Annotated in this window: 98 protein-coding genes; 53 read left to right on the top strand and 45 right to left on the bottom strand. The window is 65.7% G+C overall.

Annotation, left to right across the window (positions count from 1 at the left end; all coding sequences use genetic code 11):
• Positions 1-31: 31 nt before the first annotated feature.
• The 6 genes from tig (at position 32) to V0R62_RS12110 (ending at position 8,488) form a co-directional block, all read left to right on the top strand.
• Positions 32-1,345, top strand: coding sequence for a trigger factor (gene tig / locus V0R62_RS12135; protein WP_330103886.1), 1,314 nt, complete (start codon positions 32-34; stop codon positions 1,343-1,345).
• Between the two features lie 91 nt (positions 1,346-1,436).
• The gene (clpP, locus tag V0R62_RS12130) at positions 1,437-2,078 is read left to right on the top strand and encodes an ATP-dependent Clp endopeptidase proteolytic subunit ClpP (protein WP_043213484.1); all 642 of its coding nucleotides are present in this window, start codon (positions 1,437-1,439) and stop codon (positions 2,076-2,078) included.
• A gap of 108 nt (positions 2,079-2,186) precedes the next feature.
• The gene (gene clpX / locus V0R62_RS12125; protein ID WP_050705049.1) at positions 2,187-3,470 is read left to right on the top strand and encodes an ATP-dependent Clp protease ATP-binding subunit ClpX; all 1,284 of its coding nucleotides are present in this window, start codon (positions 2,187-2,189) and stop codon (positions 3,468-3,470) included.
• Positions 3,471-3,624: 154 nt separating this feature from the next.
• Positions 3,625-6,021, top strand: a complete 2,397-nt coding sequence (lon, locus tag V0R62_RS12120) for an endopeptidase La (protein WP_050705050.1) — start codon at positions 3,625-3,627, stop codon at positions 6,019-6,021.
• A gap of 154 nt (positions 6,022-6,175) precedes the next feature.
• Positions 6,176-6,448 carry a nucleoid-associated protein HU-beta gene (gene hupB, locus V0R62_RS12115; RefSeq protein ID WP_011533117.1) on the top strand — a complete coding sequence of 91 codons (273 nt, stop codon included), beginning with the start codon at positions 6,176-6,178 and terminating at the stop codon, positions 6,446-6,448.
• A 180-nt stretch (positions 6,449-6,628) separates the two neighbouring features.
• Positions 6,629-8,488, top strand: coding sequence for a SurA N-terminal domain-containing protein (locus tag V0R62_RS12110; RefSeq protein ID WP_330103885.1), 1,860 nt, complete (start codon positions 6,629-6,631; stop codon positions 8,486-8,488).
• Between the two features lie 224 nt (positions 8,489-8,712).
• Here the strand turns inward: V0R62_RS12110 and V0R62_RS12105 are convergent, their stop codons facing one another.
• Positions 8,713-9,753: a patatin-like phospholipase family protein gene (locus V0R62_RS12105; RefSeq protein ID WP_050705052.1), complete on the bottom strand. Its 1,041-nt coding sequence runs from the start codon at positions 9,751-9,753 to the stop codon at positions 8,713-8,715.
• A gap of 159 nt (positions 9,754-9,912) precedes the next feature.
• Between V0R62_RS12105 and V0R62_RS12100 the strand changes: the two genes are divergently transcribed.
• The 3 genes from V0R62_RS12100 (at position 9,913) to V0R62_RS12090 (ending at position 11,854) form a co-directional block, all read left to right on the top strand.
• Complete coding sequence (locus tag V0R62_RS12100) at positions 9,913-10,191, top strand: hypothetical protein (protein WP_028692631.1); 279 nt, start codon at positions 9,913-9,915, stop codon at positions 10,189-10,191.
• Between the two features lie 14 nt (positions 10,192-10,205).
• The gene (locus tag V0R62_RS12095; RefSeq protein WP_330103884.1) at positions 10,206-10,973 is read left to right on the top strand and encodes a CHAD domain-containing protein; all 768 of its coding nucleotides are present in this window, start codon (positions 10,206-10,208) and stop codon (positions 10,971-10,973) included.
• Positions 10,974-11,056: 83 nt separating this feature from the next.
• On the top strand, positions 11,057-11,854 hold the full coding sequence (locus V0R62_RS12090) for an acyl-CoA thioesterase (RefSeq protein ID WP_330103883.1): 798 nt from the start codon (positions 11,057-11,059) through the stop codon (positions 11,852-11,854).
• Positions 11,855-11,914: 60 nt separating this feature from the next.
• Here the strand turns inward: V0R62_RS12090 and V0R62_RS12085 are convergent, their stop codons facing one another.
• The 3 genes from V0R62_RS12085 to V0R62_RS12075 form a co-directional block, all read right to left on the bottom strand.
• A complete protein-coding gene (locus V0R62_RS12085) occupies positions 11,915-12,283 on the bottom strand; it encodes an Mpo1-like protein (protein WP_280081891.1) in 369 nt (122 codons plus the stop codon).
• Between the two features lie 91 nt (positions 12,284-12,374).
• Complete coding sequence (locus V0R62_RS12080; RefSeq protein ID WP_330103882.1) at positions 12,375-13,853, bottom strand: methyl-accepting chemotaxis protein; 1,479 nt, start codon at positions 13,851-13,853, stop codon at positions 12,375-12,377.
• An 86-nt stretch (positions 13,854-13,939) separates the two neighbouring features.
• Positions 13,940-14,746, bottom strand: a complete 807-nt coding sequence (locus V0R62_RS12075; protein WP_330103881.1) for a TatD family hydrolase — start codon at positions 14,744-14,746, stop codon at positions 13,940-13,942.
• A gap of 158 nt (positions 14,747-14,904) precedes the next feature.
• Here V0R62_RS12075 and V0R62_RS12070 point away from each other — a divergent pair, with 158 nt between their 5' ends.
• From V0R62_RS12070 to greB, 4 genes are all read left to right on the top strand, one after another.
• Entirely contained in the window at positions 14,905-16,311 is a 1,407-nt protein-coding gene (locus V0R62_RS12070) for an MltF family protein (RefSeq protein ID WP_330103880.1), read from the top strand.
• Positions 16,312-16,422: 111 nt separating this feature from the next.
• The gene (locus V0R62_RS12065; RefSeq protein ID WP_110738123.1) at positions 16,423-16,857 is read left to right on the top strand and encodes a DoxX family protein; all 435 of its coding nucleotides are present in this window, start codon (positions 16,423-16,425) and stop codon (positions 16,855-16,857) included.
• 246 nt (positions 16,858-17,103) lie between these two features.
• A complete protein-coding gene (locus V0R62_RS12060; protein ID WP_280081889.1) occupies positions 17,104-17,412 on the top strand; it encodes a hypothetical protein in 309 nt (102 codons plus the stop codon).
• Between the two features lie 89 nt (positions 17,413-17,501).
• Entirely contained in the window at positions 17,502-17,975 is a 474-nt protein-coding gene (gene greB / locus V0R62_RS12055; protein ID WP_203647372.1) for a transcription elongation factor GreB, read from the top strand.
• A gap of 170 nt (positions 17,976-18,145) precedes the next feature.
• Here the strand turns inward: greB and V0R62_RS12050 are convergent, their stop codons facing one another.
• Together V0R62_RS12050 and V0R62_RS12045 are read right to left on the bottom strand one after the other, a co-directional pair.
• Positions 18,146-20,653, bottom strand: a complete 2,508-nt coding sequence (locus V0R62_RS12050) for an ABC transporter permease (RefSeq protein ID WP_330103879.1) — start codon at positions 20,651-20,653, stop codon at positions 18,146-18,148.
• On the bottom strand, positions 20,653-21,336 hold the full coding sequence (locus V0R62_RS12045) for an ABC transporter ATP-binding protein (protein ID WP_050705063.1): 684 nt from the start codon (positions 21,334-21,336) through the stop codon (positions 20,653-20,655). The genes V0R62_RS12050 and V0R62_RS12045 overlap by 1 nt, the downstream gene beginning before the upstream one ends.
• Before the next feature lie 10 nt (positions 21,337-21,346).
• Between V0R62_RS12045 and V0R62_RS12040 the strand changes: the two genes are divergently transcribed.
• The 3 genes from V0R62_RS12040 to V0R62_RS12030 all read left to right on the top strand — a co-directional run bounded on the left by V0R62_RS12040 (position 21,347) and on the right by V0R62_RS12030 (position 23,361).
• Positions 21,347-21,952, top strand: coding sequence for an arylesterase (locus tag V0R62_RS12040; protein WP_330103878.1), 606 nt, complete (start codon positions 21,347-21,349; stop codon positions 21,950-21,952).
• 58 nt (positions 21,953-22,010) lie between these two features.
• Positions 22,011-22,292, top strand: a complete 282-nt coding sequence (locus V0R62_RS12035; RefSeq protein ID WP_028692618.1) for a hypothetical protein — start codon at positions 22,011-22,013, stop codon at positions 22,290-22,292.
• 94 nt (positions 22,293-22,386) lie between these two features.
• Positions 22,387-23,361, top strand: a complete 975-nt coding sequence (locus V0R62_RS12030) for a L,D-transpeptidase family protein (RefSeq protein WP_330103877.1) — start codon at positions 22,387-22,389, stop codon at positions 23,359-23,361.
• Between the two features lie 374 nt (positions 23,362-23,735).
• On the opposite strand, the gene oprI is transcribed toward V0R62_RS12030, so the two are convergent.
• Positions 23,736-23,987: an outer membrane lipoprotei OprI gene (oprI, locus tag V0R62_RS12025; protein ID WP_003259780.1), complete on the bottom strand. Its 252-nt coding sequence runs from the start codon at positions 23,985-23,987 to the stop codon at positions 23,736-23,738.
• 649 nt (positions 23,988-24,636) lie between these two features.
• Here oprI and V0R62_RS12020 point away from each other — a divergent pair.
• Entirely contained in the window at positions 24,637-24,918 is a 282-nt protein-coding gene (locus V0R62_RS12020) for a GNAT family N-acetyltransferase (protein ID WP_028692616.1), read from the top strand.
• A gap of 57 nt (positions 24,919-24,975) precedes the next feature.
• Here V0R62_RS12020 and V0R62_RS12015 read toward each other — a convergent pair whose 3' ends face one another.
• Positions 24,976-26,052: a 3-deoxy-7-phosphoheptulonate synthase gene (locus tag V0R62_RS12015; RefSeq protein ID WP_028692615.1), complete on the bottom strand. Its 1,077-nt coding sequence runs from the start codon at positions 26,050-26,052 to the stop codon at positions 24,976-24,978.
• A gap of 261 nt (positions 26,053-26,313) precedes the next feature.
• On the opposite strand from V0R62_RS12015, the gene V0R62_RS12010 reads away from it, so the two are divergent.
• From V0R62_RS12010 to cysB, 3 genes are all read left to right on the top strand, one after another.
• Entirely contained in the window at positions 26,314-27,276 is a 963-nt protein-coding gene (locus V0R62_RS12010) for a putative 2-dehydropantoate 2-reductase (RefSeq protein ID WP_330103876.1), read from the top strand.
• A 95-nt stretch (positions 27,277-27,371) separates the two neighbouring features.
• Positions 27,372-27,869, top strand: a complete 498-nt coding sequence (locus tag V0R62_RS12005) for a universal stress protein (protein ID WP_028692613.1) — start codon at positions 27,372-27,374, stop codon at positions 27,867-27,869.
• Positions 27,870-27,996: 127 nt separating this feature from the next.
• Positions 27,997-28,971: an HTH-type transcriptional regulator CysB gene (gene cysB, locus V0R62_RS12000; RefSeq protein ID WP_011533140.1), complete on the top strand. Its 975-nt coding sequence runs from the start codon at positions 27,997-27,999 to the stop codon at positions 28,969-28,971.
• 123 nt (positions 28,972-29,094) lie between these two features.
• Here cysB and V0R62_RS11995 read toward each other — a convergent pair whose 3' ends face one another.
• The 5 genes from V0R62_RS11995 to rloA form a co-directional block, all read right to left on the bottom strand.
• Positions 29,095-29,829: a phosphoadenylyl-sulfate reductase gene (locus V0R62_RS11995; RefSeq protein WP_050705067.1), complete on the bottom strand. Its 735-nt coding sequence runs from the start codon at positions 29,827-29,829 to the stop codon at positions 29,095-29,097.
• A gap of 113 nt (positions 29,830-29,942) precedes the next feature.
• Positions 29,943-31,286 (bottom strand): aminodeoxychorismate synthase component I, encoded by a 1,344-nt coding sequence (gene pabB, locus V0R62_RS11990; protein ID WP_330103875.1) that lies wholly within the window; start codon positions 31,284-31,286, stop codon positions 29,943-29,945.
• 234 nt (positions 31,287-31,520) lie between these two features.
• Positions 31,521-32,501, bottom strand: a complete 981-nt coding sequence (locus V0R62_RS11985; RefSeq protein ID WP_330103874.1) for an alpha-L-glutamate ligase-like protein — start codon at positions 32,499-32,501, stop codon at positions 31,521-31,523.
• A complete protein-coding gene (gene rloB, locus V0R62_RS11980; protein ID WP_062359491.1) occupies positions 32,501-34,036 on the bottom strand; it encodes an osmotic stress tolerance membrane protein RloB in 1,536 nt (511 codons plus the stop codon). The genes V0R62_RS11985 and rloB overlap by 1 nt, the downstream gene beginning before the upstream one ends.
• Before the next feature lie 5 nt (positions 34,037-34,041).
• Positions 34,042-34,578 (bottom strand): retropepsin-like aspartic peptidase RloA, encoded by a 537-nt coding sequence (rloA, locus tag V0R62_RS11975; protein ID WP_028692608.1) that lies wholly within the window; start codon positions 34,576-34,578, stop codon positions 34,042-34,044.
• Between the two features lie 285 nt (positions 34,579-34,863).
• Between rloA and V0R62_RS11970 the strand changes: the two genes are divergently transcribed.
• The 6 genes from V0R62_RS11970 to prpD all read left to right on the top strand — a co-directional run bounded on the left by V0R62_RS11970 (position 34,864) and on the right by prpD (position 43,445).
• A complete protein-coding gene (locus tag V0R62_RS11970; protein ID WP_330103873.1) occupies positions 34,864-35,580 on the top strand; it encodes a GntR family transcriptional regulator in 717 nt (238 codons plus the stop codon).
• A complete protein-coding gene (prpB, locus tag V0R62_RS11965) occupies positions 35,577-36,467 on the top strand; it encodes a methylisocitrate lyase (protein ID WP_028692606.1) in 891 nt (296 codons plus the stop codon). Before V0R62_RS11970 ends, prpB begins: the two co-directional genes overlap by 4 nt.
• A gap of 114 nt (positions 36,468-36,581) precedes the next feature.
• A complete protein-coding gene (prpC, locus tag V0R62_RS11960) occupies positions 36,582-37,709 on the top strand; it encodes a bifunctional 2-methylcitrate synthase/citrate synthase (protein WP_050705072.1) in 1,128 nt (375 codons plus the stop codon).
• A gap of 166 nt (positions 37,710-37,875) precedes the next feature.
• The gene (gene acnD, locus V0R62_RS11955; protein ID WP_330103872.1) at positions 37,876-40,464 is read left to right on the top strand and encodes a Fe/S-dependent 2-methylisocitrate dehydratase AcnD; all 2,589 of its coding nucleotides are present in this window, start codon (positions 37,876-37,878) and stop codon (positions 40,462-40,464) included.
• Positions 40,465-40,614: 150 nt separating this feature from the next.
• On the top strand, positions 40,615-41,805 hold the full coding sequence (gene prpF / locus V0R62_RS11950) for a 2-methylaconitate cis-trans isomerase PrpF (protein WP_330103871.1): 1,191 nt from the start codon (positions 40,615-40,617) through the stop codon (positions 41,803-41,805).
• A 155-nt stretch (positions 41,806-41,960) separates the two neighbouring features.
• Positions 41,961-43,445: a 2-methylcitrate dehydratase gene (gene prpD, locus V0R62_RS11945; RefSeq protein ID WP_330103870.1), complete on the top strand. Its 1,485-nt coding sequence runs from the start codon at positions 41,961-41,963 to the stop codon at positions 43,443-43,445.
• Between the two features lie 144 nt (positions 43,446-43,589).
• Here the strand turns inward: prpD and acnB are convergent, their stop codons facing one another.
• Positions 43,590-46,199, bottom strand: a complete 2,610-nt coding sequence (acnB, locus tag V0R62_RS11940) for a bifunctional aconitate hydratase 2/2-methylisocitrate dehydratase (protein WP_330103905.1) — start codon at positions 46,197-46,199, stop codon at positions 43,590-43,592.
• 409 nt (positions 46,200-46,608) lie between these two features.
• On the opposite strand from acnB, the gene V0R62_RS11935 reads away from it, so the two are divergent.
• On the top strand, positions 46,609-47,088 hold the full coding sequence (locus tag V0R62_RS11935) for a DUF1289 domain-containing protein (RefSeq protein WP_330103869.1): 480 nt from the start codon (positions 46,609-46,611) through the stop codon (positions 47,086-47,088).
• A gap of 75 nt (positions 47,089-47,163) precedes the next feature.
• Here V0R62_RS11935 and queD read toward each other — a convergent pair whose 3' ends face one another.
• Together queD and V0R62_RS11925 are read right to left on the bottom strand one after the other, a co-directional pair.
• Complete coding sequence (gene queD, locus V0R62_RS11930; protein WP_023630589.1) at positions 47,164-47,520, bottom strand: 6-carboxytetrahydropterin synthase QueD; 357 nt, start codon at positions 47,518-47,520, stop codon at positions 47,164-47,166.
• Between the two features lie 53 nt (positions 47,521-47,573).
• Positions 47,574-48,653, bottom strand: coding sequence for a patatin-like phospholipase family protein (locus V0R62_RS11925; protein ID WP_330103868.1), 1,080 nt, complete (start codon positions 48,651-48,653; stop codon positions 47,574-47,576).
• A gap of 321 nt (positions 48,654-48,974) precedes the next feature.
• On the opposite strand from V0R62_RS11925, the gene V0R62_RS11920 reads away from it, so the two are divergent.
• The 5 genes from V0R62_RS11920 (at position 48,975) to V0R62_RS11900 (ending at position 53,142) form a co-directional block, all read left to right on the top strand.
• On the top strand, positions 48,975-49,283 hold the full coding sequence (locus V0R62_RS11920; RefSeq protein ID WP_050705079.1) for a PepSY domain-containing protein: 309 nt from the start codon (positions 48,975-48,977) through the stop codon (positions 49,281-49,283).
• Complete coding sequence (locus V0R62_RS11915; RefSeq protein WP_050705080.1) at positions 49,283-49,597, top strand: PepSY domain-containing protein; 315 nt, start codon at positions 49,283-49,285, stop codon at positions 49,595-49,597. The genes V0R62_RS11920 and V0R62_RS11915 overlap by 1 nt, the downstream gene beginning before the upstream one ends.
• Positions 49,598-50,266 (top strand): response regulator transcription factor, encoded by a 669-nt coding sequence (locus V0R62_RS11910; protein WP_280083932.1) that lies wholly within the window; start codon positions 49,598-49,600, stop codon positions 50,264-50,266.
• Positions 50,263-51,582 (top strand): sensor histidine kinase, encoded by a 1,320-nt coding sequence (locus tag V0R62_RS11905; RefSeq protein ID WP_330103867.1) that lies wholly within the window; start codon positions 50,263-50,265, stop codon positions 51,580-51,582. Before V0R62_RS11910 ends, V0R62_RS11905 begins: the two co-directional genes overlap by 4 nt.
• Before the next feature lie 402 nt (positions 51,583-51,984).
• On the top strand, positions 51,985-53,142 hold the full coding sequence (locus V0R62_RS11900; protein ID WP_330103866.1) for an HPP family protein: 1,158 nt from the start codon (positions 51,985-51,987) through the stop codon (positions 53,140-53,142).
• Here the strand turns inward: V0R62_RS11900 and V0R62_RS11895 are convergent.
• Both V0R62_RS11895 and V0R62_RS11890 read right to left on the bottom strand, forming a co-directional pair.
• Entirely contained in the window at positions 53,116-53,982 is an 867-nt protein-coding gene (locus V0R62_RS11895) for a LysR family transcriptional regulator (RefSeq protein WP_330103865.1), read from the bottom strand. The two genes, V0R62_RS11900 and V0R62_RS11895, sit on opposite strands and share 27 nt — an antisense overlap.
• Positions 53,983-54,043: 61 nt before the next feature.
• Positions 54,044-55,333, bottom strand: coding sequence for a leucine-rich repeat-containing protein kinase family protein (locus tag V0R62_RS11890; RefSeq protein WP_330103864.1), 1,290 nt, complete (start codon positions 55,331-55,333; stop codon positions 54,044-54,046).
• Between the two features lie 153 nt (positions 55,334-55,486).
• On the opposite strand from V0R62_RS11890, the gene V0R62_RS11885 reads away from it, so the two are divergent.
• Complete coding sequence (locus V0R62_RS11885) at positions 55,487-57,376, top strand: propionyl-CoA synthetase (protein WP_330103863.1); 1,890 nt, start codon at positions 55,487-55,489, stop codon at positions 57,374-57,376.
• An 81-nt stretch (positions 57,377-57,457) separates the two neighbouring features.
• Here V0R62_RS11885 and zapE read toward each other — a convergent pair whose 3' ends face one another.
• The 7 genes from zapE to V0R62_RS11850 form a co-directional block, all read right to left on the bottom strand.
• On the bottom strand, positions 57,458-58,531 hold the full coding sequence (gene zapE / locus V0R62_RS11880) for a cell division protein ZapE (protein ID WP_330103862.1): 1,074 nt from the start codon (positions 58,529-58,531) through the stop codon (positions 57,458-57,460).
• 106 nt (positions 58,532-58,637) lie between these two features.
• On the bottom strand, positions 58,638-58,880 hold the full coding sequence (locus V0R62_RS11875) for a hypothetical protein (RefSeq protein ID WP_050705088.1): 243 nt from the start codon (positions 58,878-58,880) through the stop codon (positions 58,638-58,640).
• A 180-nt stretch (positions 58,881-59,060) separates the two neighbouring features.
• On the bottom strand, positions 59,061-59,552 hold the full coding sequence (locus V0R62_RS11870) for an HvfA family oxazolone/thioamide-modified RiPP metallophore (RefSeq protein WP_330103861.1): 492 nt from the start codon (positions 59,550-59,552) through the stop codon (positions 59,061-59,063).
• 167 nt (positions 59,553-59,719) lie between these two features.
• Positions 59,720-60,286: a DUF4174 domain-containing protein gene (locus V0R62_RS11865; protein ID WP_330103860.1), complete on the bottom strand. Its 567-nt coding sequence runs from the start codon at positions 60,284-60,286 to the stop codon at positions 59,720-59,722.
• Between the two features lie 439 nt (positions 60,287-60,725).
• Positions 60,726-65,168 carry an NEL-type E3 ubiquitin ligase domain-containing protein gene (locus V0R62_RS11860; protein WP_330103859.1) on the bottom strand — a complete coding sequence of 1,481 codons (4,443 nt, stop codon included), beginning with the start codon at positions 65,166-65,168 and terminating at the stop codon, positions 60,726-60,728.
• A gap of 77 nt (positions 65,169-65,245) precedes the next feature.
• The gene (locus V0R62_RS11855; protein WP_330103858.1) at positions 65,246-67,606 is read right to left on the bottom strand and encodes a DNA polymerase II; all 2,361 of its coding nucleotides are present in this window, start codon (positions 67,604-67,606) and stop codon (positions 65,246-65,248) included.
• A 226-nt stretch (positions 67,607-67,832) separates the two neighbouring features.
• On the bottom strand, positions 67,833-69,038 hold the full coding sequence (locus tag V0R62_RS11850; RefSeq protein WP_330103857.1) for an MFS transporter: 1,206 nt from the start codon (positions 69,036-69,038) through the stop codon (positions 67,833-67,835).
• A gap of 114 nt (positions 69,039-69,152) precedes the next feature.
• Here V0R62_RS11850 and V0R62_RS11845 point away from each other — a divergent pair, with 114 nt between their 5' ends.
• Positions 69,153-70,064, top strand: coding sequence for a LysR family transcriptional regulator (locus V0R62_RS11845; protein WP_330103856.1), 912 nt, complete (start codon positions 69,153-69,155; stop codon positions 70,062-70,064).
• Here V0R62_RS11845 and V0R62_RS11840 read toward each other — a convergent pair.
• Positions 70,045-70,965 (bottom strand): LysR substrate-binding domain-containing protein, encoded by a 921-nt coding sequence (locus V0R62_RS11840; protein ID WP_062573599.1) that lies wholly within the window; start codon positions 70,963-70,965, stop codon positions 70,045-70,047. The genes V0R62_RS11845 and V0R62_RS11840 overlap by 20 nt on opposite strands.
• A gap of 189 nt (positions 70,966-71,154) precedes the next feature.
• Between V0R62_RS11840 and V0R62_RS11835 the strand changes: the two genes are divergently transcribed.
• From V0R62_RS11835 to V0R62_RS11815, 5 genes are all read left to right on the top strand, one after another.
• On the top strand, positions 71,155-71,931 hold the full coding sequence (locus V0R62_RS11835; protein WP_330103855.1) for a YqcI/YcgG family protein: 777 nt from the start codon (positions 71,155-71,157) through the stop codon (positions 71,929-71,931).
• 2 nt (positions 71,932-71,933) lie between these two features.
• Entirely contained in the window at positions 71,934-72,566 is a 633-nt protein-coding gene (locus tag V0R62_RS11830) for a LysE family translocator (RefSeq protein WP_330103854.1), read from the top strand.
• Between the two features lie 26 nt (positions 72,567-72,592).
• Entirely contained in the window at positions 72,593-73,693 is a 1,101-nt protein-coding gene (locus V0R62_RS11825; RefSeq protein WP_330103853.1) for a hypothetical protein, read from the top strand.
• A gap of 91 nt (positions 73,694-73,784) precedes the next feature.
• Entirely contained in the window at positions 73,785-74,510 is a 726-nt protein-coding gene (locus tag V0R62_RS11820; RefSeq protein ID WP_330103852.1) for a sel1 repeat family protein, read from the top strand.
• 128 nt (positions 74,511-74,638) lie between these two features.
• Positions 74,639-75,136, top strand: coding sequence for an HvfX family Cu-binding RiPP maturation protein (locus V0R62_RS11815; RefSeq protein WP_330103851.1), 498 nt, complete (start codon positions 74,639-74,641; stop codon positions 75,134-75,136).
• A gap of 121 nt (positions 75,137-75,257) precedes the next feature.
• Here the strand turns inward: V0R62_RS11815 and V0R62_RS11810 are convergent, their stop codons facing one another.
• The 3 genes from V0R62_RS11810 to V0R62_RS11800 form a co-directional block, all read right to left on the bottom strand.
• Positions 75,258-78,413, bottom strand: coding sequence for an efflux RND transporter permease subunit (locus tag V0R62_RS11810; protein ID WP_330103850.1), 3,156 nt, complete (start codon positions 78,411-78,413; stop codon positions 75,258-75,260).
• 15 nt (positions 78,414-78,428) lie between these two features.
• The gene (locus V0R62_RS11805; RefSeq protein WP_330103849.1) at positions 78,429-79,625 is read right to left on the bottom strand and encodes an efflux RND transporter periplasmic adaptor subunit; all 1,197 of its coding nucleotides are present in this window, start codon (positions 79,623-79,625) and stop codon (positions 78,429-78,431) included.
• Between the two features lie 174 nt (positions 79,626-79,799).
• Complete coding sequence (locus V0R62_RS11800; RefSeq protein ID WP_330103848.1) at positions 79,800-81,002, bottom strand: TolC family protein; 1,203 nt, start codon at positions 81,000-81,002, stop codon at positions 79,800-79,802.
• 347 nt (positions 81,003-81,349) lie between these two features.
• On the opposite strand from V0R62_RS11800, the gene V0R62_RS11795 reads away from it, so the two are divergent.
• The 3 genes from V0R62_RS11795 to V0R62_RS11785 all read left to right on the top strand — a co-directional run bounded on the left by V0R62_RS11795 (position 81,350) and on the right by V0R62_RS11785 (position 85,696).
• Positions 81,350-82,570 (top strand): putative DNA modification/repair radical SAM protein, encoded by a 1,221-nt coding sequence (locus V0R62_RS11795; protein ID WP_330103847.1) that lies wholly within the window; start codon positions 81,350-81,352, stop codon positions 82,568-82,570.
• A complete protein-coding gene (locus V0R62_RS11790) occupies positions 82,567-83,415 on the top strand; it encodes a TIGR03915 family putative DNA repair protein (protein WP_330103846.1) in 849 nt (282 codons plus the stop codon). Before V0R62_RS11795 ends, V0R62_RS11790 begins: the two co-directional genes overlap by 4 nt.
• A gap of 115 nt (positions 83,416-83,530) precedes the next feature.
• A complete protein-coding gene (locus tag V0R62_RS11785; protein WP_330103845.1) occupies positions 83,531-85,696 on the top strand; it encodes a TonB-dependent siderophore receptor in 2,166 nt (721 codons plus the stop codon).
• Positions 85,697-85,882: 186 nt separating this feature from the next.
• Here the strand turns inward: V0R62_RS11785 and V0R62_RS11780 are convergent, their stop codons facing one another.
• The 5 genes from V0R62_RS11780 to V0R62_RS11760 are packed head-to-tail and all read right to left on the bottom strand — an operon-like array spanning position 85,883 to position 90,320.
• Positions 85,883-86,638, bottom strand: coding sequence for an ABC transporter permease (locus tag V0R62_RS11780; RefSeq protein WP_330103844.1), 756 nt, complete (start codon positions 86,636-86,638; stop codon positions 85,883-85,885).
• Entirely contained in the window at positions 86,638-87,843 is a 1,206-nt protein-coding gene (locus V0R62_RS11775; protein WP_069017216.1) for an ABC transporter substrate-binding protein, read from the bottom strand. Before V0R62_RS11775 ends, V0R62_RS11780 begins: the two co-directional genes overlap by 1 nt.
• Entirely contained in the window at positions 87,830-88,651 is an 822-nt protein-coding gene (locus tag V0R62_RS11770) for an ABC transporter ATP-binding protein (RefSeq protein WP_330103843.1), read from the bottom strand. The genes V0R62_RS11775 and V0R62_RS11770 overlap by 14 nt, the downstream gene beginning before the upstream one ends.
• The gene (locus V0R62_RS11765) at positions 88,648-89,712 is read right to left on the bottom strand and encodes an acyl-CoA dehydrogenase family protein (RefSeq protein ID WP_330103842.1); all 1,065 of its coding nucleotides are present in this window, start codon (positions 89,710-89,712) and stop codon (positions 88,648-88,650) included. The genes V0R62_RS11770 and V0R62_RS11765 overlap by 4 nt, the downstream gene beginning before the upstream one ends.
• Before the next feature lie 47 nt (positions 89,713-89,759).
• Positions 89,760-90,320, bottom strand: a complete 561-nt coding sequence (locus tag V0R62_RS11760) for a carboxymuconolactone decarboxylase family protein (protein ID WP_186714083.1) — start codon at positions 90,318-90,320, stop codon at positions 89,760-89,762.
• Positions 90,321-90,422: 102 nt separating this feature from the next.
• Between V0R62_RS11760 and V0R62_RS11755 the strand changes: the two genes are divergently transcribed.
• Complete coding sequence (locus tag V0R62_RS11755; RefSeq protein WP_330103841.1) at positions 90,423-91,331, top strand: AraC family transcriptional regulator; 909 nt, start codon at positions 90,423-90,425, stop codon at positions 91,329-91,331.
• Between the two features lie 12 nt (positions 91,332-91,343).
• On the opposite strand, the gene V0R62_RS11750 is transcribed toward V0R62_RS11755, so the two are convergent.
• The 4 genes from V0R62_RS11750 to V0R62_RS11735 form a co-directional block, all read right to left on the bottom strand.
• Positions 91,344-92,222, bottom strand: coding sequence for a DMT family transporter (locus V0R62_RS11750; RefSeq protein ID WP_330103840.1), 879 nt, complete (start codon positions 92,220-92,222; stop codon positions 91,344-91,346).
• A gap of 235 nt (positions 92,223-92,457) precedes the next feature.
• Entirely contained in the window at positions 92,458-94,557 is a 2,100-nt protein-coding gene (locus V0R62_RS11745) for a putative bifunctional diguanylate cyclase/phosphodiesterase (RefSeq protein ID WP_330103839.1), read from the bottom strand.
• A 140-nt stretch (positions 94,558-94,697) separates the two neighbouring features.
• A complete protein-coding gene (locus V0R62_RS11740) occupies positions 94,698-95,198 on the bottom strand; it encodes a GNAT family N-acetyltransferase (protein WP_330103838.1) in 501 nt (166 codons plus the stop codon).
• 217 nt (positions 95,199-95,415) lie between these two features.
• Positions 95,416-95,835 (bottom strand): RidA family protein, encoded by a 420-nt coding sequence (locus tag V0R62_RS11735; protein ID WP_330103837.1) that lies wholly within the window; start codon positions 95,833-95,835, stop codon positions 95,416-95,418.
• A gap of 159 nt (positions 95,836-95,994) precedes the next feature.
• Between V0R62_RS11735 and V0R62_RS11730 the strand changes: the two genes are divergently transcribed.
• Positions 95,995-96,744 carry an SIR2 family NAD-dependent protein deacylase gene (locus tag V0R62_RS11730; RefSeq protein ID WP_330103836.1) on the top strand — a complete coding sequence of 250 codons (750 nt, stop codon included), beginning with the start codon at positions 95,995-95,997 and terminating at the stop codon, positions 96,742-96,744.
• A gap of 44 nt (positions 96,745-96,788) precedes the next feature.
• Here V0R62_RS11730 and V0R62_RS11725 read toward each other — a convergent pair whose 3' ends face one another.
• On the bottom strand, positions 96,789-97,256 hold the full coding sequence (locus V0R62_RS11725; protein ID WP_330103835.1) for an FAD/FMN-containing dehydrogenase: 468 nt from the start codon (positions 97,254-97,256) through the stop codon (positions 96,789-96,791).
• Between the two features lie 61 nt (positions 97,257-97,317).
• The gene (locus V0R62_RS11720) at positions 97,318-97,932 is read right to left on the bottom strand and encodes a LysE family translocator (RefSeq protein ID WP_186733125.1); all 615 of its coding nucleotides are present in this window, start codon (positions 97,930-97,932) and stop codon (positions 97,318-97,320) included.
• Positions 97,933-98,044: 112 nt separating this feature from the next.
• On the opposite strand from V0R62_RS11720, the gene V0R62_RS11715 reads away from it, so the two are divergent.
• The 3 genes from V0R62_RS11715 (at position 98,045) to V0R62_RS11705 (ending at position 101,740) form a co-directional block, all read left to right on the top strand.
• The gene (locus V0R62_RS11715; RefSeq protein ID WP_330103834.1) at positions 98,045-98,497 is read left to right on the top strand and encodes an Lrp/AsnC family transcriptional regulator; all 453 of its coding nucleotides are present in this window, start codon (positions 98,045-98,047) and stop codon (positions 98,495-98,497) included.
• 307 nt (positions 98,498-98,804) lie between these two features.
• Positions 98,805-100,217 carry a purine-cytosine permease family protein gene (locus tag V0R62_RS11710; protein WP_330103833.1) on the top strand — a complete coding sequence of 471 codons (1,413 nt, stop codon included), beginning with the start codon at positions 98,805-98,807 and terminating at the stop codon, positions 100,215-100,217.
• A 170-nt stretch (positions 100,218-100,387) separates the two neighbouring features.
• Positions 100,388-101,740 (top strand): SPFH domain-containing protein, encoded by a 1,353-nt coding sequence (locus V0R62_RS11705; protein WP_330103832.1) that lies wholly within the window; start codon positions 100,388-100,390, stop codon positions 101,738-101,740.
• 198 nt (positions 101,741-101,938) lie between these two features.
• Here the strand turns inward: V0R62_RS11705 and V0R62_RS11700 are convergent, their stop codons facing one another.
• The gene (locus V0R62_RS11700; RefSeq protein WP_062360997.1) at positions 101,939-103,168 is read right to left on the bottom strand and encodes an acyl-CoA dehydrogenase; all 1,230 of its coding nucleotides are present in this window, start codon (positions 103,166-103,168) and stop codon (positions 101,939-101,941) included.
• A 139-nt stretch (positions 103,169-103,307) separates the two neighbouring features.
• Here V0R62_RS11700 and V0R62_RS11695 point away from each other — a divergent pair, with 139 nt between their 5' ends.
• Together V0R62_RS11695 and V0R62_RS11690 are read left to right on the top strand one after the other, a co-directional pair.
• Positions 103,308-104,249 carry a LysR family transcriptional regulator gene (locus tag V0R62_RS11695; RefSeq protein WP_028691447.1) on the top strand — a complete coding sequence of 314 codons (942 nt, stop codon included), beginning with the start codon at positions 103,308-103,310 and terminating at the stop codon, positions 104,247-104,249.
• A gap of 45 nt (positions 104,250-104,294) precedes the next feature.
• Entirely contained in the window at positions 104,295-104,513 is a 219-nt protein-coding gene (locus tag V0R62_RS11690) for a DUF2970 domain-containing protein (RefSeq protein ID WP_330103831.1), read from the top strand.
• A gap of 440 nt (positions 104,514-104,953) precedes the next feature.
• Here V0R62_RS11690 and V0R62_RS11685 read toward each other — a convergent pair whose 3' ends face one another.
• Positions 104,954-106,030: an ABC transporter substrate-binding protein gene (locus V0R62_RS11685; protein WP_330103830.1), complete on the bottom strand. Its 1,077-nt coding sequence runs from the start codon at positions 106,028-106,030 to the stop codon at positions 104,954-104,956.
• A 217-nt stretch (positions 106,031-106,247) separates the two neighbouring features.
• Here V0R62_RS11685 and V0R62_RS11680 point away from each other — a divergent pair, with 217 nt between their 5' ends.
• A complete protein-coding gene (locus V0R62_RS11680; protein WP_186714070.1) occupies positions 106,248-107,900 on the top strand; it encodes a nitrite/sulfite reductase in 1,653 nt (550 codons plus the stop codon).
• On the top strand, positions 107,884-108,378 hold the full coding sequence (locus V0R62_RS11675) for a DUF934 domain-containing protein (RefSeq protein ID WP_028691443.1): 495 nt from the start codon (positions 107,884-107,886) through the stop codon (positions 108,376-108,378). The genes V0R62_RS11680 and V0R62_RS11675 overlap by 17 nt, the downstream gene beginning before the upstream one ends.
• Before the next feature lie 65 nt (positions 108,379-108,443).
• On the opposite strand, the gene V0R62_RS11670 is transcribed toward V0R62_RS11675, so the two are convergent.
• Positions 108,444-109,304 (bottom strand): AraC family transcriptional regulator, encoded by an 861-nt coding sequence (locus V0R62_RS11670; RefSeq protein ID WP_330103829.1) that lies wholly within the window; start codon positions 109,302-109,304, stop codon positions 108,444-108,446.
• 308 nt (positions 109,305-109,612) lie between these two features.
• On the opposite strand from V0R62_RS11670, the gene dkgB reads away from it, so the two are divergent.
• On the top strand, positions 109,613-110,416 hold the full coding sequence (dkgB, locus tag V0R62_RS11665) for a 2,5-didehydrogluconate reductase DkgB (protein ID WP_330103828.1): 804 nt from the start codon (positions 109,613-109,615) through the stop codon (positions 110,414-110,416).
• A 58-nt stretch (positions 110,417-110,474) separates the two neighbouring features.
• Entirely contained in the window at positions 110,475-111,656 is a 1,182-nt protein-coding gene (locus tag V0R62_RS11660; protein WP_203652312.1) for an MFS transporter, read from the top strand.
• 106 nt (positions 111,657-111,762) lie between these two features.
• On the opposite strand, the gene ahpF is transcribed toward V0R62_RS11660, so the two are convergent.
• A complete protein-coding gene (gene ahpF / locus V0R62_RS11655; protein ID WP_330103827.1) occupies positions 111,763-113,325 on the bottom strand; it encodes an alkyl hydroperoxide reductase subunit F in 1,563 nt (520 codons plus the stop codon).
• A gap of 124 nt (positions 113,326-113,449) precedes the next feature.
• Entirely contained in the window at positions 113,450-114,013 is a 564-nt protein-coding gene (ahpC, locus tag V0R62_RS11650; RefSeq protein WP_279807573.1) for an alkyl hydroperoxide reductase subunit C, read from the bottom strand.
• Positions 114,014-114,238: the final 225 nt, after the last annotated feature.

Raw genomic sequence — 114,238 nt, 5'->3', positions numbered from 1 at the left:
CCGGCTAACGTCTGTGCAACGAGGAATATCCATGCAAGTTTCTGTTGAAAACACTTCCGCTCTCGAGCGCCGCATGACCATCGCCGTTCCGGCCGAGCGCGTCGAGAACGAAGTCAACAAGCGTCTGCAGCAGACTGCCAAGCGCGCCAAGGTTGCCGGCTTCCGTCCGGGCAAGGTGCCAATGAGCGTGATCCGCCAGCGTTTTGAAGCCGATGCCCGCCAAGAGGCTTTCGGTGACCTGGTCCAGGCTTCCTTCTACGAAGCCATCGTCGAGCAGAAGCTGAACCCGGCTGGCGCACCTGCCGTCGAGCCGAAGTCGTTCGAGAAGGGCAAGGACCTCGAGTTCGTCGCCATCTTCGAAGTCTTCCCTGAGTTCACCGTTGCCGGTTTCGAGTCGATCGCCGTCGAGCGCCTGAGCGCCGAAGTGGCTGACGCCGACCTGGACAACATGCTGGAAGTCCTGCGCAAGCAGAACACCCGTTTCGAGGCCGTCGAGCGCGCCGCTGCAAACGACGACCAGGTCAACATCGACTTCGTTGGCAAGATCGATGGTGAAGCCTTCGCCGGCGGTTCGGCCAAGGGCACCCAGCTGGTACTGGGTTCCGGCCGCATGATCCCGGGCTTCGAAGACGGCCTGGTAGGCGCCAAAGCTGGTGAAGAGCGCGTTGTCAACGTGACCTTCCCAGAGGACTACCAGAACCTCGACCTGGCTGGCAAAGCCGCCGAGTTCACCATCACCGTCAACAGCGTTTCCGCCCCTGTGCTGCCTGAGCTGAACGAAGCCTTCTTCGCCCAGTTCGGCATCAAGGAATCGACCCTGGAAGGCTTCCGCGCCGAAGTTCGCAAGAACATGGAGCGTGAACTGCGCCAGGCCATCAAGGCCAAGGTCAAGAACCAGGTCATGGACGGTCTGCTGGCCGCCAACCCGGTCGACGTGCCAAAAGCCCTGCTGGAAAACGAAGTCAACCGTCTGCGCGTGCAGGCCGTCCAGCAGTTCGGTGGCAACATCAAGCCTGACCAACTGCCGGCCGAGCTGTTCGAAGAGCAAGCCAAGCGCCGCGTCGTGCTGGGCCTGATCGTCGCCGAAGTGGTCAAGCAGTTCGACCTGAAGCCGGACGAAGCCAAGGTTCGCGAAGTCATCGAAGAGATGGCCTCGGCCTACCAGGAGCCTGAGCAGGTCATCGCCTGGTACTACAAGAACGACCAGCAACTGAACGAAGTCCGTTCGGTTGTGCTGGAAGAGCAAGTTGTAGATACTGTCCTGCAGAAAGCGACTGTGACCGACAAATCGGTCTCGTACGAAGAAGCCGTCAAACCAGCACAGGCTCCTGCCGCCGCTGAGTAACAGGCTACTCTCGTAGGAAACCCCCACAAGCCAGCCTTCGCGCTGGCTTGTGCGTATTCAAGCCATGACTATTTGGGAGCGAGTGCAGGACATGTCCCGCAATTCTTATATTCAGCAAAGCTCTGACATCCAGGCCGCAGGCGGCCTGGTCCCGATGGTTATCGAGCAGTCCGCCCGTGGCGAACGTGCCTACGACATCTACTCGCGCCTCCTCAAGGAGCGCGTGATCTTCCTGGTCGGCCCCGTAGAAGACTACATGGCCAACCTGGTGGTGGCGCAGCTGCTGTTCCTTGAGGCGGAAAACCCGGACAAGGATATCCATCTTTATATCAACTCCCCGGGCGGCTCGGTAACTGCCGGCATGTCGATCTACGACACCATGCAGTTCATCAAGCCGGACGTCTCGACCATCTGCATCGGCCAGGCCTGCAGCATGGGCGCCTTCCTGCTCGCGGCCGGTGCCGCCGGCAAGCGCCACTGCCTGCCCAACTCGCGGGTGATGATTCACCAGCCGCTGGGCGGTTTCCAGGGCCAGGCGACCGACATCGAGATCCACGCCCAGGAAATCCTCAACATCAAGGCGCGCCTGAACGAGCTGCTGGCCCATCACACCGGCCAGGACCTCGAGACCATCAAGCGCGACACCGAGCGCGACAACTTCATGAGTGCCGCGCGCGCGGCCGAGTATGGCCTGATCGACTCGGTCTACGACAAGCGGCAACTGGCATCCTGAAGCAATGCGCCAGAGCGCGCGGGCGCGGATTGCGCCCGTGCGCGGACTTGAAAAAGCCAGCGATTGCCTTCATCTTGTGTTTCAAGCCTACCGGATTGGATCGATCGAATGACTGACACCCGTAACGGCGAGGACAACGGCAAATTGCTCTACTGCTCTTTCTGCGGCAAAAGCCAGCATGAAGTGCGTAAATTGATTGCCGGCCCCTCGGTATTTATCTGCGACGAGTGCGTCGACCTGTGCAATGACATCATCCGTGAGGAGGTGCAGGAAGCCCAGGCCGAGAGCAACGCGCACAAGTTACCCTCGCCGAAAGAAATCAGCGGCATCCTGGACCAGTACGTCATTGGTCAGGAGCGCGCGAAAAAGGTCCTGGCAGTAGCGGTGTACAACCACTACAAGCGCCTGAACCAGCGTGACAAGAAAGGCGACGAAGTCGAACTGGGCAAAAGCAACATCCTGCTGATCGGGCCGACCGGCTCGGGCAAGACGCTGCTCGCCGAGACGCTCGCGCGCCTGTTGAACGTGCCGTTCACCATTGCCGACGCCACCACCCTGACCGAAGCCGGTTATGTCGGTGAGGACGTCGAGAACATCATTCAGAAGTTGCTGCAGAAGTGCGACTACGACGTGGAAAAGGCCCAGATGGGCATTGTCTACATCGACGAGATCGACAAGATCTCGCGCAAGTCGGACAACCCGTCCATCACCCGTGACGTCTCGGGCGAGGGCGTGCAGCAGGCGCTGCTGAAGCTGATCGAAGGCACCGTGGCCTCCGTGCCGCCGCAAGGCGGTCGCAAGCACCCGCAACAGGAGTTCCTGCAGGTCGATACCCGCAATATCCTGTTCATCTGCGGTGGCGCCTTCTCGGGCCTGGAAAAGGTCATCCAGAACCGCTCGACCAAAGGCGGCATCGGCTTCAGTGCCGAAGTGCGCAGCAAGGAAGAGGGCAAGAAGGTCGGCGAGTCGCTGCGTGAGGTCGAGCCGGACGATCTGGTCAAGTTCGGCCTGATTCCGGAGTTCGTCGGCCGCCTGCCGGTGCTGGCGACCCTGGACGAGCTGGACGAGGCTGCGCTGATGCAGATCCTCACCGAGCCGAAGAACGCGCTGACCAAGCAGTACGCCAGGCTGTTCGAGATGGAAGACGTCGACCTCGAGTTCCGCAGTGATGCGCTCAAGGCCGTGGCGCGCAAGGCCCTGGAGCGCAAGACCGGCGCCCGTGGCCTGCGTTCGATCCTCGAGGGCGTGCTGCTCGACACCATGTACGAGATCCCTTCGCAGAAGGATGTCAGCAAGGTGGTGATCGACGAAAGCGTCATTGAAGGCTCGTCGCAGCCGCTGCTCATCTACGAGAACAGCGAGCCGCAAGCCAAGGCCGCCCCCGACGCCTGATCGGGCAAGGGCAGCACGCACGAAGGGGCCTTTTTGGCCCCTTTTTGCATTTCATGGCCTGGGCGCTTGTAATTTACCAGGCCTGCCCCCACATTAGCCCCAAGCACCATTTCCAACGGTTTCCGGCCACCACGGCCGCTGTAGAGGCGAAATCATGAAGACCACCCTCGACTTGCCTCTTTTGCCATTGCGTGACGTCGTCGTCTATCCGCACATGGTCATCCCACTGTTCGTGGGGCGTGAGAAGTCCATCGAAGCCCTCGAGGCGGCGATGACGGGCGAGAAGCAGATCCTCCTGCTGGCCCAGAAGAATCCGGCCGACGATGATCCGGGCGAAGATGCCCTGTATCGCGTCGGTACCGTCGCCACTGTGCTGCAACTGCTCAAGCTGCCCGATGGCACCGTCAAGGTGCTGGTCGAGGGTGAGCAGCGTGGCGCCGTGGAGCGTTTCAACGAAGTCGACGGCCATATCCGCGCCGAAGTCAGCCTGATCGACGAAGCCGAGACCGCCGAGCGCGAGTCCGAGGTGTTCGTGCGGACCTTGCTGTCGCAGTTCGAACAGTACGTTCAGCTGGGCAAGAAGGTCCCGGCCGAAGTGCTGTCGTCGCTCAACAGCATCGAGGAGCCGGGGCGCCTGGTCGACACCATGGCCGCGCACATGGCGCTGAAGATCGAGCAGAAGCAGGAGATCCTCGAGATCGTCGACCTGCAGGCCCGCGTCGAGCACGTGCTCGCGTTGCTGGACGCCGAGATCGACCTGCTGCAGGTCGAGAAGCGCATCCGTGGCCGGGTCAAGAAGCAGATGGAGCGCAGCCAGCGCGAGTACTACCTGAATGAGCAGATGAAGGCCATTCAGAAGGAGCTCGGCGATGGCGACGAAGGCCACAACGAAGTCGAGGAGCTGAAAAAGCGCATCGATGCCGCCGGCCTGCCGAAAGACGCCCTGGCCAAGGCCCAGGCCGAGCTGAACAAGCTCAAGCAGATGTCGCCGATGTCGGCCGAGGCCACCGTGGTGCGTTCGTACCTCGATTGGCTGGTGCAGGTACCGTGGAAGGCGCAGAGCAAGGTGCGCCTGGACCTGGCCAAGGCCGAGGAAATCCTCGATGCCGACCACTACGGCCTGGAAGAGGTCAAGGAACGCATCCTCGAGTATCTCGCCGTACAGAAGCGCGTGAAGAAGATCCGTGGTCCGGTGCTGTGCCTGGTCGGCCCGCCCGGCGTGGGCAAGACCTCGCTGGCCGAGTCGATCGCCGCCGCCACCAACCGCAAGTTCGTGCGCATGGCCCTGGGCGGCGTGCGTGACGAGGCCGAGATCCGTGGCCACCGTCGCACCTACATCGGTTCGATGCCCGGTCGTCTGATTCAGAAAATGACCAAGGTCGGTGTACGCAATCCGCTGTTCCTGCTCGACGAGATCGACAAGATGGGCAGCGACATGCGCGGTGATCCGGCCTCGGCGTTGCTGGAGGTGCTCGACCCCGAGCAGAACCACAACTTCAACGACCACTACCTGGAGGTCGACTACGACCTCTCGGACGTGATGTTCCTGTGCACCTCGAACTCGATGAACATTCCGCCGGCGCTGCTCGACCGCATGGAAGTCATCCGCCTGCCGGGTTACACCGAGGACGAGAAGATCAACATCGCGGTCAAGTACCTGGTGCCCAAGCAGGTCAAGGCCAACGGCCTGAAGAAGGACGAGCTGGAGGTCGAGGTCTCGGCCATCCGCGACATCATCCGCTACTACACCCGCGAAGCCGGGGTGCGTGGCCTGGAGCGCCAGATCGCCAAGGTCTGCCGCAAGGTGGTCAAGGAGCACACCGGGGCCAAGCAGGTGAAGGTCAAGGTCAGCGGCGAGCAGCTCGAGCAACTGCTGGGCGTGCGCAAGTTCCGCTACGGCCTGGCCGAGCAGCAGGACCAGATCGGCCAGGTCACGGGCCTGGCCTGGACCCAGGTGGGCGGCGAACTGCTGACCATCGAGGCCGTGGTCATCCCGGGCAAGGGCCAGCTGATCAAGACCGGCTCGCTCGGCGACGTCATGGTCGAGTCGATCACCGCTGCGCAGACGGTGGTGCGAAGCCGTGCCCAGAGCCTGGGGATCGCCGCAGACTTCCACGAGAAGCGCGACGTTCACATCCATATGCCCGAAGGCGCCACGCCCAAGGATGGCCCGAGCGCCGGTATCGGCATGTGCACCGCCCTAGTGTCGGCCCTGACCCAGATCCCGGTGCGCGCCGACGTGGCGATGACCGGTGAGATCACCCTGCGCGGCCAGGTCCTGGCCATCGGTGGCCTCAAGGAAAAACTGCTGGCGGCACACCGGGGCGGGATCAAGACCGTGATCATTCCCGAGGAGAATGTTCGCGATCTGAAGGAGATTCCGGAAAATATCAAACAGGATCTTCAGATCAAACCGGTCAAATGGATTGACGAAGTCCTCCAAATTGCGCTGCAATACGCCCCGGAGCCCTTGCCAGATGTGGCTCCGGAGATTGTCGCGAAAGATGAGAAGCGCGACGGCGATGCTAAGGAAAGAATCAGCACGCACTAGTACGTATTTCGCTGGGGGGCTTTGGTTGACAGCATTTTCGGCCCCTTGCTATAAAACGGCACGCCAGTGTCAACAGGCCACCCAGCGCTCGTTTCATTAAGCTTTTCATTACATACTTAGAAACAAACTCAATAGAGAAATAAGGGGACTTAGAGTGAACAAGTCGGAACTGATTGACGCTATCGCCGCATCTGCTGACATCCCGAAAGCTGTAGCCGGCCGTGCGCTGGACGCAGTCATCGAATCCGTCACCGGCGCCCTGAAGCAAGGTGACGATGTGGTACTGGTTGGTTTCGGTACCTTCTCGGTCAAGGAGCGCGCCGAGCGCACCGGCCGCAACCCGCAAACCGGCAAGGCGATCAAGATCGCTGCCGCCAAGGTTCCAGGTTTCAAGGCTGGCAAGGGCCTGAAAGACGCCGTCAACTAAGTCGTCTTTCAGCCGGCCCGGGCATCGTCAGGGCCGACCGCGTGACGGCGGGTCGCAAACGTTCCCGCTGGCACGCTCGCTTCGAAAAGGCGCATCCACTGGATGCGCCTTTCTTCTATCAGGATTCTACCCACGCTCCGCGGTTGTCGACGCAGTGGTACAGCCGTTTCTGGGGGACGCATGCTGCAGAATATCAGGGACAATTCACAAGGTTGGATTGCCAAGACCATCATCGGCCTTATCGTCGTGTTGATGGCGTTGACCGGTTTCGAGGCCATTTTCCAGGCCGCCAGCCATAGCCAGGACGCCGCCAAGGTGAACGGCCAGACCATCAGCCAGAACGAGCTGAGCCAGGCCGTGGACATGCAGCGCCGCCAGCTGATGCAACAGCTGGGCAAGGATTTCGACCCTGCGCTGCTGGACGAGAAGATGCTGCGCGAAGCCGCGCTCAAGGGGCTGATCGATCGCAAGCTGCTGTTGCAGGGTGCCGAAGACGCCAAGTTCGCTTTTTCCGAGGCCGCGCTGGATCAGCTGATCCTGCAGACGCCTGAATTCCAGGTCGATGGCAAGTTCAGCGCCGAGCGCTTCGACTCGGTCATCCGCCAGATGGGTTATGGCCGCATGCAGTTCCGCGAGATGCTCGCCCAGGAAATGCTGATCGGCCAACTGCGCACCGGCCTTGCCGGCAGCAGCTTCGTCACCGACAAGCAGGTCGAGGCCTTCGCCCGCCTCGAGAAGCAGACCCGTGATTTCGCTTCGCAGACCTTCAAGGCCGACCCGGCCGCGGTCAAGGTGAGCGATGACGAGGTCAAGGCGCACTACGACCAGCACGCCAAGGAATTCATGACCCCGGACCAGGTGGTCATCGATTACCTCGAGCTGAAGAAGTCGGCCTTCTTCGACCAGGTCAAGGTCGACGACGGCGAGCTCAAGGCTCTGTACGAGAAGGAGATCGCCAACCTGGGCGAGCAGCGCCATGCCGCGCACATCCTGATCGAGGTCAACGACAAGACCGACGATGCCAAGGCCAAGGCCCGTATCGAAGAGATCCAGCAGCGCCTGGACAAGGGTGAGGACTTCGCCAAGCTGGCCAAGGAATTCTCCCAGGATCCGGGTTCGGCCAACACCGGTGGCGACCTCGGCTTTGCCGGCCCTGGCGTGTACGACCCGGCCTTTGAGGACGCGCTGTACAAGCTGAGTCAGGACCAGGTGTCCGCACCGGTGCGCACCGAGTTCGGCTACCACCTGATCAAGCTGCTGGGCGTGCAGGCGCCGGACGTGCCGAGCTTCGCGAGCCTGAAGGACAAGCTGACCCACGAGCTGAAGACCCAGCAGGTGGAGCAGCGCTTCGTCGAGGCCACCAAGCAGCTCGAAGACACCGCCTTCGAAGCCGCCGACCTGGCCCAGCCGGCCCAGGACCTGGGTCTGAAGGTGCACACCTCGGCGGCCTTCGGTCGCGAGGGCGGCGAAGGCATCACCGCCAACCGTGCGGTGATCCAGGCCGCGTTCAGCGAGCAAGTGCTGGAAGAGAGCGCCAACAGCAACGCCATCGAGCTGGATCCGGAGACCGTGGTGGTGCTGCGCGTCAAGGAGCACCGCAAGCCTGAGCAACTGCCGCTGGAGGCCGTGGCCAAGAACATCAGCGAGCACCTGGCCAAGGAGAAGGCGATTGCCGAGCTCAAGACCAAGGCCGACAAGCTGATCGCCGGCCTGCGTGAGGGTTCGACCAAGGCCGAAGGTCAGGGTTGGAAGGTCCATGAAGCGGTCACCCGCGGCCAGGACGGTATCGACCCGGCCGAGCTGCAGGCGGTGTTCCGCCTCGGCAAGCCTGCGGCCAAGGACAAGCCGGTCTACGGCAGCGTGGTCCTGGCCGACGGCAGCCTGGTGGTCCTGCAGCTCAAGGGCGTCAACGAAGGCGCCGCCGCCACCGACGAAGAGAAGGAGCAGATCCGTCGCTACCTCGCTTCGCGTGCCGGTTCGCAGGACTTCGCGGCCTATCGCAAGCTGCTTGAAGGCAGTGCCGACATCACGCGTTACTGAGTGGCGCGCTGATCACGAAATAGGCCGCGTATGCGGCCTGTTTCGTTTCCGATGATCAGCACACGCTGCTGTCCCCCCTCTCTCTTTGTAGGAGCGGCCTTGTGCCGCGAAAGGGCCGCAAGGCGGCCCCAGCGATTGCTGCGTCAATGCTGAAACCCTGGGGCCGCTACGCGCCCCTTTCGCGGTACAAGGCCGCTCCTGCAGGGACCGCGCATAGCCACGGCCTACCGCCGAACCCCCTCATGATTGTCCAGCGTGTCCCGCGCAACCTCCCGCCCCAGGGCGATCAGCTCCGGCGCCTTGTAGAACTCGAAGAACCGGCACACGCGCTTGGGCACGTTGATCAGTACGTCCGGCGGGTAGCCGGCGATCTTGTATTGCGCCAGTGACGTCTGCATCACCTCGAAGCTCTGGTTGATCAGGTCGAGCAGGGAGGCGGGGCCGACGTTGTCGACGATGAACGAACCAGTGGCCGATTTCGGCGCCCCCTCGCTCTGCGGCGCGGCCGCCGGCTGCTGGCCCTCGGGGGCGGCGCTTTCAGCGAGCCATGGGTTGGGGCTGGCCAGCCCCTCGGCGGTGATTTCCTGCTCCAGGCGGATCAGTTGTTCGGCCGGCTTGCGGCGAAACGGCAGGCGCGAGCCGAGCGAGCTGATCAAGGCATCGAAGCGCATCTTGAACGCCGCCGGGCGCTCGATCACCGGCAGTTGGTATTGCTTCTGGTTGGTGGCGTTGAGGTTGACGGCGATAATCAGGTCGCAGTGGCTGGACACCACCGGCACGATCGGCAGCGGGTTGAGGATGCCGCCATCGACCAGTGTGCGGTTGCCTTGCACCACCGGGGTGAACAGGCTGGGAATGGCCGCCGAGGCACGCATGGCCTGGTGCAGGCAGCCCTCCTGGAACCAGATCTCCTGCTGGTTGGTGAGGTCGGTGGCGACCGCCGTGTAGGGGATGCGCAACTGCTCGATGTTGATCTCGCCGACGATCTTGCGGATCTGCCCAAACACCTTGTCGCCGCGAATCGCCCCCAGGCGGAAGCTGACGTCCACCAGGCGCAGCACGTCGAGGTAGTCCAGGCTCTCGATCCAGCTGCGGTACTCGTCGAGTTTGCCGGCGGCGTAGATGCCACCGATGACTGCGCCCATCGAGCAGCCGGCGATGCAGCCGATCTCGTAGCCGCGCCGTTCGATTTCCTCGATCACGCCGATGTGCGCGTACCCCCGGGCACCACCGGAGCCCAGCACCAATGCCACGCGTTTGCCCATGACCTTTCCCCCTGCTTGCTGTGCCACCATGGTCCAACAATGCACCCATTGCCACCTGTGCTTCAATGTAGTCCGCGCTGGACTACGCTGAGCAGGGCACTTTTCGTTTGCTTTGCCGTCGAACGGCCACCTTAGTTTTTCACCCTCGAGGTATTACCGATGAAAGCCTGGATCACCCTTCCTCTGATTGCCCTGGCCCTGGTCGGCTGCGCGGGCAAGACGGCCTATCGCGACAGTTGTGCGACCCAGCTCGATGCCGCCTGGAAGGAGCTGGACCTGGCCAAGGCCGAAGGCTTTGCCGGCACCGTGAGTTATTCCAAGGCGCTGTCGCTGTTGACCGGCGCCAAGACCCAGCAGCAGTTCGAGGGCTTCGAAGGCTGTACCCACAAGGCCGAGAAGGCCCGTTTCTACATTCGTGAGTCCCGCGCCGGGCGTTGACCGAGGAGCTGCCCATGTCCGCCATGCTCGATCATGTGGTCGGCCAGATCCTGGCGCTGCAGGTGCGCCTGCTGGCTTGCCGCGAACGCCTGACCGCCGACACCGACCGCGAGGCGTTGCACGACCTGCGCATCACCTTGCGGCGTCTGCGCAGCCTGCTGCGGCCGTTGCGTGGCCTGCCGGGCGTCGAGCAGCTCGAGCAGGCGGCCGGGTCGCTGGGCACGCTGACCACGCCGCTGCGTGACCGCGAGGTTCTGGCGGCGCAGTTGATTGGCCGCGGACATGTACAGGCAGGCGAGCGCCGCCAGGAGGGCAGGGCACGGACCTATGCCGGTGTCGCGGCCAGTGCCCAGCTCAGTCGCGTGTTGGCGATTCTCGATGCGTTCCCGATGTTCCTGCGTGCCGCCGGCCGTGAAGGGCTGGCGGCGAAGCTGGGGCAGCGCATCGACAAGCGCCTGCACAAGCAGTGGCGCGGGCTGCAGGCGGCCCTGGCGGATCCAGTCCACGACCGTCACCGCCTGCGCCTGCTGATCAAGCGGGTGCGCTATGGCGACCAGGCCTACCCGCAACTCGAGCACGCCGGCAACAAGTTGCAGCGCCTGCTCAAGGCGGCCCAGGGTGACCTGGGCGACTGGCATGACCGCGTCCAGTGGTTGCTGCAGGTGCGCGAGCACAGCGACCTGCTCGGCTGCAAGGTGGCCTGGGAGCATGAGCTGCATGCCGCCGAGGCGCGTTCCGACCTCACCCTCGAAGCGCTGCAGAAGGCTCTGGCGCGCCGTTAGTCCCGGCAAATGACCGATATGCGGGCTGTGGCTGGCGTGATCGCTGGTTACTATCGGTTCTTTTTCCGCAGGAGCCCTGGCACATGAACTTCACAGAATTGCTGACAGCCGCCCGCGCGCACCCCGAGGCGATCAGCGTACCCGCCGGCTGGGCCCAGGGGCGTGCGGTATTCGGCGGCCTGATGGCGGCGATGGTGCACGAAGCGATGCGCCTGAAGCTGGGTGATGACCGCCCGGTGCGTTCGCTGGCCATCACCTTCGTCGGCCCGGCGGCGCCGGATGTGCCAATCAGCCTGGAGGTCGAGGTGCTGCGCGAGGGCAAGGCGGTCAGCACCTTGCTGGGGCGCGCCGTGCAGAATGGCCAGGTGGTGACCCTTGTGCAGGGCAGCTTCGGTGCCGGTCGCCCGTCCGTGGTGGCGGTCGATGCGCCCGCCGCCATGCCGATGAAACCGCTGCAGGAGGCGGCGCCGGAGCTGCCTTTCATCAAGGGTGTAACGCCGGCATTCATGCAGCATGTGGCGTTTCGCTGGGCGGTGGGCGGCCTGCCGTTCAGTGGCAACGACTCACGCCATATGGGCGGCTGGGTGCGCCTGCGCGATGTCGCTGAGGAGCCGGTCGGGGTGGCGCACCTGCTGGCGCTGGTCGATGCCTGGCCGCCCAGCCTGCTACCGTATCTCAAGCAGCCCGCCGCCGGCAGCACGCTGACCTGGACCATCGAGTTCGTGCAGCCCACGCCGCAGCTGTCGACCCTCGACTGGTGCCGTTATGTGGTCGAGACCGAGTATGCCCGGGATGGCTATGGGCATGCGGCCGCGGCGTTGTGGACGGCAGAGGGTGAGCTGCTGGCGTTGAGCCGGCAGACGGTGACCGTGTTCGCCTGAGCTATCTTCATCAAGCCAATCGCGGGGCAAGCCCGCTTCCACGCCGGGTGATGTTTTCAGTCAGTGGCGGTGCTTGTGGCGCTCGCGCCAGGCCCGCCACCAGGCACCACTCAGCACGAAGCGCGGGAAGGTGATGAACTGCTCGGTGAGCAGGCGTTGTACGGCATCCTTGCGGTCGGTGAACGGCTCGGGTTGCTCGGCTTCCAGGCGGTGCCCCTGGCGTTGCAGGCCCAGCCCGGCCACCAGGGCGATGATGCCCACGGCGATCTGCGACAGGTCCAGCGCGAACAGCCCCGACAGCACCAGCAGCGCGCCCAGGATGAACAGCGGCACGGCGATCAGGTGCAGCACCAGGTTGGCGGGGTGGCGATGGTTGTGGTGGTAGCCGCGCCATTGCCAGGCGGGCAGGTTGGGCAGTCGTTTGCTCATGGACAGATCCTCTGGGGGCTGTCCAAAGCTTAGTGCGGCCCCCGGGCGGGGGCCAATCGAGGCTGGCTATGGTGATCATAGCCGGCGCGGGTCACAGCTTGAGCTGGCCGATCGCCTTGTTCAGCTCGCCGGCGAGGGTCGCCAGTTCACTGCTGGTGGTGGCCGAGCCGACGGTCTGCTGCACGGTCTCCTCGGTGACGTCGCGGATACTGACCACGGCGCGGTTCATCTCTTCGGCCACCTGGCTCTGCTGCTCGGCGGCCACGGCGATCTGGGTGTTGCTTTCGCGCATCTGCGCCACGGCGCTGGTGATCTCGGCCAGGGCCTCGCCGGCCTCGCGGGCCTGCTTGACGCAATCGTCGGCCTTGAACGAGCTTTCCTGCATGAAATCCACCGCATCGCGGGTGCCGGCCTGCAGGTCGGCGACCATGGTGGTGATCTCGTCGGTGGAGGTCTGCACGCGCTTGGCCAGGTTGCGCACCTCGTCGGCGACCACGGCGAAGCCGCGGCCCAGGTCGCCGGCGCGGGCGGCCTCGATGGCGGCGTTGAGTGCCAGCAGGTTGGTCTGTTCGGCGATGCTGTGGATGACCCCGACCACGCCGTTGATCTTCTGGCTGTCGTCGGCCAGCTGGCGGATCATCTCGGCGGTCTGCTGCACGCCGCTTGAGAGCCCGGCAATCGAGTCCTGCACGCGGCTGACCACGGCCTGGCCGCTGCCGGCCAGGGTGTCGGCGGTCTGCGACAGGTCGCGGGTGGCGCCGGCATGCTGGGCGATGTGGTGGACGGTGGCGGTCATCTCGTTGATGGCGGTGGCCGCCTGGTCGGTCTCGCTCTGCTGGCCGATCATGCCGTGGCGCACCTCGTCCATGCTGCCGGCCAGGCGCGCAGCGCCCGAGTCCAGCTGCGCGGCGGTGCGCGCCACGGTGCTGACCACGCGGTGGTAGGTGGTCTGCATGGCGTTGAACGCGCCGGCCATCTGCCCGACTTCGTCGCCGCAGGCCAGTGGCACCCGGGCCGAGAGGTCGCCGGTCTTCTCTACGTGCAGCATTACGTCCTTGAGGGTGTTGAGCTGGCTGAGCAGGAAACGGATCAACAACTGCGAGGCGCAGAGCATCGCCAGCATCAGGATCAGCACGCACACGGCGTAGTTGCTGAAGCGGTCGAAATAGACCTGGCGCAGGCTCGGCGACTGGGCGATCAGCGCAAGTTGCTGGTCGCCCCGGCGCAGTACTTGGGCGCCGCGCAGCGGGTTGTCGCCGAGGACCCAGGCACCGGGCAGCTCGACCCAGCCCTGGCCGTCGCGCAGGGCTTCGAGGGGTTCGCCGGCGAACTGTGGCGTTTGCCCATTGCGCCAGGTGATCAGGTTGGCCTGGGCGGGCAGGGCCTGCCCGGCGGGCCAGGCCGCCAGCAGTTCGGCCTGGGCCTGGGCTTGCGCCTGGGCGCCGGTGGCGCGGGCCTGCTGCTCCAGGTACACCGCGTAGAGCACCAGCATCAGGGTGGTGACGAAGGCCACGGCATTGACGGCCCAGAACTTGTATTTGAGGGAAACGTTGCTAAGCCAGGCACCCATGGTAGGTCTTCTCTGAGTTGGCGGAAACATTATTGGCAAGGTGCCATCATTGTGCCCGCCAGGGCCAGGGGCCTTGTTGATATGCGTCAAGAAACCTCAGGCAGGCCAAAGAACGCGCGGGCGCAGGCGCTGGTGTGGGCGGCGGTGTGCGCTGCGGATTCATTGCGGTGTAACGCCACTTCGCGCAGCACCTCGGGCAGGAAGGCCGGCTCGTTGCGGCCGTTCTTCGGCTTGGGCCGTAGGCTGCGGGGCAGCAGGTAGGGCGCGTCGCTTTCGAGCATCAGGCGGCCCTCGGGGATGTTGCCGACCAGCGGGTGCAGGTGGGTGCCGCGGCGCTCGTCGCAGATCCAGCCGGTGATGCCGATGTGCAGGTCCAGGTCGAGGTAGGCGAACAGTGCCTGGCGCTCGCCGGTGAAGCAGTGCACCACGGCGGCGGGCAAATGGTCGCGATAGCCCTTGAGGATCGCCAGCAGGCGCTCGCTGGCCTCGCGCTCGTGGAGGAACACCGGCAGGCGCAGCTCGACCGCCAGCGCCAGCTGCGCTTCCAGGGCCTTTTCCTGGGCCGGGCGCGGGGAGAAGTCGCGATTGAAGTCCAGGCCGCATTCGCCCACGGCCACCACCCGTGGCTGGGCGAGCAGTTCGCGCAGCTGTCGCTCGCTGCCGCTGTTCCAGTGGCTGGCGTCGTGGGGGTGCACGCCGGCGGTGCTGAACAGGCGCTGGCCGGACTCGTCCAGGCGCTGGCACAGCTCCAGGGCCTCGGCGCTGACCTCCAGGCTGGTGCCGGTGAGGACCATCTGCGCCACGCCGGCTTCCACGGCGCGCTCGACGATGGCGGCCTGCTGGTCGTGGAAACTGCTGTTGGTCAGGTTGACGCCGATATCGATCAGTTGCATGGTGCTACCTCGTGCCGCGGGGCGGCCAGCATAGCAAAAACCGGGATATCGAGAAAAAACCAAGAACTTCAAACGTTTGCCGTGGTCTGTTGCGGTCATTTATCAAGGATCGATCACAGCACATGGTGCCCGCCAACCGCTCTCGGACCCTTATCCCCATGTTGCGAACCTTATTGACTTGCCTGTTGCTGTCCGGGCTGCTGGCCGCCGGGCCGGTCACTGCCGGCGAAGCCGGGCCGCAGCAGCATGTGCCGGCCAGCCAGGCGCGCGACCTGGCGCAGATCCGCTCGAGCAAGGTGCTGCGGGTGCTGGTCAACCAGAGCCGCAACAGCTCCGGCGAGGTCAAGGGCGAGCCGGTGGGCGTCGAGTACTACCGTTTGCGCGCCCTGGAACACGCCCTCAATGCCCGGGTCGCCGACGGCCAGGAAATCACCCTGAAGATCATCCCCCGTGCCAAGGAGCAACTGCTCGCGGCATTGCAGCGCGGCGAGGGCGATCTCGCCGCCCCCGGCGAACTGCTCGATCCGAGCGTGGTGCGCGGTGTCGGTGTCAGTGCCCCGGTGGTCGACCAGGTGCCGCTGCAACTGGTCGGGCGCAAGGGCGAGCGCGGCTACAGTCGCCCCGAGCAGCTGTCCGGGCGTACTGTCGCCCTGACCACGGCCAGCGCCGCGGGTGCGGCGATCCAGGCGATCAACCAACAGTTGGCCCTGCGCAAACGGGCACCGATCAAAGTGGAATGGGTCGACCCGACGCTGGCGGTGGAGGATGTGCTGGAGATGGTCCAGGCCGGCATCTACCCATTGACCGTGGTGGAGCGGCCGATTGCCCAGCGTTGGGCGCGGGTGATGCCGCGCCTGCGGGTGGACAGCAAGCTGCAACTGGCCCAGCCCCAGGCCATGCGCTGGTATGTGCGCCAGGACGCGCCGATGCTGCAGGCGGCGGTGGATCGTTTCCTTGCCACCTACCGCGCGCCGGACAACCAGGACGCGGCCTTCGAGCGCATCTATCGGCGCCAGTACCGGGTGCACAACCCGCTGGCTCGACAGGATCGCCAGCGCCTGGAGTCGGTGCGCCCGGTGCTGCAGAAGCACGGTGGCGATCAACAGTTCGACTGGCTCAACCTGGCCGCCCTGGCGTTCAAGGAGTCGACCCTCGACCCTAAGGCGCGCGGTGCCGGTGGCGCCCACGGGCTGATGCAGATCACCCCATCGGCGGCCCAGCGGGTGGGGGTGAGCAACACCGCCACGGTGGACGGCAATGTCCAGGCCAGCGCCCGCTACCTGGCGTTGATCCGCCGCAAATTCTTCGCCAGCCCCCAGCTCAACGAGCGCGAGCGCATGGCGTTCATCCTGGCCGCCTACAACCTCGGGCCGGAGCGGGTCCAGGCCATGCGTGCCGAGGCCCGGCGGCGTGGGCTCAATGGCAACCAGTGGTTCTTCCAGACCGAACGCATCGCCATGGAGCAGGTGGGCATGGGGCCGGTGAACTTCGTCAACAGCGTCAACAAGTACTTCCTCGCGTTCAACCGCGAGCGGGCGTCCCTGGAGCGGGTGGCGAAGCGTTAGATAAATCTAATTATTCGATTGAATTTACGCGATTATTGCGATTTTCTTATTCGATGATTTGATTAAGATGGCGCTCATCCAACACACACCTGCTCAAACAAGGAAGCAAACATGAACAACTCCCTCAAAGCCCTGTTCGCCACCCGCGCCGGTTATGGCCTGAGCGTCGTGCGTATCCTGGTCGGCGTCATCTTCATGGCCCACGGCGCGCAGAAACTGTTCGGCCTGTTCGGTGGCTACGGCCTGGAAGGCACCGGCCAGTGGATGGAAAGCATCGGCCTGGCCCCGGGCTACCTGATGGCCCTGCTGTCCGGCAGCGCCGAGTTCTTCGGCGGCCTGGCCCTGGTGGTCGGCCTGCTGGCCCGTCCGGCGGCGCTGGCGCTGAGCGTGACCCTGGTGGTGGCGATCTTCTCGGTGCATATCGGCAACGGGCTGTTCATGTCCAACAACGGTTACGAGTTCGCCCTGGCGCTGATGGCCGGTACCGTGGCGGTGCTGATCGAGGGCGCGGGCCGTCTGTCGCTGGACCGTCTGATCGCACGCTGATCATCGATCGCGGGTCCAGCCCACTCCCACGAAGCGTGTGGGAGCGGGCTGGACCCGCAATTGCGTTTGCACAAGCGCTTGTAACTTCATGCGTCTGCCTCTAGCATACCGATTGCGCCGATTTAAACAGCTACTTGCGGGGCGCAGGAGAGGCCCCGACGGGTCATCCGAAATACCGCTAAAGCGCTGGTTCGGTGACGCCTCCCACCGCTGCCCAGCGGGAACAGCGAGGCGGAGAGAGACTCCATGAGTTGCCCACGTACCAGTGTCTGCTTGACCCCCCTGGCCAAGAACCAGGCTTCCCGCACCCCGCGCATCCTGCTCGGCGGCCAGCATCAACCCACGCTTTTGCGCAATCTTGATGGCTTTTCCCGACGCAAGGGCCAGGCCTGCGCCTTCCTCATCCAGTTCTCCGAAAGCTGTGAACAGCTTGACCAGTACGGCAATGATCGCTTCGACCTGGCCGTGATCCAGGCGCCCGCGGCAGAAGAGGCCGCCGAGGTCATCGGCCAGCTCACCCGCATCGCCCGCCAGGGCCTGATCACCCGCCGTTGAGCGGCGTGTCGCGTCCAGCCTTTTTTCGCTAAGCTCGGTCTCCCGGTGGGCGCATGGCGCCCGCCGCGGATGCACTGAGGAGACAATCGTTGAGCACCAACATCATCACCATAGAAGGCCATGCCGCGCTGAAGCAGGAGCTTGATCACCTGTGGCGGGTCTATCGCCCGGAAATCACCCAGAAGGTCACCTGGGCGGCCTCGCTGGGCGATCGCAGCGAGAACGCCGACTACCAGTACAACAAGAAGCTGCTGCGCGAGATCGACCGCCGCGTGCGCTACCTGCGCAAGCGCCTGGAAGACGTCAAGGTGGTCGAGTACTCGCCCCAACAGGAAGGCAAGGTGTTCTTCGGTGCCTGGGTGGAGATCGAGAACGACGATGGTGAGCAGCTTCGCTTTCGCATCGTCGGCTATGACGAGATCCACGGGCGCAACGACTACATCTCCATCGACTCGCCCATGGCCCGGGCCTTGCTCAAGAAGGGGGAGGGCGACGAAGTGCTGGTACATACGCCCACGGGCGAGGCGACCTGGTATGTGAATAGCATCCGCTACAACCTCTAGCTGGCGATTCCTGTAGGAGCGGCCTTGCGCCGCGAAAGGGCCGCGCAGCGGCCCCAGCAATCGTTGCCTTGGTGCTGATATCCCGGGGCTGCTTCGCAGCCCTTTCGCGACACAAGGCCGCTCCTACAGGAGAACGCGTAAGCCTCCGATCACTGCGCAAGGCTTCATTTTCACCCCTCGCGCAACACCGCCAGCGGGCTGGCATTGAGCGCGCGGCGCGTGCCGACCACCCCGGCTCCGCCCACCAGCACCGCCCCGGCCAGCGGCAGCGCCAGCAGCCACGGGTGCGGTGCCCAGTGCAGGTCGAAAGCATAGCGGTACAGCGCCCAGGTGATCAGCTCGCAACCCAGCGCCGCCAGCACGCCGCTGGCCGCGCCGAGCAGGCCGAACTCGATGCGCCGCGCCTTGACCAGCAACGGGCGCGCCGCCCCCAGCGCCCGCAGCAGGGCGCCCTGGCGGATGCGCTCGTCGAGGGTCGCCTGCAGGCCGGCGAACAGCACCGCCAGCCCCGCCGCCAGCACGAACAACAGCACATACTCCACCGCCAGGGTGACCTGGGCGAGGATGCTGCGCAGCTGCGCCAGCAGCGCGTCGACCTGCAGCACGGTCACCGCCGGGAAGGCCCGGGACAGCGCGACGATCTCCTGGTCGTGGCCCGGCGCTAAGTAGAAGCTGGTCAGGTAGGTGGTGGGCAGGCCTTGCAGGGTGCCTGGCTGGAAGATCATGTAGAAGTTGGGCTGGAAGCTGTCCCAGTGCACGCTGCGCAGGCTGCTGACCCGGGCCTGGCGTTGCTGCCCGCCGATGTCGAAGGTCAGCAGGTCGCCCAGTTGCAGGTGCAGGCTCTGCGCCAGCTCCGCCTCCACGGACACTCCGGGGACTTCATCGCCGGCGGGCGCCTGTTGCCACCACTGGCCGGCGCTCAGGGCGTTGCCCTGGGGCAGTTCGGCGGCCCAGGTCAGGCTGAGGTCGCGCTGGATGGCGCGCTCGCCGGTGGACTCCTTGCTGACCAGCTGGCGCACCGGCTGCTCGTTGATATGGGTCAGGCGGCCGGGGATCACCGGGTACAGCGGCGCGGCGTTGGCGTTGATCTGGGCCAGGCGCTCGGCGAACGGCTGGCGCTCGTCGGGCAGGATGTTCAGGGCGAAATGGTTGGGCGCGTCCTTGGGCAACTGCGCCTGCCAGGTGTCGAGCAGTTCCGCCCGCAACAGGGCGACCAGGCCCATCGCCAGGAGGATCAGGCCGAAGGCCAGGGCCTGGCCGGCGGCGGCCAGCGGGTGGCGCAGCAACTGCCCGAGCCCCAGGCGCCAGGCCAGTGGCGCGCCAGCCAGCAACCGGCGCAGGCTGCGCAGGCCGAGCAACAGCAACCCGCCCAGCAGCAAGGCGGTGATCAGCCCGCCACCGAGCAGGGCGAAGGTCAGCAGCAGGTCCAGGCTCAGGCGCCACATGATCAGGCCCAGGGCGAGCAGGGCCGCACCGTACACCAGCCAGCTGCTCGGTGGCAGCGGCAGCAGGTCGCGGCGCAGCACGCGCAGCGGTGGCACGCGCCCCAGGGCCGCCAGCGGCGGCAGGGCGAAGCCGGCCAGGGCCACCAGCCCGGTGCCGATGCCGGCCAGCGCCGGGGTGAGGCCGCCGGGTGGCACCTGGCTGGGCAGCAGGCCTTCGAGCAGACGGAACAGCCCCAGCTGCGCCAGCCAGCCGAGCAGGGCGCCGGCCAGCGCGGCGACGCCGCCGAGCATGGCCAGTTGCAGGCTGAAGAGACCGAGGGCCTGATGGCGGGACAGTCCCAGGCAGCGCAGCAGGGCGCTGGCGTCCAGGCGCCGCGCGGCGTAGCGGCTGGCCGACAGGGCCACGGCGACGCCGGCCAGCAGCACCGCAACCAGGCTCGCCATGTTCAGGTAGCGCTCGGCCTTGCCCAGGGCGCCGCCGATCTGGCGGTTGCCGTCGCGGGTGTCGAGCAGGCGCTGGTTGGCGGCCAGGCTTTTTTCCGCCGTCTGCCGGTACTGCTGCAGGGCATCGATATCGCCGCGCCACAGGTCGCGGTAGCTGACCCGGCTACCGGGCTGGATCACCCCCGTGGCGTCCAGGTCGGCGAGGTTCATCAGCACCCGTGGCGTCAGGCTGTAGAAATTGTTGGCGCGGTCGGGCTCGTAGGTCAGCACGCGGCTCATGCGCAGCGTCTTCATGCCCACGTCGATGCTGTCGCCGATGGCCAGGCCCAGCGCCGCGAGCAGGCGCGGCTCGACCCAGGCCTCGCCCGGCGCGGGGCCGCCGCCGGGCGTTTCCTCGCCATAGGGCGCCGCCGCGCTGCGCAGCTGGCCTCGCAGGGGATAGGCGGGGTCGGCGGCCTTGATGCTGGACAGCTGGATGCCACTGTCGCCACCGACCACACTGGTGAATTCCACCACCCGCGCATGGCCCAGGCCCAGCGCAGTGCCATCGGTGATCTGCTGTGCGCTGGGCGGGGCGCTGCCCTGCAGGACCAGGTCGGCGCCGAGGAACTCGCTGGCGCGCAACTGCATGGCGCCGTTGAGGCGGGCGCCGAAGTAGCCGATGGCGGTACTGGCCGCCACCGCCACCAGCAGGGCGAAGAACAGCACGCGCACTTCGCTGGCGCGGGTGTCGCGCAGCAACTGGCGCAGGGCCAGGACACACAGTCGCGGGAACGATAGGCGGGTCATCAAGGCTCCAGGGGCGCCACCAGGCGACCGGCATCCAGGCGTATCAGGCGGCGGCAGCGCTTGGCCAGGCGCTCGTCGTGGGTCACCAGCACCAGGGTGGTGCCGCGCTCCTGGTTCAGTTCGAACAACAGGTCGCTGATGCGCTCGCCGGTGTGGCTGTCGAGGTTACCGGTGGGCTCGTCGGCGAACAGCACCGCCGGCTGCGCGGCGAAGGCGCGGGCGATCGCCACCCGCTGCTGCTCGCCGCCGGAGAGCTGGCGCGGGGTGTGGCTCAGGCGCTTGCCCAGGCCGACCCGCTCGAGCAGGTCGCGGGCGTGTTCGCGGGCATCGCGCCGACCGTCGAGCTCCAGCGGCAGCATGACGTTCTCCAGGGCGTTGAGGCTGTCGAGCAGCTGGAACGACTGGAACACGAAGCCTACGTGCTCGGCGCGCACCCGGGCGCGCTGGTCCTCGTCGAGCGGGCCGAGGTCGTGGCCGGCGAGGATCACCTTGCCGGCGCTGGGTCGGTCGAGCCCGGCTAGCAGGCCCAGCAGCGTGGACTTGCCGGACCCGGAGGCGCCGACGATGGCCAGGCTGTCGCCCTGGGCGAGGTCGAGGGAGAGGGCGTGGAGGATGGTCAGGTCGCCTTCCGCGCTGGGGACCACTTTGCTAAGGTTCTGCGCAACGAGAATGCTGGGGCCCATGGAGAATCCGATGCGAATGTGGTGGTTGAGTGCCGGTCTGGCCCTGTGTTGCCTGGCCCAGGGCGCGGCGGCGGGAACGCTGTTGGTCGTCGGCGATAGTATCAGCGCCGGTTTTGGACTGGATACCCGCCAGGGGTGGGTCAGCTTGCTGCAACAGCAGCTGAAGCAGGAGGGTTTCGACGATCAGGTGGTCAATGCCTCGATCAGCGGCGACACCAGCGCAGGAGGCCAGGCGCGGCTGCCGGCGCTGCTTGCGGCGCACAAGCCGGACTTGGTGGTGCTGGAGCTTGGAGGCAACGACGGCCTGCGCGGACAGCCGCCGCAACAATTGCAACAGAATCTTGCCGCGATGATCGATCAGTCCCGCCAGGCGGGTGCCAAGGTAGTGCTGCTGGGCATGCGCCTGCCACCGAACTATGGCGTGCGCTACACCACGGCGTTCGCCCAGGTCTATGAACAGCTGGCCGCCGATAAAAAGGTGCCCCTGGTGCCGTTCTTCCTCGAAGGCGTGGGCGGGGTGCCGGAGTTGATGCAGGCCGATGGCATCCACCCGGCGGCGGCCGCCCAGCAACGCCTGCTGGAAAATGCCTGGCCGACGATAAAACCCTTGCTGTGACGCTTTTATCGGGGGCCGCTTTCGGCTAATGTTGCGCCCCCCGTTTCGAGTGCCCCCAATGCCGCGCCCCGCCTGGTCCCTGTACGCCTATCAACTGATCGAGCCCGATGAGCAGCTCGACCTGTTTGCCTGCCAGGAAGTGCGCATCCACCTGGCCGCCCGCCAGCTCGAACTGGGCGTGCCGGTCGACCGTACCTTGTGCGGCGGTCTGCTCCCGGCGCAGCCGCGCTGGTCGGGGGTGGAGCGGGCGATCTACCGCGACGAGCGCCTGTGCCCGCTGTGCCGGGCGATCCTCGATGCCCAGCGGCGCGGCATGCGCCCGGTGTGGCCGGAACTCTGAGCGCCTTTCATCATCTGAAACGCATGCGCCTCCCGCTCGTTTCGGCGCGGGTGTACAATCGTTGTCTTGACTGATCTTTCGAAGGATTTCCCGGATGTTGCCGCGCTTTCCCGCCGTCACCCGTAGCCTGACCCTGGCCGCCATGCTGGCGACAGGCCCCGCTGTTGCGCTGGAACTGCCGTTGCCACCTCCCGGTGAAGACGTCGTCGGCCAGGTCCACACCATCAAGGCCAAGTACGAAGACACCTTTGCCGACATCGGCACCGCCAACGACCTTGGCTACCTCGAGATGATCGCCGCCAACCCGGGCGTCGACCCCTGGCTGCCGGGCGCGGGCACCGAGATCGTCCTGCCGACTCGCTACATCCTGCCGCCGGGCCCGCGTGAAGGCATCGTCATCAACCTGGCCGAGTACCGCCTGTACTACTACCCGAAAGGGCAGAACGTGGTGCACACCTTCCCGCTGGGTATCGGCCGCGAGGGTTGGGGTTCGCCGATCGCCAACACCAAGATCACCGCCAAGACGCCGAACCCGACCTGGACGCCGCCGGCCTCGATCCGCGCCGAGCATGCCGCCGATGGCGATATCCTGCCGGCCGTGGTGCCGGCCGGGCCGGACAACCCGCTGGGGCCGTTCAAGTTCACCCTGGGTGTTCCGGGTTACCTGATCCACGGCTCGAACAAGAAGTTCGGCATCGGCATGCGCACCAGCCACGGCTGCTTCCGCATGCTCAACAACAACGTGCTGACCTTGTCGAAGATGGTTCCGGTGGGCACCCCGGTGCGCATCATCAACGAGCCGTACAAGTTCGGCCTCAGCGCCGGCAAGGTCTACCTCGAGGCGCACACGCCGCTGGATGATCACGGCAACCCATCGGTGGTCGACAAGCACACCGCGGTCATCAATGCGTTGCTCAAACGTGAAGACCTGGCCAACAACTTGCGCATGAACTGGGACATGGTTCGCGATGTGGTGGCCGCCGAAGATGGCATGCCGGTCGAAATCGCCGTGCCGGTCAATGGCGCGAGTGCGCCGATGGTGTCGAGCATTCCGCCAGAACTGCAGTAAGCGATTGCCCGCTGGCAACTAGCGGGGCACTTTGGGGCCGCCTTGCGGCCCATCGCGGGACAAGCCCGCTCCTGCAGGTACGGTGAACGCCATGCCTTTAGGCGCAAGCTAGGCTTTGTACGAAAAGTGCCTGCGCGACGATCATTCTGCGTTGAAAACAGGCTCGGAATGCTCATTTACAACCCGTAAACTCCGCTTCCTCGCCTGTTTTCGCCTTGCCTGATCGCCGCTCGGCTACTTTTCGTACAAACCCTAGTCCTGGGATGGGTCGCAAGGCGGCCCCAGTTGTTTGGGCGGCATCGCCCGGCTTTTTCCCGGGCAATAAAAAAGCCGACCCACAAGTGGGTCGGCTCCATAACAATCCGTGAGGATTATTATTTGCGGCTGGCTTTGTCCAGCATACGCAGAGCGCGCTCGTTGGCTTCGTCAGCGGTCTGCTGAGCCTTCTGAGCAGCTGCCAGAGCGTCGTCAGCTTTGCGGTAGGCTTCGTCTGCACGAGCCTGGGCGCGAGCTGCTGCGTCTTCGGTAGCAGTCAGGCGAGCTTCGGTTTCTTTGGATACGCTGCTGCAACCGGTAGCCAGAACTGCGGCCAGAGCCAGAGCAGAGAATTTCAGAACGTTGTTCATCGTGTTCCCCTTCAAGGACTTTCTATTAAATAGCCATCTCTCGGAAAAGAGAAACTGGCCGGCGTACATAGTACCCATTACTTGTAGTAAGTAAACTGACTGAGCGCAAGAACTGCAAAAAAAATGCTGCGCAGGCCTCCGACGACGGGGTTTGTAAACAAAGTGTGAAAATCCTGGCCAGCGTTCGCAAGCGATTGTAGTACAGGAACTTTTTTGTTGAACTAAGGGTGACTTTATCTGTCGGCGGGCGTCATAGCCCAAGAACATCCGGTTGCTGTTGCCAGGCCTCGGGCGGATAGCTGTCAGCATTTTCATGCTGCGCAGCTTGAGCATTCTCGCTGGTGCCGCCTACTATTTGAGGGGGCCATCGACGCAGAACGATCCCGGTCGTGTTGCTGTCCAAGGGGCAACAGGTGGCGTAGGCTTTGTGCGAAAAGTCGCCGAGCGGCGATCAGGCAAGGCGAAAACAGGCGAGGAACGATCGGAGTCGCGCACGACTTGACTGGTTGTCAATGAGCATTCCGAGCCTGTTTTCAACGTAGCATGATCGTCGCGCAGGCACTTTTCGCGCAAAGCCTGGAGGTTCCTCCGCCGGATAAACCACATCGGTAAGGTAAGGGTCTGCCGACAAGACCTGCGAGGAGTAGTGATGAGCGAAACGCTGACCATCCACCATGACCAGGCCGGTCATCAGTTCGAGACCACCGTGGACGGTCACCGGGCCTATCTGACGTACATGGACCTGGGCAAGCAGACGCTGGACATTTATCGCACCTTCGTGCCCAACGCCCTGCGCGGTCGCGGGATCGCCGCGGCGCTCACCGAGCAGGCCCTGGCCTATGCCGAGCAGATGGGCTACACCGTGATTCCGTCGTGCTCCTACGTCGAGCGCTATATGGAGCGCCAGCAGCGCCATTCAAGCAAGGTCTGAACGACCGTACACATGAAAACGCCGGGCATTGCCCGGCGTTTTCGTTTGCGCAAGAAGTCAGCCGCGCTGACGCTTGGGCAGCACGTCCTTGAGCTTGGCGTGCATGCTGCGCAGGGTTTTCTCGGTGGCCGCCCAGTCGATGCAGGCATCGGTGACCGACACGCCGTACTGCAGCTCGTCGAGGTTCTTCGGAATGGCCTGGCAGCCCCAGTTCAGGTGGCTCTCGACCATCAGGCCGATGATCGACTGGTTGCCTTCGAGGATCTGGTTGGCGACGTTCTCCATGACCAGCGGCTGCAGGGCCGGGTCCTTGTTGGAGTTGGCGTGGCTGCAGTCGACCATGATGTTGGGCTTGATCTTGGCCTTGACCAGGTCCTGCTCGCACAGGGCGACGCTGACCGAGTCATAGTTGGGCTTGCCGTTGCCGCCGCGCAGCACCACGTGGCCATAGGCATTGCCCTTGGTGGTGACGATGGACACGCCGCCTTCCTGGTTGATGCCCAGGAAGCGGTGCGGCTTGGACACCGACTGCAGGGCGTTGATGGCCACGGTCAGGCCGCCATCGGTGCCGTTCTTGAAACCGACCGCCGAGGACAGGCCCGAAGCCATTTCGCGGTGGGTCTGGGATTCGGTGGTGCGGGCGCCGATGGCCGACCAGCTGATCAGGTCCTGCAGGTACTGCGGGGAGATCGGGTCGAGCGCTTCGGTGGCGGTGGGCAGGCCCTTCTCGGCCAGGTCCAGCAGCAGTTGGCGACCGATGTGCAGGCCGTCCTGGATCTTGAACGAGTCGTCCAGGTACGGGTCGTTGATCAGGCCTTTCCAGCCGACGGTGGTCCGCGGCTTCTCGAAGTACACGCGCATGACCAGGTACAGGGTGTCGGAGACTTCCTCGGCCAGCACCTTCAGGCGCTCGGCATACTCGTGGGCGGCCTTGATGTCGTGGATCGAGCAGGGGCCGACCACCACGAACAGGCGATGGTCCTTGCCGTCGAGGATGTTGCGCACCACTTCGCGGCCGGCAGTAACGGTCTGCAAGGCCTTGGCGCTGAGGGGGATTTCCTTCTTGAGCTGATCGGGGGTGATCAAGGTCTCGTTGGAGGCAACGTTAAGGTCATCGATCGGTAAATCAGCCATCGTGTTACTCGTCAGGTCACGGGTGCCGGCCGCCAGCGTTCCCCGTGCGGCCCAGCAGCAGATTATTCGCAGCGGGGAGGCCGAACCTTAACGCGTTAGCAGGGGCGCGACAATGGGCTGGGGCCCGTCGATACGGGGTTTTTGCCCATCAGGCGGCAATTGCGGGCAAGCACTGCGCCTGCGGGGAGGATTTGGCCGCGATGGCCGGCACGCGGGTATAGTGGCTGACCCACAATAATGACTCTCGACCAGGAGCACGGCATGGCGTCCCTCGACCCTCGCATTGGCAATCCCCGCATCGGCATCATCGGCAGCGGCGCAATCGGTGGCTTCTATGGCCTGATGCTGGCCCGCGCCGGCTTCGATGTGCACTTTCTGCTGCGCAGCGAATACCAGGCCGTGCGCGAGCAGGGGCTGCGCCTGGACAGCGCGGTGCATGGCCAGGTGCACATGCCGGTGCAGGCGTACGCCCGTGCCGCCGACATGCCGCCCTGCGACTGGCTGCTGGTAGGCGCCAAGGCCACCAGCAACGCGGAGCTGGCGCCCTTGATCGTGCAGGCCGCGGCGCCTGATGCCCGGGTGGTGTTGCTGCAGAACGGCCTTGGCGTCGAGGAGCAGTTGCGCCCGGCCTTGCGCCCGGACCTGCACTTGCTCGGCGGCCTGTGCTTCATCTGCGTCAATCGCGAGGGCCCCGGCGAGATCCGCCACCAGTCGCTGGGCGCGGTGAACCTGGGCTATCACAGTGGCCCTGCAGAGGACGGCGGGGCCGCCGTGGTGGAGGAGGGCGCCGGGCTGTTCCGGGTCGCGGGCATCGACTCCCAGGCCATGGCCGACCTCGACCAGGCGCGCTGGCAGAAACTGGTGTGGAACGTGCCCTACAACGGCCTCTCGGTGTTGCTGCAGGCCAGCACCACGCCCTTGATGGGCGATGCCGACAGCCGCGCGCTGATCCAGGCGCTGATGGCCGAAGTGGTGGCGGGCGCCAAGGCCTGTGGCCGCGAGCTGCCGGCGGGCTATGCCGAGCACCTGTTCCGCATCACCGAGAAGATGCCGGACTACTGGCCGAGCATGTACCACGACCATGTCCAGCAGCGGCCCCTGGAGCTGCAGGCGATCTATGCCGAGCCCCTGGCCCGGGCCCGCGCGGCCGGTTGCGCGCTGCCGCGCATGGAGGCGCTGTACCAGGCCCTGGCGTTCATCGACCGGCGTAGCCGGCAGGCCTGAAGCCCGCGGCGGATGTGCGCCGGACGGCCAGGCGACCGCCGATGGCGCTGCTAAGCTCAAGCTTGCTCTGCCGTCGCGGCAGTCGAGGAGGTCGAATGATCCGTTCCATGCTGTTTGCCACTGACCTCGGTGTCTATGCGCCCTTTGTCATGCAGCACGCCCTGGCCCTGGCGCGGACCTTCAACGCAGAGCTGTATGTGATCCACGCCGTGGAGCCCATGGGGCAGTTCGCCGAATCGCTGCTGCAGAGCTACCTCGATGAGCAGACCCTCGATGCGCTGCACAGCGAGGGCGTCAACACGGTCATGGCCAATATCGAGCAGCGGGTGCTGGAGAACTTTCGCGACGAGATGACCGAGCCGGCCGACCTGGCATTGATCCGCGCGGTGCGGGTGCGCCAGGGCGACCCGGCCCAGGTGATCCTCGAGCAGGCCCAGCGGTTGTCGGTCGACCTGCTGATCTTCGGCAGCCACAGCGCCGGCGCGGGAGTGGATGTGCCGATCGGTCGCACGGCGGTGCGGCTGCTGCAGTTGTCACCGGTGCCGGTGTACATGGTGCCACTGGCTCACCATCTTGGACGTAGGAAATCGTGAACTTGGCGGTAGGACATTTTCCAACGAACGTAACAAAATAGTTCTAGATTTATTTCTCAAGCCACTAATATAGTTATAACTCGTTGCTGCCGGCGCGCCGGTGACCTACCGCCTTTGAGGGATATCTATGAAGCTTCAGCAACTGCGCTACATCTGGGAAGTGGCGCACCATGACCTCAACGTTTCCGCGACGGCGCAGAGCCTGTACACCTCCCAACCGGGCATCAGCAAGCAGATCCGCCTACTCGAGGACGAGCTGGGCGTCGAAGTCTTCGCCCGCAGCGGCAAGCACCTGACCCGCGTCACCCCGGCGGGCGAGCGCATCATCAATACCGCCGGCGAGATCCTGCGCAAGGTCGAGAGCATCAAGCAGATCGCCCAGGAATTCTCCAACGAGAAGAAGGGCACCCTGTCGATCGCCACCACCCACACCCAGGCGCGCTACGCGCTGCCGCCGGTGATCAGCAACTTCATCAAGCAGTACCCGGAAGTCGCCCTGCACATGCACCAGGGCTCGCCGATGCAGATCGCCGAGATGGCGGCCGACGGCACCGTCGACTTCGCCATCGCCACCGAGGCGCTGGAGCTGTTCGGCGACCTGATCATGATGCCGTGCTACAAGTGGAACCGCTGCGTGGTGGTGCCTCAGGGGCACCCGCTGACCAAGCTGCCGAAGCTGACCCTGGAAGCGGTGGCCGAGTATCCGATCGTCACCTACGTGTTCGGCTTCACTGGCCGTTCCAAGCTCGACGAAGCGTTCAATCACCGAGGCCTGACGCCGAAGGTGGTGTTCACCGCCGCCGACGCCGACGTGATCAAGACCTATGTGCGCCTGGGCCTGGGCGTGGGCATCGTGGCCAAGATGGCGGTGGACCCGAAGCTCGACAGCGACCTGGTGTGCCTGGATGCCAGCGAGTTGTTCGAGGCCAGCATCACCAAGATCGGCTTCCGTCGCGGCACCTTCCTGCGTGGCTTCATGTGCGACTTCATCGAGAAGTTCGCGCCGCACCTGACCCGTGAGGTGATGGCCAAGGCGATTCAGTGCCATAACAAGCAGGAGCTGGAAGAGCTGTTCGAGGGTGTCGAGCTGCCGGTGCACTGATTCGAGATCGTAGGGGCCGCTTTGCGGCCCTTTCGCGGCACGAGGCCGCTCCTACAAGGAAACGTGATCCCCTGTAGGAGCGGCCTTGTGCCGCGAAAGGGGCGCGAAGCGGCCCCCGCTATTTCAAGCCTTGCTGATCAGGTTGCCAGCGTGCAACCCGCATTCCTTCTGGGTCGACTCTTCCCACCACCAACGTCCTTCGCGCTCGTGCTGGTTCGGCAGTACCGGGCGGGTGCACGGCTCGCAGCCGATGCTGATGAAGCCGCGCTCGTGCAGGCTGTTGTAGGGCAGCTCGAGCATGCGGATGTAGCCCCATACTTCCTCGCTGGTCATCTGCGCCAGCGGGTTGAACTTGTACAGGGTGCGCTCCGGGGTGGAGAAGGCGCTGTCGATCTCCAGCGCCGCCACCTGGCTGCGGGTGCCGGGGCTCTGGTCGCGGCGCTGGCCGGTGGCCCAGGCGCTGACGGTGGCCAGCTTGCGGCGCAGCGGCTCGATCTTGCGGATGCCGCAGCACTCGCCATGACCGTCCTTGTAGAAGCTGAACAGGCCTTTTTCCTTGACGAACGGGTCGAGCTTGTCGCGGTCCGGGCTGAGGATCTCGATGGGCAGGTTGTACTGCTCGCGCACCTGGTCGATGAACCGGTAGGTCTCCGGATGCAGGCGCCCGGTGTCGAGGCTGAACACCTTGACCTGCTTGTTCAGTTTCCAGGCCATGTCCACCAGCACCACATCTTCGGCGCCGCTGAAGGAGATCCACAGGTCATCGCCAAAATGCTCGAAGGCGAGCTTGAGGATCTCCTGCGGGGACTTGCTGGCGTAGGTCGCGGCCAGGGCGGCGACGTCGAAGGGTTGGCTCATCAGGCGGTTTCCATCGGTTGAGTGGCGCTGTGCGCTCGTAGTGGTCAGATGGTAACAAAAAATGGCGGGGCAGACGCCTGGCGATCGCGGGGCAAGCCCGCTCCCACGGAGTCTTACAGGGCCTGAAGCGTTTCCATCAGCACCCGCACCTTGGCGATCGACTCCTCGTACTCGGCCTGCCAGTCCGAATCGGCCACCACCGCGCCGCCGCCCCAGCAACTGACCTGGCCATCCTTGACCAGCAGGCTGCGGATGGCGATGGAGCTGTCCATCTCGCCGCGCACATCGACATACAGCAGCGAGCCGCAGTACAGCGCCCGGCGCGCAGGCTCCAGCTCGTCGATGATCTGCATGGCGCGGATCTTCGGGGCGCCGGTGATCGAGCCGCCGGGGAAGCTGCCGGCGATCAGGTCCAGGGCGTCCTTGTCTGCGGCCAGGCGGCCGACCACGCTGCTGACCAGGTGATGAACGTTGGGGTAGCTCTCCAGGCTGAACAGCTCCGGCACCTTCACCGAGCCGGTCTGGCAGGTGCGGCCGATGTCGTTGCGCAGCAGGTCGACGATCATCAGGTTTTCCGAGCGGTCCTTGGGGCTGGCCAGCAGCTCGGCGGCGTTGCGCGCATCCTCGACCGGGTCGGCGGCGCGTGGACGGGTGCCCTTGATCGGGCGGGTCTCGACTTCGCCCTGGCTGACGCGGATGAAGCGCTCGGGGGAGAAGCTCAGTAGCGCCGTGCCTTCATCCAGCTGCTGGTAGCCGGAGAACGGCGTCGGGCAGGCGGCGCGCAGGGCCTGGTAGGCGCGCCACGGGTCGCCCTGGCAGGGTGCGCGAAAGCGCTGGGTAAGGTTGATCTGGTAGCAGTCGCCGGCCTGGATGTAGCGCTGCACCTGGTCGAACGCCGCCCGGTACTGCTCGGGGCGAAGATCGCCGGTCATGGGCGCGAGCAGGTGGAAGTCGCCGCTATCGCCTGGGATGCTGTTCTCGAACAACGCGATGAGCCGTTGCCGCTCGGCCTCGGGCAGGCTCGGGTGGAACACCAGCTGGCTGCTGCACAGCCGATGGTCGGACATCAATGCCCAGGCATACAGCCCCAGCCGGGCATCGGGCAGGCCGAGGTCGTCCACCGCGTGCGTTGGCAGTTGCTCCAGGCGCCGGCCAAAGTCGTAGCTGAGGTAACCGATCAGGCCGCCGGCGAACGGCAACTCGATGCCCTCGGGCAGTTGTGCCGTGCCCAGGCCGGCCAGGGCCTGGCGCAGGCGCTGCAGGTAGTCGCGACCGTCTTCGTCGGGGTTTGCCTGCAACTGCTGCAGCGGCCAGGCGCTGAGCAGGTCGTAGCGGCCGCGTTCGGCACCCGGACGGGCGCTGTCGAGCAGGATCGCACCGGGCGCGCGGCGCAGGCGTTCGAAGTAGAAGGCGGGGTCGGGCTGGTAGGGCAGGGGGTGGAGCGTACAGGTCGGCATCAGGATGGACGGCGATGAACAAGCGAGGTGGGCGATTGTAGACCCGTGGGGGGAATGCGCCTAGCACTGGCAACGACATTCACGATCCAGATTTGCGCATTCCCCCTGTAGGAGCGACCTTGTGCCGCGAAAGGGCCGCAAAGCGGCCCCAGGATTTCAGCGTTGATGCAAAGATCGTCGGGGCTGCTATGCAGCCCTTTCGCGGCGCAAGGCCGCTCCTACAGAGGGGGGCGGTTACAGCGGATTGACGTGCCCGAACAGCCCTTGCGCGACCTTCACGCGCTGTTCGGCATCCTCGCTGCGACCTTCCTTGGCCAGCATCTCCAGGTGCGCCTCGATGGCGTGGGTGCGCTGGGTCAGGCCGCAGTCGTTGGCGATCTGGATGTTCAGGCCCGGACGGGCGTTGAGCTCGAGGATCAGCGGGCCCTTGTCCTGGTCCAGAACCATATCCACGCCGATATAGCCCAGGCCGCACAGCTCGTAGCAGCTGGCGGCGAGCTTCATGAAGCCGTCCCAGTTCGGCAGCTGCACGCCGTCCACCGCGTTGGTGGTGTCCGGGTGCTTGCTGATGATCTTGTTCAGCCAGGTGCCGCGCAAGGTCAGGCCGGTGGCCAGGTCAACGCCCACGCCGATGGCGCCCTGGTGCAGGTTGGCCTTGCCGCCGGACTGGCGGGTCGGCAGGCGCAGCATGGCCATCACCGGGTAGCCCATCAGCACGATGATGCGGATGTCCGGCACGCCTTCGTAGCTGATGCTCTTGAAGATCTGGTCCGGGGTGACCCGGTACTCGATCAGCGCGCGGTCGCGGTGCCCGCCCAGCGAGTACAGGCCGGTGAGGATGCTGGAGATCTGGTGCTCGATCTCCTCGTGGCTGATGATCTTGCCGGAGACCGTGCGGTAGCGGTCCTCGAAGCGGTCGGCGATCACCAGGATGCCGTCACCGCCGGCGCCCTGGGCCGGCTTGATGACGAAGTCGCTGCGCCCGCCGATGATCTCGTCGAGTTTCTCGATCTGCTTCTCGGTCTCGATGATGCCGTACATCTCCGGCACATGGATGCCGGCCGCCAGGGCGCGCTCCTTGGTGATGATCTTGTCGTCGACGATCGGGTACAGGTGGCGCTTGTTGTACTTCAACACGTAGTCCGCGTTGCGCCGGTTGATACCCATGATGCCCCGGGCCTCCAGGGCTTTCCACGTCTTGATCAGGCCAAACATCAGGCGTCAGCCTTCTTCAGGAATGCCTTGAAGCGCACGAGCTCGGTCAGGCGGTAGCCGCGGTAGCGACCCATCGCCAGCATGAAGCCCACCAGGATCAGCAGGACCGCCGGGAAGGTGAAGACGAAGTACACCGCTTCCGGCACGGTCATCAGCAGGTGCGCGATGGAGGCGGCGAACAGGGTGCCGACGGCCACTTTCATGGCATGGCCGCCGCCACGCTCTTCCCAGGTGATCGACAGGCGCTCGATGGTCATGGTCAGGATCACCATCGGGAACAGCGCCACCGACAGCCCGCGCTCCAGGCCCAGCTTGTGGCTGAACAGGCTGATGGCGGCGATCAGCACCACGACGAAGGTCAGTACCACCGACAGGCGCGGCAGCATCTGCAACTTGAGGTGTTCCAGGTACGAGCGCAGCGACAGGCCCAGTGCGGTGATCACCGTGAACAGGATGATGCCGAAGCCCAGCTGGGTCTCGCGGAAGGCCAGGGCGATCAGCACCGGGGTAAAGGTGCCCAGGGTCTGGATGCCGATCAGGTTGCGCAGCACCAGGATCACCAGCACGCCGATCGGGATCATCACCATGATCATGAAGGTCTGCTGGGTCTGCAGCGGCAGGCCGTACAGCGAGTATTCGAGGAAGTCGGCGTCGGTGTTCTCGTCGGTCAGCTTGGCCAAGCGGATGGCGTTCATCTCGCTGTTGTTCATGCTGAAGGTGACGGTGGCCTTCTTGCCGCCATCGACGGTGATCAGGTTGTCGTCACCGGTCCACCACAGCAGGCGGTCGCTGGGCAGGCCCTGCTCGCCGGTCTCCGGGTTGAAGTACAGCCAGTCGTTACCGTTGAAGCTGCGCAGCCACAGTTCGGGGCTCTGCGGGGTGTCGGCCACCAGGCGGATGGTGTGAACCTTCTCCAGCGGCACATGGGCGATGGACAGCAGCAGGTCGATGACCTGGGCCTTCTTCAGCGGCGAGTTGTCGCCGGCAAGCAGCAGCTTGGCGTTGTCGTCGTTGACATTGTTGACACGCTTGATGGTCTCGCTGACGAAGGTCTCGACGTCGGCCGAGTGCTGGCGGATCGGTGCCATCAGCGCTTCGGCGGCGATCTTCTCCGGGCCCTCGACGGCCAGGCTGTCGCGGAAGGTCGGGCCCTTGATCTTGGTCTTTTCGTTGCTGTAGCGCTTGGTCAGCACCAGGCGGTAGTAGAGGGTCTGGTTGCCGCTGGCGCGACGGGCCGACCAGGTCACCTTGCGGTTGCCGTCGGCGCGGTTGACGCTGACCCCGTAGTTGTTGGAGATGAAGCTCTCGTTGAGGCTCACGTAGTCACGGTTCAGCGGGGGCACGAACATCTGCACCTTGACCGGATCCTTGGCGCTGGCGACGAACTCGACCTTGGCGTCGATGTTCCACAGGTCGTCGGTCTCGTCCTCGGTCACCGGGATGCCGAGGGCGAAGATCTGGTAGGCCGTGATCGCGATGCCCAGCAGCACCAGGACGGTGATCAGGACTTTCAGGTGAAGGGTAAGAGAGCGCATCGGAATTACTCTGCTTTGGGAGCTTCGGTGGCGCAGGCAGGTTTGCCGGCCGCGTATTTAAGGCTTGGGTCGACCAGTGCACCGAAGTGCTTGAGGGCCTCGGAACCGATCAGCAGCGGGAACTGGAAGGCGCTGCGGTCGGTGAGGTTGACCTCGATGGTGCGTTGCGTCTGGCCCATGCAGATCTCGAGTTCGATGACCGGGCGGGCAGTGTAGGCCTTGCCCGAGTCGGCATCATAGTCCCCGGCGCGGCGCTTGATCTTGCTGACGCGGGCCAGGGGGCGTTCGATGGGGTGCTTGTGCGCGGCGTCGATGGCCAGGTAGAAGCGCACCCAGCTCTCGCCGTTGCGCTTGAAACGCTTGATGTCGCGGGCGCTGAGCGAGGCGGTCTTGGCGCCGGTGTCGAGCTTGGCCGCCACTTCCAGGTCAAGGTCGCCCAGGCGGGCGTATTCGTTCAGGCCGTACACGGTCTTCTCGGCCGCGGGCGCGAGCGCCGGCAGCAGGGTCAGGCAGAGCAGCAATAAAGCGGGTTTGAGTCTCATAATCCTGGCGCGGTGCTGTGCAGGTTTCAGGGCAAGGCGACTGGCCAAGCGTCCTCATTGATCTGTCAACAACATGAAATGATGACAGACACACTATCCATGCTCCCGAAGGAGCGCGGCATTCTATCACGCCGATGTCTTGACGCCAGCGCGCCCGCGATCAGACCCCATGAAGGCGGGGTAAGTTCGTTATTAGACGATTGTCGACAATATTCTTTTTGTCTTTGACTATGCACCTCTGTTTGGCTAGTTTTGGCGTCACTGATTTTGAAGGTGTCGACAATCATGCTGGACACAGCCCCGGCCACCGCATTGCCCCAGGACGAGACCGAGACCCTTTCGGAGCACGTCTTCCGGCGCATCCAGGCCGCCATCGTCAAGGGCGAGATCGCCCCCGGCAGCAAGATCTCCGAGCCGGAGCTGGCGCGCACCTATGGCATCAGCCGTGGCCCGTTGCGCGAGGCGATCCACCGCCTGGAGGGCCAGCGCCTGCTGGTGCGCGTGCCCCATGTCGGCGCCCGGGTGGTGTCGCTCAGTCATGCCGAGCTGATCGAGCTGTACGAAATCCGCGAATCCCTCGAAGGCATGGCCTGCCGCCTGGCCGCCGAACGCATGAGCCAGGCGGCCATCGACGAGCTGCGCCACGTGCTCGACACCCACGAGCGCGATGCCGCGTTCCAGGCCGGGCAGGGCTACTACCAGCAGGAAGGCGACTACGACTTCCACTACCGGATCATCCAGGGCAGCGGCAACCAGACCCTGTACAAGATGCTCTGCGGCGAGCTGTACCAACTGGTGCGCATGTACCGCATCCAGTTCTCCAGCACGCCCAACCGCCCGCGCCAGGCCTTCGCCGAGCACCACCGCATCCTCGATGCGATCGAAGCTCGCGACGGCGAACTGGCAGAACTCCTGATGCGTCGCCACATCGGCGCATCCAAACGCAATATCGAGCGCCACTACCAAGGTGCCGACAACAATAGCCCACGAGGTGAGTCATGACAGTGAAGAGCACGCCCGGCCAGCGTTTCCGTGACGCGGTCGCCGCCGAACATCCGCTGCAGGTGGTCGGGACCATCAACGCCAACCACGCCCTGCTGGCCAAGCGCGCCGGCTTCAAGGCTATCTACCTGTCCGGTGGCGGCGTCGCCGCCGGCTCCCTGGGTCTGCCGGACCTGGGCATCAGCGGCCTGGATGACGTGCTCACCGACGTACGGCGCATCACTGATGTGTGCGATCTGCCGCTGCTGGTGGATGTTGATACCGGCTTCGGCGCTTCGGCCTTCAACGTCGCCCGCACCGTCAAGTCGATGAGCAAGTTCGGCGCCGCGGCCATTCATATCGAGGACCAGGTCGGCGCCAAGCGCTGCGGCCACCGCCCGAACAAGGAGATCGTCTCGCAGCAGGAGATGGTCGACCGCATCAAGGCCGCCGTCGACGCCCGCAGCGACGACAGCTTCGTGATCATGGCGCGCACCGACGCGCTGGCAGTGGAAGGCCTGAACGCCGCCCTGGACCGCGCCGCCGCCTGCATCGAGGCCGGCGCCGACATGATCTTCCCGGAAGCCATTACCGAGCTTTCGATGTACAAGACCTTCGCCGACCGGGTGAAGGCGCCGATCCTGGCCAACATCACCGAGTTCGGCGCCACGCCGCTGTACACCACCGAGGAACTGGCCTCGGTCGACGTGTCGCTGGTGCTGTACCCGCTGTCGGCCTTCCGCGCCATGAACAAGGCGGCCGAGAACGTCTACACCGCGCTGCGCCGCGACGGCACCCAGAAGAACGTGATCGATACCATGCAGACCCGCATGGAGCTCTACGATGCCATCGGCTACCACGCCTTCGAGCAGAGCCTCGATGCGTTGTTCGCGCAGAAAAAAGGGTAGAAAGGCCTGACGCTGTACCTGTAGGAACGGGCTTGCCCCGCGAATGCGCAGGTACAGCCACCCCTGATTAGCCAGAAAAGACTTCGATAACAAATTCAAGAAAGGAGAAACACCATGGCCGAAGCAAAAGTACTCAGTGGCGCGGGCCTGCGTGGCCAGGTGGCCGGTCAGACCGCGCTGTCGACCGTCGGCCAGGCCGGGGCCGGCCTGACCTACCGCGGCTATGACGTGCGCGACCTGGCCGCTGGCGCCGAGTTCGAGGAAGTCGCCTACCTGCTGCTGTACGGCGAGCTGCCGAGCAAGGCCGAGCTTGCCGACTACAAGCGCAAGCTCAAGGGCCTGCGCGACCTGCCGCAAGCGCTGAAGGAAGTGCTTGAGCGCATCCCGCGCGACGCCCACCCGATGGACGTGATGCGCACCGGCTGCTCGGTGCTCGGCACCCTGGAGCCGGAACTGACCTTCGACGCCCAACGCGAGAAGACCGACCGCCTGCTGGCGCTGTTCCCGGCGGTGATGTGCTACTGGTACCGCTTCACCCACCACGGTGTGCGCATCGACTGCACCAGCGACGAAGACACCCTCGGCGGTCACTTCCTGCACCTGCTGCACGGCAAGAAGCCGAGCGCGCTGCACGTCAAGGTGATGAACGTCTCGCTGATCCTCTACGCCGAGCACGAGTTCAACGCCTCGACCTTCACCGCCCGGGTGTGTGCCTCGACCCTGTCCGACCTGTACTCCTGCGTGACCGCAGCCATCGGCTCGCTGCGCGGCCCGCTGCACGGCGGCGCCAACGAAGCGGCGATGGAGCTGATCGAACGCTTCCAGACCCCGCAGGAAGCCACCGCCGAGCTGCTGCGCATGCTCGAGCGCAAGGACAAGATCATGGGCTTCGGCCATGCGATCTACAAAGAGTCCGATCCACGCAACGAGGTGATCAAGGGCTGGTCGAAGCAACTCGCCGACGAAGTCGGTGACAAGGTCCTGTACCCGGTCTCCGAGGCCATCGACAAGACCATGTGGGAGCAGAAGCGCCTGTTCCCCAACGCCGACTTCTACCATGCCTCGGCGTACCACTTCATGGGCATCCCGACCAAGCTGTTCACCCCGATCTTCGTTTGCTCGCGTCTGACCGGCTGGGCCGCGCACGTGTTCGAACAGCGCGCCAACAACCGCATCATCCGCCCGAGCGCCGAGTACGTCGGCGTCGAGCAGCGCCAGTTCGTGCCGATCGAGCAGCGTTGAACTGATAGTCGCTGGGGGCTGCCTTGCAGCCCTTTCGCGGCACAAGGCCGCTCCTACAAAGGGCGGCGCAAGATCTGTAGGAGCGGCCTTGTGCCGCGAAAGGGGTGCGCAGCGCCCCCGTGGCCTGACCTGCAACCCGCATACCGTGACCGAGCCCGATAACGATATGAACACCGCATTCCGCAAGAACCTGCCAGGCACCGCCCTGGACTACTTCGACGCCCGTGCCGCGGTCGAGGCGATCAAGCCCGGCGCCTACGACGGCCTGCCGTACACCTCCCGCGTGCTGGCCGAGAACCTGGTGCGCCGCTGTGACCCGGCCACCCTAAACGCCTCGCTGGAACAGCTGATCGAGCGCAAGCGCGACCTCGACTTCCCCTGGTTCCCGGCCCGCGTGGTCTGCCACGACATCCTCGGCCAGACCGCCCTGGTCGACCTGGCCGGCCTGCGCGACGCCATCGCCGACAAGGGCGGCGATCCGGCCCAGGTCAACCCGGTGGTGCCGGTGCAGCTGATCGTTGACCACTCGCTGGCCGTGGAGTGCGGCGGCTTCGACCCGCAGGCGTTCGAGAAGAACCGCGCTATCGAGGACCGCCGCAACGAAGACCGTTTCCACTTCATCAACTGGACCAAGCAGGCGTTCAAGAATGTCGACGTGATCCAGCCGGGCAACGGCATCATGCACCAGATCAACCTGGAGAAGATGTCGCCGGTGATCCACAACGATCGCGGCGTGGCCTACCCGGACACCTGTGTCGGCACCGACAGCCACACCCCGCACGTGGATGCCCTGGGCGTGATCGCCATCGGCGTCGGCGGCCTGGAGGCGGAGAACGTGATGCTCGGCCGCGCCTCGTGGATGCGCCTGCCGGAGATCGTCGGTGTCGAGCTGACCGGTCGCCTGGCGCCGAACATCACCGCCACCGACCTGGTGCTGGCGCTCACCGAGTTCCTGCGCAAGCAGAAAGTGGTCGGCGCCTACCTGGAGTTCCACGGTGCCGGCGCCAGCGCGCTGACCCTGGGCGACCGCGCCACCATCTCCAACATGGCCCCGGAATACGGCGCCACCGCGGCGATGTTCGCCATCGACCAGCAGACCATCGACTACCTCAAGCTCACTGGCCGCGACGACCAGCAGGTGCAACTGGTGGAGACCTACGCCAAGGCCACCGGCCTGTGGGCCGACAGCCTGGCCAAGGCCGAGTACGAGCGCACCCTGAGCTTCGACCTGTCGAGCGTGGTGCGCAACATGGCCGGCCCGTCCAACCCGCACGCCCGCGTGGCCACCAGCGACCTGGCGGCCAAGGGCATCGCCGGCCAGTGGCAAGAAGTGCCGGGGCAGATGCCCGATGGCGCGGTGATCATCGCCGCCATCACCAGCTGCACCAACACCAGCAACCCGCGCAACGTGATCGCCGCCGGCCTGCTGGCGCGCAACGCCAACAAGCTCGGCCTGGTCCGCAAGCCATGGGTCAAGTCGTCGCTGGCGCCGGGCTCCAAGGCCGTGCAGCTGTACCTCAAGGAAGCAGGGCTGGAGCGGGAACTGGAGCAACTGGGCTTCGGCATCGTCGCCTTCGCCTGCACCACCTGCAACGGCATGTCCGGCGCGCTGGACCCGGTGATCCAGCAGGAGATCATCGACCGCGACCTGTACGCCACCGCCGTGCTGTCGGGCAACCGCAACTTCGACGGGCGCATCCACCCGTATGCCAAGCAGGCGTTCCTGGCTTCGCCGCCGCTGGTGGTGGCCTACGCCATCGCCGGCACCATCCGCTTCGATATCGAGAAGGATGTACTGGGCGTGGTCGACGGCAAGGAGATCCGCCTGAAGGACATCTGGCCGAGCGATGAAGAGATCGACGCCGTGGTGCGCGCTTCGGTCAAACCGGAGCAGTTCCGCCAGGTGTACATCCCGATGTTCACCATCGAGGAAGACAAGGGGCCGAAGGTCGCGCCGCTGTATGAATGGCGCCCGATGAGCACCTACATCCGTCGCCCGCCGTACTGGGAAGGCGCCCTGGCCGGTGAGCGTACCCTGCGTGGCATGCGCCCGCTGGCGGTGCTGCCGGACAACATCACCACCGATCACCTGTCGCCGTCCAATGCCATCATGCTCGACAGCGCCGCTGGCGAGTACCTGGCGAAGATGGGTCTGCCGGAGGAGGACTTCAACTCCTACGCCACCCACCGCGGTGACCACCTGACCGCCCAGCGCGCTACCTTCGCCAACCCCAAGCTGTTCAACGAAATGGTGCGCAAGGATGACGGCAGCGTGAAGCAGGGTTCGCTGGCGCGCCTCGAGCCGGAAGGCAAGGTGACCCGCATGTGGGAGGCCATCGAGACCTACATGGAGCGCAAGCAGCCGCTGATCATCGTCGCCGGCGCCGACTACGGCCAGGGCTCGTCCCGTGACTGGGCGGCCAAGGGCGTGCGCCTGGCCGGTGTCGAGGCCATCGTCGCCGAAGGCTTCGAGCGTATCCACCGCACCAACCTGGTGGGCATGGGCGTGCTGCCGCTGGAGTTCAAGCCGGGCACCGACCGCAAGACCCTGGGCCTGGACGGCAGCGAGACCTACGACGTGCTCGGCGAGCGCACGCCACGGGCGACGCTGACCCTGGTGGTGACGCGGCGCAATGGCGAACGTGTCGAGGTGCCGGTGACCTGCCGCCTGGATACCGCCGAAGAGGTGTCGATCTACGAGGCGGGTGGCGTGCTGCAGCGCTTTGCCCAGGACTTCCTGGAAGGCGCGGCCTGAGTAAGCGGGGCCGCGTTGCGGTCCTTTCGCGGCACAAGGCCGCTCCTACAGAGAGACGCGCTCGCCTGTAGGAGCGGCCTTGTGCCGCGAAAGGGCTGCAACGCAGCCCCAGGGATGTTCGCCGAAACGAAAAGATCAGGAAACACGACAATGGCCCATGTACCCCAAGTAAAAATCCCCGCCACCTATATTCGTGGCGGCACCAGCAAAGGCGTGTTCTTCCGCCTCCAGGACCTGCCCGAGCGCGCCCAGGTCCCGGGCCCGGCCCGTGACGCCCTGCTGCTGCGGGTGATCGGCAGCCCCGACCCGTACGGCAAGCAGATCGACGGCATGGGCGGCGCCACCTCCAGCACCAGCAAGACGGTGATCCTGTCGAAGAGCATCAAGGCCGACCACGACGTCGATTACCTGTTCGGCCAGGTGTCGATCGACAAGGCCTTCGTCGACTGGAGTGGCAACTGCGGCAACCTGTCCGCTGCGGTCGGCTCGTTCGCCATCGGCGGCGGGCTGGTCGATGCCAGCCGCATTCCGCGCAATGGCATCGCCACCGTGCGGATCTGGCAGGCCAACATCGGCAAGACCATCATCGCCCATGTGCCGATCACCGACGGCGAGGTGCAGGAAATCGGCGATTTTGAGCTTGACGGCGTGACCTTCCCGGCCGCCGAGGTGCAGCTGGAATTCCTCGACCCGGCCGCCGACGAGGACGGTGACGGCGGAGCGATGTTCCCCACCGGCAACCTGGTCGACGACCTCGAGGTGCCGGGCGTCGGCACCTTCAAGGCGACCCTGATCAACGCCGGCATCCCGACCATCTTCGTCAATGCCGCCGATATCGGCTATACCGGTACCGAGCTGCAGGACGCGATCAACGGCGATGCAGCGGCATTGCAGCGTTTCGAGACCATCCGTGCCCATGGCGCGGTGCGCATGGGGCTGATCGAGCACATCGACCAGGCCGCCGGGCGTCAGCACACGCCAAAGGTGGCGTTCGTCGCGGCGCCGACCGGCTATACCTCTTCCAGTGGCAAGGTTGTCGCCGCAGAGGACGTCGACCTGCTGGTGCGTGCGCTGTCGATGGGCAAGCTGCACCACGCGATGATGGGTACTGCGGCGGTGGCGATCGGCACCGCCGCGGCGATCCCGGGTACGCTGGTCAACCTTGCCGCCGGCGGCGGAGAACGAAGTGCCGTGCGTTTCGGCCATCCGTCCGGGACGCTGCGGGTCGGGGCCGAGGCGCGTCAGGTGGACGGGCAATGGACCGTGACCAAGGCAATCATGAGCCGAAGCGCTCGGGTGCTGATGGAGGGCTGGGTGCGCGTGCCCGGTGATAGCTTCTAAGGCATCTTGCGTTCGGCTTTCGTTGGTTGGGGCCGCTTTGCGGCCCTTTCGCGACACAAGGCCGCTCCTACAGAGGATTGCGTTCCCCTGTAGGAGCGGCCTTGTGCCGCGAAAGGGCTGCAGGGCAGCCCCGGCAATTTCGAAGGGAGCTGTATATGAGCGCAAACGTAGACCTCAACACCCGCCCCGACTACGACCAGGTCCTGCAGACCCTCGCCGACTACGTGCTCGGCTACCGCGTCGATTCCCCCGAAGCCCTGAACACCGCCCGCCATTGCCTGATGGACACCCTGGGCTGCGGCCTGCTGGCCCTGCGCTTCCCCGAATGCACCAAGCACCTCGGCCCGCTGGTCGAGGGCACCATCGTTCCCCACGGCGCCCGCGTGCCCGGCACCCTTTACCGCCTCGATCCGGTCAAGGCCGCCTGGGACATCGGCTGCATCGTCCGCTGGCTGGACTACAACGACACCTGGCTGGCGGCGGAGTGGGGTCACCCTTCGGACAACCTCGGCGGCATCCTGGCGGTCACCGACCACCTGTCGCAGAAGCGCGTGGCCAATGGCGAGGCGCCCCTGGTCATGCGCGAGGTGCTCGATGCCATGGTCATGGCCCACGAGATCCAGGGCGTGCTGGCGCTGGAGAACTCCTTCAACCGGGTCGGCCTGGACCATGTGCTGCTGGTCAAGGTCGCCTCCACGGCGGTCTGCGCCAAGCTGATGGGCGCCAATCGCGAGCAACTGCTGTCGGCGCTGTCACACGCCTTCGTCGACGGCCAGGCCCTGCGCACCTACCGCCACGCGCCCAATGCCGGCTCGCGCAAGTCATGGGCGGCGGGGGATGCCTCCAGCCGCGGCGTGCGCCTGGCTGATATCGCCCTGCGGGGCGAGATGGGCGTGCCCGGTGCGCTGACCGCCAGGCAGTGGGGCTTTTACGATGTGTCGTTCAGCCACACCAACAAGGACCTGGCGCTCAAGCCTGAGCCGCTGCGTGAACTGCGCCTGCCGCAGCCGTTGGGCAGCTACGTGATGGAGAACGTGCTGTTCAAGATCAGCTTCCCCGCCGAGTTCCATGCCCAGACCGCCTGCGAAGCTGCGGTGACCCTGCACCCGCAGGTGCGCAACCGCCTGCACGAGATCGACCGGATCGTCATCACCACCCATGAGTCGGCTATTCGCATCATTTCCAAAGAGGGGCCGTTGGCCAACGCCGCCGACCGCGACCACTGCCTGCAGTACATGACCGCCGTGCCGCTGATCTTCGGTGACCTGGTGGCGGAGCACTACGAGGATGCCTTCCACGCTGCGCACCCGAGCATCGACCGGCTGCGCGAGAAGATGGTGATCGTCGAGGAGCCGCGCTTCAGTCGTGAGTACCTGGAGGCCGACAAGCGCTCCATCGCCAATGGCGTGCAGGTGTTCTTCAAGGACGGCTCGCACACGCCGCAGGTGGTGGTGGAGTACCCGATCGGACATCGGCGTCGGCGGGAGGAGGGAATGCCGTTGCTCGAGGCCAAGTTCAGGGAAAACCTGGCGACGCGGTTTGCGCGGCAGCGCTGTGAGGCGATCCTGGACGTGTGCAAGGATCAGCAGGTGCTGGAGGCCATGCCGGTGCACAGGTTCGTTGATCTGTTCGTGATCTGACGACAATCGCGGGGCAAGCCCGCTCCCACGTGGGGAAACTCAATGCTGAGGTGGGAGCGGGCTAGCCCTGCGACAGGACCGTAAATCCAACAAAAAAGCCCCGGTATCGCTACCGGGGCTTTCGCTTACAACGTACTGCTCAGCTTACGCCTGCACCACCGGGATCTTGGCGTTGGCCGCCGCTTCGCGGAACTCGGCGATCTGGTCGAAGCTCAGGTAGCGGTAGACGTCGGCAGCCATGCTGTCGATGTCTTTGGCGTACTGCATGTACTCCTCGACGGTCGGCAGCTTGCCGATGATCGAAGCGACCGCAGCCAGCTCGGCCGAGGCCAGGTACACGTTGGTGGCGTCGCCCAGACGGTTCGGGAAGTTACGGGTCGAGGTGGAGACCACGGTCGAACCGGTCTGCACACGTGCCTGGTTACCCATGCACAGCGAGCAGCCTGGCATTTCCATGCGCGCGCCAGCCTTGCCGTAGATGCCGTAGTAGCCTTCCTCGGTCAGCTGGTGGGCGTCCATCTTGGTTGGCGGGGCCAGCCACAGACGGGTCGGAATACCGCCCTTGACCTTGTCCAGCAGCTTGCCAGCGGCGCGGAAGTGACCGATGTTGGTCATGCACGAACCGATGAACACTTCGTCGATCTTCTCGCCCTGTACCGAGGACAGCAGGCGGGCATCGTCCGGGTCGTTCGGCGCGCAGAGCACAGGCTCCTTGACGTCGGCCAGGTCGATCTCGATGATCTCGGCGTATTCGGCATCGGCGTCGGCCGACAGCAGCTCAGGCTTGGCCAGCCAGGCTTCCATGGCCTGGGCGCGACGCTCCAGGGTGCGGGCATCGCCGTAGCCTTCGCCGATCATCCAGCGCAGCAGGGTGATGTTGGACTGCAGGTACTCGGCGATGGCCTTTTCCGGCAGCTTGATGGTGCAACCGGCGGCGGAGCGCTCGGCCGAGGCGTCGGACAGCTCGAAGGCTTGCTCGACGGTCAGGTCGTTCAGGCCTTCGATCTCCAGGATGCGGCCGGAGAAGGCGTTCTTCTTGCCTTTCTTCTCGACGGTCAGCAGGCCTTTCTGGATGGCGTAGTAAGGGATCGCATGGACCAGGTCACGCAGGGTGATGCCAGGCTGCAGCTTGCCCTTGAAGCGAACCAGGATCGACTCCGGCATGTCCAGCGGCATGACGCCGGTGGCGGCGGCGAAGGCTACCAGGCCGGAACCGGCCGGGAACGAGATGCCGATCGGGAAGCGGGTGTGCGAGTCGCCACCGGTGCCGACGGTGTCAGGCATCAGCATGCGGTTCAGCCAGCTGTGGATGATGCCGTCGCCTGGACGCAGCGACACGCCGCCACGGGTGCGGATGAAGTCTGGCAGGGTGTGGTGGGTGGTGACGTCGATCGGCTTCGGATAGGCCGCGGTGTGGCAGAAGGACTGCATCACCAGGTCGGCGGAGAAGCCCAGGCACGCCAGGTCTTTCAGCTCGTCGCGGGTCATCGGGCCCGTGGTGTCCTGGGAACCGACGGTGGTCATCTTCGGCTCGCAGTAGGCGCCTGGACGCACGCCCTGGCCTTCCGGCAGGCCGCAGGCGCGACCGACCATCTTCTGCGCCAGGGTGAAGCCCTTGGTCGAAGCGGCTGGCTGCTCGGGTTTCTTGAACAGGTCCGATGGGGCCTGGCCCAGTTCGGCGCGGGCTTTCTCGGTCAGGCCACGGCCGACGATCAGCGGGATACGGCCACCGGCGCGGACTTCGTCGAGCAGCACTTCGGTTTTCAGCTCGAAGTTGGTGACCAGTTCGTCGCTGCCGTGACGGCGCACTTCACCCTTGAACGGGTACACGTCGATGACGTCGCCCATGCCCAGGTTGGTGCAGTCGAATTCGATCGGCAGGGCGCCGGCGTCTTCCATGGTGTTGTAGAAGATCGGGGCGATCTTGGTGCCGAAGCAGAAACCACCGGCGCGCTTGTTCGGCACGTACGGGATGTCGTCGCCGAAGAACCACAGCACCGAGTTGGTGGCGGATTTACGCGAGGAACCGGTACCGACCACGTCACCGACGTAGGCAACCGGGAAGCCTTTGGCTTTCACGGCTTCGATCTGGGCCAGCGGGCCGACCGAACCTGGCTGCGAAGGCTCGATGCCGTCGCGGGCCATCTTCAGCATGGCCAGGGCGTGCAGCGGGATGTCAGGGCGCGACCAGGCGTCCGGGGCAGGGGACAGGTCGTCGGTGTTGGTTTCGCCAGGCACCTTGAACACGGTCAGGGTGTACTTGTCGGCGATCGCCGGACGGCTGGTGAACCACTCGCCGGCAGCCCAGGACTCCAGCACGGCCTTGGCATGGGCGTTGCCAGCCTTGGCTTTTTCAGCCACATCGTGGAAGGCATCGAACATCAGCAGGGTGTGCTTGAGCTGTTCGGCCGCGACGGCGCCCAGTTCGGCGTCGTCCAGCAGCGCGACCAGCGTCTCGATGTTGTAGCCGCCCTGCATGGTGCCCAGCAGCTCGGTGGCGTGCTTGCGGTCGATCAGCGGGGACTTGGCTTCACCCTTGGCGACGGCGGAGAGGAATGCGGCCTTGACGTAGGCGGCTTCGTCGACCCCTGGCGGAACGCGGTTGGTGATCAGGTCTACGAGGAAGGCTTCTTCGCCGGCCGGCGGGTTTTTCAGCAGCTCGACCAGGCCTGCAGTTTGTTCGGCGTTCAGCGGCTGGGGCACGATACCCAGAGCGGCACGCTCTTCGATGTGTTTGCGGTAGGCTTCAAGCACAGTTATTACCCTCATCAGTGGTCCCTAAAGGGAGTCCGGGACGCTCATCCAGCATTCCCATGCACCCATGCGCTCAAGACGGCTTTTTGGGCCGGCAAGCCAGGGTCGCAGAGAATCCTTACAGAAGCTGCTTTCAAAGTTTTACGCCTGTAGAACGGAAGGCTGATGAGGGGTTGGCCATGGCCATGCGCGCTTGCATGGACAGGGCCAACGCCGTTCTACCGGATGAACTGTGCTCGTGACGCTTTGAAAACAGCTTCCAACGGACATTGTTGCCTTGAAAAGGCGGAGTGATTCTACGGCAAAAATAAGCCGAAAGTAAGGCGGCGAAGATGACTTTAACGGGTGACCTTGGTTAGACAAAGGGCTAACATCAACCCGTGTTCCCCCGGCAAGCCGTTGTTTCTACATGTCCAATCAATCCATCAAGACCCCTTGCGTCGGCCTGTGCTCCACGGTCTACGGCGACCTGGTGTGCCGCGGTTGCAAGCGCTTTCACCACGAAGTGATCCACTGGAACGGCTACGACGACGAGCAGAAACGCGCGGTCTGGCTGCGTCTGGAGCAACTGCTGGTGCAGGTGATGATGGCCAAGCTGGAGGTGTTCGACAAAGAGCTGCTGCGTCAGCAGCTTGAGCAGCGTGCGATTCGCTTTGTGGCGCACCAGTCGGAGTATTGCTGGGCGTATCAGCTGATTGCCCGTGGGGCGCGGATGATCCGTGACCTGGAGGCGTACGGGATGGCGCTGCTGCCGGAGTTTCGCGACTGGGAACTGCCGCAGTTGCGCGATGCCATCGACCGGGAATTCTTCCTGCTGTCGGAGGCGCATTACCAGCGCTATATCGCGCCGAGCTTTTTGCGGGATGCCATAGGGGATGGGCAGGGCTGATGCTTCGCCGGCAAGCCGGCTCCTACGAAGAACGCACCGTCCCGTAGGAGCCGGCTTGCCGGCGAACCCACCGGATCAGTCGCCGGTGTACTCGCACCCGCTGGTGCAAGTCTCATGGATCCGCACTTTCGACAGCTCCGGCAGCAGCGGCTTGACCTGGTCCCAGATCCACTTGGCGATCACTTCGCTGGTGGGGTTTTCCAGGCCCGGAATGTCGTTCAGGTAGTTGTGGTCCAGTTGCTCGTAGATCGGCTTGAAGATCGCCTTGATCTCGGAGAAGTCGCGGATCCAGCCGGTGTGCGGATCGAGCGGGCCGGTCAGGTGCAGGGCGACCTTGAACGAGTGACCATGCAGGCGGCCGCACTTGTGGCCGGCCGGGACGTTGGGCAGGCGGTGAGCCGATTCGAAGGTAAATTCCTTAAAGATTTCCACGCTGGCATAACTCTGTGTGAATCAACGATGCGCGCAGTCTACCAGCATGCCCGCTACAAGGCTTGCAACTGATCCTGCAACCGCCCGGTGGCGATCAGCTCCAGCAGTTCGTCGCCCAGGCGCCGGCTTTCGGCCATGGCCTGGTACCAGTAGCGCCTGCGGCCCGGCGCATCGCCCATGAAGCGCTTGAAGTCGTTGCGGTCCGGCAGCTTGCCGTAGGGCAGGGCGGCCAGGTATTGCGGCGACGGGGTCATCAGCAGCACGTTCTGCAGGCGCGTGGCGTCGCCCTTGCGCCAGGGCAGGGCCTTGTCGAACCAGCCGGGCACCACCTTGTCGGTGAAGTGCGGGTAGAGCACCAGGTCGTCGCCCTGGTAGGGCAGGTCCAGGTGATAGTCGAGCAGGCCGCCGTCGCGGTAGGTGCCGGCTCCGGCGCCGGGAATGTCGCGCACGCCTTCCATGACCATGGGGATCGAGCCCGAGGCGAGCAGGGCGTGGCGCAGGTTGGTCAGCTCCAGCGGCAGGCAGCGCGACGGGAAGTCGGTCAGTGGCTCCAGCGGCGGCGCGGCGCGTTGGTCGTGGAGGATGACCCGCTCGAAATGCCGGCCCAGGCGCGAGCGCCCCAGCAGGTTGCTGGCGATCACCGAGGACAGGCCCATGCCCAGGCGGCCGCGGTGGTCGTGGGCGAGCTGGCCATGGCTCTTCACCACCAGGATGTTCAGGCGGTAGTGTGGGTTGGCCAGGACCTGCCCGTCGCGGCCTTGCAGCAGGTCGTCGAGCATGCGCTGGCAGCTCTGGCTGATCTCTTTCGGCGTCACGCCCTTGGCGAAGTCCTGCTCGGTGTACAGCTCGCCCAGGCGGCGGATGCCGGCGACCGGGTCGTCGAGGCAGGCGCTGGCGAAGCGCCAGGCACCGATCGAGGCGCCGATCAGCGCACGTTGGCGCGGCGCGCTGGGCAGCCATTCACCGAACAACGCCAGGTCCAGGCCCTGGATCCCCAGCGGCTTGGGGCCACCGGCGGCGCCGGGCAGCACACCGACATCGGCGGCCCGCAGGCCGCGCTCGCGGATCTGCCGCAGGGCACGCTGGCCGGCCTTGAAGGTCAGGGCAGGGTACTTGATGTGGATGGCGCTCATGGCGGGGTCTCGGGTGGGGCAGGCGGGCAGTATAGGGGATTTGCCGGCCTTGCCGAGGTGCCGGACATACACGTCCCCCTGTAGGAGCGGCCTTGTGTCGCGAAAGGGCTGCAAAGCAGCCCCGGCAATCTTTGCATCAACGCTGAAATCCTGGGGCCGCTCTGCGGCCCTTTCGCGACACAAGGCCGCTCCTACAAGGGACTGCGTACGGGCACCGACGTGCTGCGCTATCATGCGGCCAGCTGTTTTCAGGTTGAGTTAAGGACCGGTGGTTAATCTTAACCCCGTAGACAAATTACATATCTCGCTGGAGAGAACCTCATGAAAACGTTGACTGCCCTGTTCACCGCCGCTGCCCTCGCTTTTGGTGCCAACGCCGCCTTCGCCAAGGACGTGCAGCCCGACGAAGTGGTCAAGCTGGTGAACGCCAAGACCATCAAGTCGCTGGACGAGCTCAAGGCCGCCGCCGTCGCCAAGCACCCCGGCGCCACCGTGACCGACTCGGAACTCGAGAACGAGTATGGCCGCTACATCTACAAGGTCGACCTGCGCGATGCCCAGAACGTCGAATGGGACGTGGACCTGGACGCCAAGACCGGTGAAGTCCTGAAGGACGAGCGAGACAACTGATGCCTGCACTACCGCGAACGGCACGCTACCTGGCCTTGGCCCTGATGGTCGTGTGTTCGCTGGCCGCCGCGCGCGACCTGGATCAGGATGAAGCCCTGGCCCTTCGGCAAAAGGGCATCATCCTGCCGCTGGAGCAACTGCTCGAGTCCGCCCTGGGGCGTTACCCCGGGGCGCGGCTGCTGGAAGCGGAGCTGGAAGAGAAGCACGAGCGCTACGAGTACGAGGTCGAACTGCTGACCCCGGCGGGCGTGGTGCGCGAGATCAAGCTCGACGCCCGCACCGGCGAGTTGCTCAAAGACGAGGAAGACGACTGAATGCGCCTGTTGCTTGTCGAGGACAATGTCCCCCTGGCCGACGAACTGACCGCCGCCCTGCAACGCCAGGGCTACGCCGTGGACTGGCTGGCCGATGGCCGCGATGCGGTGTACCAGGGCCAGAGCGAACCCTACGACCTGATCATCCTCGACCTCGGCCTGCCCGGCTTGCCGGGGCTCGAGGTACTGGCGCAGTGGCGCGCGGCCGGCCTGGCCACCCCGGTGCTGATCCTCACCGCCCGCGGCTCCTGGGCCGAGCGGATCGAGGGGCTCAAGGCAGGCGCCGACGACTACTTGAGCAAGCCGTTCCACCCCGAGGAGCTGCAACTGCGCATCCAGGCCCTGCTGCGCCGGGCCAAGGGGCTGGCCAACCAGCCGAAGCTGGAAGCGGCCGGCCTGCACCTGGACGAATCGCGCCAGTGCGTGAGCCGCGAGGGGGTCGATGTCCAGCTCACCGCCGCCGAGTTCCGCCTGCTGCGCTACTTCATGCTGCACCCGGGGCAGGTGCTGTCCAAGAGCCATCTGGCCGAGCACCTGTATGACGGCGAAACCGAGCGCGACTCCAATGTGCTGGAGGTTCACGTCAACCATCTGCGGCGCAAGCTCGGTCGAAGTGTGATCGAGACCCGCCGCGGCCAGGGTTACGTGTACGCCGGGAGCACCGCGTGAAGTCGATCCAGGCGCGCCTGAGCCTGGGCCTGGTGGCGGTGCTGGTGGTGGTGGGGCTGGCCCTGGCGCAGTTGACCCTGTGGCTGTTCGAGGCCGGCCTGCAACGCTACCTGGAAGCCGGCCTGCGCAAGGAAAGCGAGAACCTGCTGGTGGCGCTGGTGCGCGGCCCGTCCGGCCTGCAACTGGACGAGCGACGGCTGTCGGCGGCTTATCAGCAGCCGTTCTCGGGTTATTACTTCCGTATCGATTTCGACCAGGGCACCTGGCGCTCGCGTTCGTTGTGGGACATGGACATGCCCAAACCCGGCAAACCGGGGCTGGACGATGGTCACGAACTGGGCCCCGAGGGTCAGCAACTGCTGGCCTATCGCGGCGATTACCGACGCCTGGGGCAGGACATCTCGATCAGCGTGGCCCAGGACTATTCGCCGGTGCGCGAGGGCTTCCGGCACATGCAGCAGATCGGCCTGGGCCTGGGCCTGGTGGCCTTGCTGCTGGTGCTGGTGCTGCAGCGCATCACCGTGACCCGCTCGCTACGCCCGCTGGAACGGGCGCGCCAGCAGATCGCCCAGTTGCAGCAGGGCCAGCGCTCGCAACTGGACGCTGAGGTGCCCAGCGAGCTGCAACCACTGGTGGACCAGATCAACCACCTGCTGGCCCACACCGAGGACAGCCTGCGCCGCTCGCGCAATGCCCTGGGCAACCTCGGCCATGCCTTGAAGACGCCACTGGCGGTACTGCTCAGCCTGGCCGCCAGCGAGCGCCTGCAGGCATTGCCCGAGGTGCGTGCACAGATGCGCGAGCAGCTGGCGCAGATCCAGCAGCGCCTGGCCCGCGAACTCAACCGCGCGCGCCTGGCCGGCGACGCGCTGCCGGGTGCGCAGTTTGACTGCGACGCCGAGTTGCCGGGGCTGCTGGCGACGTTGGGCATGATCCATGGCGAAGGCCTGCTGCTTGAGCGCGATGTACCGTCTGGCCTGTTGCTGCCCTGGGACCGCGAGGACTTGCTGGAGCTGCTTGGCAACCTGTTGGACAACGCCTGCAAATGGGCCGACAGCGAAGTGCGCCTGGGTATCGCGGCGACCGCCGAGGGTTACCGGCTGTGGGTGGACGACGATGGTCCGGGCATCCCCGAGACGCAGCGCCTGCAGGTGCTCGAGCGCGGCTCGCGGCTGGACGAGCAGGTCGACGGCCATGGCCTGGGGCTGGGCATCGTGCGCGATATCGTCGAGGCCTGGGGCGGGCGGATCGCCTTGCTGGAAAGCCCCCAGGGCGGGCTGCGGGTCAGTATCGAACTGCCGCGCAAAGGACGTTGATCGGCGTACGACCGGAGACATCCTTTACATCGGCGTATGCGATTCCCTGTGGGAGCGGCCTTGCGTCGCGAAAGGGCTGCGCAGCAGCCCCGGCGATTTTGCATGATGTAAAGATCCTGGGGCCGCTGCGCGCCCCTTTCGCGACGCAAGGCCGCTCCCACAGGGATGGTGCATGCCTTGAAGAAAGGCGGATCAACCCTGCAAAAAAATTGCAGTACAGCCGCAGTTTTTTGAATTGGCCCGTCACTGTCCACTCCCGGCACAATCCCTCCCCACGAAACCCTGCGGTTTCCATCTCTCCATGGACGGAGCCCCTTGCGCCATTGCATTGCGCAACACAGGGCCCAGGCCGGTCGCGCTGGGCTTTCTTTTTCCGCACAAGAACACGATCCGAATACCCCGATGCCTGCCTCGCGTCCCCCATCCCGCTTGCAGCGCCTGCTTCCGGCGCCCCTGAACATTCCCCCAAAAGAGTGGCTGCGCGCTGGCCTCGGCGCGCTGCTCGGCCTGTTTCTCGCCGGCTACTTGTGCAGCCTGGCCTACGGCCCATCCATCGCCCTGCACCTGCTCGGCCCGCTGGCGGCCTCGGCGGTGCTGGTGTTCGCCGTGCACTCCGGGCCCCTGGCCCAGCCCTGGCCGGTGCTGGGCAGCTATGCCCTGGCCGGCGTGGTGGGTCTGGCCATGCGCCACGGTTTCGGTGATGGCCTGTGGGTCGCGGCAGCGGCGCTGGGCGTCGCGATCCTGGTGATGTGCCTGCTGCGCTGCCTGCACCCGCCCGGTGGCGGCGTGGCGGTGAGCGCGGTGCTGGCCGATCCGGGCCTGGTGGCCATGGGCGATCATCTGCTCGAGCCGGTGCTGCTCAATGCGCTGGTACTGGTGGGCGTGGCGGTGCTGTACAACCGTCTGACCGGCGTGCGCTACCCCAAGGGCGCGGCGCCGCGCAAGGATCCGCACCATACTCACGATCCCCTTGCGGGCGAGCGGGTCGGTATCCGGGGCGAAGACCTGGACCAGGCCCTGGCAGAGATCGGCGAATTCGTCGACGTCACTCGCGACGAACTGGAACGCATCATCCTGGCCACCGAGCAGCATGCCCTGCAGCGCAGCCTGGGCGGCATCACCGCGCGCTCGGTGATGTCACGCGACGTGCAGGCCGCTACCCCGGCCACCACCCTGGAGCAGGCCTGGCGGATGCTTGCCGAGCATCACCTGAAGACCCTGCCGGTGCTGGAAGATGGCCGCCTGGTCGGCATCGTCAGCCTCAGCGACCTGGTCGGCGCGGCCATGGCGCGTGGGCGATTCAGCTGGCGTGGTCTGTTCCGTCGCCAGCCCGTGCACCTGGAACAGGTGATGAGCCGCCGGGTGGTCAGTGTCGACGGCGCGCAGCCGCTGGAACGCTTGTTGCCTTTGCTCAGTGAGCAGGGCTTGCACTGCCTGCCGGTACTCGACGGCGAGCGCCTGGTGGGGGTAATCACCCAGACCGACCTGATCGCCGGCCTCAAGCGACACCTGCTCAGCGCCGCCGCGTCGGGCTCAGATCAGCGGGTCCCAGCGTTGTGACCAGTCACTCTCGCCGGCCGCCACCAGTCGGCGCAGCACCGCGAAGGCCTGCTGCAGCGCCTCGCTGTCACGCTCGCGGGCATGCACCAGGAAGGTCGGGTAGGTGAACTCCGGTGCCTGGGGCACGCGCTCGAACACGCCGCTCTGCAGGTAGGCCTGCACCACCCGCGTGCGGAAATAGCCGCTGCCGCCGCGGTCGAGGATGAACTGCAGGGCCAGCGGCCCGAGGTTGAAACTCAGGGCCGGGCGTGACAAGTCGGGCAGGGCGGCATCGTGCTGGCGACGGAACGCCTCGCCCCAGTCGATATAGACATAGGGATCGGGCGCATCGACCCGGCGCACGCGGATCAGCTTCTCTTCCATCAACTGCTCGACCTGCAGGCCCGGACCATAGGTCGGTTGGTAGACCAGCGCGGCATCGAGCAGCCCCATCTGCACCTTGCGCAGCAGCGAATCGCCGTCGCTGACCTCGCTGCGGATGGCGTGGCTGGGCAGCTCTTGATGCAGGGCGCTGACCCAGTCGAGCAGCATCGGATTGCCCAGGCTCACTTCGGCGCCCACGTGCAGCACCTGCTGGCAGCCCTGGGGCAGCGGCAGGTCGCGGCGCGCCGCTTCCCAGGTCTGCACCAGCTGGTTGGCATAGGTGACGAACGCCTCGCCGTCGCTGGTGAGGCTGGCGCCATTACGGCTGCGCACGAACAGCTGGCAGCCCAGTTGCTGCTCCAGGCGTTGGACCCGGGCGCTGATCGCGGTCTGCGACACGAACAGGCGCTCGGCGGCGGCGACCAGGCTGCCGCAGCGGACGATTTCCAGGAAGGTGCGGGCCTGCTCGATATCCATGGCGCGGTTCTGTGGCTGGAGGGGTGGCCTATTCTAGAGGCTTTGCACCGTTGTGGGGCGCTCAGGCGCGCAATTGCGCCGCCAGGTTGGCGAAGGACGGGCGAGCCATCACATCGGCCTGTTGGCAGCTTAGCGCCAGTGCCTGCAGCGCGTGCTCCTGCTCGGCGCACTGCTGCAGCAGTTCCTCCAGGAGGATGCCGAAGGCGCGCACCTCCAGGCGTTCGAGCGCCTGGGCCTGGGCGCCGCCGTCCTGCGGATGGAACGAGGCGGCGCCGAAGTCCCCCAGCAGGCACTGGCCATCGTCGTCGAACAGGATGTTGTGGGCATAGAGATCGCCATGGCTCAAGCCACGTTCATGCAGGTGGGCGCAGACCGAGGCGATGCCGCCGACCAGGCAACGCAGGGCGGGCAAGCTCAGGCGGCGGTTGTCCGGGTAGCGGTCGCGGGTGCAGCTGTCGAGGCTCGGAGGACCGGCCAGGTTCGACCAGTGCGCGTCGATCAGTTGCATCACCAGGGCCGACAGCTGTTGCGGGTGGTCGTCGATGCGTCCGGCCAGGCGCACTAGCTGCGGATGGTCACCGGCGGCGATGCAGGCGCTCATTTCCGCCAGCGGCGAGCCATCGCTAGTGATCGCGCCCTTGTACAGCTTGACCGCCACCGGGGCATCCTGGCCGCGCAGGTGGGCACGGTGAATCACCCCGGAGGCGCCGCGGCCGAGTTCTTGCCCAAGGTCGATGTCCTGCCAGTGCAACACAGGGCAGTGCCCGTCCGCGGCGGGCGCCACCAGGCCCGGCGGCAGTGGGTTGTCGGCATACGCCAGCCAGGCCAGGCGCGGCATGCGCAGCAACCAGCCGGGCAGGGCTTGCAGGCGGTTGCTGGCGATGCGCAGCAGCTCCAGTCGTTCGCAGCGCGCCAGACTGTCCGGCAGGCTGCGCAGGCGATTGCCGGCGAGCATCAGTTTCTGCAGGTGAGCACAGTCGCCCAAGGCTTCGGGCAGTTGTTCCAGCGCGTTGTCGGTGAGCACCAGCGAACGCAGCGAGGACGGCAGCGCCTGGGCGTCGACCCGGGTGATGCGGTTGCTCCGCAAGCCCACCGTCTCGAGCGCCTGGCAGCGGCCGATGGCGTGGGGCAGGTGGGTGAAGCGGTTGTTGGAGCAGAACAGCACCTTGAGTCGGGTCAGGCGGTGCAGGTCTGCGGGCAGGTCGCTCAGCCTGTTGCCGGTGAGGTCGAGCACCTCGAGGCTGTCGGCCAGGTCGAAGATCTCCCGGGGAAAATCGGTCAGTTCCTGGCAGAGGTTCAGGCGGGTGATGCCGCGCAGGCGGCCGGCGCGCAGGTCGTCGAGGGTATGCATGGGACTGTTCTGTATTCAGGGCCGAGCATTGTAAGCGCTCGGGTGCGGCAAATCTGCATATGGGTTGCGACTTAAGTCCGATGGCGGCGCCATCACCCCGGTCCATACTCATGGTTCGCCCTTCAATAACAACAAGTACCGGGTTGCGAACCAATGACCTATCAGCACAGCTACGCCCATTCCATTTCCGATCCCGCCGCCTTCTGGCAGGCCCAGGCCGAGCAGCTGGCCTGGCAGCGCAAGCCGACCCAGACCTTGCAGCAGAATGCCGACGGCACCCACCGCTGGTTCGCCGACGGCCGCCTCAACAGCTGCCACCTGGCCCTCGACCACCAGATCGAACAGGGTCGCGGCGAACAGCTGGCGCTGATCTACGATTCGCCGGTGACCGGTGTGCAGCAGGCTTTCACTTTTAACCAGCTACGTGACGAAGTCGCGCGCCTGGCTGGCTTGTTGCGCTCATTGGGCGTGGGCAAGGGCGACGGGGTGATCATCTACATGCCGATGGTGCCCCAGGCGGCCATGGCCATGCTCGCCTGCGCCCGCATCGGCGCGGTGCATTCGGTGGTGTTTGGCGGCTTTGCCGCCAACGAGCTGGCCCTGCGCATCGATGATGCCCGGCCGGCACTGCTGCTTACGGCCTCGTGCGGGCTGGAGTTCGACCGGGTGATCGAATACAAGCCCCTGGTCGATCGCGCCCTGCAGCTGGCCCGCCATCAACCACGGCATGTACTGGTGCTGCAACGCCCGCAGGCGCGCGCTGACCTGCAGGCCGGGCGCGACCTGGACTGGCAGCAGGCACTGGTCGGCGCCGAGCCGGTGGCACCGGTGGCGCTCGACGCGGGTGACCCGCTGTACATCATGTACACCTCCGGCACCACCGGCAAACCCAAGGGCATCGTGCGCGAGAACGGCGGCAACGCGGTCGCTCTGTGCTACGCCATGCGCCATGTCTACGGCATGCAGGCGGGTGATGTGTGGTGGGGGATTTCCGATGTGGGCTGGGTGGTCGGCCATTCGCTGATCGTCTATGGGCCGCTGATGAGCGGCTGCACAACGGTGTTCTACGAGGGCAAGCCGATCCGCACCCCGGATGCCTCGGCCTACTGGCGGGTGGTTGAACAGTACAAGGTCAATGGCTTGTTCTGCGCGCCCACCGCCATGCGTGCGATCCGCAAGGAGGACCCGGAAGGCGAACTGATCCGCCGCCATGACCTCGGCTCGCTGCGCCAGTTGTTCCTGGCCGGAGAGAAGCTTGATTCGAGTACCCATGAATGGCTGGAGCGGGTCAGCGGCAAGCCAGTGCACGACCACTGGTGGCAGACCGAGACCGGCTGGCCGGTGACCGCGCCCTGCGTCGGCCTCGAAGGCAGCGCGGCACGGCCGGGATCGAGCAACCGCGCGGTGCCGGGTTATCACGTGCAGGTGCTGGACGACGACGGCAAGCCGCTGGGGCCCAACCAGCAGGGCGCGATCGTCATCGCCCTGCCGTTGCCGCCGGGGTGCAGCCAGACGCTGTGGGGCGATCACGAGCGCTACCTGCAGGCCTACCTGCACAGCTACCCGGGCTATTACCACACCGGTGACGGTGGCTACCTGGACGAGGACGGCTTCGTCTACATCATGGGGCGCACCGATGATGTGATCAACGTCTCCGGGCATCGGTTGTCTACCGGTGAAATGGAAGATCTGGTGGCGCGCCATCCGGCGGTGGCCGAATGCGCGGTGATCGGCGTGCACGACGAGATCAAGGGCCAGGTGCCGTTGGCGCTGGTGGTGCTCAAGGACGGCCAGGGCATTGGCGAGGCGCAGTTGCAGGGCGAGCTGGTGGCCAGCGTGCGCGAACAGATCGGCGCGCTGGCCTGCTTCAACCGCGTGCGCCTGGTCAAGCGCCTGCCCAAGACCCGCTCGGGCAAGATCCTGCGGGCGGTGCTGCGCAAGATCGCCGATGGGCAGGATTACGTGCCGCCCTCGACATTGGATGATCCGGCGGTGCTGGCTGAAATTGAAGGCGTGCTGGCGGACCTGCCCAGGGCGAGTTGAAGCCATCGCGGGGCAAGCCCGCTCCCACGTAACCCTCAGGGGCTGTACATCATGTGGGAGTGGGTTTGTTGGTGCGCCGCGTCAGGTCGGACCTGCCTGGTGCAACTGCCCCAGGCGGCTGCGCGTACGCATCAGGTCGGCCAGCGCCCCACCCAGGCTCTGCTCCAGTGGCCGCTTTGCGATCACCGTCACCTGGCGATCCTGGTCATACAGCACATCCACCAGGTTGACGAAGCGCTGCTGCGCCGCCAGCGAGCATTCGGCCAGGTCGTCCAGGCCCTCGATGATCCAGTGGTCATAGCGTTCGGCCAGGGCCAGGTAGTCGATCACCGCGGTGGGTTGCTCGCAGAGGTCGTCGAAGGCAAACATTACCAGCCGTTCCTCGCAGGCCAGGGCGCGCAGCGGGCGCTTGTTGATCTCCAGCACGCGTGGCGAAGTTGTCGGCAGCGCCATCGCCTGACGCTGCTCCGGGGTGCCCGGCCAGACATAATGCCCCTGGGTAAACCGCTGATGCGCGCGGTTGGCCGGCAGGCTGCGAAAATCCGTGTCCCCGTCCACCTGCAGCACCTGCATGCGGCTGTTGATCAGGCGGATTACCGGCAGGAAGCGCTGGTGGTACAGCGGGTTGGGCAGCAGCCCCTCGGGGGCGTAATTGGAGGTGACCAGCAGGAACACGCCACGGGCGAACAGGGCATCGAACAGCCGGGTGAGCAGCATGGCGTCGCCGATGTCGTGGACGTGGAACTCGTCGAAACACAATACCCGGCAATCCCCCAGCAGCTCGTCGAGGGTCGCCTCCAGGGCATCGTCCAGCGCCCGATGGCGATGCATCCCCTGGTGCAGGCGGGCGAAGAAATCATGGAAGTGCAGGCGACGCTTGGCCGCCGTCGGCACGGCCTGGAAGAAACCATCGAGCAGCCAGCTCTTGCCGCGTCCGACCGCGCCGTGCAGGTACAGGCTGCGTGCCTGGCCCGTCGCAAGCACGGCCAGCTGCGTGGCCATCGCCGCGATCACCCGGCGTTGCCCGTCACTCAGGGTGTAGCCGCGTTCCGCCGCGCGGTCCTGGAAGTAGCTCGCAAGGGCGGTGTCCGCGGGTGGTTCGTGGCGCAGGCGCTGGCCAAGCAGGCGCAAGGGCGCGGGAATCCAGGTGGACAAGTGGCAGGCTCCTCGGGGCGGATCTGGGGCAGGGCGCAGCTTGCGCGACGCCGGGCATTTTGAGCAATCGAGAATCTGCCGGGCAATGATCTTGAAATGCGATAGGTCAGGCCTTGTGCTCCAGCTGACGCTCGATCATGTACTTGATCGCCAGGCGGCGCTCCTTGAGATGGCGCAGGTCGTCGTCCTGGAAGTTGCCCGCCGAGATCGATTCGGCGGCCAGCACCTGGTTGTCGATGTCCATGTACTCGTCGAGGAGGCGGTCGAGCTGCGGGTCGTGCTGGCGTCGCTGCTGGACGATCTCGCGGGGGTAGTGCAGGTCCTGGTAGAGGTCATGGGAAACGGGCATGGCGTCCTCCTTGTGATGCGCCGATGGGGTCTATCTGATTGGAAGGGAGGAATGCGATTGTGTTGAGGCGAGGCGGGGGAATTGCGACGAATGGTTGTCGAGGGGACTATCGCGGGGCAAGCCCCCCCCCCCCCCCCCCCCCCGGGGGGGGGGGGGGGCGGGCTGGCCCCGCGAGGCGCTTCAGGACTGGCCGGTCAGATGGCTGAACAGCCCGTCGGGCATGGCCTTGCCGTTGGCCTTGTAGATCGCCGCCAGGTGATCGTGGGCCTCCTGCTCGGAGATGAAGCCGTCGTGGTTGCGGTCGATCTTGTCGAAATCGGCCGCGCGGTCCTTGGCCACGGCCAGGAACTCCTCGCGGGAGACCTTGCCGTCGTGGTTGCTGTCGGTGCGGGCGAACGAGGCGTCGCCGCACTTGCCTTCACCGCACTTGCCCTCGGCTCCGGCCTTGGCGCTGGCGCCACACTTGCCTTCGCCGCATTTGCCTTCGCTCTGCGTGGCCTTGCCGCCGGCACCGCACTTGCCCTCGCCACACTTGCCCTCACCCGGGGTCTTGGCGGCGGCCAGCTGGTAGCCCTGGGCCAAGGGTTCTACCGCGAAGGCGCTGTTGCCCAGGACCATGCCGCCGAGCAGGGTGGCGCCGAGCAGGCCGAGGGTTTGACGGGTCGTTTTCATGGTGTCGCTCCACTGTGGTTGGAAAGTGGAGCCATTGAGCCGTAGCGGTGTGTCGCGGATGTATCGAGGCAGGCGATGTTTTGTATGCCAGTAGGTCGCGGCGAAGCGCAGATACACAGTGATACATGAACGGCCCCCTGATTGTGCAGAGGGCCGTGACAGAGCGGTCAGTCCTCCAGCGGCTTGGGCGGTGCGGCCGGCTTGGCTGGCTTGGCCTTGCTGTCCTTGGCTTTACTGTCCTTGGTCTTGGGCTCCTCGGGTGCGGCGGCGACGGGCTCGGGCGCGGTGACTGCCTTCTCGCTGGCCGGCAGTTCGTCGACCGCCTTGAAGATCACCTGCGGGTCGAGCTTCGCGCCGCTGTCGTCGTCCTTGAGCACATGGCGCTCGCCGTCCTTGCCCACCAGGATCACCTTGGTGCCCTTGCTCGCCCCCAGCTTGAGCTCGCGGATCAGGGCCATGGTGGTCTGCTGCTCGAGGTTCTTGTCCTCGCGCTTGCCCATCATGTTGGCGACGCTGTACAGCACCAGGCCGCGCTCCTTGAAGCCGGCCTGGGTGGCGGAGTCCTTCAGCGCCTCTTCCAGGCCGCGCAGGGTCGGGTCGGCGGAACTCGGGGCAATGACCACCAGGGGCCTGGCCTTGCCCAGTTCCTTGGCCAGGGGCGCGTCGCTGTCGGCGGCGTACAGAGGGCCGGCGACGGCGAGCAGGGTAGCGAGGGTCAGTGACCGGACGAGCATGGGCATCTCCTTATTCTCTCGATAAAACCAAAGACTGCGGATCAGGGAGAAAGATCCGACGCGCGGGAGCCTAAACCACCCGAGCAGGCCGGTGCTTGGGCTAAAGGTAACTTGCCATTACCGGATCCTTCCTGACTGGCCGTTGCCTCCCGGAAACCGTCTACGGCTGAGCTGAGCATAGTCCAATGCCCGCGCCCGTGAGGCGCTTCAATGCAGCGGCACCTGCCAGGTCCGGGCATTCCTGGCCAGGGCCTCGCGGGTCAGCGCCACCAGGGTGTCGGGGTCGGCCTGTTCGATGGCCAGCGTATCGATGTTGCTTGCTGCCCCTTTGGCACGGTGCCCATGTCGTTACTCCGGCTCGAAAAGGTCTACGAGCCTAACGGGCACCTCGGCGTGTCTGACGCTAACCTACTACCACCTTTGCGCAAATCCAGCCTGCTCAGGCCCTGTCCAGGGATATCGTCCTGGCCCGGCCCATGGCCTCGCGGGTCAACTGCAGCATCACCTCATGCTCTCGTTGCTGGTTGTCGATATGCAGGCGCGCGATCTCCTGCTCCCTGTCTCCCAGGTCCATGAGCCGTTGCAACTCTTCATGCAGGCCTGATGGCACCTTGAGCCGACGGGCATAGTTGGTCCGCAGGTAATCCTGCCAGAACGGCTGCCTGGCCAGGTACTGTGCCAGGCTGTCCGCCGATTGCGCGGCCATGACGGCGTGCGTGGCCTTGTGCAGGTCCCAGGGTTTGAGGTTGGGAATACCGAAATAGAGCATGTCATCCTGCTGGATCGGCAGGTCGAGCTTGCTGCGCAGGGCAATGCGATAGGCCAGTGCGAACTCGATCGACTCGCTGCTCGCGCCCGCCCGGAGCGCATGCTCCGCCGCGACCTGGTCCAGCACATTCATCCGCCAGAGCTGCCCGCCCAGGTGCAGCAGTGCGCGTTCCGGATGGCGCGCCAGTTCACTGTGGCGCGCACGCCACACCAGGACACGCAGTTCGAGGTCGGTGAAGCGAATGGTTGCGTTGTCCTGGCAATCGGTCACGGCCGCGTTGTCGAACAACTCCCGCTTGAGTACAGGGTCCCGGGCCATGAACTCGAACATGTCCAGCAGGCGGACCGCGAAGTTCCTGGCCAATGGTGCAGACTTGAAGTTGCCCGCCGAGGTCAATGCCGCCAGCGTGTTGAAGAAGTCGGCAGATCCCTGTTCCGTTTCCAGTTGAGTCCACAGGGCGGACATGTCGTCACGCCTGTTGGTCGACACCACATCCAGCCAGCGCAGACGGTAAGGCACGCGGCTGGCTTCCAGCCAATGCCATCGACTCAACGTTTCCGGAGCCGCGGCGAACAGGTTGCCGCGCAGGTTCACCCTGCCCACACGCCACAGTTGCGACTGATGAAAGTCCTCGGGAAACTCGTACAGCGCATTGTCCCTGAGATCCAGCGTGTGCAGCTCCGGGCTGTCCATGACGCCATAGGGAAAGGTGTCCAACTGGCTGGCTTGCAGATGCAAGGCGTTGAGCCTGGGCATGCCGAAGACCGAGAAGCTTCTGCCCAGTGGATTGAACGAAAGATTGAGGTACACCAGCGACTGGCAGCTAGCCAGGACCAAGGCTTGTCCCTCATCCAAGGCTATCTGGTTTCCCGACAGGTCAAGCACCTCCAACTGCCCGGTGAGGGTTTCCGGCAAGGGCAGGCGCTTGAGCCGACAGTGGGTGATCTCCAGGCTGCGCAAGTTGGGAAATGCCCGCAGAAAGTCATCCGGAATCGACTCCAGACGCATGTCATGCAGTCCGAGAATCGAAATATGGGGGAAGCTGACGGACGACGGGATGCTCGGCAGGCGCTGCAGACGACTGCGAACCTGGAACAACATGTAGCGCCGCTGTTCCTCCGGGCCGCCTTCCAGCTCCGGGACCAGCCAGCGCCAGCAGTCGATCAGGCCCTTGCGAAAGGCCCGCCGAGCCAACAGTTCGAATGTGGGAAATGCACCTCGAACCCACTGGTTCAGGTAATTGTTCAGTACGTTGTATTGTTGCTCCAACGCTTCCAGGCGCGCCTGTGCATCCTCTCCCGCGAGCCAGCGTCCGATCTGCTCGTCGCTGAAGGCCGGATAGAGGTCTCGCAGCCTCGCCTGCAGGGCCCTCGGTGGACGCTGGCCCATGGTCGCCCAGAACCTGCCGCCGCTCAGCGGATAGCCTACCCTGCCGTCCCCAAGCTGCAATGGAGACAAAAACGTACCGTGAGGCCGATCCGTACCCAGCCAGGTCGCGATCATGCTTCGAAGGCCTCGGGCATCCGCCGCCAGTCGTACTCGCAATGCAGCCGCATTCGCTTCGCCAAGACCGAGCAAGTTCAACTGCTCGGTTCCGTAGGCATTGGCCAGGCTGTCGAACAGCTCGCCCGGAGTCGCCGCAGGTCCAGCATCCGTGGTGCGACAGTTGAACACACCATTACAATAGATCAGGTCGACAGGCGTTCCACGCCCTGCAATCGTCAGCAGTGGCTGGTCGGCATCACCATCGAACAGCCGCCAGCCGGGCCTGCTCGCGGCGCCCGGCAAGCGTGCGAGCAGATGCAAGGCAACCCGCCCGAGATCAAGCGTCTGTGGCGTGTCGAATACCAACGCTTCAAGCACACGCGTCGAGCGGATACCCATGACCTGCGACCTGGCGGACTGGGCCATGGATAGGGGCACTCGGCGCGTCTCCAGCAGTGCCATCTGGTCATCGGCACTGGCTGTATGCCAGACTTCATCTGCCGCCAGGCGGTGCAGGCTGGCGAAGCTGCCACGCAGGATCGAGCTGGCTTCGGAGTCAGGAAATTCCGAGTCATACAGTTGCAGCAGCAGGGCACGGCGCTGGCGCCATATCACATCGGCCAGGGACTGATCATCCTGCCCCTGTGCCCCAGGCAGGGTTCGCGCGCGCCGTAACAGTGCGGTGTCGGCAATCACCGCACCACTGCGCAACTGCAGAACCAGTTCCCCGATGCGGCTGGCCAGCAGGATGCGACTGGCCGTGTCAGTCAATGCCGCATCCGGGCGGCGGCCATAGACATGCAAGCGCCGCAGGTGATCTTCTTGCAAATCGTGAATGGCCATGACGTGGTCGATCTGTTGCTCATCGAGCGAACTGAACGGCCTGCCCAGCCGGCGAAACATCATATGCGAACCGCTCCACTCGGCCGGTTGCTCGTGCCAGAGCCGCCAAGCCCCCGCGCCATTGTGACGCAGTTGCGGGCGGTGCCCCCTATAAGGCAATAGCCGCCAAGGCTCGTCAGCACGATCCTGATCGACCTGGTACCAGTGCCCCTGCATCTCGATCCAGCAATTCGCTCGATGCCGGTGGATACCCTGTTCGTCGATGACCGCGTCACTCGGCGGCCCTTCGACGCGATAGGGCTGCAGGTCACCGTTCCACAGTTTTTCACTGCCATCGTCCAGCCGTGCCGAGACCAAACGGTCCACTTTGCTCCAGCCGCGGCGAACCACGGTGACGGTTGCGGCAGTCGCCGCCAGCATCACCACGCCCTTGCTAACGTTCAACCAGTGTTCGAGGGCGGCATCACGCTCGTCGTCGCGCCAGTCGTCGATGGCTTGAAAGGACTCACGCAACAACTCGTAGACCATCAGCGCCGCCAGCGCCGCGCCAAGCAATGGCACGAACAGTCCGGCCACGGTCAGCAACATCCAGCCTTCGGCCCGCAGGCGCCTGTCGTGTTCGGCCTGTACCTGGCGGTCCAGCTGGGCCACGGGCGGGGCGATCATCGCAGCGTCATCCTTGATCTGTGCAATCCAGGCGTCCGCCAGATGATCGAACAGCGGCAGCTGGTAGCCTGTGGTCTGCTCATCGAGATCGCGGGTCGCCCAGTCCGCCACGTCGTCCAAGCGCTCGCTGAGCGCCTTAAACACCCGGTGGCTGTCGCGACGGCGCACGAAACGGCTAAAGAAACGACGGTAATCATCCTTGCGCAGCCGCTGCCCCAGCACGCGCCGCGCATACTCCTCAAGATCGTCACTGGCGCTCCAGGCGCCCTGTGGATCGCCCGGCACGTACACCAGCACTCGCTTGCTGGAATTTAAGACCCACCCTGCATCTATGACATCCAGTACAACGACGCGCTGCACCGGGCCCCCGAAGATCTTCAGTTGCCTTGCATGAACCGGGGCGCCATCAAGCCTGCCAAGCTGATCGTCGCGGCACAGCCCGATCACCAGTTGCAGCTCGGCCTCGCTGAGCACGCCCTGCACCTTGGCCTGCAAGGCATCGGCAAGCATGCTGCTGCGCAGGAACTGCGCCAGCAGTGTCTTGACACTGTGGGCGCCTGTGCCGGCGAGCAGAATCGAATCCAGGTGATCCTGATACTGCTTCCCCATGTCGAGCGCTCGACACAGCCTGGCCAAGGTCACCGCGGATAGACCCACCTGACGAACACCCTTGCCATCTACCACGGCATTGCGCCGAGGTTGCTGTCGACACTCAGATTCAGGGAAGTTGTAGAGCGCGGCCTCCAGCAACGGCAAATCGTAGTAGTCACTGTCCGGAACGAGCACACGACCTGCCAGGTAGCTGACCGTGTTTGCCTCATAGACATACCAGCGCCGAAAGTACATCGCCCCGGGATCAAGGTTGCCGTGAGCTTTGAGCGCCTGTTGCAACAAGGGCTTGGCGAAGACATCGATATTGCTGATCCGGGCAAAAGCGGCCGAAAGTTTTTGCTCGCAGTCCAGGATACTGCGCAGGGCATCACTGAACAGCGTGAACTCGGCCTCGCTCAACCGCGTGACCCACTCAGGCAGACGCTTGACGATCAGTTGATCCTGGTAGGCCTGGGCCACCGCCAGGGTATCGACTGCAACCGATGGCTGCTGGTTACTGCTCCGCATGCTGACCTCCGTAGTGCATGGAGGCCCGAGGCTAGGCAAAGCCAGGCGGTAGCAATGATTAGATAACTACCACCCGCTCAGAACAGCAGCAGTTGGCGATCTATCAGGCGGGTAAAGTCGTCGTTGACGAACGGCAGGATGGCATCGGCCACCGGCTGCAGCTGGCGACTCAGGTAATGCTGATAGTCGATTGGCGCCTGCAGGTCCTCCAACGGTTGCGGGCCGGCGGTGGTGATCAGGTAGCTGATCCAGCCGCCACGCTGGTACTGCAAGGGCCGACCGAGACGGCTGTTGTACTCATCCGCCAGCCTTGCCGCACGCACATGCGGCGGGACGTTACGCTGGTAGTCGGCCAACGGCCTGCGCAGGCGCTTGCGGTAGATCAGCAGTTCATCCTGTTCACCGGCGAGGGTGCGTTCGACGTAGCCGCGCACATAGTCGCGGTAAGGCTGGCCCCGGAACACACGGCCATAGAGTTCCTGCTGGAACTGGCGGGCCAGCGGCGACCAGTCGGTGCGCACCGATTCCAGGCCCTTATAGACCATCTCCTCACTGCCGTCGGCACGACGCACCAGGCCGGCATAGCGTTTCTTGCTGCCCTCGTCGGTGCCGCGGATGGTCGGCATGAGAAAACGCCGGTAGTGGGTTTCGTACTGCAACTCCAGGGCACTCTCCAGGCCGTGGGTATCGGCCAGGTGCTGCTGCCACCACTGGTTGACCTCGGCCACCAACTTACGGCCAATACGCGCGGCGGCGTCCTCGTCGTGGGCGCCCTTGAGCCAGACGAAGGTGGAGTCGGTGTCGCCGTAGATCACATCAAAGCCCCGCGCCTCGATCAGCGCTCGGGTCTGGCGCATGATCTGGTGCCCGCGCATGGTGATCGACGATGCCAGACGCGGATCGAAGAAACGGCAGCCACTGGAGCCGAGCACACCGTAGAAGGCGTTCATGATGATTTTCAGCGCCTGCGAAAGCGGGGCGTTACCCGCGCGCTTGGCCGCCTCGCGCCCCTGCCAGACGCGCTCGACGATGGTCGGCAGGCAGTGCTGGCTGCGCGAAAAACGTCCACCGCGAAAACCCTCCACCGAATGCGCGTCGTCCGGCTGGCGCAGGCCCTCGATCAGGCCAACCGGGTCGATGAGGAAGGTGCGGATGATCGAGGGGTACAGGCTCTTGTAGTCGAGCACCAGCACCGAGTCGTACAGCCCGGGCCGCGAGTCCATGACGAAACCGCCCGGGCTGGCCTCGCCCTCGCCGCCAACGAGGTTCGGCGCGACATAGCCCAGGCGGTGCATGTGCGGGATGTACAGGTGGCAGAACGCGGCCACCGAGCCGCCGCTGCGGTCCACGGCCAGGCCGGTGACCGAGGCGCGCTCGAGGAGGAACTCGAGCAAGCGGGTATGGGCGAAGATCCGCGTCACCAGCTCGCAGTCCTTGAGGTTGTAGCGGGCCAGGGCCGGCTTGTCCTCGGCGAAGCGGCGGTTGATCTCGTCCATGCGCTGGTAAGGCGTGTCGATGGCCTTGCCCTCGCCCAGCAACTGCTGTGCGACGCTCTCCAGGCTGAACGAGGGGAAGCTCCAGGTCGCCGAGCGCAGGGCCTCGATGCCGTCGATCAGCAACCGGCCCGGGGCCTCGGCGAAGAAGTGGCTGCGGCTGCCGTGCTCGCGCAGGTGCATCGGCGCGCCGTCACGGCCCAGGCACAGCGGCACGTTCAGGCGCTGGGCATGCTCGTGCAGCAGGCGCAGGTCGAACTGCACCAGGTTCCAGCCGATGATTGCGTCGGGGTCGTGGCGGGCCAGCCACTGGTTGAGGCAGACGATCAGCTCGGCGCGGTCGGCGCAGTAGTGCAGGTCGAAGTCCAGCTCGTCCGCCTCGCCATTGGCCGGACCGAGCATGTAGACCTGGCGCTGGCCGCAGCCTTCCAGGGCGATGCTGTACAGCTCGCCGCGCTCGCTGGTCTCGATGTCCAGCGACACCAGGCGCAACGGCGGGCGGTAGTCCGGATCGGGCTTGAGCTGGGCATCGTGCAGGACACCCTGGCTGTCGGGGCGGCCATCGAAACGCACCGGGGCGGTGATGAAGCGCTCCATCAGGTAGCGTTCCGGGGGGCGGATGTCGGCTTCGAACACCTCGACACCGGCAGCGCGCAGGCGCTTTTCCAGGGCCATCAGCTGGCGGTGCTGGCGGCAGTACAGGCCCATCACCGGACGCAGGTCAAAGTCACGCAGTTGCAGCGGCTTGAGCTCGACGCCCTGCTCGTCGGCCAGCAGCGCCTGGGCGTGGGCGGCCTGGGCGGCGGGAATGAACGCTACCGAGGGCTGGGCGGCCAGGCGCAGGCGCCGTGGGCCCTGGTCGGTGGCCAGCCAGAACTCCACGCAGGTGCCTTCGGGCGTGTCATGCCAGTGGCGGGTCAGGACGAAGCCTTGTTGCAACGGCACTGCGGGGACCTCGGATCGGTTCATTTCTCACATGGGCGGATTGTACCGTTCCTCTTGGCATAAAGGGGTGTTTGCAGGTCTGGCCCTGTCCCTTGTAGGAGCGGCCTTGTGCCGCGAAAGGGCTGCGTAGCAGCCCCAGGATCTCAGTGTTGATGGAAGATCGCCGGGGCCGCTTCGCGGCCCTGTCGCGACACAAGGCCGCTCCTACACGCTTGCGTCCCCTGGGCTAACGTGCGCCCGCCATGAAACCGGCCCGCCGTCCGCTGACCACCAGCAGCCACGCCAGCGCCAACAGTCCCAGCACCACCGTGCCAAACGACCCGACCCCGGCACCGACCAACAGCAGCCCGCCAACAACCCCGCCCAGGGCGATCGCGCTGTTCCACACCGTCACCAGCATCGACTGCGCCACATCGCCGCCCTCTCCCGCCGCATCGGCGCAGGCGGTCTGCAACAGGGTCGGCGCACCACCGTAGGTCATGCCCCACAGCGCCACGCTGACATGCACCAGCCAGGCAGTACCCTGCGCCTGCCCCAAGGCCAAGGTCGCCAAGGCGAACCCGGCCAGGCACAGCAACACCAGCCCGCGCAGATGACGGTCGACACCCAAGCCCACCAGCACGATGCCGGCCAGCGAGGCCAGGCCGAAGGTCATCAGCACCTGGCCCACCTCGGCCGCCATGCCCGCCGCCGCCAGCAGCGGCACGATGTAGGTATAGAGGATGTTATGCCCGAGGATCCACGCCAGGATCACCAGCAACACCCGCGCCACGCCCGGCGTGCGCAGCACCGCCAGCGCCGCGGGGCGCTTGCCGGCGGCCTGGCCGGGGAAATCCGGCACCGCCCGCACCACCCAGACGGTCAGCAGCAACGCCGCGACCGTGACCACCACGAAGGCCGCGCGCCAGCCCAGCCAGGCGCCGAGCCAGGTGCCAATGGGCAGGCCCAGTGACAGCGCAATAGGTTGCCCGAGCATCGCCACCGCCATGGCCCTGCCCTGCTGGGCCGGCGCCACCATGCGCCGCGCATGGCCGGCGATCAGGCCCCAGGCCAGGCCGGCGGCGGCACCGGTGAGAAAGCGCAGGCACAGGGTGAGGGTATTGTCCGGCGATACGGCGGTCAGCCCGTTGAACAGCACGAACCCGGCGATCGCCAGCAGCAGCGCGCGGCGACGCCACCAGCCCTGGGTCAGGGTCACCAGTGGAATGGCGGTGAGCAGCGAACCCAGGGCGTAGGCCGTGACCCACTGCCCGGCCATGGCGTGGCTGATCTGCATGCCGTCGGCGATCTGATCGAGCAGGCCGGCCGGCAGGGTTTCGCTGAGGATGGCGATGAAACCGGTCAGGGCCAGGGCCAGCAGGCCGCTCAGGGGCAGGCGCGTGACGCTGGTGGGGGATGCGGCGACGCTCGCGGTCGGGGAAGGTGAATGCATGGTTGTCTCCGGCTATCGATCAAGGCAGGCATGGTGCGCTGCTGGGGCATTACGGAAAAAGCCGGGTACAATTCCACTCAGTCAGGACATTAATGTCCGCAATCGGAGCGCAGCATGGATAGCCTCAGCGGCTTCATGGTCTTCAACCGGGTCGCCGAGACCCGTAGTTTCGTCGCCGCCGGCCAGTCGCTGGGGATCAGCGCCTCCGCCGTGGGCAAGCGCGTGGCGCGATTGGAGGAACGCCTGGGCGTGCGCCTGTTCCACCGCAGCACGCGCAGCATCACCCTGACTGCCGAGGGCACGCTGTTCCTCGAACGCAGCCGGCGTATCCTCGCCGAGATCGAAGCCACCGAGCAGGAACTGTCCCAGGCCAGTGGCGCGCCCCGCGGGCGCTTGCGGGTAAGCCTGCCGCAGGTGACCGGGCTGGTGATGCCGGCGCTGGCCGAGTTCATGGCGCGCTATCCCGAGATCGAACTGGACCTGGACTTCAGCGATCGCATGGTGGACATCGTCGGCGAAGGCTTCGACGTGGTGATGCGCGGCGGCCAGCCGCTGGACTCGCGGCTCAACGCCAAGTTCCTCGGGCACTTCCAGCATCGCCTGGTGGCGTCCCCGGAGTACCTGCGCGAGCGCGGCACGCCGCAGCATCCCCGCGAGCTTGTCGAGCACAGCTGCCTGCACTACCGCTTCCCCAGCAGCGGCAAGCTGGAAACCTGGCCGTTGCGCCGGGAGCACCCCGAGCAGGACTACGCGATTCCCATCTCGATGGTCTGCAACCATGTCGAGACGCGCATCTGCTTCGCCCTCAACCACCGTGGCATCACCTGCCTGCCTGACTTCAGCGTGCGCAAGGAACTGGCGGCCGGCAGCCTGATGAGCGTGCTCGACAGCTTCATGGAGCGGCGCGGCAGCTTCTACCTGCTGTGGCCATCGGGTCGGCAGATGCCGCCCAAGCTGCGGGTGTTCATCGACTTCATGCTCGAACGCGTGCTGCCCGCCACCGACCTCAGCCGTACAGGTAGCTGATGTCCTTGTGCGACAGCGGCGGAACCTGCGCCACCAGGTAGTCGCGCAGCTTGTGCATCTGGTGGGCCTTGGGGCTGGCCTTGAGCCAGGTCATGTAGTAGCCGTCGCCGGTGGCCACCGCGTGGGGGAACGGCGTGACCAGGTTGCCCGCGGCCAGGTCGGCGCTGGCCAGCACCAAGTCGACCACCGAGATACCCAGCCCCTGCTGCGCCGCCGAGATGCCCTGGTCGAGGGTGTCGAACACCTGGCCCTGGTCGATGCTGATGTCCAGCGCGTCCATGCGCGCCAGCCAGCGCCGCCAGTCACGCCGGTCCGGCGAGGGGTGGAGGAACTCGCAGCTGGAGAGCACCGACAGCTCCGGCCGGGCCTGCTCGAGGTAGCTTGGGTGACACACCGGGATCAGCCATTCATCGAACAGCTTCAGACTCTCCACATCCGCCGGGAAGCGCCCGTTGCCGAGCAGGATGGCGCAGTCATAGGGTTCGGAATAGAAGTCCACCGCATCGATGTCCATCCACACGCTGGACAACTGCACCGAGCAGCTGTTGTCGACCCGCTTGAAGCCGTCCAGGGCCCTGAGCAGCCAGCGCACGGTGAGCGTGGACGGCGCCTTGAGGCGCACGCCGTAGCGGTCCTGGCGCAGCAGCGCGCAGGCATTCTCGATGATCTTGAAGCCGACCTTGAGTTCCTGGGCCAGCAGCCGGCCGTGCTCGGTCAGGCGCAGCTTGGGGCCGCGGCGCTCGAACAGGTCGCAGCCGAACAGGGCTTCGAGGGTCTTGATGTGATGGCTGACCGCGCCCTGGGTCAGGGCCAGTTCCTGGGCCGCGCGGGTGAAGGAGCCGTAACGCGAGGCCACTTCGAAGGCGCGCAGGGCGTGCAAGGCTTGAATCCGTTCCGACATGGCGCCTTCCAGAGCATGAGTGAAGCTAATAGTAGGTCATAGATCCAGGCGTTTTACAACGCGGGAACCATCTCGGAAAATGCCGGTAAATAACAATTAAATATAGCAAACCTGCTGAGATGTAACGAAAACGATCTATTGAACGAGAAGTCCTACTAAACACTGCATACGGATATGCCTGGGGAAATCATGTTTACGGGTTATGGAAACTGCTACCGCCTGGATGCGCTGGAGCTCGCCGATGAACATGTCCAGAACCGCCACCACTGGACGCACAAGACCATAGAACACTTCAAGGAAACCCTCGCCAACCCCGACTTCCCGTGCCTGTTCGGGCGCAAGGCGGTCAACGCGCGCACCTGCCATATCGTCTTCGCCCGTGCCGAACGGCTGGCCGACGATATCGCCCTGGGCCTGGGCGACTACATCCGCACCATCGAACCGATTCCGCTCAAGCAGCGCATCGGCAACCCATTGCTGGTGTTCCTCGAGACGGCGCCCGACACCACACTGCAGGCGCAACAGGCACTGGCCTGGGATGTGCTGAACCAGGTCCATGCGCGCGACCCGCAACCCTGGCCCGAGGAAGTACCGCAGGACCCGCACGACACGCGCTGGTCGTTCTGCTTCGCCGGCATGCCGCTGTTCATCAACATGAGCTTCCCCGCCCACCGCTTGATGAAAAGCCGCAACCTGGGCCGGCACATCGCCTTCGTCATCAACCCGCGGGAAAGCTTCGACGAGGTCGCCAGCGCCAGCACCGAAAGCGGCCAGCGCATCCGTGCACGCATCCGCGATCGGGTGCGCCACTACAACGACGGCGTCATGCCCGACACCCTGGGCTTCTTCGGCCAGGACGACAACTTCGAATGGAAGCAGTACCAACTGCAGGAGCCCGGTTCGCCGAGCCCGGCGCGCTGCCCGTTCCATGCCCACGCAACCGCTGCAACCCTCACCGAGAACTGATCGTGAATACCGCACTGACCGCCACCTACGCCCTCACCGTCCTGCTGCTGATCGCCACGCCCGGCCCGGTGGTGGCCCTGATCGTCAACACCGCCGCCGCCTCGGGCTCGCGCAAGGCCCTGTTCACCGCGGTCGGCACCAATTGGGCGTCGCTCGTGCTGATCGGCGCGGCCGCCTGGATCATCCTCACCAGCGCGGCCATCGACAAGGCCTGGCTCAGCGCCATGAGCCTCTTGGGCTGCCTGTTCATCGGCTACATCGCCCTGGGCACCCTGCGCGAGGTGCTGCAGGCGCCGGCCGACAGCGCCCCGCAGGCCCCGGCCAGCACGCAAGCGGGCCGCGGTGGCCTGCTGCAGGGCTTCATGGTCGGCATCTCCAACCCTAAGGACATCATCTTCTTCATCGCCTTCTTCCCGCAGTTCATCCAGATCACCGAGTCGTTCGGCAAGAGCATGGTGGTGCTGTCACTTTTGTGGATCGCCATCGATTTCGCCGTGCTCAGCCTGTACATCTTCGCCATCGGCAAGATCGCCTCGCCGCGCAGCAACCGCCTGATCAGCCTGGCCTCGGGCGTCGCCCTGCTGCTGATCGCCGCCGCCGGCCTGGCCTACAACCTCAAGGAGCTGGCCGCCTGAGCCAAGCCCGACAAGAAGGAGCGCCCATGACCCCGATCGACCCCGCCGCCACCGGCAGCATGGGCGCACCCGACCCCCTGGCGCAGGATTACCAGCGTTTCCTGCAACTGGGCAGCCGCCGCGCACCGCACACGCTGTATGTGCACGAGCGTGGCTATCGCTCCAGCACCATCAACACCGACGCCCTGGGCATGCGCTACAGCCATTGCGCCGGCAAACGCTTCTCGGTGGCCGAACGCGGTGGCGCGGCGCGGGTCAACCTGCTGGTCGGCGGTTCCACCGCCATGGGCATCGGCGCCAGCTCCGACGAGCACACCGTGGCCTCGTACCTGTCGGTGCTGACCGGCGAGATCTGGTTGAGCCTCTCAGGCTGCGGCCTGAACGCCACCCAGGAGCTGCTGATGTTCCTCACCCACCAGCACCGTTTCGGCCAGATCGGCCACGTGGTGGTGCTCAGCGGCCTGAACACGCTGGCCCAGGAGGCCCTTGCCGAGGCACTCGCCGGTGCGCAGGACCCACACCGGGCGCAGGCCTACCAGGACTTTCTCAATCGTTTCAACGAAGGCGTGCAAGCGCCCGGAGAGGCTCGCCGCGAGTCGTTCTGGCAACGCCTGGGCCAGCTCTTGGCGCCAGCCCGGGAAACACACTGGCCGCAAGTGGAGCCGCTATCAAGCCCGGACAAACGCCTGATCCGCGCCGCCGATGCCGTGGGCCGTACCCTGCGCCAGTGGGACCGCCTGCTGGCCGACGGCCACACCACCCTCACCTTCATCCTGCAGCCGCTGCTGCCATGGTGCCGCGAGACCGTGCCCAAGGCGGAACAGGCCGTGCTCGCCAAGCTCGAGCGCCAGCCGTCGAACTTCGACCGCCTGCTCGGCGACACCTTCGACAGCCTGCTGCACATGGCCTTCTTCCGCCGCATCAAGAGCCAGGCCGACCCGGTACCCTGCTACGACATGAACAGCATGCTCAGCAGCTCGCCGGTGTTCGCCGAGCACCTGTTCGTCGACCGCCTGCATTTCAACGACCTTGGCAACAACGCGCTGGCCAAGGTGATCACCGCCAAGCTGGGGCTGGCCCAGGAAAGACAGGCCCTGCGCAAGGTCGCACCGATCAAGCTGGTCTGATGACCGGACGCCGGGCTTCCGGGAAAGGCACGCGGATGGATAGAATAGGCCGTCGTCGCTCCTGATTCGCCCGAGGCACCGTGTAACTGCCATGACCATTCCTGCCGTCCCCTCGCTTCTGGCCCATCCCCGCGCCCGCCTGGCCGCGTCGCTGTCGTTGCTGCTGGCCACCACAGGCGCCCAGGCCCTGGACGTGAACATCGACCCCCATGCCGACCTGCTCTATCGCCAGGCGCTGCCACTGCTGGAACAGGCCGACAACCAGGACGACAACGCCGGTCCGCTGCGCACCGCCAATGGCGACCCCGAGCTCAGCCGCCAGGGCCAGGCGATGGCACACACGCTGCCCACGGCGGTGGCCCTGCTGAAAAAGTCGGTGGAACTCGGCCACCCGGTAGCCCAGTACCGCCTGGCGCTGTACTACACCACCTATCTGCCGGCAGGACAGATCGCCGAGGCCGCCTGTCCGTTGCTGGAGGCCAGCCTCAAGCAAGGCTTCGCCCCGCCTGCGCTGGCCATCGCCCACTGGTGTTCGCCCTACAATGCCAGCCCCGCCTACCGCGAGGCCCTGGAGGCGGTCCCCAGCATGGCCACCCTGTACGCCGCCTACTACCCCCAGCCAGCCACCCGCTTGGCGTGCACCCGCACCCGCCCGCAGGGCCTGCAAATGCAATGGGGGCGCCAACGCGACTACCAGGCCGAGATCTACCGGCTGCTCGGTGAGCTTGATCCGCGCCAGCGCCAGGCCTTCCTGCAGAAGGCGGTGGACATCAACGGCTGCGCGGCGGCGCAACAGCGCCTGACCAGCAATCGCTGAGCATCGCTACACAGCGATACATAAATCCGCCGCCCCCGACACACTGCCGATACCCCCGCCCTACACACTCCCGGCCACAACAGCGCAACGGCACCCCGCCGTTGCCGCCTACACCGGGAAGCCTGCCCATGAAAGCCCTGCCACTGTTTGCTGAATGGAAGCTGTTCAACGCCCTCGACCACACCGGCAACTGGAGCGCCGACCTGCCGCTGCGCCTGTTCCTGGCCTGGGAGTTCTTCGAATCGGGCCTGGAGAAGTTCAACGGCGCCAACTGGTTTGCCGACCTGCAAGGCAGTTTTCCGTTCCCGTTCAACCTGCTGCCGGCGGACCTCAACTGGCAGCTGTCGATGTGGGCCGAATTGATCTGCCCGCTGCTCCTGCTGCTGGGGCTCGGTACCCGGCTGGCCTCGGCGGTGCTGATGGTGGTGACGGTGGTGGCGATTGCCGCGGTGCACTGGCCGAGTCAGTGGTCGAGCCTGGCGGAACTGGGACGGGGGTATGTGATCACCGACCAGGGTTTTGGCAACTTCAAGCTGCCGCTGATCTACCTGGTGGCGTTGGTGCCGTTGCTGTTGAAAGGGGCTGGACGGTTGAGCCTGGATCACTGGCTGCGCAGACACCTGTAGGAGCGGCCTTGTGTCGCGAAAGGGCCGCGCAGCGGCCCCAGATTTCAGCATTTATGCAAAAATCGCCGGGGCTGCTACGCAGCCCTTTCGCGACACAAGGCCGCTCCTACAGGTGATGGCGTTACACGCCTTCTGCCGGGTCGTCCTCATCCCGCCGATGCGCCCACTGATACAACGCTGGCAACACCAGCAAGGTCAGCGCCGTCGACGACAGGATCCCGCCGATCACCACCGTCGCCAGCGGCCGCTGCACCTCGGCGCCAGTGCCGGTGGCCAGGGCCATGGGGATGAAGCCCAGCGACGCCACCAACGCGGTCATCAGCACCGGTCGCAGCCGGGTCAACGCGCCCTCTTCCACTGCCGCGCGCAGGCCCCGGCCTTCCTCACGCAGGTTGCGAATGAAGGCAATCATCACCAGGCCGTTGAGCACCGCGACGCCCGACAACGCGATAAAGCCCACCCCCGCCGAGATCGACAGCGGGATATCCCGCAGCCACAGCGCCAGCACCCCGCCGGTCAGGGCGAAGGGGATGCCGGTGAACACCAGCAGGCCATCCTTGAGGTTGTTGAACATCATCAGCAGCAAGGCCATGACCAGCAGCAGCGACACCGGCACCACTACCCGCAGGCGCTCGGCCGCCGACTGCAGCTGCTCGAACTGGCCACCCCAGCGGGTCCAGTAACCCGGTGGGATCTGCACCTGGTCGATCAGCGTCTGCGAGGCCTGTTCGACGAACGAACCCAGGTCACGCCCACGCACGTTGGCACTGACCACCACCACGCGCTTGCCATCCTCGCGGCTGATCTGGTTGGGGCCCAGCTGCAGGTTCAGGGTGGCAACCTGCGACAGCGGGATGAAACCGATCTGCGAGGCACCGGCGGCGGCGCTGGCCGGCACCGGGATGAGCAGGCTGGACAAGCCGTCGACATCGGTGCGCAGCGCCTCCGACAGGCGCACCACCATGTCGAAACGGCGGTCACCTTCATACAGGGTGCCGGCGGTGCGGCCGCCCACGGCGATAGCGATGGCGTCCTGCACGTCGCCCACGTTCAGGCCGTAACGGGCCGCCTTGTCGCGGTCGATATCGATGGTCAGCACCGGCAAACCGGTGGTCTGCTCGACCTTAACCTCGGAGGCCCCCGGCACCTGCTGCAAGCTGGCGGCGATCTGCGCGGCGGTGCGATTGAGCACCTCCATGTCGTCGCCGAACACCTTCACCGCGACATCGCTGCGCACCCCGGAGATCAGCTCGTTGAAACGCAGCTGGATCGGCTGCGACAGCTCGTAGTTGCTGCCCGGCACGCTGGCGGCGGCACGCTGTACCTCGGCGATCAGCTCATCGCGCGGCTTGCCTGGGTCCTGCCATTGCTCGCGGGGTTTCAGCATCACGTAGGCGTCGGAGATGTTCGGCGGCATCGGGTCGGAAGCGATCTCGGCGGTGCCGGTACGGGCGAACACCCGCTCGACTTCCGGCACCTGGGCAATGATGGTCTTCTCCAGGCGCTGCTGCATGTCCACCGACTGCGACAGGCTGGTGCCCGGCACGCGCAGGGCCTGCAGGGCGAAATCGCCCTCGCTGAGGCTGGGGATGAACTCGCTGCCCATGCGGCTGGCCAGTACGCCGGACAGCAGCACCACGGTGGCGGCGCCGGCAAAGGCCAGATTGCGTCGACCCAGCACCCAGCCCAGCACCGGGGCGTAGCGGCGGCGGGCGGTGCGCATGACCACGCCCTCTTCCTCCTTCACCTTGCCGGTGACGAACAGCGCGATGGCCGCCGGGACGAAGGTCACCGAGAGGATCATCGCCCCTAGCAGCGCCATCACCACGGTGAAGGCCATGGGGTGGAACATCTTGCCCTCGACCCCGGTCAGGGCAAAGATCGGCAGGTACACCACCATGATGATCAACTGCCCGTAGATCAGCGGCCGACGCGCCTCGCGGGCGGCGGCGAACACTTCGTGGAAGCGCTCGGAGCGGGTCAGCATGCGCCCATGATGCTGCTGGGCATGGGCCAGGCGGCGGATGGCGTTCTCGACGATCACCACCGCGCCGTCGACGATGATGCCGAAGTCGAGCGCCCCCAGGCTCATCAGGTTGGCACTGACCTTGTTGCTGAACATGCCGGTGAAGGTGAACAGCATCGACAGCGGGATGACCATGGCGGTGATCAGCGCCGCACGGATGTTGCCCAAGAACAGGAACAATACGGCGATGACCAGGATCGCGCCTTCGATGAGGTTCTTCTTCACCGTGGCGATGGCTTTTTCCACCAGGTTGGTGCGGTCATAGACGGTGATCGCCACCACGCCCTTGGGCAGGCTGCGGTTGATCTCCTCGAGCTTGGCCGCCACCGCCTGGGACACCGTGCGGCTGTTCTCGCCAATCAGCATGAACACCGTGCCCAGCACCACTTCGCGGCCATTCTCGGTGGCCGCGCCCGAACGCAGCTCCTGGCCCAGGCCAACCTGGGCGACATGGCTGACGCGGATCGGCGTGCCATCGACGCTGGAGATGACGATGTTGGCGATGTCCTCGGCCGAGGCCACCTGGCCCGGGGCGCGGATCAGCAACTGCTCGCCGTTGCGCTCGATGTAGCCGGCGCCGACGTTGGCGTTGTTGCGCTCGAGCGCCGCGACCAGGTCGTTGAGGGTCAGCTTGTAGGCCGCCAGGCGCTTGGGCTCGGGGGCAATCAGGTACTGCTTGGCATGGCCGCCGATACTGTTCACCTCGGCCACGCCCGGCACGTTGCGCAGCTGCGGCTTGATGATCCAGTCCTGGATCACCCGCAGGTCAGTGGCGGTATAGGGCGTGCCGTCGTCCTTCAACGCGCCCTCCTTGGCCTCGACCGTCCACAGGAAGATCTCGCCAAGGCCGGTGGAGATTGGCCCCATACCCGCTTCGATGCCTTCGGGCAACTGCTCGCGGGCCACCTGCAGGCGCTCGTTGACCAGCTGGCGGGCGAAGAAGATGTCGGTGCCGTCATCGAAGATCACCGTCACCTGGGACAGCCCCGAACGCGACAGCGAGCGGGTCTGCTTGAGGCCCGGCAGGCCGGCCATGGCGGTCTCGATGGCGAAGGTGATGCGCTGCTCGGTCTCCAGGGGCGAGTAGCCGGGCGCGGCGGTGTTGATCTGCACCTGCACGTTGGTGATGTCGGGCACGGCGTCGATGGGCAGCTTCTGGTAGCTGTGGATGCCCACGGCGGCCATCAGCACCACGGCGAGCATCACCACCAGGCGTTGCTCGATGGCGAACTGGATAAGACGTTCGAACATGAATGGCGTCCCCGGTCAGTGGCTGTGTTCGGCCGAGCCTTTGCCCAGCTCGGACTTGAGGACGAAGCTGCCGGCGGCGGCGACCACGGTGCCGGCGGCCAGCCCTTCGCGCACTTCCACCTGGCCGGCGTCGCGACGCCCGGTCTTCACCGGGCGGGCCTCGAAGCCCTCGTCGGTGCGGGCGAACACCACGGTCTGTTCTTCCCAGGTCTGCAGGGCGCTTTCCGGCACCACCACGGCGGCGTCGAAACGCTCGACGGTGACCGCGATGTTGACGAACAGCCCGGGGCGCCAGGCGCCATTGGGGTTGGCCAGGGTGGCGCGCACGGTGGCGGCGCGGTTCTGTTCGCCGAGCAGGCTGCCGACGTAGTTGACCTTGCCCTCCACCTGGGCACCGAGGTCCGGCGCGCTGACGCTGACACCACGGCCGCTGACCACCTTGTCCAGGTCGCGTGGAGCAACGGCGAAGGTGGCCCAGACCCGACTGAGGTCAGACAGCGTGAAGGCGTTGCTGGTCTCGTCCACCACCTCGCCTACGGTCAGGTGCTTTTCCACCACCACCGCGTCGAACGGCGCGCGCAACTCGTAGCGGTTGCCCTTGCCGGCCGGCGCCACGGCGGCGACCTTCTGCCCGGCGTTGGCGGCGGCGATCTCGGCCTCCTGCAGCGCCTGGCGGGCCTGCAGGTAGTCCTGTTCGGCGCTGATGCGCTCCTGCCACAGCTGCTTCTCGCGCTCGAAGGTCAGGCGCGCCAGCTCCAGACGGCGCTGGGCGGCCTGCTGCTCGCTGCGCAGTTCGGAGATCTGCTGGCTGGCGATCACCGCCAGCACCTGGCCGCGCTTGACCGCCTGGCCCAGCTCGGCCTGCACCGACTCGACCACGCCGGGGACGCGGGGCACCACGTGGGCGGTGCGGTCCTCGTCGAAGCGGATCTCGCCGGGGAAGCTGATGGCAGTACCCAGCGTGCGCGGGCCGGCGGTGGTCAGTTGCACGCCGGCGGCCTGGATCTGTTCGGCGGAGAGGTGCAGCTGGCCCTCTTCGTCGGCATGTTCCTCAGCCTTTCCTTCTTCATGGCCGTGGCCTTCCTCGCCGTGGTCGTCGTGCTGGGCCTGGCCATTGCCGGCCTTGCCGAGGGTGCCGGTCCAGGCTGCGCCACCGAGGCCGAGAACGGCCAAGGCAGCGGCGAGGATGGCGAGCTTGCGTGGGTTGGTCATTGTTGCTCCTGATTCCAGGCTTGGGCGTTACCTCGTCGGGGCCGCTGTGCGGCCCATCGCGACACAAGGCCGCTCCCACAAGGGTTTTGTGTTGTTCGTCAGGTCAGCGCGCACCCTGTGGGAGCGGCCTTGTGTCGCGATGGGCTGCGCAGCAGCCCCCTTTCAGAGCGGGTTCTAGAGCTCGCCGTAGATTCGCTCCACCTGCGCCCGGGCATCGGTCGCCTGGGCCAGCGCCTCGAGGTACAGCCCGCGGGCCTCGATCAGCGTGCGCTGGGCATCGAGCACATCGAGGAAGGCGAACTTGCCCATCTCGAAGCCGCGGGTGGCGGTGTCCACCGCCTGCTGGGCGGCGGGCAGGATGGTGCGGTCATAGGCCTGGACCTCGCCCATGGCCGTGCCCCACTGCTCCAGGGCGCTGCGGGTTTCGCTGCGCAGGCGCAAATCCACGGCGTTGCGAAGGTCGCGGGCCTGGTCGGCGCGGCGGGCAGCGGCCAGCACGTTGCCCTGGTTGCGGTCGAACAGCGGTAGCGGCATCGACAGCCCGACCACGTTGACCCGCTCACGGTCCTCGCGGCTGTACTGGCTGCCCAGGCTGACGGTCAGGTTGGGGATGCGCTGGGCCTTCTCGGAACCAAGGCTGGCATCGCCCCGTTCGATCTGCGCCGCGGCCAGGCGCCACTCGGCGGTCTGCTCGACCTTGGCCAGCAGGCGCTCGGTCTGCGGCGCCGGGCCGGGCGAGAGGTTGCTCGCGTCAAGCCGCTCGAAGCGGGCCTCGGCACTGCCCGTCAACCGCGCCAGGGCCTGGTTGGCCACGCCACGCTCGGTGCGCGCCCGACGCACCGCCGCCTCGGCCTGGGCCAACTGGACCTGGGCGCGGGTGGCCTCCACCGGCGAGGACTGCCCGGCCCGCACCCGCCCTTCCACCACCCGCAGGCCGCGTTCGGTCAGTGCCTGCGACTGTTGCGCCAGATCCAGCGCGGTCTGTGCCCGCAAGGCGGCATGGAAGGCCTGGATCACATCGGCGCGCAGGCTGTTGCGCTGGCGTTCGAGCTCCAGCCGGGCGATTGCCTGGCCGGCCTCGGCGACTTCGATCCGTGCGCCGCGCTTGCCGCCCAGTTCCAGGGCCTGGCTGAGGGTCACGGTGGTGGTGCTGGTGTCGCGGCGGGTGTCCTCGACCTCCCAGGACAGCTCGGGGTTGGGAATCAGCCCGGCCTGGCGGCGCTCGCCCTCGGCGATGCCGATCTCGCGGCCGATGGCGGCGAAGTCCGGGTTCTGGGCGAAGGCGGCGTCGAGCGCCTGGTCCAGGCTCAGGCCCTGGGCGCCGGCAGGGCCGGCCAGCAACAGGCAGAGCAAGGCGATCTTGCGGTGGATGGGCACGGCGGAAGTCCTCGTCGACAAGCGGCGGAATGCTTTGGCGAGGGACTTTAGGCAGCGGTGGTTATCGGGGGGGTGGCGGGGAGATTACAATTTTGTAATCAAGCATGCCGAGGGTGGATTGCCTTGAAATGTGGGCCTTTCAGGGTATTCGACGACAGGGTTGCAGCGCCTGTGAGATCGAGCGCCGCCCGCGCGGCGCATCGCGGCACAAGGCCGCTCCTACATCTGTTTCGGGCCAGTTATTCCTGTGAGGGTACCGCTGCCCGCCTCAAAAGCTACCTGCAAACACTTGCTATCAGCCTAACGCCGAAATACTGTATGCATGAACAGTTAAATCGGATTGCCCAATGCAGCTCATCGCCAAGCTCGGCATCCTCGCCGACGCCGCCAAGTACGACGCGTCCTGCGCCAGCAGCGGCGCCCCCAAGCGCAGCTCCCGTGGTCGCGACGGCCTCGGCGCCACCGACGGCATGGGCATTTGCCACAGCTACACCCCGGACGGCCGCTGCGTGTCACTGCTCAAGGTACTGCTGACCAACTTCTGCCTGTACGACTGCCAGTACTGCGTCAACCGCCGCTCCAGCAATGTGCCGCGGGCGCGCTTCAGCCCCGAAGAGGTGGTGCGCCTGACCCTGGACTTCTACCGGCGCAATTGCATCAGCGGCCTGTTTCTCAGCTCCGGCATCATCCGTTCGGCCGACTACACCATGGAGCAGCTGATCCGGGTGGCCCGCCTGCTGCGCGAGGAGCATGGCTTTCGCGGCTACATCCACCTCAAGACCATCCCCGACGCCGATCCGTTGCTGATCGAGGAAGCCGGGCGCCTGGCCGACCGCCTGAGCGTGAACATCGAACTGCCCACCGACGCCAGCCTCGAACGCCTGGCCCCGGAAAAACGCGCCAGCACCATCCGCCAGGCCATGGGCGTGATCCACCACGGCCAGCAGGCCGTCGCCGGTGAACCGCGGGCGCCACGCTTCACCCCCGCCGGGCAGAGCACCCAGGTCATCGTCGGCGCCGACGCCACCGACGACAGCGCCCTGCTGCGCAACGCCGAGTCGCTGTACCAGGGCTATGGCCTCAAGCGCGTCTACTACTCCGCCTTCAGCCCGATCCCCGACAGCCCGTCCAGCGTCCCCCTGGCCGCCCCGCCGCTGCTGCGCGAGCACCGCCTGTACCAGGCCGATTTCCTCCTGCGCGGTTACGGCTACAAGGCCGGCGAACTGCTGGGCGAAACCGGCAACCTGGCCCTGGACATCGACCCCAAGCTGGCCTGGGCGCTGGCCAACCGCGAAGTATTCCCGCTCGACGTCAACCGCGCCGAACCGGCCCTGCTGGCGCGCATCCCCGGCATCGGCCTGCGCAGCGTGCAGCGCCTGGTGGCCCTGCGTCGCGAGCGGCGCATCCGCTACGACGACCTGATCCAGTTGCGCTGCGTGCTGGACAAGGCCCGCCCGTTCATCGTCACCAGTGACTACCGCCCGGCCCAGGCCGAGCTGCGCAGCGGCCTGCTGCGCGCCCGCCTGCGCGAACCCCAGGCACCGGTGCAAATGGGCCTGTGGGGATGATTGCGCTGGATTGCGGTGATGACTTCGCCACCTGGCGCGACCAGGCGCGGCAACTGCTCGGCCATGGCATCGACCCGGCCACGGTGACCTGGGGGCAGGCGCGTATGGACGACCTGCTGGCCGTGCCCACGCCCCTGCCCGCCGGCCCCGGTCCGTTCCGCGCCCGCGTGCCGGCGGCGCTGCTGGCCCAGTTGGAACAGGCCGGTCGCTACCGCGGCGAGCAACGCTGGAACCTGTTGTACGAAGTGCTGTGGCGCGTCGCCCATGGCGATCGCACCGCCATGCTCGCCGGCGACCGCCTGGGCAGCGAGATGCAGCGGCGCATCCGCCAGGTCGGCCGCGAAGCCCATCACCTGCATGCCTTCGTGCGCTTCGTACCACTGCCCGAGGCACTGGCCGAGCAGTTGCAACTGGACCTGGTGGCCTACCACGAACCGGCCCACGACATCCTCGACAGCGCCTGCGGGCATTTCGCCGACCGCCTGGGGCGCCAGCGCTGGTTGATCGCCACGCCCCTCGATGGCGTGCGCTTCGACGGGCAGCACCTGGACTACCGACGCCAATGCCCGGAGCAATGGCGGCAGTGGGCGCGCAACGCCGAGGACCCCGGCGCCGAGCTGTGGCTGGCCTACTACCGGCACACCTTCAACCCCGCCCGACTAAACCCCGGCGCGTTGCGCCAGCACCTGCCCGGGCGCTTCTGGCGCCACCTGCCGGAGGGCCCGCTGATCCCCGAGCTGGTCGGCCAGGCGCGACATGGCAAGCAGCGCGACGGGCAGGCGCTGGAGGTCGGGCGCCAGCGTGGCAAACGAATTGCTTCAGGGAACCACAAACCAAACGAATAGAATTTGTGAAAAGTTCACCATTTTCAGCTTCGAACGCATTGTTGCGAACCTGACAATCCGACACACTTATTGCTAATTATTCTCATAAGCACTAGCAATAAGGATAAAGCCCGGCATGTCATCGCACGTCTCCCCCCACCGCTTCACGCCCACTCGCAACCTGCTGGCCATGGCCATCTGCATGGCAACCCTTACTCCCGCGCTGGCCGAGGAGCAAGCGCCGGCCGTGATCGAGCTGGGTGCCACGGCCATCAACGACAGCAGCCTGGGCAGCACCACCGAGGGGTCGAAGTCGTACACCACCGGTTCCATGGCCACCGCCACCAAACTGCCGCTGACCATGCGCGAAACGCCCCAGGCGGTGACCGTGATCACCCGCCAGCGCATGGACGATCAGGGCATGACCAGCATCAACGACGTGGCCAGGTACACGCCGGGGTTGTTCCTCAACCAGTCCAACGGCCCGGGCCGGCAGACCTACAAGGCCCGCGGCTTCGACGTCGACAACATCATGTACGACGGCATCCCCAGCGCCTACACCGGCTGGGTGGTCGGTGCCCAGCCCAATCTGGCGATGTTCGACCGGGTCGAGGTGGTGCGCGGCGCCACCGGGCTGGTCACCGGTTCCGGCACGCCGTCGGCGGCCATCAACCTGGTGCGCAAGCGTCCGCTGGCGGAACAGAAGGTCACCCTCACCGGCGGCGCCGGCAGCTGGGACAACTACCGCGGCGAGCTCGACGCTTCCAGCCCGCTCAACGACAGCGGCACCCTGCGCGGCCGCGTGGTGGCCTCGTACCGCGACGCCAACGGTTTCCGTGACGGGCAGCAGGAGGATCACGGGCTGTTCTACGCGATCACCGAGGCCGACCTGGGCGAAGACACCACCCTGACCCTCGGCCTCTCCCACCAGAAGGACAAGACCAACGTGTTCTGGGGCGCGATCCCCACCGACCTCAATGGCCACCACCAGGACCTGCCGCGCTCGTACAACCCGGCCACCGACTGGGAGGTCAAGGACCAGGAGATCAACACCCTGTTCGCCGAGCTGCGCCAGCGTCTGGCCAATGACTGGAAGCTGCAGGTCAACGCCATCTACAGTGAACAAAATGCACTGTTCCGCGGCTCCTACCAGTCGCGCTGGGACCTGACCAAGCCGCTGAGCCGAACGGTCTACCAGTCGGCCCACGACGAGAACCAGCTGGGCCTGGACACCTTCGCCAGCGGCCCGTTCGAGGCCTTCGGCCGCACCCACGAGCTGGTGCTCGGTGCCAGCAAGCGCATCTACGACATGACCGAGCGCAACTACAGCCCCTACGACCTGGACTATCCCCTCGATGGCGGCAAGCCAAACTTCCTGCACACCGGCAGCAGCCGCTACCTGATCAACCAGGAAGGCGTGTACACCACCACCCGCCTGAGCCTGACCGACCCGCTCAAGCTGATCCTCGGCGGGCGTCTGGACTGGTACGACTACGACCAGCGCGGCAGCAACGAAGGCGACTACAAGGTGACCCGCAACGTCACCCGCTATGCCGGCCTGATCTACGAACTGGACGAGCACCATTCGCTGTACACCAGCTACACCGACATCTTCCAGCCCCAGGACAACAAGGACCCCAGCGGCACGCCGGTGCGACCGATCGAAGGCAAGAACTACGAGGTGGGCATCAAGGGCGAGTACTTCGACGGCGCGCTCAACGCCAGCCTCGCGGTGTTCCGCATTGATCAGGAGAACCGTGCGGTCGAGGTGGACAAGAGCCTGTGCCGGGCCGGCCAGTTCGCCTGCTACGAGGCCTCCGGTGAAGTGCGCAGCCAGGGTATCGACTTCGAGCTGCAGGGCGCGTTGACCGAGCAGTGGCAAATCGGCGCCGGCTATACCTATGCCCGCGTGCATACGGTCAAGGACGCCAAGAACCCGCAGAAGGTCAACAAGCCGTTCGAATCCGACACGCCGCAGCACCAGTTGAAGCTGTTCACCACCTACCGCTTCCAAGGCCCGCTGGAGAAACTGCGGGTCGGTGGCGGCGTCACCTGGCAGAGCCGCATGTACAACGACTTCACCGTGGCTGACGGCAGCAGCTACCGCCTCGAGCAGGGCGCCTACGCCGTCACCGACCTGATGGCCGGCTACGCGGTCAACCAGCACCTGGACCTGCAGCTCAACGCCAACAACGTGTTCGACAGGAAGTACTACTCGTCGATCTCCAAGTCGGTGAACTATGGCGGCGATACCTTTGGCGATCCGCGCAACCTGATGCTGACGGCCAAGTACAGTTTCTGAATCCGAGGGCACAGGGGAGCACTGGTCGCCTACTTTCAGGCTCCACGCGTTCCCCTGTAGGAGCGGCCTTGTGTCGCGAAAGGGCCGCAAAGCGGCCCCAGCGATCTTTGCATCAACACCGAAATCCTGGGGCCGCTACGCAGCCCTTTCCGGCCGGTCCGACGCCTCGGCAAGGCCGCTCAGGCTTCACGCATGCACCCACCGCCGATGCAGCCCGCGCGCCAGGGCATCGAGCATGAACCCCAGCACACCGATCAGCAGCACCATCGCCATCAGCTCCGAGTAGGCCAGGCGGTCGCGTGTATCAAGGATGAAGTAGCCCAACCCGGCGCTGACCCCAAGCATCTCGCACGGCACCAGCACGATCCACAAGATGCCGATGGCCAGCCGCACGCCGGTCAGCACATGGCCGATCACCCCGGGGAAGATCACCTTGCACAAGGTCTCCCAGCGCGTGGCGCTGAGGCTGCGGCTCAACTGCAGCCAGCGCGGGTCGAGCTGACGCACCCCGGCGGCGGTGTTGAGCAAAATCGGCCACAGCGCGGCGAAGGCCAGCAGGAAGTAGATCGGCTGGTCGCCGACGCCCATCAGCATCACCACCACCGGCATCCACGACAGCGGCGAGATCATGCGCAGAAACTGGAACGCCGGCGTGGTCGCCGCCTCCAGATGCCGGTAGCTGCCCACCAGCAGGCCCAGCGGCACGCCTATCAGCAGCGCCAGCAACAGGCCGACGAGGATGCGCTTCAAGCTCACCCAGATATGCCCGTAGACCTCACCCTGCCCCAGCAACTCCACCAGGCTTTGCAGCGTGGCCTGGGGCGCGAAGCGCGCCGACAAGCCATCGGCGGCGCCGAACAGGCGCACGCCCGCCCACCACAGCAACAACAGCGCCGCCAGGCCCGCCAGGCCCAGGGCGCCATGCACGACATGCCTGCGCATCAGACCGCGAACTCCTCGCTACGCTGGAAGTTCTCGGCGATGCCGAACGCGGCCGGGCCGCCCACGGCGGCGATGGCGTTGCGCACGAAGCGCTCGTCCACCAGGTCGCGGGCAGTCTGCGCCGGGTCCAGGCCGGCTAGGAAATCGCTCTCGCCGACGATCAGGGTGTTCTTCAGGCGCTTGACCAGTTCCTCGGTATAGCTGGGGAACGGGTAAGGCTGGAAGTCGATGCGCTTTTCGTCCCATTGCTGGTGCTGGATCGCGCCGCTGGCGATGTACCCGGCGCGGTCTTCGGCGGAAGGCGCCAGCACCTTGGTCAGCACCGCCGGTTCGTGCGGGGTGTACTTGTTGGGGCCGGCCTTGGACAGCAGCGCGGCGGCCTCGGCGCGGTGCTCGCGGGTCCACTGCTGGGCCTTGACGATGGCGTTGACCACCTTCTGCGACCACTCAGGGCGATTGTTCAGGTCGTGCTCGTGCATGAACACCACGCAGCAGGCATGGTTGCGCCATACATCGCCGGTGAAACGCTGCACGCGGCCGACCTTGAGGTTCTCGGCCAGGGCGTTGAACGGCTCGGCGACGATATAGCCGGCGATGCGCTTGCTGGCCAGGGCCGGCGGCATGTCCGACGGTGGCAGCACCAGCAGGTTGACCTCGTTGTCCGCCAGTTGCGCGTCGGCCGGCTTGGACACGGGCTTCAGGCCGTTATCGCCGAGCATCTGCTGCAGCACCACATTGTGGATCGAGTACCAGAACGGAATCGCCACGGTCTTGCCGCCGAGCTGCTTCATCTCAGTGATGTCCGGGGCCACGGTCAAGCCCGAGCCGCCGACGTGGTTCCAGGCCACGACCTTGGCCGGCACCTTGCTGCCATAGCGCGCCCACACGGTCATCGGCGACAGCAGGTGGATGACGTTGACCTGGCCGGAGATGAACGCCTCGATCACCTGAGCCCAGCTGCGCAGCAGTACCGGGCGCTCGGCCTTGATGCCCTCGGCCTCGAACAGGCCGTTGTTGTGCGCCACCAGCAAGGGCGTGGCGTCGGTGATCGGCAGATAGCCGATGCGCACCGGCGCGTCCGGCTCGGCGGCGGCGCGGGCCTGCAGGCTCGACAGCAGCGGCACGGCGCCGGCGGCGGTGAGCATGGCGCTCAGCTTGAGAAAATCGCGACGGGACGTCGTGGAACAGCAGTCATCCATGCACATGGACAGCCTCCGAGGGCAAGGGGGATGGAGTGGGTTCGGCTGTGCGGCTTGCCCGCCGAAGGGTTTTCAGGATCTCGATGCGCAGCGCGCCCAGTTCCTCGACCCGCTGCGCGCGGGGCTGCGGCAGGTCGATATGCCACTGGCCGAGGGTGCGCGCCGGGTGGTTGCCCAGTAGCAGCACGCGATCGGACAGCAGCAGGGCTTCGTCGATGTCGTGGGTGATCAGCACGGCGGCGGTGTTGTGGGTGGCGATCAGCTGCAGCAGCAGTTGCTGCATGTCGGCCCGGGTCACCTCGTCGAGCGCGCCGAAGGGTTCGTCCAGCAACAGCACCTCGGGCTGGCGCGCCAGGCAGCGGGCCAGCGCGGTGCGCTGGGCCATGCCGCCGGACAGCTGCGCCGGGTACTGACCACGGGCGTGGGCCAGGCCCACCGCGTCGATGGCATGGTCGATCCGTGCGCGCCGCTCGGCCGCCGGCAGCTTGAGCTGGCGGGCGAAATCGAGGCCGAAGGCGACGTTCTTCTCAAGGCTCAGCCAGGGCAGTAGGCTGGGGTCCTGGAACGCCACCGCCAGGCGCGGATGCGGCCCCTGCAGCGGCTCGCCGCGCAACTGCACGCTGCCGCCGCGGGCCTGCTGCAGGCCGGCCAGCACGCGCAGCAGGCTGGACTTGCCGACCCCGCTGGGGCCGAGGATGGTAACCACCTCCCCCGGCGCCAGCGCCAGGTCGAACTGTTCCAGCACCGCCTGCCAGCCACCCTCGCGCGGGTAGCCCAGGCTGATGTCGCGGGCTTCGAGTAGCACGTCGGTCATGCAGAGGCCGCCTGGCGTTGCAGCTCGGCGCGCAGCTGCACCAGGCTCGGGGTGACGATCGGCACGAACGCCGACTCGCGCCAGCGGCGGGCGAAGCCCTCGCCATAGGCGGTCAGGTAGGCCTTGCCACCGCTGGCCTGCAACTCCAGCTGCACGGCGTCGGCGGCGCATTCGGCGAGGGTGATGCGCAGTTTGAACAAGGCAGCCGGCTGGCTCTGGAAGCGGCCGTCGAGCAGCCCCTGCTTGAGCTCGGCGACGGTGTTCTCCAGGCGCTCGGCGAGCACCTGGCGAGCCTCCTCGAGGAACGCGCCACGCTGCTGCAGGTGTGCCTGTGCCTCATCCAGGGCGCGGCGAGCCAGGCCGATGGCCATGCCGCACTGCAGCGCCAGGAACGCCGGACGCACCCTGGGCAGGAACTCGCGGGCGTTGTCGTGCAGCAGCCAGTCGCGGGCCAAAGGCACCTGGTGGAAGGCCAACGCCGCCGTGTTGCTCGACTGCAAGCCCATCAGTTGCAGGTCGTCGGAGCGCTCCAGGCCCGGCGCGTTGGACGGGATGGCGACCACGAACGGCGCGCCACCGGCATCATCCTCGATGGCTGCGGCCACCACGAAGCCGCGCTTGCGCAGGTTGGTCACCCAGTGCAGGCGCCCTTCCAGGTTCCAGCCGCCGCTCGCGGCGCGGCCACGCACCTGCAAGGCCTCGATGCCGGAAAGGAACTTCATGGCGTTGGACAGGCCGGTGGCCCCGGCCAGCTCGCCCTTCAGCAGGTCGGGCAGCAGCCGCTCGCACAGCGTCCGGTTGGGGCTTTGCAGCAGATATTCGATGAAGGCGCGCTGGCCCCAGCAGACAAAGGCCGCAGCCAGCGAACGACTGGCGATGGCGGCGATGGCCTCGACTGCCGCGGTGACGTCGCCACCGGAGCCGCCCAGGGCCGGATCGACGCCGATGCGCAGCAGTTGCGATTCGGCGATATGCGCCAGCACCAGGTGTGAATCGCACTGGCCCTGGTCGATGGCCTCGGCATTGGCATCCAGCCATTGTCGAAATGCATGATCAAGCATGTCCCTACTCCTGTTGAAACGCCGGGCGCGCCGGCATCAGGCCCCGATCAGGCCGAAGGCTGCCAGCGGTATTTGCCGAGTTCGTCGTTGAGCGGCGTCTGGGCGAACACATTAGCAAAGTTGCACAGGGTTGCGAGACTCACGCCGAGAATCACTTCCAGGGCGTTGCCCTCGCTGAAACCGGCATCGCGGAACGCCTGGTAGGTGGCGTCGGAGACGTTGCCGCGCGTGGCGATCACCTCACGGGCGAAGGCGGCCAGGGTCTCGTAGCGGGCATCGGGCAGCTCGCCACGGGCACGCAGGGCATCGACCACTTCCTGGGGCAGCTTGGCCTTGTTCAGCGCCACGGCGGTGTGGCCGGCGACGCAGAAATCGCAACCGTGCTGGGTGGCGGCGATCAGCTGCACCACTTCGCGCTCGGCCAGGGTCAGCTCGGACTTGCCGTTGAGCGCCGAGACGGTGACGTAGGTTTCCAGCGCCGCCGGGGCGTTGGCCAGGATGCCCAGCAGGTTGGGGATGAAGCCCGAATTCTTCTGCGCGTTCTCGAGGAACGGGCGGGCGGCTTCCGGGGCGGTCTGCAGGCTGTGTAGAGTGATGCGTGCGGACATGGAGTGGTCTCCTTTGATGTAGGTCGCTACAGTCTGTTGGTTATAAGAAGTAGCATCCATATTCATCAGTCGCCTTTCCTTGCTCCAGAGTCCTTGCATTAGATGATTTCTTCCAGCCCCCTCGTCGATTGGTTATTAGAAAGCCTGGAGCTAGACGCCAGCCTGTTCCATGTCGGCCGTTACTGTGGCGGCTGGCACGCCAGCACCCAGGGCATGGGCCGAGCCAGCTTCCACCTGGTGGTGCAGGGCCATTGCTGGCTGCATATCGATGGCCAGGCGCAGCCGCAGCGTCTGGAAAGTGGCGATGCGGTGTTCCTTTTGCGTGACCTGGCCTATCGGCTTTCCGGCGACGAGGATGCCGCCGACGCCTGTGCCCAGCCGCGCCGGAGCATGCAGGCGCTGGATCTGGAAGCCGGGGACGGCGTGGGGCTGGTGTGCGGTTTCTTCCACTTCCAGTCGGGGTTGTCGTCGCTGATCGTCGACGGGCTGGCGGACTGGATCCTGCTGCGCGCCAGCGACCCGGCCGGCAGCGCGGCGCGGGCGCTGTTCGGGCTTATCCTCGAGGAATGCCGACGCCCGCAGCCCTCCCAGGCGCTGCTCGAACGCCTTACTCACCTGTTGTTCCTCTACGTGCTGCGCCAACAGGTGCATGCAGGCCTGTCACTCGGCGGCCTGGTCGCCCTCGCCCGCCAGCCGGCCTTCGCCGGCTTGCTGGAACGCCTGATCGAGGATCCGGGGCAGCCCTGGACGCTGGAAAGCATGGCCGCCTGCACGGGACTGTCGCGTTCGGCGTTCTTCAAGCGCTTCAACGAACTGGCCGGGCAATCGCCCGGGCAGGTGCTGCTGGCGCTGCGCATGCGCCATGCCTGCCAGTTGCTCAAGGCGGGCAATACCGTCGAACAGGTGGGCGCGCAGGCGGGGTATCAGTCAGTGGCGGCCTTTACCCGGGCGTTCGCCAAGGCGGTCGGCGTGCAGCCGGGGGCCTATCGCAAACAGCAGGGTGCGGGATAAGGGACATGCCCCTCAGGCCCGCCGCTGCATCCAGGCCGCCCCCAGCCCGCTGAGGCAGATCACCGCGATGCCGACCAGGCTCATGCCGTCCGGCACCTGGCCGAACACCACCAGGCCCAGCAACCCGGCGAACACGATCTGGCAATAGCTGAACGGCGCCAGCAACGCCGGCGCGGCATGGCGGAACGCCTGGGTCAGCAACAGGTGCGCGGTCATCCCGCAGCCGCCCAACGCCAGCATCAGCGGCACATGGGGCCATTGCGGCGCCTGCCAGAAGAACGGCACCAGTGCCGTCATGATCAGGGTGTTGCACAGCCCTGCGTAGAAGTTGCTGGTGGTCGGGCTGTCGTGGGCCGCCAGCTTGCGCGTCAGCAACTGGTAGAAGCAGAACCCCAGCGCCGAGCCGAAGGGAAACAGGATGGCCGGAGTGAACATCGCCCCGCCCGGATGCACCACCACCAGCACGCCGACGAAGCCCATCACCACCGCCAGCCACTGCCCCGGCGTCACCCGTTCCTTGAGCAGCGGCACCGACAGCGCGGTGACCAGCACCGGTGCGAGGAAGTTGACCGAGGTCGCCTCCGCCAGTGGCAGGTACTGCAACCCGGCGGTGAACAGCAGGCTGGTACTAAGCAGGCTCAACGCGCGCAGGGTCTGCAGCAACGGCCGGCGGGTACGCAGCACGCCGAGGCCCGCCTTGGGCAGGAAGATCCCGGCCATCAGCACGGTGTGCACCAGGTAACGCACCCAGACCACCATGATGATCGGGTAGATGCCACCGAGGAATTTCGACAGTGCGTCGTGGGTGGCGAACAGGAAGGTGGCCACCACCACCAGGGCGATGCCGCGCAGCGGCTGGTTGACTCCGGACAGCGGCGAACTGGAACTCATGAGGCTCTCGGGCGATGGCCCCGGCATGATGCCGGAGCATGGGCGGATTCTAGAAGAGAACCCGGGGACGCGACAAAGCCTTGTGGTCCAACTGGTACATTTTGTTCGCTGATCGACCACTTTTGCCAAATGCCACGCGGATTCTGTAGGAGCGGCCTTGTGCCGCGAAAGGGTGCGCAGCAGCCCCAGGATTTCAGCATTGCTGCAAAGATCGCAGGGGCCGCTTTGCGGCCTGTCAGGTGCGCGGCAGCACCTGCGTCAACCGCTCGCTCGCCGGCGCCGGCCGACCGTACAGATAACCCTGGAAATGCGAGCACCCCTCCGCCAGCAGGCGCTCCATCTGCTCGGCCGACTCCACGCCTTCGGCCGTGGTCTTGATCATCAGGCTGTTGGACAGCTCGGTGATGGCGCGGATAATCGACATCGCCTCGCGGCTTTCGCACATGTCGTGGACGAACGACTTGTCGATCTTGATCCGATCGAACGGGAACGAGCGCAGGTAGCCCAGCGAGGAATACCCCGTGCCGAAATCGTCGAGGGAAATCGACACCCCCAGGTCCTTCAGCGCCCGCAGGGTGCGTACGTTCTCCTCGCTGTTGCCCAGCAGCACCGACTCGGTGATCTCCAGCTCCAGGCGCGTGGCGGGCAGGCCCGAATCGGCCAGGGCCAAGGCCACGGTGTGGACCAGGCCGGCGTTCTTGAACTGCACCGCCGAGAGGTTGACCGACACCGTCTGCGCGGTGCCCCAGGTGGCCGCCTCCTGACATGCAAGGTTCAGCGCCCGGGCGCCGATCTCGTGGATCAGGCCGGTCTCTTCGGCGATGGGGATGAAGTCCATGGGCATGATCATCCCGCGGCTCGGATGCTCCCAGCGCAGCAGGGCCTCGTAGCCGGTGACGCTGGCGCTCTGCTGGTCCACCACCGGCTGGTAGTGCAGCTGCAGTTGGCCCAGGTGCAGCGCTGTGCGCAAGTCAGTCTCGACCAGGCGGCGCTGACGGGCGGCGACATCCAGCTCGACATGAAAGCACTCGTAACGGTTGCGGCCATTGCGCTTGGCCTCGTACAGGGCCATGTCAGCGTAGCCCAGCAGTTGCTCGGCCTGGTCGTGGTCGTCGGGCGCGACCGCCACGCCGATGCTCACCCCCACGCTGAACTGGTGCCCTTCGATATGGAACGGCGGGCAGATCGCCTCGATCAGGCGCTGGGCGGTGTTGCGCGCCGCATCGCCGGTCTCCAGGCCCGACAGCACCACGGCGAACTCATCGCCACCGAGCCGGGCCAGGGTGTCGTGCTCGCGCAGCTCGCGGCGCAGGCGCTTGCCCAGGGCGCGCAGCAACTTGTCGCCGAAGGCGTGTCCGAGGGTGTCGTTGATGTTCTTGAAGTTGTCCAGGTCCAGGCACAGGGCGGCGGTCAGCTTGCCGCTGTCCTCGCCGCGCAGCAACGCCTGCTTGAGACGCTCGTGAAACAGAGTGCGGTTGGGCAGCCCGGTCAGGGCGTCGTGATGGGCCATGTGGTGGATCTGGGCATGGGCGGCCAGCTCCTCGGTGGCGTCCTCGGCGACGAACAGCACGTAATCCCCATGCCCTTCACGGTTGTCGCAGAGCGTGGCGCGGCTGCGCAGGGTACGCGGTCCCATGGCGGTGTCGACCCGGGTTTCGGCAGTGTAGCCCTTGGTGCTGCGCGCCCCACGCGCCAGCTGCTGCTCGAGATAGTCGGCGGCCGCCGGCACCAGGCACTGGCCCGGCAGCTGGCCGACCATGTGCGTGCCCTGACGGCCGAACAGGCGCTCGGCCTGCTGGTTGGCCAGGAGGATCTGCTGGCTCTGCAGGTCCTGGACAATGACGCTGGCAGGGATGTTGGCGATCACCGAGTCGAGGAACTGCGACAGGGTGGTCATCTCCTGGCTGTACTGTTCGGCCAGTTCCTTGGCCTTGAGCAGCTCCAGCTCATGCTGGCGGCGCTCGGAAATGTCGCGGGTGATCTTGGCGTAGCCGATCAGCTGACCACTGTGTTCATCCTTGATCGGCTCGATCACCACGCTGGTCCAGAAGTGCGAACCGTCCTTGCGCTGGCGCAGCCCTTCGGCCTGGAAGCGCCCTTGGTTGCGCGCGGTGTCCAGGCTGAGCGCCGGCAGGCCGGCATGGCGGTCCTCGTCGGTATAGAACACCGAGAAGTGCTGGCCGATGATCTCCTCGGCCTGGTAGCCCTTGGCCCGCTGCGCGCCCGGGTTCCAGTTGGCGACGATGCCCTCGGGGGTGAGCTGGTAGATGGCGTAGTCCGCCACGCTCTGGATCAACAACCGGTACATCATGTCGGGATTGGCGGCGAGCGGCATGGGAATGACCTGACTCCTTCACAGCAGGAATAGGAAACCTCCGGACCGTATGTCGGGACAGTCCGAAATAACCAAGTGCTGGCATTATGCCGCTCGACGCAGAGTTTTTGTGAAGCGCGTCACAAAAAAACTGCAGGGGGTCAGTGCCGCTGCCGGGTCACCAGGAAGTTGCGCAGTGGCGGCTCGTCATCCAGCGCGATCTCCCGCACCGGACGCGGTAGGTCTGCCAGCACTGCCTGGCAGAACGCCAGGGCCGGGGCATCCGCGGGATAGCAGCGCACCAGCCAGTCGCTGTCGCCTTCGCACAGCGTCTGCCGCGCCACCGCCAGGCCCACGCCCTGGCGACGGTACTTCTTGAGGATGAACAGGTCGGCCAGCTCGCAAGCCTCGATGCCGGGCAGTTCGCTGCGCTCGATAAGCATGAAGCCGGCGATGAAACCGTCCACCAGGATCAGGCTGGCGCTCCAGCCGGGGGATTGCCAGTAGCGGGCGAAGTGCGGCTCATGGATGTAGAAGCGCCCGTCCACCTCGACGTCCTCCTGTTCCCAGTCGGAGGACTCGTAGGCGTAGAACTGGTAGAGGTTGCGCACCAGCTCGGCGTGTTCGGGGCCGGTCTGGTGCAGTTCGACAGGGACGGTCATGGCGCAGGCTCGATTCAAATCGTGAGTCTACCAGCCCATCGTGGACGAAGGTCTTGCACGATGGTTTGGGCTGCCCCCTGTAGGAGCGGCCTTGTGTCGCGAATGGGCCGCAAAGCGGCCCCGGCGATCTTTGCATCAACGCTGAGACCCTGGGGCCGCTTCGCAGCCCTTTCGCGACACAAGACCGCTTACACAGGGATTGTGCAGGGCCGATCGCTCACGCCTCAGGCAACGCCGCCACCGCATCCACTTCCACCAGCATCCCATCCAGCGCCAGGCGCGGGACCGGAATCAGCGTGCAGGTCGGCGTCATACTGCCATCCCAGGCGCGATCGGCCTCGGCCACCCACTGGCTCAGGCGCGCCTCGGAATGGTCGACCACCAGCAAGGTGAGCTTGAACACGTGCTCGAGGGTGGCCCCACGGGAGGCCAGGGCAATCTTCAGGTTCGCCAGGGCCTGGCGCGCCTGCTCGTCGAAACGCGCCGACAGGTTGCCCTGCAGGTCTTCGCCACCCTGCCCGGCGATGTACAGCAGGCGGCTGCCGGCACGCACCTCGGCGACATGGGAATAGGCATTGCCACTGGGGTCGTAGAGGCCTTCGGGGTTGCTCAGGGCGAAGGCGGCTGGCTGGGTCATGGTATCGCTCCGTCGATGGAATGAGCGGCCGAGTATCAGACCTCAGGTTAAGTCGAGGTCAAGGCCTCGATTCGCCACTGCCTTCACCGGCTTCGAGCTTGTCGCCCTCCCGCCCCACTGGCACAGTGGGCGCCCCCGCACCGCCGTACTGGAGCCCCCATGCCGTTCGACCCGACATTGCTCGCCCAAGCCCGCCACGTAGTGGTGTTCACCGGCGCCGGCGTCTCAGCGGAAAGTGGCATCGCCACCTTCCGCGACAAGCTGACCGGGCTGTGGGAGCGCTTCGACCCGGCGCAGTTGGCCAGCGCCGAAGGTTTTCGCGCCGACCCGGCGCTGGTCTGGGGCTGGTACCAGATGCGCCGCGCCGGGATCGCCCAGGCCACGCCCAACCCCGCCCACCTGGCCATCGCCGCGCTGGCGGCGCGGGTGCCGAAACTGACCCTGGTGACGCAGAACGTCGACGACCTGCACGAGCGCGCCGGCAGCCACGACGTGCTGCATTTGCATGGGCGGCTGGACGCGTTCCGCTGCCTGGACTGCTCACGCCCGGCGGACGGGCCTGTGGCCCTGCCCGAGGACGCCCTGCAAGGCCGGCGCATCGAGCCACCGCGCTGCAGCCTTTGCGCCGGGCCGCTGCGGCCCGGGGTGGTGTGGTTCGGCGAGATGTTGCCGGAGCAGACACTGGAGCGGGCATTCGACGCCGCGCAGCAGTGCGACCTGCTGTTGTCGGTGGGAACGTCCGGCGTGGTGCAGCCGGCGGCCTCGATTCCACGGCTGGCGCTGGCGGCGGGGGCGACGGTGGTGCATGTCAATCCGCAGCCTGCGAGCGAGGGGCATCAGCGGGAATTCACCTTGGCCGGCAAGGCGGGCGAGGTACTGCCTGAATTGATGCGCCAGGCATTTTCCTGAGTCTGCCGCACTGTCGCTGACGGCCCCGTCGCGGGGCCTTCGGTTCAGTGGCTGGCCTGCTCCAGCGCCGCTTTCAGGTCATCGGCAGCGGCATAGGTCTTCTGTCCGACCAATACGCCGTTGTCCAGCGAGAGCCACAGCACCTTGCCCTCCTCCCCGGCATACCGAGTGGCGACCTGGCCTTCACGGTCCAGCAGCACCCGGTAGCTGTAGTCGCGCATCGCCGGGATGGCGAACAGCTTGCTGATCAGCGCCGGCATGCGCTGGATATCCGCGACGAACACCGCATTGCGCGCCTCCAGGTAGCCCTTGGGTTGCTCGGCCAGGGCCGCCTTCACCAGCTTGGCGCCGTCCATGTCGCGGGCGACCAGCAGGATGCGGGTGTCGCTGACCAGGCTGTAGGGCTGGTCGTACTGGTCGAGCAGGGTCCAGGGTGCGAGGGTTTCTCCTGTCTGCACGGCATGGGCCAGCAACGGAAGCAGGCTGAGCAGGAGTGCGGCGGCGTATTTCATGGTTGGCGATTCCGATTCATGAGGGCCGTCAGCATAGCCCAAGCCGCCGCCGTTGACAGGCTCAGCGCAATTGCCCGGCAATCAGCCCCACGGCGATCAGGATCATCACACCGCCGGACAACCGCCCCACCACCCGCGCCGCCGCGGGCCGGGTGCGCAGCACGGCCTTGGCGCCGTAGCCAACCATCAGGTAGATCACCAGCGAGCTGCCCAGGTGCACCAGCCCCAGCAGCAGGATCTGCAACGGCAGCGGCCAGCTCGACTGCGGGTCAGTGAACTGTGGCAGCAACGCCAGGAACAGCAGGAAGACCTTGGGGTTGAGCCCGCTGACGCACAAGCCCTTGAACGCCCAGCGCGACCCCGAATCGCGCTCGCCGCCCTCGCCCGCCTCGGGCACCGACGGGCTCAACAGCAGGTTGCCGCCCAGCCACAGCAGGTAGAGGCAACCGGCCAGGGTGAGCAGGGTCAGCGCCAGCGGATGGCCGGCGAGCAGGCTGCCGACCCCGGCCGCCACCACCAGGGTGACGAGGAAATGCCCGGACAGCATGCCGGCCACCGCCGGCACCACCCAGCGCCCGCGCATGCCGGCCGAGATGGCATAGGCCCAGTCGGCACCGGGGGTGATCACGAACAGCAGGGAAACGGCCCAGAACGCCGCCAACACACTCATGGTCATATCGACCCTTCCTTTCACACAGGTTTCGGTGAAAGAAAGACTACGGATATCGCCTGGGGATTTTCTTTCGTATATTCCCTCTACCAAGCCAAACACTGGAAGATTCTCCCCCATGGACCGAACTGATCGAAAGATCCTTGCCGAGCTGCAAAAAGACGGGCGCCTGTCGGTCACCGAGCTGGCAGAGCGCGTGGGCCTGAGCCTGTCGCCCTGCCACCGCCGCCTCAAGGCGCTGGAGGAATCCGGCGCCATCCTCGGTTACCACGCCCGCCTGGCCCCGGCGGCCCTGGGCCTGAACTTCGCCGCGCTGGTGTTCGTCACCCTGCGCGAAGTGACCCGCCAGCCGGTGGCGGACTTCGAGGCGGCGCTCGGGGACATTCCACAGATCATCGAGGCCCAGCGCCTGTTCGGTGATCCGGACTACCTGCTGCACGTCGTGGCCAAGGACCTGCCCGCGTTCCAGAAGCTATACGACGAACAGCTGACCAGCATTCCCAATGTCAAACGCCTGAGCTCGACACTGGTGATGAAGGAGGTGATCCAGGACCGGTTGTTGCCGATGTAGATAGCCTGGCCGAGCGGTTCTTGCCTGCACCGGTAATGCTCATACCGCACCATCGCTGCGCACCCGAAACCATCCGCAGTCCCTGCAACCCACCTGCCTCAAGGCCTCCCACCACTTGGCACCGTCCTTGCTCCAGTCCCCCGCTTAACCTTTTGCCAGCCTTAGGTTTTTTAAGGTTCATGAGCACAAATTTACTAATTTCTCGATACCCGCCCGCCCCGCATCATCGCTCCAACAAGAACGCGTCGCCCCTTGCCGGCACGCACCCGGGCCTCCCCCGATGCCCCACCTTGCCTTGGAGTCAGTCATGACCAGTGCAGCCAATTCGGCACCCCTCATCGAGAAACACACGATCGGCTACGTGCCGCCGCAAGACCGCCATGGAAAGGTAAGGGATCTGTTCACATTGTGGTTCGGCGGCAACATCGCGCCTTTGCCCATCGTCACCGGCGCGCTGGGCGTGCAGCTGTTCCACCTCAACCTGGTCTGGGGCATCGTCGCCATCCTCGTCGGCCACCTGGTCGGGGGCGTGCTCATGGCCCTGCACTCGGCCCAAGGCCCGCAGATGGGCATCCCGCAGATGATCCAGAGCCGTGCCCAGTTCGGCTCGCTCGGCGCCCTGCTGGTGGTGGTGATCGCCGGGGTCATGTACATCGGCTTCTTCGCCTCCAACATCGTGCTGGCCGGCAAGTCGCTGCACGGCGTGGTCGACAGCGTGCCGGTGCCGGTGGGCATCGTCATCGGCGCCCTGGGCTCGGGCATCATCGGCATCATCGGCTACCGCTTCATCCACGTGCTCAACCGCATCGGCACCTGGGTGCTGGGCATCGGCATCGTGGTCGGCTTCGGCTACATCTTCAGCCATGTGCAGAGCGACGACTTCCTCACCCGCGGCGACTTCAACCTGGCCGGCTGGCTGGCCACCGTGTCGCTGGCGGCGCTGTGGCAGATCGCCTTCGCCCCTTACGTGTCGGACTACTCGCGCTACCTGCCGGCCGACGTGAAGGTGTCCTCGACCTTCTGGACCACCTACCTGGGCTCGGCCCTGGGCTCGAGCCTGTCGTTCATCTTCGGCGCGGTCGCGGTGCTGGCGATCCCGGCCGGGATGGACACCATGGACGCGGTCAAGCTCGCCACCGGCACCCTCGGCCCGCTGATGCTGGTGCTGTTCCTGCTCAGCGTGATCAGCCACAACGCCCTCAATCTGTACGGCGCGGTGCTGTCGATCATCACCCTGGTGCAGACCTTCGCCTACCGCTGGATCCCTACCGCCAAGAGCCGCGCCGTGCTGTCGCTGATCGTCCTGGCCGCCTGCTGTGTGGTGGCGGTGTTCGCCTCGGCGGACTTCATCGGCCACTTCGTCGACATGGTGCTGGTGCTGCTGGTGGTGCTGGTGCCGTGGACGGCGATCAACCTGATCGACTTCTATGTCATCCACAAGGGCGACTACGACATCGACTCGATCTTCAAGGTCGACGGCGGCATCTACGGCCGCTACAACCCCCAGGCGCTGATCGCCTACGCGGTGGGCATCGCGGTGCAGATCCCGTTCATGAACACGCCGCTGTATGTCGGGCCGGTGTCCGTGCACATCAATGGCGCCGACCTGTCGTGGCTGGTGGGGCTGGCAATCACCTCGCCGCTGTACTGGTGGCTGGCCAGTCGCGACAGCGCGTATCGCCGTCGCCAGGTGAGTGCAAAGCTGGCGGCGGGGGTCTGAATCCGCCGGGTTGATGATCGACAGGAAGACCCGCCGCAGCGGGTCTTCTGCCATTGCCAGGCATGCTCACGGCTCATCAAGAAACGTCCTACATCGCAAGCGGACCCAGCTGACTACTCCAGGCAAAACACCTTGGCGAGCATACGCACTTCCCGCACAAGGAGTGTCCCATGCAAAAATTGCCAGCCCCCGACTTCACGGTCCTGCGCAAGAAACGCAAGCTGATTGCCGCCATCGTCCTGCCGGTGCTTGCCCTCGGCGCCATCGCCGCCGTGTTCAACGAAGTGTTCTTCTACAACGAAGCGGGCCAGATGACCCACGTGCGCACGATCTTCGGCGAGGAAAAGGTGGTCGAGGATGTCGGCTACGCGACCAAGTGGTTCGGCCGCAGCACGGTCTGGCGGCGCACCATTGGCGTCCAGTCCGCCCTGCGGGTGGACAACCAGGAGGACAACCGCGGCGGACAACCCTCGGTGATCCTGGAAAACCTGCCGATCGTGTTCCTCGGCAACGTCGATGCCAAGGCCGAATTCAGCACCCAGTTCCGTCTGCCCTCGGGCGATGCCTTCCTGAAGATTGCCCAGGAGTACCGCACCCCCGACAATTTCCTGCAGCGCGCCCTGCTGCCGGCCGTCAAGGAAACCCTGCAGGCCACCGCTTCGCTGATGAGCGCCGATGACTACTACGCCGGCAACCGCAGCCATTTCGGCGCCGAGTTCGAGAACCAGCTGCGCAATGGCCTGTACCTGACCAGCCGCAAGGAGATTCGCGTGCAGCGCGACAACCTGCCGGCACAGACCGCGATACTTCAGTCGGGCACCGACCAGGGCAGCTTCGGCGACAACTCCGCGACCCGCTTCGTCATCGAAAAGAAGCTCGACAAGGATGGCCAGGAACTGCGCAAGCAACAGCAGTTCCGACTGTTCGGCGTCGAGGTCGTCGATGCCCGGGTGACGCACATCGACCCCAACCCGCAGTACCAGGAACGCATGGTGAGGGTGCAGCAGGCCCTGGCCGAACTGGCCGTGGCCCGGCAGAACCGGCTCAAGGAGGAGGAAGAGAAAGAGCTGGTCTCCGCCCGCGGCGCCAAGGACGACGAGGCCAAGCGCCAGGAAAGCCTGCGCCAGCAGATCGAACGGACCACCGAAGCCGAGACTGAGAAGCAGCTCACGCTGATCAATGCCGAACGGGAAAAGCGCCGGGCCGAGATCGACAAGCAAACCGCCGAGCTGCTCCGTGACAAAGCCAAGGTCAACGCCGAGGCCACCAAGATCACGGCCGACGCAGAAGCCTACGCTCGCGAGGCCTCGCTCAAGGCCGACGGCGCCCTGCAGACCAAGCTCGACGCCCTGGTGCAGATCAACCGCGCCTGGGCCAACGCAGCAGCCCAGGCGCCGGTGCCCAGCGTGATGATGGGAGGCTCAGACGCGGGGCTTGGTCGTCAGGACGAGATGGGCAAACTGATGAGCGTGCTCGCGACCAAGGCGGCGAAGGATCTGGTGCTGGACCTCAAGACGCCTTGAGTAAACACGCCCCGCATGGGTACCTGAAACTCTACCAATGCGGGGTGTGCTGTTCGGACCGGTATACTGTGCGAAGAGCAAGAAACTAGCAGCACTTTTCTCCTGTCGAGGGCAACAAGTCCCAGCTCGGGAAACGCCCTACATCAAAGCGCGAAACCTCCCCCATAGAATGGTCAGAGGAGGCTTCCTTTCGTTGCATCAATGCCCGCTACGCAACATCTCCTTCGGCACATACTTGCCAATCTCATACTTGCCGATCGCCGCCCGGTGCACTTCATCCGGTCCGTCGGCCAGGCGCAGGGTGCGTTGCATCGCATACATGTACGCCAGCGGGAAATCACCGCTCACCCCGGCCCCGCCATGGATCTGGATGGCCCGGTCGATCACCTTGAGCGCAACATTCGGCGCCACCACTTTGATCTGGGCGATCTCGCTGCGCGCCACCTTGTTGCCGACGGTGTCCATCATGTAGGCGGCCTTCAGGGTCAGCAGGCGGGCCATGTCGATCTCCATCCGTGAGTCGGCGATCTTGTCGACGTTGCCCCCCAGCCGCGCCAGGGGCCGGCCAAAGGCGGTGCGCTCGACCGAGCGCTTGCACATAAGCTCCAGGGCGCGTTCGGCCATGCCGATCGAGCGCATGCAGTGGTGGATGCGGCCTGGGCCGAGGCGGCCCTGGGCGATCTCGAAGCCACGGCCCTCACCCAGGAGCACGTTTTCATAAGGCACACGCACATTCTCGAACAGCACCTCGGCATGGCCGTGGGGCGCGTCGTCGTAGCCGAACACCGGCAGCGGGCGGACGATCTTCACCCCGGGCGCGTCGGTGGGCACCAGGATCATCGAGTGCTGCTGGTGGCGCTGGCCGTCCGGGTTGGACAGGCCCATGAAGATCATCACCTTGCAGCGCGGGTCGCAGGCGCCGGAAGTCCACCACTTGCGGCCGTTGATCACCCATTCGTCACCGTCGCGCACAGCGGTGGCGGCCATGTTGGTGGCGTCCGAGGAGGCCACGTCCGGCTCGGTCATGGCGAACGCCGAGCGGATCTCGCCGCGCAGCAGCGGCTCGAGCCACTGGCGTTTCTGCGCCTCGCTGCCGTAGCGCACCAGCACTTCCATGTTGCCGGTGTCCGGCGCCGAACAGTTGAACGGCTCGGGCCCCAGTAGCGAGCGGCCCATGATCTCGGCCAGTGGCGCGTACTCGAGGTTGGTCAGCCCCGCGCCGTACTCCGATTCCGGCAGGAACAGGTTCCACAGTCCTTCGGCGCGGGCCTTGGCCTTGAGCTCCTCGACAATCGCGGTGGGCTGCCAGCGGTCGCCCTCGGCGACCTGGCGCTCGAACACCGGCTCGGCCGGGTAGACGTATGCATCCATGAATGCGCTGACGCGCTCGCGCAGTGCCTGGACCTTGGGCGAATAGGCGAAATCCATCGGGGCTACCTTCAGTCAATGAAGAACATGGACCTGAGCCTAGAACAGCCACCCTTCATCCACCTAGTCTATTTTCTACGTGTATAAACATTCATAACCAATATATGATCACCCGATAACTCCAACAAAGAGCGGCGCCATGAACCTCAGCAAGGTCGACCTCAACCTGTTCATCGTCTTCGACGCCATCTACACCGAAGCCAACCTGACCCGCGCCGGGCAGATCGTCGGCATCACCCAGCCGGCGGTGTCCAACGCCCTGTCGCGCCTGCGCGAGACCTTCAACGACCCGCTGTTCGTGCGCACCGCGCAGGGCATGGTGCCCACGCCCATGGCGCAGAACATCATCGGCCCGGTGCGCAACGCGCTGTCGCTGCTACGCACCTCGGTGCAGGAAAGCCGCATCTTCACCCCGCTGCAGGCCAGCAAGACCTTCCGCATCAGCATGACCGACCTCACCGAGGCGGTGATCCTGCCGCCGCTGTTCCAGCGCCTGCGTCGCCTGGCCCCGGCGCTGGTGATCGAGAGCTTCCTGTGCAAACGCCGCGAGACCACCAAGGAACTGGCCGCCGGGCGCCTGGACTTCGCCGTCGACGCGCCGCTGAACACCGACCCGCAGGTGCGCCACGTCAAGCTGATGCAGGACCGCTACGTCTGCGCCATGCGCCCCGGCCATCCGCAGGCCGACGGCAAGCTGACCCTGGACAGCTACCTGGCCATGACGCATATCCATATCTCCAGCCGCCGCAACGGCCTGGGCTATGTCGACCTGGCCCTGGGCAAGATGGGCGTGCAGCGCCGTGTCGCGCTGCGCTCGCAGCATTACCTGATGGCCTCGCAGGTGCTGCAGCAGACCGACATGGTGATGACCGTGCCCGAGCGCTTCGCCCGCCGCCATCAGTTGCGTCACCAGCCGCTGCCAGTGGAGGTGCCAGCGCTGGAGACCCACCTGTACTGGCACGAAAGCACCGACCAGGACCCGGCCAACCGCTGGATGCGCGAGCAGATCATCGAGCTGTGCGAACGGGTGGTGGCCCAGGATGAGCAGGAACAAGCGGATTCGTCCATGGCCTCGGCCTGAGTCGCCTACACTGTGGGTGATTGCCTCTTAACCAGGGAGCCACTCATGGACGATCGCCAACACGGCAAGCCACCGACCTTCTGGCAGATGCTGCAGAGCATCCTCGCCGCCGCCTTCGGTGTGCAGAGCGGCAAGAACCGCGCCCGCGACTTCACCTACGGCAAGGCCAGCCATTTCATCGTGATGGGGACGCTGTTCACGCTGATCTTCATCTTCGTGCTGATCGGCCTGGTGCAGCTGGCGCTGCACCTGACGGCGCGCTAGCCGCGCGAGGGCCAGGCCCTGCACAAATCCCTGTAGGAGCGGCCTTGTGTCGCGATAGGGCCGCAAAGCGGCCCCGGCAATTGATGCATCAAGCTCAAACCCTGGGGCCGCTTCGCGCCCCTTTCGCGACACAAGGCCGCTCCTACAGGGGACTACATTAGCCGACCCAAACGCAACCCGCCCGCGGATATCCCTTCCGCGGGCGGTTCAGGTGTGACTCACGGTCTCGAGTAGTTTTCCGCTACTGATGGCTGACCCAGTACACCGCAGTGACCACCACCAGCACGATCAGACACAGGATCGCCCAGGCATCGACACTGCTGTCAGCTTTGCGGACCTTGGTAGAGTTTCCCATTGCATTGCCTCTTGTAGTGGTTATGGGAATGCACTTCACAAGCAGCAGTTAAGTCCAGCAATGCCCTTCCCTCAAGCAGGGTCTTTCAATAGTCGACGGGTGACGTGAGGAAGGGGTAGCGAAAGTCCGTCGGCCTGCCCTCGGCACTGAAACGGTGGAAGTCGATGCCGTGGTTGTCCTGTTCCAGCAGCTTGAGCCAGCGTCGGGCCTTGTCCGCATCGATCAGTTGCAAGGCCGGCACGCTATGTTCCCGCTGGCCGTCGCGATCCACCGACAGCCCCTGGGCGTCGTCGTGCAACATGACCATGGCCCAGCCGCCCAGGGTGAAATGCCCGCCCATCAGCACGCTCAGGCGTCCATCTATCCGCGCCCGCAGGGCCTCGGGCGAGCTGTTAACCGCACTGAACAGGGCATCGCGCCCTGGCACCTTACCCAGCCCCTCGTACGCCTGCATGGCGCCGAACGCCATCTGGTCGTTGGCCGACCACACCAGGCGCGTGTCGGGGTAACGCTCCAGCAGCATCTGCGCCTGCTCGAAGGCGCGCTGGCGGCTCCAGCCGCCGTACACCACCTGGCGCAGGCGCACCTGGGGAAACTCCGCCAGCGCCCGGCGCATGCCCTGCACGCGCAACTGCGAGGCCGGCGTGGTCTTGACCCCGGCGAAAGCCAGCAGATCAACCGGCCCCGCGTCAGCCGGCAGCTGCGCCGCCATCGCCTTGAGCATCTGGTAGCCGGCCTCCTCGTCGTTGCTGACCAGGGTACCGAGCACTTCGGGGTACTTGTCCGGCTGCGCCTGGATGCTGTGCGCCTGGCTGTCGGTGAGGCCGTTGTTGACCAGGAACAGCTTGACCCCGGTGCCCCGCGACAGGCGGATGATCTCCGGCGCGACATACTGCTCGTTGACCAGCACCAGGTAGTCCGGGCGCTGCGGTCCTTGCAGCACCTCGCGGGCCTGGGTCAGCGCGAGGTCGGCGCGGCGCTCGCTGTACCGCACGCGCAAGGCCATGCCCAGGTCGTTGGCGGCGGCCTGCATGAAGCGCGAGTAATCGACCCAGAACGTCTCGTTGGAATAGCCCGGGTTGAGGAACACCACGGACGCGGCCTGTGCGCTCGCTGCCAGTGGCAGGCTCAGGCACAGGCTCTGGCACAAGGCCTTGAGCATGCTGTTACTTCCCTGCGGAGCAAACCCCGGATTATAGCGCCGCGATGTACCGGCGCGGACAAATGCCAGTCAGTCTCACTTAGTCCAAATGGTTCTTTTCATATGCAAAAACATCACTTTAGCGCATAAACCCACTCTGCTATCGTGCCTCGGCTCCGACCCGGAGTGCGCGGCCGTGCGCGCGATTAGCTGCATGCTAGCCTGAGACAGGACTTATATGTACGTATACGACGAGTACGATCAGCGGATCATCGAGGACCGCGTCAAGCAGTTCCGTGATCAGACCCGCCGCTACCTGGCCGGTGAGCTGAGCGAAGAAGAATTCCGCCCTCTGCGCCTGCAGAACGGCCTGTATATCCAACGTTTCGCGCCGATGCTGCGTGTCGCCGTGCCCTATGGCCAGCTGAACGCCCGCCAGACCCGCATGCTGGCGAAGATCGCCCGCGACTACGACAAGGGCTACGCGCACATCAGTACCCGCCAGAACGTGCAGTACAACTGGCCGGCGCTAGAAGACATCCCGGAGATCCTCGCGGAGCTGGCCACCGTGCAGATGCACGCGATCCAGACCAGCGGCAACTGCCTGCGCAACGTCACCACCGACCAGTTCGCCGGTGTCGCCGCAGACGAGCTGGTGGACCCGCGCCCGTGGTGCGAGATCGTCCGCCAGTGGACCACCTTCCACCCGGAATTCGCCTACCTGCCGCGCAAGTTCAAGATCGCCGTGAACGGTTCCAGCGACGACCGCGCCGCCATCGAAGTGCACGACATCGGCCTGGAGCCGGTGCGCAACGCCGCCGGTGAGCTGGGCTTCCGCGTGCTGGTCGGCGGCGGCCTGGGCCGTACTCCGGTGATCGGCTCGTTCATCAACGAGTTTCTGCCCTGGCAGGACCTGCTCAGCTACCTGGACGCCATCCTGCGCGTGTACAACCGTTACGGCCGCCGTGACAACAAGTACAAGGCGCGGATCAAGATCCTGGTCAAGGCCCTCACCCCGGAAGTGTTCGCCGAGAAGGTCGAGGCCGAGATGGCCCACCTGCGCGGCGGCAGCACCACCCTGACCGAGGACGAAGTGCAGCGCGTTGCCCGCCACTTCGTCGACCCTGACTACCTGGCACTGGAAAACGTCGACTACAGCGCCCTGGACCAGGAACACCCGGGCTTCGCCCGCTGGCGCTCGCGCAACACCCGCGCGCACAAAAAGCCGGGCTATGTTGCCGTGACCCTGTCGCTCAAGCCCACCGGCGTCGCCCCGGGCGACCTGACCGACAAGCAGCTCGACGCCGTCGCGGACTTCGCCGAACGCTACAGCTTCGGCTACCTGCGCACCTCCCACGAGCAGAACATCATCCTCGCCGACGTCGAGCAGCGTCAACTGCACGCCCTGTGGCTGGAACTGCGCGAGCAAGGCTTCGCCACCCCGAACATCGGCCTCTTGACCGACATCATCTGCTGCCCGGGCGGTGACTTCTGCTCGCTGGCCAACGCCAAGTCGATCCCGATCGCCGAATCCATCCAGCGCCGCTTCGACGACCTGGACTACCTGTTCGACATCGGCGAGCTCGACCTGAACATCTCCGGCTGCATGAACGCCTGCGGCCACCACCACGTCGGCCACATCGGCATCCTTGGCGTGGACAAGAAGGGCGAGGAGTTCTACCAGGTCTCGCTGGGCGGCAATGCCGCCCGCGACGCGAGCCTGGGCAAGATCCTTGGGCCCTCCTTCGCCCAGGACGACATGGCCGACGTGATCGAGAAGCTGATCAATGTGTACGTCGAGCAACGCACCGAAGACGAGCGCTTCATCGACACCTACCAGCGGATCGGCATCGACCCCTTCAAGGAACGCGTCTATGCAGCGAATCATTAAGAACAACCAGATCGTCGACGAAACCTGGCACCTGCTGCCCAAGGACGTCTCGATCGACGAACTGACCAACTGCGACGACTACATCGTGCCGCTGCAGCTGTGGCGCGATCATCCGAGCCTGCTCAAGGCCCGCGACGGCGGCCTGGGCATCTGGCTGGACAGCGACGAGGAAGCCGAGGAAATCGGCGAAGACGTCGAGCACTTCCAGGTCATCGCCCTGAACTTCCCGGCCTTCACCGACGGGCGCAACTACTCCAACGCGCGCCTGCTGCGTGACCGCTACAAGTTCAAGGGCGAGCTGCGCGCCATCGGCGACGTGCTGCGCGACCAGCTGTTCTACATGGCCCGCTGCGGCTTCGACGCATTCGCCATCCGTGCCGACAAGGACCCGGAAGACGCGCTGCAGAGCCTGAAGGACTTCTCGGTGACCTACCAGGGTGCCACCGACGAGCCGCTGCCGCTGTTCCGCCGGCGCTGATCGCTCCTGGCCAAACGCAACAGCCCGCCATCCGGCGGGCTGTTGCGTTTGGGGCTGACCGTGCTTTAGCGCAACGGCACGTAGATATCCGTCTGCCACTGCTCCAGCGGCGTCTGCGGGTAGATGCTCAGGTAATGGAAGAACAACGGATGATCACGCAGTTCCTCGCCACTGGCCGGCAGCCAGTCGCGGTAGAGCGGATAGATCGTCTCGCCGATATGGTCCGGCGAGCCGACATGCCGCACCACCGCGCAGCGCCCGGCGGGCAGGCTCGATTCCCGCACGCCCTGGGCGTTCGGCGCCACCGCCTCGTGGATTTCCCCGCAGATGGCAAAGCGGAAGTCTTCCGGCGCGGTGGTGTCCGGGTTGTTGTAGGGAATGCCGAAGCTGCGGCTGCTGGCCACGGGCGACTGCCCGCTGCTCATGCGCCAGTCGATGAAGTGGCGCACGGTGTCGCTGACCCGATTGGCCGGCCCACGGTGCTCGAGCGCGGCAAGGCGCACGGCGGCGAAATCGACGATTCGTACCTGCATGGTGATGCTCCTGGAAAAATGAGGAATGGCAAACACCGTATTCCAGACCTGCCAGTCGGGCCGGCGGCGGAACGCACTGGGCGCATGGCCGAAGGCCCGGCGAAACGCCCGGCTGAACGCTTCCGGGCTTTCGAAGCCCGCCTCCAGCGCCACCGCCAGCACCGAGTGGCCGGGCTGGCCGAGCAGCCGATGGGCCGCCCGGCGCAGGCGCATCAGCTGCACGTAGCGGGCAACCGGCACCCCCACGTAGGCGCTGAACTGGCGATGGAAGTGGAACGCCGAAAAGTGCGCCACCGCGCTCAGAGCCTCCACCGACAGATCGCCCTCCAGGTTGTCCTGGATATAGGCGAGCACGGCGTCGAAGCGGGACTTGTAATGGACGTTGACGGGCAAGGTCAGTGTGCTCCTGGAAATACGGCAGGCCACAGCTTCGTCGATCCGCGCTCGGGCCTGCCTAGCCGCATTTGCTCAATCACAACCGCCTGCAGATTTCCCATCATGCCGGATCCATCCCCCTGCCTGATACACCTATTGCCTGGCTTCCAATCACAACCCGCCCTCCCATTCATGACTCCAAGTCAAAGGACCTTGGCTTACCGGCGCCTTAATCAATCCCGCCGAACGGCGCACACTGCGCTCACCCGTCGAAGCCGACTCCCACTGTCCGGGCTTCGATTCCCTCACTCGACAGGAGTAGATCCATGAGTATTCCATCCTTCGGCCTGGGCACCTTCCGCCTTACTGGCCAGGCCGTCATCGACTCGGTCAAATCGGCGCTGGAACTGGGCTACCGCGCCATCGACACCGCGCAGATCTACAAGAACGAGGCCGAGGTCGGCCAGACCATCGCCGAAAGCGGCGTGCCGCGCGACGAGCTGTTCATCACCACCAAGATCTGGGTCGACCACTACGCCGCCGACAAGCTGATCCCCAGCCTGCGCGACAGCCTGGCCAAGCTACGCACCGACCATGTCGACCTGCTGCTGATCCACTGGCCGGCGCCGGGCAACGGCGTCGAGCTGCCCGAGTACATGCAGGCCCTGGCCGAGGCCAAGCGCCAGGGCCTGACCCGCCAGATCGGCATCTCCAACTTCAACATCGAGCTGACCCGCCAGGCCATCGCCGTGGTCGGCCAGGGCGAGATCGCCACCAACCAGATCGAGCTCAGCCCGTACCTGCAGAACCGCACGCTGACCGCTTTTCTCCAGGAGCAAGGCATCACCACCACCTCCTACATGACCCTGGCCTACGGCAAGGTGCTGAAGGATCCGCTGCTGGCCGAGATCGCCGCCAAGCACAAGGCCACCGTGGCCCAGGTGGCCCTGGCCTGGGCCTTGCAGCTAGGCTATGCGGTTATCCCATCGTCCACCAAGCGCGAAAACCTGGCCAGCAACCTGCTTGCCCAGAGCCTGCGCCTGGACGCCGACGACATGGCGCGCATCGCCACCCTGGAACGCAACGGCCGCGAAGTCAGCCCGGACGGCCTGGCGCCGGCCTGGGACTGATTCCTGCCGGGCATGGAAGCCCACTCTCCCGTTTTCAACCGCTTTTTCGGAGCTCCCAATGAGCACGCTTTCCCCCAAACGGGTGCTGTTCGCCCTGGCCATCGGCGCCTTCGGCATCGGCACCACCGAATTCACGCCCATGGGCCTGCTGCCGGTGATCGCCGATGGCGTGGGCGCCAGCATTCCCAGCGCGGGCATGCTGATCACCGCCTATGCCATCGGCGTGATGGTCGGCGCGCCGATCATGACCTTGCTGTTCAGCCGCTTCGGCAAGCGCGCCGCGCTGATGATGCTGATGGGCATCTTCACCGTCGGCAACCTGCTCTCGGCCCTGTCGCCGGACTACTACACCCTGCTGCTTTCGCGACTGATCACCAGCCTCAACCACGGCGCCTTCTTCGGCCTGGGCGCGGTGGTGGCCGCCAGCGTGGTACCCCGGGACAAGCAGGCCAGCGCCGTGGCTACCATGTTCATGGGCCTGACCATCGCCAACATCGGCGGCGTGCCGGCCGCCACCTGGCTCGGACAGCAGGTCGGCTGGCGCATGGCCTTCGCCGGCACCGCGGTGCTCGGCGTGCTGGCCATCGCGGCGCTGTGGTACGCCCTGCCCAAGGGCGAGCGCGGCAGCGTGCCCCATGTGCGCAAGGAACTGGCAGTGATCGCCCGCCCCAACGTGTTGCTGGCCATGGCCACCACGGTATTGGGTGCCGGCGCCATGTTCACCCTGTATACCTATGTCGCCCCGGTGCTGGCCGAGCTGACCGGCGCCTCCGACAGTTTCGTCACCCTCGGCCTGGTGCTGATCGGCGTCGGCTTCACCCTCGGCAACAGCCTGGGCGGCAAGCTGGCCGACTGGTCGCTGGACGGTGCCGCGCGGATCTTCCTCGGTGCGCTGGCGGCGATCATGCTGCTGATGCCACTGGTGCTGGGTAGCCATGTCGGCGCCGCGCTGGCCTTGCTGGTGTGGGGGATGTTCACCTTCGCCGTGGTGCCGCCGCTGCAGATGCGGGTGATGATCGCCGCAGCCGAGGCACCGGGGCTGGCGTCGTCGATCAACGTGGGCGCCTTCAACCTGGGCAATGCCGTCGGCGCCGCCCTGGGTGGCGCGGTGATCAGCCTGGACTTGGGCTACGCGGCGGTGCCGATGGCCGGTGGCCTGCTGGCGGCGACCGGGTTGCTGCTGGTGTGGCTGGGCGGGCGCGGCAAGGCCGCCGACGAGGCGCTGAGCAATCCAGCCTGACCGGGATCACCAACGCGGGGCGGGCTTGCCCCGCGATAGCCCCAACACAAAAACGCCGCCATTCCCGAAGGAATGGCGGCGTTTTCACGTCTACACCCTGCTACCGTCAGGCTGGCGCCGAAGTGCGGATCAGATGATCGAAGGCCGCCAACGACGCCTTGGCCCCCTCGCCCACGGCGATGACGATCTGCTTGTACGGCACCGTGGTCACGTCGCCAGCGGCGAACACGCCCGGGATACTGGTCTGGCCCTTGGCATCGACGATGATCTCGCCGCGCGGCGACAGCTCGACCGTGCCCTTGAGCCAGTCGGTGTTCGGCAGCAGGCCGATTTGCACGAAGATGCCTTCCAGCGCCAGGTCATGCAGCGTGTCGCTGGTGCGGTCCTTGTAGCGCAGGCCGGTGACCTTCTCGCCATCGCCGACCACTTCGGTGGTCAGCGCACTGGTGATCACCTTGACGTTCGGCAGGCTGTGCAGCTTGCGCTGCAGCACGGCATCGGCGCGCAGCTGGCTGTCGAACTCGATCAGGGTCACCTGGGCGACGACACCGGCCAGGTCGATGGCCGCTTCCACGCCGGAGTTGCCACCACCGATCACCGCCACGCGCTTGCCCTTGAACAGCGGGCCGTCGCAGTGCGGGCAGTAGGCCACGCCACGGGCGCGGTATTGCTGCTCGCCCGGCACGTTCATTTCACGCCAGCGGGCGCCGGTGGCGAGGATCACGGTCTTGGCCTTGAGCGAGGCGCCGCCGGCCAGTCGTACTTCGTGCAGGCCGCCATCGGTGGCCGGAATCAGCGCTTCGCCGCGTTGCAGGTTCATGATGTCGACGTCGTACTGCTTGACGTGCTCTTCCAGGGCCGTGGCCAGCTTCGGCCCTTCGGTCTCCTGCACCGAGATGAAGTTCTCGATCGCCAGGGTGTCGAGCACCTGACCGCCGAAGCGCTCGGCGGCGACACCGGTGCGGATGCCTTTACGGGCGGCGTAGATCGCGGCGGCGGCGCCAGCCGGGCCGCCCCCGACCACCAGCACGTCGAAGGCGTCCTTGGCGTTGATCTTCTCGGCCTGGCGAGCGCCGGCGTTGGTGTCGATCTTGCCGAGGATCTCTTCCAGGCCCATGCGACCCTGGCCGAACACTTCGCCGTTCAGGTAGATGCTCGGCACCGCCATGACCTTGCGGGCTTCGACTTCATCCTGGAACAGCGCGCCGTCGATGGCGACGTGGCGCACATTGGGGTTGAGCACCGCCATCAGGTTCAGCGCCTGGACCACGTCCGGGCAATTCTGGCACGACAGCGAGAAGTAGGTTTCAAAGGTGAATTCACCCTCCAGCGCCTGGATCTGCTCGATCAATTCGGCACTGGCCTTGGAGGGGTGACCGCCGACCTGCAGCAGCGCCAGCACCAGGGAGGTGAATTCGTGGCCCATGGGGATGCCGGCGAAGCGCAGGCTGATATCGCTCCCCGGGCGGTTCAGCGAGAACGAAGGACGACGGGTATCGTTGCCGTCCGCGCTGAAGGTAATGAGGTTCGACAGGCCGGCGATTTCCACCAGCAGGTCGTGCAGTTCGCGGGACTTCGCGCCGTCGTCGAGGGAGGCAACGATCTCGATCGGCTGGGTGACCCGCTCCAGGTAGGTTTTCAGTTGCGATTTAAGCGTGGCGTCCAACATACGGGCGATTCCTTTTTCAAAACTCGGATACAAAAACGCCCAGGCGAGATCGCCCGGGCGTTTTTACGGGGCGGTGACAACTTAGAAGTGGCGGTTGCTCACCGCCCGCATCTGACGCATGGCCTTAGATCTTGCCGACCAGGTCAAGGGACGGTGCCAGGGTGGCTTCGCCTTCTTTCCACTTGGCCGGGCAGACTTCGCCCGGGTGGGCGGCAACGTACTGGGCAGCCTTGACCTTGCGCAGCAGCTCGCTGGCGTCACGGCCTACACCGCCGTCGTTGATTTCGACGATCTTGATCTGACCTTCCGGGTTGATCACGAAGGTACCGCGATCGGCCAGGCCGGCTTCTTCGATCAGCACGTCGAAGTTGCGGGCGATGACGTGGGTCGGGTCACCGATCAGCGGGTACTTGATCTTGCCGATGGTGTCCGAGGTGTCGTGCCAGGCTTTGTGGGTGAAGTGGGTGTCGGTGGACACACCGTAGATTTCCACGCCCAGTTTCTGGAACTCGGCGTAGTTGTCAGCAAGGTCACCCAGTTCGGTCGGGCAGACGAAGGTGAAGTCGGCCGGGTAGAAGAACACGACGGACCACTTGCCTTTCAGGTCGGCTTCGCTGACCTGGACGAACTCGCCGTTGTGGTAGGCGGTGGCGTTGAACGGTTTGACCTGGCTGTTGATGATTGGCATGAGAGACGCTCCTTCATGGGTTGAATTCGGTTGACGGAGAGAATCCTAACCGCTGGTTCCGACGAAGGCTCATTGGCAAAGCTCATGCTGGTGATTGGTTTTGGCTATAAGGCGGGATTATTAATAGAAGGGATTGGGCTGAGCAAAGGATTGCGGGGGCAAAATGCATCGCGGGGCAAGCCCGCTCCCACCCAGGGAGCGGGTGACGCGGGGGGGCGGGCGTGC

This window comes from Pseudomonas carassii (assembly GCF_036324045.1).
GTDB lineage: Bacteria > Pseudomonadota > Gammaproteobacteria > Pseudomonadales > Pseudomonadaceae > Aquipseudomonas > Aquipseudomonas peradeniyensis.
This window is presented reverse-complemented; position numbering and strand designations above follow the sequence as displayed.

Bases quoted from the DNA above. Each gene is read 5' to 3' on its own strand.
- V0R62_RS11865 (WP_330103860.1), bottom strand. From the start codon at position 60,286: ATGCTCGTCCGGTCACTGACCCTCGCTACCCTGCTCGCCGTCGCCGGC.
- V0R62_RS12030 (WP_330103877.1), top strand. From the start codon at position 22,387: ATGTTGCCGCGCTTTCCCGCCGTCACCCGTAGCCTGACCCTGGCCGCC.
- clpX (WP_050705049.1), top strand. From the start codon at position 2,187: ATGACTGACACCCGTAACGGCGAGGACAACGGCAAATTGCTCTACTGC.
- V0R62_RS12100 (WP_028692631.1), top strand. From the start codon at position 9,913: ATGAAAGCCTGGATCACCCTTCCTCTGATTGCCCTGGCCCTGGTCGGC.
- V0R62_RS11910 (WP_280083932.1), top strand. From the start codon at position 49,598: ATGCGCCTGTTGCTTGTCGAGGACAATGTCCCCCTGGCCGACGAACTG.
- prpC (WP_050705072.1), top strand. From the start codon at position 36,582: ATGGCCGAAGCAAAAGTACTCAGTGGCGCGGGCCTGCGTGGCCAGGTG.
- V0R62_RS11750 (WP_330103840.1), bottom strand. From the start codon at position 92,222: ATGAGTTCCAGTTCGCCGCTGTCCGGAGTCAACCAGCCGCTGCGCGGC.
- prpF (WP_330103871.1), top strand. From the start codon at position 40,615: ATGGCCCATGTACCCCAAGTAAAAATCCCCGCCACCTATATTCGTGGC.
- V0R62_RS11700 (WP_062360997.1), bottom strand. From the start codon at position 103,168: ATGGATTTCGCCTATTCGCCCAAGGTCCAGGCACTGCGCGAGCGCGTC.
- V0R62_RS11710 (WP_330103833.1), top strand. From the start codon at position 98,805: ATGACCAGTGCAGCCAATTCGGCACCCCTCATCGAGAAACACACGATC.
- V0R62_RS12020 (WP_028692616.1), top strand. From the start codon at position 24,637: ATGAGCGAAACGCTGACCATCCACCATGACCAGGCCGGTCATCAGTTC.
- V0R62_RS11695 (WP_028691447.1), top strand. From the start codon at position 103,308: ATGAACCTCAGCAAGGTCGACCTCAACCTGTTCATCGTCTTCGACGCC.
- V0R62_RS12060 (WP_280081889.1), top strand. From the start codon at position 17,104: ATGAGTTGCCCACGTACCAGTGTCTGCTTGACCCCCCTGGCCAAGAAC.
- V0R62_RS11845 (WP_330103856.1), top strand. From the start codon at position 69,153: ATGGATAGCCTCAGCGGCTTCATGGTCTTCAACCGGGTCGCCGAGACC.
- V0R62_RS11705 (WP_330103832.1), top strand. From the start codon at position 100,388: ATGCAAAAATTGCCAGCCCCCGACTTCACGGTCCTGCGCAAGAAACGC.
- V0R62_RS11985 (WP_330103874.1), bottom strand. From the start codon at position 32,501: ATGTTTGGCCTGATCAAGACGTGGAAAGCCCTGGAGGCCCGGGGCATC.
- V0R62_RS11920 (WP_050705079.1), top strand. From the start codon at position 48,975: ATGAAAACGTTGACTGCCCTGTTCACCGCCGCTGCCCTCGCTTTTGGT.
- V0R62_RS12085 (WP_280081891.1), bottom strand. From the start codon at position 12,283: ATGAGCAAACGACTGCCCAACCTGCCCGCCTGGCAATGGCGCGGCTAC.
- V0R62_RS11765 (WP_330103842.1), bottom strand. From the start codon at position 89,712: ATGCTTGATCATGCATTTCGACAATGGCTGGATGCCAATGCCGAGGCC.
- ahpF (WP_330103827.1), bottom strand. From the start codon at position 113,325: ATGTTGGACGCCACGCTTAAATCGCAACTGAAAACCTACCTGGAGCGG.
- ahpC (WP_279807573.1), bottom strand. From the start codon at position 114,013: ATGCCAATCATCAACAGCCAGGTCAAACCGTTCAACGCCACCGCCTAC.
- V0R62_RS11895 (WP_330103865.1), bottom strand. From the start codon at position 53,982: ATGGATATCGAGCAGGCCCGCACCTTCCTGGAAATCGTCCGCTGCGGC.
- V0R62_RS11790 (WP_330103846.1), top strand. From the start codon at position 82,567: ATGATTGCGCTGGATTGCGGTGATGACTTCGCCACCTGGCGCGACCAG.
- prpB (WP_028692606.1), top strand. From the start codon at position 35,577: ATGACAGTGAAGAGCACGCCCGGCCAGCGTTTCCGTGACGCGGTCGCC.
- V0R62_RS11675 (WP_028691443.1), top strand. From the start codon at position 107,884: ATGCAGCGAATCATTAAGAACAACCAGATCGTCGACGAAACCTGGCAC.
- lon (WP_050705050.1), top strand. From the start codon at position 3,625: ATGAAGACCACCCTCGACTTGCCTCTTTTGCCATTGCGTGACGTCGTC.
- V0R62_RS12005 (WP_028692613.1), top strand. From the start codon at position 27,372: ATGATCCGTTCCATGCTGTTTGCCACTGACCTCGGTGTCTATGCGCCC.
- V0R62_RS11755 (WP_330103841.1), top strand. From the start codon at position 90,423: ATGATTTCTTCCAGCCCCCTCGTCGATTGGTTATTAGAAAGCCTGGAG.
- V0R62_RS12105 (WP_050705052.1), bottom strand. From the start codon at position 9,753: ATGGGCAAACGCGTGGCATTGGTGCTGGGCTCCGGTGGTGCCCGGGGG.
- V0R62_RS11660 (WP_203652312.1), top strand. From the start codon at position 110,475: ATGAGCACGCTTTCCCCCAAACGGGTGCTGTTCGCCCTGGCCATCGGC.
- V0R62_RS12050 (WP_330103879.1), bottom strand. From the start codon at position 20,653: ATGACCCGCCTATCGTTCCCGCGACTGTGTGTCCTGGCCCTGCGCCAG.
- tig (WP_330103886.1), top strand. From the start codon at position 32: ATGCAAGTTTCTGTTGAAAACACTTCCGCTCTCGAGCGCCGCATGACC.
- V0R62_RS11685 (WP_330103830.1), bottom strand. From the start codon at position 106,030: ATGCTCAAGGCCTTGTGCCAGAGCCTGTGCCTGAGCCTGCCACTGGCA.
- V0R62_RS12110 (WP_330103885.1), top strand. From the start codon at position 6,629: ATGCTGCAGAATATCAGGGACAATTCACAAGGTTGGATTGCCAAGACC.
- V0R62_RS11885 (WP_330103863.1), top strand. From the start codon at position 55,487: ATGACCTATCAGCACAGCTACGCCCATTCCATTTCCGATCCCGCCGCC.
- V0R62_RS12010 (WP_330103876.1), top strand. From the start codon at position 26,314: ATGGCGTCCCTCGACCCTCGCATTGGCAATCCCCGCATCGGCATCATC.
- V0R62_RS11760 (WP_186714083.1), bottom strand. From the start codon at position 90,320: ATGTCCGCACGCATCACTCTACACAGCCTGCAGACCGCCCCGGAAGCC.
- V0R62_RS11730 (WP_330103836.1), top strand. From the start codon at position 95,995: ATGCCGTTCGACCCGACATTGCTCGCCCAAGCCCGCCACGTAGTGGTG.
- pabB (WP_330103875.1), bottom strand. From the start codon at position 31,286: ATGCCGACCTGTACGCTCCACCCCCTGCCCTACCAGCCCGACCCCGCC.
- acnD (WP_330103872.1), top strand. From the start codon at position 37,876: ATGAACACCGCATTCCGCAAGAACCTGCCAGGCACCGCCCTGGACTAC.
- V0R62_RS11770 (WP_330103843.1), bottom strand. From the start codon at position 88,651: ATGACCGACGTGCTACTCGAAGCCCGCGACATCAGCCTGGGCTACCCG.
- V0R62_RS11720 (WP_186733125.1), bottom strand. From the start codon at position 97,932: ATGACCATGAGTGTGTTGGCGGCGTTCTGGGCCGTTTCCCTGCTGTTC.
- V0R62_RS11890 (WP_330103864.1), bottom strand. From the start codon at position 55,333: ATGCATACCCTCGACGACCTGCGCGCCGGCCGCCTGCGCGGCATCACC.
- V0R62_RS11810 (WP_330103850.1), bottom strand. From the start codon at position 78,413: ATGTTCGAACGTCTTATCCAGTTCGCCATCGAGCAACGCCTGGTGGTG.
- V0R62_RS12090 (WP_330103883.1), top strand. From the start codon at position 11,057: ATGAACTTCACAGAATTGCTGACAGCCGCCCGCGCGCACCCCGAGGCG.
- V0R62_RS11815 (WP_330103851.1), top strand. From the start codon at position 74,639: ATGAAAGCCCTGCCACTGTTTGCTGAATGGAAGCTGTTCAACGCCCTC.
- V0R62_RS11725 (WP_330103835.1), bottom strand. From the start codon at position 97,256: ATGAAATACGCCGCCGCACTCCTGCTCAGCCTGCTTCCGTTGCTGGCC.
- V0R62_RS11780 (WP_330103844.1), bottom strand. From the start codon at position 86,638: ATGCGCAGGCATGTCGTGCATGGCGCCCTGGGCCTGGCGGGCCTGGCG.
- clpP (WP_043213484.1), top strand. From the start codon at position 1,437: ATGTCCCGCAATTCTTATATTCAGCAAAGCTCTGACATCCAGGCCGCA.
- V0R62_RS11900 (WP_330103866.1), top strand. From the start codon at position 51,985: ATGCCTGCCTCGCGTCCCCCATCCCGCTTGCAGCGCCTGCTTCCGGCG.
- V0R62_RS11850 (WP_330103857.1), bottom strand. From the start codon at position 69,038: ATGCATTCACCTTCCCCGACCGCGAGCGTCGCCGCATCCCCCACCAGC.
- V0R62_RS12075 (WP_330103881.1), bottom strand. From the start codon at position 14,746: ATGCAACTGATCGATATCGGCGTCAACCTGACCAACAGCAGTTTCCAC.
- V0R62_RS12070 (WP_330103880.1), top strand. From the start codon at position 14,905: ATGTTGCGAACCTTATTGACTTGCCTGTTGCTGTCCGGGCTGCTGGCC.
- V0R62_RS11825 (WP_330103853.1), top strand. From the start codon at position 72,593: ATGACCCCGATCGACCCCGCCGCCACCGGCAGCATGGGCGCACCCGAC.
- V0R62_RS11840 (WP_062573599.1), bottom strand. From the start codon at position 70,965: ATGTCGGAACGGATTCAAGCCTTGCACGCCCTGCGCGCCTTCGAAGTG.
- V0R62_RS12080 (WP_330103882.1), bottom strand. From the start codon at position 13,853: ATGGGTGCCTGGCTTAGCAACGTTTCCCTCAAATACAAGTTCTGGGCC.
- V0R62_RS11795 (WP_330103847.1), top strand. From the start codon at position 81,350: ATGCAGCTCATCGCCAAGCTCGGCATCCTCGCCGACGCCGCCAAGTAC.
- dkgB (WP_330103828.1), top strand. From the start codon at position 109,613: ATGAGTATTCCATCCTTCGGCCTGGGCACCTTCCGCCTTACTGGCCAG.
- V0R62_RS11935 (WP_330103869.1), top strand. From the start codon at position 46,609: ATGTCCAATCAATCCATCAAGACCCCTTGCGTCGGCCTGTGCTCCACG.
- V0R62_RS11870 (WP_330103861.1), bottom strand. From the start codon at position 59,552: ATGAAAACGACCCGTCAAACCCTCGGCCTGCTCGGCGCCACCCTGCTC.
- V0R62_RS11820 (WP_330103852.1), top strand. From the start codon at position 73,785: ATGACCATTCCTGCCGTCCCCTCGCTTCTGGCCCATCCCCGCGCCCGC.
- V0R62_RS11735 (WP_330103837.1), bottom strand. From the start codon at position 95,835: ATGACCCAGCCAGCCGCCTTCGCCCTGAGCAACCCCGAAGGCCTCTAC.
- V0R62_RS12015 (WP_028692615.1), bottom strand. From the start codon at position 26,052: ATGGCTGATTTACCGATCGATGACCTTAACGTTGCCTCCAACGAGACC.
- V0R62_RS12040 (WP_330103878.1), top strand. From the start codon at position 21,347: ATGCGAATGTGGTGGTTGAGTGCCGGTCTGGCCCTGTGTTGCCTGGCC.
- V0R62_RS12045 (WP_050705063.1), bottom strand. From the start codon at position 21,336: ATGGGCCCCAGCATTCTCGTTGCGCAGAACCTTAGCAAAGTGGTCCCC.
- prpD (WP_330103870.1), top strand. From the start codon at position 41,961: ATGAGCGCAAACGTAGACCTCAACACCCGCCCCGACTACGACCAGGTC.
- V0R62_RS11680 (WP_186714070.1), top strand. From the start codon at position 106,248: ATGTACGTATACGACGAGTACGATCAGCGGATCATCGAGGACCGCGTC.
- V0R62_RS11915 (WP_050705080.1), top strand. From the start codon at position 49,283: ATGCCTGCACTACCGCGAACGGCACGCTACCTGGCCTTGGCCCTGATG.
- V0R62_RS12065 (WP_110738123.1), top strand. From the start codon at position 16,423: ATGAACAACTCCCTCAAAGCCCTGTTCGCCACCCGCGCCGGTTATGGC.
- oprI (WP_003259780.1), bottom strand. From the start codon at position 23,987: ATGAACAACGTTCTGAAATTCTCTGCTCTGGCTCTGGCCGCAGTTCTG.
- V0R62_RS12035 (WP_028692618.1), top strand. From the start codon at position 22,011: ATGCCGCGCCCCGCCTGGTCCCTGTACGCCTATCAACTGATCGAGCCC.
- V0R62_RS11835 (WP_330103855.1), top strand. From the start codon at position 71,155: ATGTTTACGGGTTATGGAAACTGCTACCGCCTGGATGCGCTGGAGCTC.
- cysB (WP_011533140.1), top strand. From the start codon at position 27,997: ATGAAGCTTCAGCAACTGCGCTACATCTGGGAAGTGGCGCACCATGAC.
- V0R62_RS11860 (WP_330103859.1), bottom strand. From the start codon at position 65,168: ATGCGGAGCAGTAACCAGCAGCCATCGGTTGCAGTCGATACCCTGGCG.
- V0R62_RS11805 (WP_330103849.1), bottom strand. From the start codon at position 79,625: ATGACCAACCCACGCAAGCTCGCCATCCTCGCCGCTGCCTTGGCCGTT.
- V0R62_RS11690 (WP_330103831.1), top strand. From the start codon at position 104,295: ATGGACGATCGCCAACACGGCAAGCCACCGACCTTCTGGCAGATGCTG.
- rloB (WP_062359491.1), bottom strand. From the start codon at position 34,036: ATGCGCTCTCTTACCCTTCACCTGAAAGTCCTGATCACCGTCCTGGTG.
- V0R62_RS11745 (WP_330103839.1), bottom strand. From the start codon at position 94,557: ATGCCGCTCGCCGCCAATCCCGACATGATGTACCGGTTGTTGATCCAG.
- V0R62_RS11740 (WP_330103838.1), bottom strand. From the start codon at position 95,198: ATGACCGTCCCTGTCGAACTGCACCAGACCGGCCCCGAACACGCCGAG.
- V0R62_RS11785 (WP_330103845.1), top strand. From the start codon at position 83,531: ATGTCATCGCACGTCTCCCCCCACCGCTTCACGCCCACTCGCAACCTG.
- V0R62_RS11875 (WP_050705088.1), bottom strand. From the start codon at position 58,880: ATGCCCGTTTCCCATGACCTCTACCAGGACCTGCACTACCCCCGCGAG.
- V0R62_RS12095 (WP_330103884.1), top strand. From the start codon at position 10,206: ATGTCCGCCATGCTCGATCATGTGGTCGGCCAGATCCTGGCGCTGCAG.
- rloA (WP_028692608.1), bottom strand. From the start codon at position 34,578: ATGAGACTCAAACCCGCTTTATTGCTGCTCTGCCTGACCCTGCTGCCG.
- V0R62_RS11970 (WP_330103873.1), top strand. From the start codon at position 34,864: ATGCTGGACACAGCCCCGGCCACCGCATTGCCCCAGGACGAGACCGAG.
- V0R62_RS11925 (WP_330103868.1), bottom strand. From the start codon at position 48,653: ATGAGCGCCATCCACATCAAGTACCCTGCCCTGACCTTCAAGGCCGGC.
- V0R62_RS11775 (WP_069017216.1), bottom strand. From the start codon at position 87,843: ATGTGCATGGATGACTGCTGTTCCACGACGTCCCGTCGCGATTTTCTC.
- V0R62_RS11715 (WP_330103834.1), top strand. From the start codon at position 98,045: ATGGACCGAACTGATCGAAAGATCCTTGCCGAGCTGCAAAAAGACGGG.
- V0R62_RS11995 (WP_050705067.1), bottom strand. From the start codon at position 29,829: ATGAGCCAACCCTTCGACGTCGCCGCCCTGGCCGCGACCTACGCCAGC.